The sequence below is a fragment of the Pseudomonas sp. NY15374 genome (assembly GCF_048068255.1).
In the GTDB taxonomy this organism is placed as follows: domain Bacteria; phylum Pseudomonadota; class Gammaproteobacteria; order Pseudomonadales; family Pseudomonadaceae; genus Aquipseudomonas; species Aquipseudomonas machongensis.
In genome coordinates, this window is sequence record NZ_JBLUPZ010000007.1 from 1 (window position 1) to 108,419 (window position 108,419).

Genomic DNA, 108,419 nt, shown 5'->3' on the forward strand with positions numbered 1-108,419 from the left:
ATCCCATCCCGAACTCAGCAGTGAAACGATGCATCGCCGATGGTAGTGTGGGGTTTCCCCATGTGAGAGTAGGTCATCGTCAAGATTCATTTCGCAAAACCCCTATCTGCGCGAGCAGGTAGGGGTTTTGTCTTTTCCGCGGTCAAGAGCGGGCAGCATTCGCTGCCGAGAGCAAGCAGGTGGCCGACACCATTCGTAACCGCCTTTGCAAAGCACCATCTCCCACATTTCGAGTCTGAACACTAGAATAGAGCCGACTTTCCTATCAGAACTCCCTATGTCCAACCCTGCCGATCCCGAAGCGCTGGCCAGCCTGCCGTTGGAAGACCTCGTGGCTTGTCACGAGTGTGACCTGCTGCTGCGCAAGCCGGTGCTGCAGCATGGCGAGAAAGCCCAGTGTCCGCGCTGTGGCTACGAGCTCTATGCGCATCGTTACAATGTCGTCAATCGCAGCCTCGCGCTGGTGCTGACCGCGCTGTTTCTTTATATCCCGGCCAATTTCCTGCCTATCATGCAACTGCACCTGCTCGGCCAGACCGCTGACGACACGGTGTGGAGTGGTGTTCTGGGCCTGTACAACTCTGAAATGCGTGGCGTCGCCATTGTGGTGTTCCTGTGCAGCATGGCTATTCCGTTGCTCAAGCTGCTGTGCCAACTCCTGGTACTGCTGAGCATTCGCCTGAATATCGGTCGTGGTCATGGCCTGTTGTTCTATCGCATCTATCATCACCTGCGGGAGTGGGGGATGCTCGAGGTGTACTTCATGGGCGTGCTGGTAGCGATCGTCAAGCTGGTCGACCTGGCGCAACTGACCGTCGGGCTCGGTTTGTTCTGCTTTATCAGCCTGTTGCTGGTGCAGGTCTGGCTGGAGGTGGTGATGTCGCCGCATCAGATATGGGTAGCGCTCTCCGGGGAGGATACCCATGCGGGCGATTGATGCCGGTATCCTGGTCTGCAACGAGTGTCACGAGCTCAATCGCCAGGCGCCGGGCAGCGACTCGCAGGCCTGCACTCGTTGTGGTGCCATCGTGCATGCGCGTCGCCCCAACAGTATCGTGCGCACCTGGGCGCTGCTCGTCACTGCGATGATCCTGTACATCCCGGCCAACCTGCTGCCGATCATGACCGTCAGCACCTTGGGCCAGGGCAGCCCGGACACCATCATGTCCGGGGTCATCACCCTGATGAAGCACGGCATGCTGCCTATTGCCGCGGTGGTATTCATTGCCAGTATTCTGGTGCCGACCTTCAAGCTGGTGGGCATTGGCCTGCTGCTTTACTCGGTGCAGCGTCATCAGCCGCTCTCGGCCCGGCAGCGGATCCTGATGTACCGCTTTATCGAATTCATCGGTCGCTGGTCGATGCTCGACATCTTCGTCATCGCCATTCTGGTGGCGGTGGTGAATTTCGGTCGCATCGCCAGTGTCGAAGCCAACCTGGGCGCCGTCGCCTTTGCCAGTGTGGTGATCCTGACGATGCTTGCTGCTTTAACTTTCGATCCCCGACTGATCTGGGATAACACGGAGTCGGACGACGACCATGAGTGACTTGCCAACGGCCAAAACACGCCCAGCCTCGAACTGGTCGGCCATCTGGATTCTGCCGCTGATCGCCCTGATGATCGGGGGCTGGCTTGCCTGGCAGGCCTATCGTGACGCTGGCGTGGAGATTCAGGTTCGTTTCGAAACCGGCGAGGGTATCGTCGCCAACAAGACCGAGGTGATCTACAAGGGTATGTCGGTGGGCAAGGTTACCAGCCTGGTGCTGGATGCCGAGGGCAGCAATACGGGTGTGATCGCCACCATCGAGATGAACAAGACGGCCGAGCCGCACATGAATAAAGGCACGCGCTTCTGGCTGGTCAAGCCGAGCGTCAGCCTGGCTGGGATCTCCGGGCTGGAGACACTGGTTTCCGGCAACTACATCGCCGTTGATCCAGGGCAGGGCGAACCTACCCGTCGCTTCACCGCACTGGCCGAGGCGCCACCGCTTTCTGACAAGGAGCCCGGCCTGCACCTGACGCTCAAGGCCGAGCGCCTGGGCTCGCTCAATCGTGAGAGCCCGGTGTTCTACAAGCAGATCCAGGTGGGCAAGGTAAAAAGCTATCGCCTGTCAGACGACCATGGAACGGTCGAGATCAAGCTGTTCATCGAACCTGAATACGCTGGTCTGGTGCGCAAACACACGCGTTTCTGGAATGCCAGCGGCATCAGCATTGATGCCAATCTGTCGGGCGTCAAGGTGCGCAGTGAATCGCTGTCGAGCATCGTGGCTGGGGGCATCGCCTTCGCTACTCCAGAGCATCGCAAGGACAGCCCGCCCACCGATCCGAGCCTTCCGTTCCGTCTCTATGAGGACTTCGAGGCAGCTCAGGCTGGTATCCGCATCAAGGTGCACCTGACAGATTACGAAGGCCTGCAGGCTGGACGTACCCCGGTGATGTACAAGGGTATCCAGGTGGGCTCCATGAAAACGCTGAAGATCGATGATGGCCTCGATGGCGCCATGGCCGAGCTCACGCTGGACCCGCTGGCCGAAGACTACCTGGTGGAAGGTACCCAGTTCTGGGTGGTCAAACCGTCCATTTCATTGGCGGGCATCACCGGCCTGGAGGCGCTGGTAAAGGGTAACTACATCGCCATTCGTCCGGGTGAGAAAGGCGCGCGACCGCAGCGTGAGTTCGAGGCCAGAGCCAAGGCGCCACCGCTCGATCTCAAGGCGCCGGGCCTGCACCTGGTGTTGTTCGCTGACACGCTCGGCTCGCTCGAGGTAGGTAGTCCGGTAACCTATCGCCAGGTCAAGGTCGGTAGCGTGCAGAGCTACCAGTTCGCACGCAACAGCAAGCGTATCCTGATTGGTGTCCATATCGAGAAAGAGTATGCCGGTCTGGTGAACGGTTCGACGCGCTTCTGGAATGCCAGTGGCATCACGCTCACCGGCGGCCTGTCGGGGATCAAGATCAAGAGTGAGTCGTTGCAGACCCTGATGGCCGGTGGCATCGCTTTCGACACGCCGCAGCAGAACGTGCCGCTCAAACGACACATTCCACGTTTCCGCCTGCTGGAGAACGAGGAGGCAGCCAACCGTGCCGGCACTCTCGTGACCATCCGTGTGGAGCGTGCCGATGGTCTCAAGCCCGGTACGCCGATCCGCTTCCGTGGCCTCGACGTAGGCAGCATTGAAAGCGTCGACCTGACCTCCGACCTGCAGGCTGTGCTGCTGCGCGCGCGGATCACCGATGCTGCGGACCGCATTGCCCGGGCAGGCACGCAATTCTGGGTGGTGAAGCCGGCATTCGGGCTGGTGCGCACAGAGAACCTGGATACCCTGATCGGCGGTCAGTACCTGGAGGTACAGCCGGCATTGAAGAGCCAGGGCCCGCAGCGGGATTTCATCGCCCTGCCCGAAGCGCCGGAGGTGGTTGGTCAGGAAGTCGGTCTGCCGCTGACGTTGAGCGCCTCACGTCGTGGTTCGATAAAGCCGGGTGTACCAGTCACCTACCGTGAAGTACAGGTTGGCAAGGTCATGGGCTACGAACTGGGGCAGAGTGCGGATCGGGTGTTGATCCACATTCTGATCGAGCCACGTTATGCCGCCTTGGTGCGGGGCGGCAGCCGCTTCTGGAACAGCAGCGGTTTCGGCTTTGACTGGGGGCTGTTCAAGGGGGCCACGGTGCGGACCGAATCGCTGGAAACCCTCATCGATGGAGGGATCGCCTTTGCAACGCCGGATGGCGAGCAGATGGGCAATCCCGCGCGGCCGCAGCAGACCTTTGCCTTGTTCGATAAACCGGATGATGCCTGGTTGCAGTGGGCGCCGAAGATCCCGGTGGGCAAGTAGCAATGAGTCCAGGGCCGCTTATCGCGGCCCGGACTTCTGGGTTGCCTGTCGATGGCCAGCTAAATCGCAGGCAACAAAAAACCGACCCTAGGGTCGGTTTTTGTTAAAGCGCGTCGCTTAGGCAGCTGCAGCTTCTTTCAGCGCCTTGATGTGGCCATTCAGACGGCCTTTGTGGCGAGCAGCTTTATTCTTGTGGATGATGCCTTTATCGGCCATGCGGTCGATTACAGGCACAGCCAGAGTGTAAGCAGCTTGCGCTTTTTCGGCGTCTTTAGCGTCGATGGCCTTGACTACGTTCTTGATGTAGGTACGGACCATGGAACGCAGGCTGGCGTTGTGGCTGCGACGCTTCTCAGCCTGTTTTGCACGTTTCTTGGCGGAAGGTGTGTTGGCCACCGTCGAGCTCCTCGAAAGACTTTTGGGTAAATAGCAAACAAATAAGGCCGCGAATCATGCCGATGAGTCGGACGGATGTCAAGGCCAGTTGCAAGGATCTGCCGAGTGGCATGTGTGCGCGGAAGGAGAGATTCCTTTCTACGCAACGACCTGTAAACTCGGGAGTTTTTGGCACCCCTGCAAAGAAGCGGGATTATCGCACATCCGGGCGTCATCTGGCAGCGCTCTCAAGTCCCAGGCGTAAAACTTTTCGATGAACCTGCTCAAATCCCTGGCTGCAGTCAGCTCCATCACCATGATTTCGCGGGTGCTGGGTTTCGTTCGCGACACCATTCTGGCGCGGGTCTTCGGCGCCGGCATCGCCACCGACGCCTTCTTCATTGCCTTCAAACTGCCCAACCTGCTGCGGCGTATCTTCGCCGAGGGCGCGTTTTCCCAAGCCTTCGTGCCGATTCTTGCCGAATACAAGACCCAGCAGGGCGAGGAGGCCACGCGTACTTTCATTGCCTATGTCAGTGGCCTGCTCACGCTGGTCCTGGCTCTGGTCACTGCCCTGGGCATACTCGCCGCGCCCTGGGTGGTGTGGGTCACGGCCCCCGGCTTTGTCGACAGTGCCGAGAAATACGAACTCACCACCGCACTGTTGCGGGTGACGTTTCCTTATATATTGCTGATATCCCTGTCGTCGCTGGTCGGGGCGATCCTCAACACCTGGAACCGCTTCTCGGTGCCGGCCTTTACGCCGACCCTGCTGAACGTTGCGATGATCGCCTTCGCCGTGTTCCTCACCCCCTATTTCGACCCGCCGATCATGGCCCTGGCCTGGGGCGTGCTGGCGGGGGGGCTTGCCCAGCTGCTGTACCAGCTGCCAGCCTTGAAGAAGATCGGCATGCTCGTGCTGCCACGGCTGAACCTGCGCGATACCGGGGTATGGCGCGTGCTCAAGCAGATGCTGCCGGCGATCCTCGGGGTGTCGGTGAGCCAGATCTCGCTGATCATCAACACCATCTTCGCCTCCTTCCTGGTGGCCGGTTCGGTTTCCTGGATGTACTACGCCGACCGTTTGATGGAGCTTCCTTCCGGTGTGCTGGGCGTAGCCTTGGGCACCATTCTTCTGCCGACCCTGGCCAAGACTTACGCCAACAAGGATCGTGAAGAGTATTCGCGGATCCTCGACTGGGGCCTGCGCCTGTGCTTCCTGCTGGTGCTGCCTTGCACCCTGGCCCTGGCGATCCTCGCCGAGCCGCTGACCGTGGCGCTGTTCCAGTACGGCAAGTTCACCGCCACCGATGCCGCCATGACCCAGCGCGCACTGATCGCCTATTCGGTCGGTCTGCTGGCGATCATCCTGGTCAAGGTGCTTGCGCCTGGCTTCTACGCGCAGCAGAACATCCGTACGCCGGTGAAGATCGCCATCTTCACCCTGGTCTGCACGCAATTGTTCAACCTCGCCCTGATCGGCCCGCTGCAACATGCAGGTCTGGCCCTGGCCATCAGCCTGGGGGCCTGCCTCAACGCCGGGTTGCTGTTCTGGAAGCTGCGCAGCCAAGGCCTGTTCCAGCCCCAGGCCGGCTGGATGGTGTTCCTGCTAAAGCTGGTACTGGCGGTGGCGCTGATGTCTGGCGTGCTGCTGCTGGGCATGCACTTCATGCCAGCCTGGGAGCAGGGCAACATGCTCGAGCGTTTCCTGCGCCTCGGCGCATTGATCGGCGCGGGTGTGGTGACCTACTTCGGGTGCCTGTTCCTGTGCGGTTTCCGCCCTCGTCACTTTGTCCGCAAGGCGCTGCATTGAGGTCGGGGCAGGGCCAGGCGTCGGTTTTTCGCATTCCACGGCCCACAGTGGCACTGCTGCCTGTCACCAGCGCCCCGGTGTGGTTATAATCGGCCACTTTATGAGCAAGAAGCGCGTTATGCAGCTGGTTCGAGGTCTTCACAACCTGCGCCCCGAGCACCGGGGCTGTGTCGCCACCATTGGCAACTTCGACGGGGTTCACCGGGGCCACCAGGCCATCCTGGCGCGCCTGCGTGAGCGCGGCCAGGAGCTGGGCCTGCCCACCTGCGTGGTGATCTTCGAGCCGCAGCCGCGGGAATATTTCGCCCCGGACACTGCGCCGGCCCGGCTGGCGCGTCTGCGCGACAAGGTCGAGCTGCTGGCCGACGAAGGCATCGACCTGGTGTTGTGCCTGGCCTTCAACCAGCGCCTTAGCCAGCTCAGCGCCGATCAGTTCGTCAAGGCGGTGCTGGTCGATGGCCTGGGCGTGCGTCACCTGGAAGTCGGCGACGACTTCCGCTTCGGCTGCGATCGTGCCGGCGACTTCGACTTCCTGGTCCAGGCCGGCCAGCAGTACGGTTTCACCGTCGAGGCGGCCAACACCGTGATCCAGGACGGCCTGCGCGTCAGCAGCACCGAAGTGCGCAAGGCCCTGGCCGAAGCCGACTTCGAGCTGGCCGAGCACTTGCTGGGCCGTCCGTATCGCATTACCGGGCGCGTGCTGCACGGCCAGAAACTGGCCCGTCAGCTCGGCACGCCCACCGCCAACATCCAGCTCAAGCGCCGTCGCGTGCCGCTGTCCGGGGTCTACCTGACCAGCATCGAGATCGACGGCACGCCTTGGCCGGGTGTCGGCAACATCGGGGTTCGTCCCACCGTCAAGGGTGATGGGCGTCCCCACCTGGAAATCCATCTCCTGGACTACACCGGCGACCTCTATGGCCGGCGTCTGACAGTGGAGTTCCACCACAAGCTGCGCGAGGAGCAGCGATTCGCCTCCCTGGAGGCGCTGAAGTCGGCGATCGACGCGGACATCGCCGCCGCACGTGCCCACTGGCACGCTCAACCGCTAACCAAGAGCCTGAAATGACCGACTACAAAGCCACGCTTAACCTTCCGGACACCGCCTTCCCCATGAAGGCCGGCCTGCCTCAGCGCGAACCGCAGATCCTGCAGCGCTGGGACAGCATTGGCCTGTACCGGAAGTTGCGCGAGATTGGCAAGGATCGTCCGAAGTTCGTCCTGCACGACGGCCCGCCCTATGCCAACGGCAAAATCCACATCGGTCACGCGCTGAACAAGATCCTCAAGGACATGATCGTCCGGTCCAAGACCTTGTCGGGCTTCGACGCGCCCTACGTGCCGGGCTGGGACTGCCATGGCCTGCCGATCGAGCACAAGGTCGAGGTCACCCATGGCAAGCACCTGACGCCCGACCAGACCCGCGAGTTGTGCCGCGCCTACGCCGCCGAGCAGATCGAAGGGCAGAAGAGCGAATTCATCCGCCTGGGCGTGCTGGGTGACTGGGACAATCCCTACAAGACCATGGACTTCGCCAACGAAGCTGGCGAGATCCGCGCCCTGGCCGAGATGGTCAAGCAAGGCTACGTGTTCAAGGGCCTCAAGCCGGTGAACTGGTGCTTCGATTGCGGTTCGGCCCTGGCCGAGGCCGAGGTCGAGTACGCCGACAAGAAATCCCAGACCATCGATGTCGCCTTCCCGATCGCCGACCAGGACAAACTGGCCGCCGCCTTCGGCCTGGCTTCGCTGAACAAGCCTGCCGCGATCGTGATCTGGACCACCACCCCCTGGACCATTCCGGCCAACCAGGCGCTGAACATCCACCCGGACTTCAACTACGCCCTGGTCGATACCGGCGAGCGCCTGCTGGTGCTGGCCGAAGAACTGGTCGAGTCGTGCCTGAAGCGTTACGCGCTGGAAGGCTCGGTAGTGGCCACCGCGCCAGGCAAGGCGCTGGAACTGATCAATTTCCGCCACCCGTTCTACGAGCGCCTGTCGCCCATCTACCTGGCCGAGTACGTCGAGCTGGGCGCCGGTACTGGCGTGGTCCACTCCGCGCCGGCCTACGGTGAGGACGACTTCGTCACCTGCAAGCGCTACGGCATGGTCAACGACGACATTCTCACGCCCGTGCAGAGCAACGGCGTGTACGCGCCATCGCTGGAGTTCTTCGGTGGCCAGTTCATCTGGAAGGCCAATCCGGCCATCGTCGAGAAGCTGCAGGAAGTCGGTGCGCTGCTGCACACCGAAACCATCAGCCACAGCTACATGCACTGCTGGCGCCACAAGACCCCGTTGATCTACCGCGCCACCGCACAGTGGTTCGTTGGCATGGACAAGCAGCCCAACAACGGTGAAAACCTGCGTGAGCGTGCGCTCAAGGCCATCGAAGACACCAAGTTCGTGCCGTCCTGGGGCCAGGCTCGCCTGCACGCGATGATCGCCAACCGTCCTGACTGGTGCATCTCGCGTCAGCGCAACTGGGGCGTACCTATCCCGTTCTTCCTCGACAAACAGACCGGCGAGCTGCACCCTCGCACCGTCGAGCTGATGGAAGAAGTGGCCAAGCGCGTCGAGAAACAAGGCATCGAGGCCTGGTTCAAGCTCGACGCCAAGGAGCTGCTGGGTGACGAGGCCGGCCAGTACGACAAGATTGCCGACACCCTCGACGTCTGGTTCGACTCCGGTACCACTCACTGGCACGTGCTGCGTGGCTCGCACGACATCGGCCATACCACCGGCCCGCGCGCCGACCTGTACCTGGAAGGCTCCGACCAGCACCGCGGCTGGTTCCACTCCTCCCTGCTGACCGGTTGCGCCATCGACGGCCACGCGCCGTACCGCGAGCTGCTGACCCACGGTTTCACCGTGGACGAGAACGGCCGCAAGATGTCCAAGTCGCTGGGTAACACCATCGAGCCGGAAAAGGTCAACAACACCCTGGGCGCCGACATCCTGCGCCTGTGGGTTTCCGCCACCGATTACTCCGGCGAGATGGCCGTTTCCGAGCAGATCCTGCAGCGCAGCGCCGACGCCTACCGGCGTATCCGCAACACCGCGCGCTTCCTGCTCTCCAACCTGTCCGGCTTCGATCCGGCGCGCGACCTGTTGCCGGCCGAAGACATGCTGGCTCTGGACCGCTGGGCGGTCGATCGCACCCTGCTGCTGCAGCGTGAGCTCGAAGAGAACTACGCCGAGTACCGGTTCTGGAACGTCTACTCCAAGGTGCACAACTTCTGCGTGCAGGAGCTGGGCGGCTTCTACCTCGACATCATCAAGGACCGCCAGTACACCACCGGTGCCAACAGCGTTGCGCGCCGCTCCTGCCAGACCGCGCTGTACCACATCAGCGAGGCGCTGGTGCGCTGGATCGCGCCGATCCTGGCCTTCACCGCCGACGAGATCTGGCAGTACCTGCCGGGCGAGCGCAACGAGTCGGTCATGCTCAACACCTGGTACCAGGGCCTGAGCGAGCTGCCACAGGACAGCGAGCTGGATCGCGCCTACTGGGACCGCATCATGGCGGTCAAGGCGGCGGTCAACAAGGAGCTGGAGAACCAGCGCGTGGCCAAGGTCATCGGTGGCAACCTGCAAGCCGAAGTCACGCTCTTCGCCGAGGAAGGCCTGAGCGCCGACCTGGCCAAGCTGGGCGACGAGTTGCGCTTCGTGCTGATCACCTCTGCCGCCAGCGTGGTGCCGTTCGTCCAGGCGCCGGCCGAGGCGGTGACAACCGAAGTCGAAGGCCTCAAGCTGAAAGTGGTCAAGTCCGGCCATGCCAAGTGCGGCCGTTGCTGGCACTTCCGCGCCGACGTCGGCAGCCATCCGGAACACCCGGAGATCTGCGCTCGCTGCGTCGACAACATCAGCGGCAACGGTGAGGTGCGCCACTATGCCTAATCCTGCAGCGGGGCGCTTCGGGCGCCTTGCCTGGCTCTGGCTGAGCCTGGTGGTCCTGGTCCTCGACCAGGCCACCAAGCTGTATTTCGACAACGCCCTGACCATGTACCAGCAGATCGTGGTCATTCCCGACTACTTCAGCTGGACCTTGGCCTACAACACGGGCGCGGCCTTCAGTTTCCTGGCCGACAGCTCGGGCTGGCAGCGCTGGTTGTTCGCCCTGATCGCCGTGGTGGTCAGCGCCGTGCTGGTGGTCTGGCTCAAGCGCCTGGGGCGCAACGAGACCTGGCTGGCGGTCGCGCTGGCCCTGGTGCTGGGTGGTGCCATGGGCAACCTGTGGGACCGCGTCGTGCTGGGGCATGTGGTCGACTTCATCCTCGTCCACTGGCGCAACACCCACTACTTCCCGGCCTTCAACCTGGCCGACAGTGCGATTACCGTCGGAGCGGTGATGCTGGCGCTGGACATGTTCAAGAGCAAGAAAAGCGAGGAGCCGGTCCATGACTGAGACCCGTATCGGCCAGAACACCGAAGTCACCCTGCACTTCGCGCTGCATCTGGAAAACGGCGACACCGTCGACAGCACCTTCGACAAGGCACCCGCCGTGTTCAAGGTCGGCGATGGCAACCTGCTGCCGGGCTTCGAGACTGCACTGTTCGGCTTCAAGGCCGGCGACGAGCGCAAGCTGACCATTGCCCCTGAGAACGCCTTCGGTCAGCCCAACCCGCAGAACGTGCAGGTGATGCCCCGTTCGCAGTTCGACGGCATGGAGCTGTCAGAGGGCCTGCTGGTGATCTTCAACGACGCCGCCAACACCGAGCTTCCGGGTGTGGTGAAAGCCTTCGATGACAACCAGGTGACCATTGACTTCAACCATCCGCTGGCTGGCAAGACCCTGAACTTCGAGGTCAAGATCCTCGATGTGAAGGCGCTGTGAGCCTGGAGCCGAGCATGCAAATCAAACTCGCCAACCCGCGTGGCTTCTGCGCGGGTGTGGACCGGGCGATCGAAATCGTCAACCGTGCCCTGGAAGTTTTCGGGCCGCCGATCTACGTGCGCCACGAAGTGGTGCACAACAAGTTCGTCGTCGAGGACCTGCGCAACCGCGGCGCGATCTTCGTCGAAGAGCTGGATCAGGTCCCGGACGATGTGATCGTCATCTTCAGTGCCCACGGCGTCTCGCAAGCCGTGCGCCAGGAAGCGGCCGGTCGTGGCCTGAAGGTGTTCGACGCCACCTGTCCGCTGGTGACCAAGGTGCACATCGAGGTGGCCAAGTACAGCCGTGATGGCCGTGAATGCATTCTCATCGGCCATGCCGGACACCCGGAAGTCGAAGGCACCATGGGCCAGTATGACGCCAGCAATGGCGGCGCCATCTACCTCGTCGAGGACGAAAAGGATGTCGCCACCCTGCAGGTCCGCGATCCTGACCACCTGGCGTTCGTCACCCAGACCACGCTGTCGATGGACGACACCAGTCGCGTCATCGATGCCCTGCGTGCACGTTTCCCGAATATTGGTGGTCCGCGCAAGGACGATATCTGCTACGCCACCCAGAACCGTCAGGATGCGGTCAAGCAACTGGCCGATGAGTGTGATGTGGTGCTGGTGGTCGGCAGCCCGAACAGCTCCAACTCCAACCGTCTGCGCGAACTGGCCGAACGCATGAGCACGCCGGCCTACCTGATCGACGGTGCCGAAGACCTGCAGCGTGCCTGGTTCGACGGCGTCCAGCGCATCGGCATCACTGCAGGCGCTTCTGCGCCCGAGGTGCTGGTGCGTGGGGTGATCGAGCAGCTCAAGGCCTGGGGCGCTACGGGCGCTGAGGAGCTCGATGGGCGTGAAGAGAACATCACCTTCTCGATGCCCAAGGAGCTGCGGGTTCGCTCGCTGATCTGATCAGGGGCCTGCGCAGCGCGGCGCTTCGCTCGCCCCGCTGCGCAGGCTGACTCGCCCGCTAGGTGCGACAACGACCCGATGCTGACTGCTGCCCTGCGCACGTTGGCAGATCTGCAAGGTGCCGCCGGAAAATGCGCCATTGTCGCGCAGCGGGACACCCAGGCCACTGAACCTCAGTTTTTCCAGGTTGGCAGCGATCCTCATGGGTCGGCCCAGCCGATGTTCGCGCAGCAGTTGTTGGTTGCCTTCCAGCACTGTTTGCCAACCCTTCCCCCAATCCCCCTCCAGTGGTTGCACCACAACGCTCCGGTTCTGCAGCAATGCGTCGCCACGTGCGCTTCGCAGGCTCTGTGCCAGGTCGCGGGCGGCTGCGGCCTGGCGAAGGTCTTCGGTCAAGTTGGCGTAGGCCGGTGCCGCGAGCTGTGTCAGAAGCGCGACCATGGCCAGTACGCTCATCATTTGTATCAGTGTTACTCCCTGTTGCCGCATCGTGCATTCCTCCCTGGAAGTGCTTCGCTGTAGCTTCGGTGCTGCGGACCAGGAGGTCCAGTCAGCCAGGCCGATCAGGCTTGGCGGGAAATTTCGCAGGAGGCGAAACCATGGTGCACAGGGAGCAGGGCATGACCTTGCTGGAAGTGGTGTTGGCAGTGCTGGTGCTGTCGCTCGGCTTGTTCGCCGCGGCGGCATCGCAGATACGCGCAGTGCAGGCCGGCGAGGGCGCGCGGCGCGATGCACAGGCCGTGCAGTTGGCGCACCTGTTGTTCGAGCGTGTGAGGGCGAGCGGTACGCTTGAACCCGAGGCGCTGCACGGCTGGCGCGCCCTGACAGGTTCATTGCTGGACGAGCGCGGTGAGGGGCGGGCGGTCGTGGCGGGAGAGTGGTTGCAGCTGGAGATTCGCTGGCACGACCCACGCAGCAGCGAGGCGCAGTTCATCGCTCTGCAGGGCAGGGTGCTGCCATGACGCCTCGACAACGAGGCTTCGGCCTGTTGGAGGCCCTGCTGGCACTGGCCTTGGGCTTGATACTGCTGGCCGCTGCGGGGCAAGCTCTGGTGTCGGCCCAGCAAGCCTGGCGCGTACAAGGCGCGCTGTCGCGGATGCAGGATGACGCCTCGCTCGCCTTTCAGCGGCTGGCGCAGGACATTCGCATGACCGGCATGTTCGGCTGCCTGGCAACCGAAGCCATCGAGTTCATCGCCCCCTCTGCTGCACAGGCCTTCGCCCAGCCGTTGCAGATATCCCATGCCGGCGATGGCCGCGAGGTCACGCTCAGCCTGGTGACGGCCGACGTGCGAGGGGCAGGAGGCAACCCGGATTGGACGCTGCTCACCGATTGCCTCACCTGGGCCGAGGTTCATCCGGCACGCCAGGCCGGTAGCGGCACTACGCTGGCGTTCCCGGTGCGGCGGCAGACCTACCGCTTTCAAGGCGACGGCCTGATGCTCAGCGGCGGCGGCATGAATGCCGTGCTCATCGACAATGTGCGTGCTTTTCGTGTCACCCGTGTCGTGGGCAATGGGGGGGAGCGCGTGGACCTGCAGTTGACCCTTGGCGATCCTGTGCTGGGCGTCGAGCGAAACTACGCGCTGAGCGTTGCCCTGCGCAACCGGTTGCCATCGTCATGAGCGCCCAGCGCGGAATGGTCTTGCTGCTGGCCCTGGTGCTGAGCCTGCTGCTGGGTCTGTTCTCCATCTCGGCCCTGCGTGACACGCTGCAGCAGATGGCGTTGGCGGGCAGCGCGCTGGCGGCGGCGCGCGCCTTTGAAGAGGCCGAGGCGAGCCTGCTGGCGGGCGCGCTGCAGCTTGCCCTGGCGCCCCCCTCGCCCTGCCAGGTGTGCGCCCCACCGCCCGCACCCCATGACCTGATCGATGTGCAGCCACCGTGGCAGGCCAGCGAGCACGGTTTCTTTCTGGTGCAGCAACTGGGGGTGAGCACCCGCGCTGCGCACATGCCGGAAGGGGCGAGGGTGGTCTTGTTCCGGATCACTGCGGTAAGCCCTCAGGCCCGCGCACGGCAGGTACTGGAGGCGATCTATGCGGTCGAGCCCGGACAGGCCCAGGCACCCCGGCGTATCGCCTGGCGCCAGCGATTCAGGGAGTCTTGAGATGCAACGTGGCCTTAGCCTTATGGAGCTGTTGCTTGTCGTGGCCGTGACCGGCATTCTGGCGAGCGTTGCCTATCCCAGCTACAGCGACCAGCTTCGGCGTGCCGCGCGCGGCGAAGCGGTCGGCCTGCTGCACGATACTGCCCAGCGTCTGCAATACCACTACGCCCGTACCGGCCAGTATGCCGACAGCGAGCAGTGGCAGACACCGCTGCCCGAGGGTAGCCGTTTCTACCGCCTGCGAGCCTGGCGCGAGCACGGCCAGTATCGGCTGCTGGCCGAGCGTCAGCCCCAGGGGCTGATGGCGCGTGATCGTTGTGGCGACTACCAGCTTGACCAGGCCGGTGCGCGCGCAAACCCCGGAGCGCTGGATGAGGCGGATTGTTGGTGAGGCGTTTTTACTTCAGGTGTTGGATCGACAGATGAGCAAGCACGTAGTGATTGTCGGTGGCGGGGTGATCGGTCTGCTGACTGCCTTCAACCTGGCCGCAAAGGTTGACCGTGTGGTGGTGTGCGACCAGGGCGAGGTCGGTCGTGAGTCGTCCTGGGCCGGCGGGGGTATCGTCTCGCCCCTGTATCCGTGGCGCTACAGCCCGGCGGTGACCGCTCTGGCGCATTGGTCGCAGGATTTCTATCCACAGTTGGGCGAGCGTCTGTTCGCCAGCACGGGTGTCGACCCTGAAGTGCACACCACCGGTTTGTACTGGCTCGATCTCGACGATGAAGCCCAGGCCCTGGCCTGGGCTGCACGCGAACAACGTCCCTTGAGCGCCGTCGACATCTCGGCGGCCTATGACGCCGTGCCGGTGCTCGGCCCAGGCTATCAGCACGCGATCTACATGGCTGGTGTGGCCAACGTACGCAACCCGCGCCTGGTGAAGTCGCTGAAAGCCGCGTTGCTGGCACTGCCTAACGTCAGCCTGCGCGAACACTGCCAGATCAGCGGTTTCGCCCAGAAAGACGGGCGCGTGACCGGCGTTCTGACGGATGAAGGCGTGCTGGCCGCCGACGAAGTGGTGCTCAGTGCCGGTGCCTGGAGTGGCGACCTGTTGCGCACCCTCGGGCTGGAGTTGCCGGTTGAGCCGGTAAAGGGCCAGATGATCCTGTTCAAGTGCGAGGCCGACTTTCTGCCGAGCATGGTACTGGCCAAGGGGCGCTATGCGATTCCGCGGCGTGACGGGCATATCCTGGTGGGCAGCACGCTTGAGCACGAGGGCTACGACAAGACCCCGACCGAGGTTGCGCTGCAAAGCCTGCGGGCTTCGGCGATCGAGCTGTTGCCGCAACTGAAGGACGCACTGGTCGTGGGGCATTGGGCCGGGCTGCGACCGGGCTCGCCTGAAGGTATTCCCTACATCGGGCAGGTGCCTGGGCACGCCGGGCTGTGGCTCAACTGCGGGCATTACCGCAATGGCCTGGTGCTGGCGCCTGCTTCGTGCCAGTTGTTTACCGACCTGCTGACCGGCGCCGAGCCGATCATCGATCCTGCCCCCTACGCCCCGGCCGGGCGTCTGGGCTGAAAACACGCAGCGGCCTCGCGTCGCGCAAGGCCGCTGCGTGTCTTGCACAACCCTCAGTGCCGCTGCGGCGCCTGCAGGTGCCGACTCGGGTAATGCTGTTCGTACACCTTGCACACCCTGAGCACCTGTTCATCGGCAAAGCGCGCGCCCACTACTTGCAGCCCCACCGGCAACCCCTCGCGGGTGAAGCCGCAGGGGACCGACGCCGCAGGCTGCTGGGTCAGGTTGAACGGGTAGCTGAAGGGCGTCCATTCCATCCACTGCGTCATGCCCGACCCTGGCGGCACGTTGTGCCCGGCTTCGAATGCGACCAGCGGCAGCATCGGTGAAAGCAGCACGTCATGACGCTGGTGGAAGGCGTTCATCTGCGCGATCAGCTCGGCACGTGCTTCCAGTGCCTGGGTGTAATCGGCCAGGCTGATGCCAGCCCCCTGCTCGGCGATCCCGCGCAGGCCCGGGTCGAGCAAGTCCCGTTGTGCCTCGCTCAGTCCACTGGCCAAGCGTGCCGCGCCCGCGAACCACAGGGTATTGAAGGTCTGCAGCGGGTCGCTGAACCCTGGATCGACTTCCTCCACCGTCGCCCCCAGGCGCGCCAGGCGTTGCACGGCTTGGGCCACCAGTGCCTGGATCTGCGGATCGACCTGTATGTAGCCGAAGTCGGCGCTGTAGGCGATACGCAGGCCGCGCAGGTCTGTCGAGTCGTCCAGCCAGGGCGACTGGCGTGGGGCTCCGGCCAGGCCGTCGCGCGGGTCGGGGCGGGCTACGCAGTCGAGCATCAGCACGGCGTCATCCACCGTACGGGTCATCGGCCCCAGGTGCGACAGCACGGTCATGGCGCTTGCTGGCCACTGCGGTACGTAGCCGAAGGTCGGCTTGATGCCGAACGTACCGGTGAAGGCGCAGGGGATTCGAATCGAGCCACCGGCATCGCTGCCCTGGTGCAGCACGCCGAGGTTGAGCGCCGCTGCTGCTGCCGCACCGCCAGACGACCCGCCCGCGGTCAGGCGGGTATCCCAAGGGTTGCGGGTGATGCCGTACAACGGGTTGTCGGTGACCCCTTTCCAGCCGAACTCCGGCGTGGTGGTCTTGCCCACCAGCACGGCGCCGGCCTCGCGCATGAAGGCGCTGAAGGGCGCATCGACTTCCCATGGTCCGACGCCTGAGCTGGTGCGTGAGCCTTTGCGGGTCGGCATGCCGCGGGTCAAGGTCAGGTCCTTGATCGACGCGGGCAAGCCGTCCAGGCGTCCGCACGGCTCGCCACGCTGCCAGCGGCGTTCGCTGGCGCGGGCAGCGGCGCGTGCGCCTTCGCCGTCGACATGGCAGTAGGCGTTGACGGCGGGGTTGTGCAGGTCGATGCGGGCCAGCACGTCGTCGATCACTTCGAGGGGCGACAACTGGCGGCTGCGGTACAGTTCGAGCAGCTCGGTGGCACTGAATTCACCGATGGCGGTCTTGCCTGTCATCTCAATGGGCTCCCGGGTTGGCGGCCTGGACCATGGCGCGCAGCAGCACATCGCAGCCGTCTGCCAGGTCCTGCGGCGCGGCGTTCTCGATTTCGTTATGGCTGATGCCGCTTTCACACGGCACGAAGATCATCCCGGCCGGGCCCAGTTCGGCGAGGAAGATCGCATCGTGGCCAGCGCCACTGACGATGTCCATGTGGCTCAAGCCCAATTCGCGCGCACCCTGGCGTACCGCATCGACGCATTGCTCGGCGAAGTACAACGGAGGGAAGTCGGCGGTGGGGGTGAGCTCGAAACTCAGGCCATGGCGGGCGGCACTGGCCTCGATCACCTCGCGCACCTCGGCGACCATCGCATCCAGGTGGGCGGGGTCGAGGTGGCGCAGGTCGAGGGTCATCTGCACCTGGCCGGGAATCACGTTGCGCGAACCGGGGTGCACGTTCAGGCAGCCGACGGTACCGCAGGCATGTGGCTGGTGGGCGTGGGCCACGCGGTTGACTGCGGCCACCACCTCGGCAGCGCCCACCAGCGCATCCTTGCGCAGGTGCATCGGCGTCGGGCCTGCATGCGCCTCGACGCCAGTGAACACCAGGTCGAACCACTTCTGGCCCAGGCAGCCCTGAACCACACCGATGGTGGTGCGCTGGTCCTCCAGCACAGGCCCCTGCTCGATATGCGCTTCGAAATAAGCGCCGACCGGATGCCCGGTGGGCACCCGCGGGCCGGCGTAACCGATGCGCTGAAGCTCCGCGCCCACCGAAAGGCCCTGTTCGTCGACCTTGTCGAGGGTCTCCTGCAGGCCGAACTTGCCGGCAAACACCCCCGATCCCATCATGCACGGTGGGAAGCGCGAGCCTTCTTCGTTGGTCCACACCACCACTTCCAGCGGGGCCTCGGTCTGCAGGCCAAGGTCATTGAGTGTGCGCACCACTTCGAGCCCGGCCATGACGCCGTAGCAGCCGTCGAACTTGCCGCCGGTGGGTTGGGTATCGATATGGCTGCCGGTCATGACCGGCGCCAGTGCCGGGTTGCGTCCTGCGCGGCGGGCGAAGATGTTGCCGATGGCGTCGACACTGACCGTGCAGCCAGCCTCTTCGCACCAGCGCACGAACAGGTCGCGGGCCTGGCGGTCGAGATCGGTCAGCGCCAGGCGGCATACACCGCCCTTGGCCGTGGCACCGAGCCGGGCCAGGTCCATCAGCGATTGCCAGAGGCGCTCGCGATTGACCAGGGCGCCCTGGCCGAGCAGGTGTTGCGAGGGATCGATGCGGGTGTTCATGGTGCGTCTCTCCTGTAGCAGATTTAGGCCTTCTTCGCGGGGGGCGCGTGGCGATATCCCAGTGGGAGCGGGCTTGCCCGCGAAGAGGCCGATACAGAACGAGGCCTGAACTCAGGCACTCAGGGCCAGGTAACGGTTCTTGATGCTCGGGTCGTCGCGAAACTGTGCGGCGGTGCCCTGGTAGGCCACGCGGCCCTGTTCGAGCACGTAGTGACGGTCGGCCAATGCATCGCAGACCATCAGGTTTTGCTCCACCAGCAGGATCGACAGGCCTTCGTCCTTGATTCGCCGCAGGATCTTCACCAGCTCGTCGACGATCACCGGTGCCAGCCCCTCGGTCGGCTCATCGAGGATCAGCAGGCGCGGGCCGTTGAGCAGGGCGCGGGCGATCGCCAGCATCTGCTGCTCGCCGCCCGACAGCGCGAAGCCACCGTTACGGCGGCGCTCTTCCAGGCGCGGGAACATCGCGTAGACGTCGCGCAACTGCCAGCGGCTCTCCTTGCGCGTGGCGATCTTCAGGTTTTCCTCGACACTGAGCTGGCGAAAGATGCCGCGATGTTCCGGCACCAGAGCGATGCCCCGGCGGGCGATATCGAAGATTTCGCGGCCGACCAGAGGCTGACCATCGAAGCTGATCTGGCCCTGGCGAGGTCGGACAATGCCGAGGATGCTGCGCAAGGTAGTGGTCTTGCCAGCGCCGTTACGCCCGAGCAGGGTCACCAGTTCCCCGGCGCCGACCTGCAGGGAGACGCCTTCGAGCACGTGGCTTTTGTCGTAGTAGGAATGGATCGAGTCGACGTTGAGCATCAGGCGGCCTCTCCAAGGTAGGCGGTGCGCACGCGTTCGTCGTTGCGTACGAAGTCCGGGGTGCCCTCGACCAGGATCTGGCCGTGGCTCATGACGGTGATGCGCTGGCTGATCGACATGACGATGCTCATGTTGTGCTCGATCAGCAGCACGGTGTGGTCGCGGCCCAGATCGCTGATCAGTTCGGTCATCAGCGGGATGTCGTCGATGCCCATGCCGGAGGTGGGCTCGTCGAGCATCAGCAGGCTCGGCTTGGCGCAGATCGACATGCCGACTTCCAGTACGCGCTGCTGGCCATGGGAGAGTTCGCCGGCGAGGGTGTCGGCACGGCCTGTGAGTTTCAGGCGCTCGAGCACCTGGTCGGCGGTGTCCCAGTGGCTGCGCTTGTGCTCGACGCTGCGCCAGAAGTTCAGCGCGCCCAGGCCGTCGCGGCCCTGGGCGGCCAGGCGCAGGTTCTCGCGCACCGAGAGGTTCTGGAACAGGCTGGTGAGCTGGAACGAGCGCGCCATGCCCAGGGCCACGCGGCCATGGGAGGGCTTGCGGACGATGTCCCGGCCATTGAACAGGATGCTGCCGGCGGTGGCCTGGCGTTCGCCGGTCAGGCAGTGGAACAGGCTGGTCTTACCGGCGCCATTGGGGCCGATGACCGTGTGGATGGTGCCAGGCCGGACTTTCAGGTCGACACCGCCGACCGCGCGGAACGGTCCGTAGGCCAGCTCCAGGTTGCGGGTTTCCAGCAGGAACTCGCTCATCACAAAGTCTCCTTGGTCTTGGTCGACAACGCTCGCCTCGGACGCAGGCGCTTGCCCAGCTCGGCCAGGCCGCCCCACAGGCCGCCACGCATGAACACCACCACCAGGATCAGGATGAGCCCGAGCAGCATCAGCCAGCGTGGCCACAGCTCCGACAGCACATCGCCCAGCACCACGATGGCGCCGGCCCCCAGCAGCGAGCCGAACAGAGAGCCGGTGCCGCCGATGATGGTCATGATCAGGATGTTCTCGCTCATCATCAGGTCGATGTTCGACAGCGGCGCAAAGTGCAGCAGCATGGCGTACAGCGCCCCGGCGATACCGGTGATGGCGCCGGACAGCATGAACACCAGGATCTTGAAGTGGCGGGTGTCGTAGCCGATCGCCGCCGCGCGTGTCTCGTTCTCGCGGATCGCCAGCAAGGTGCTGCCAAAGGGCGAGCGGATCACCCGCAGGGCGAAGGCGAAAATCAGCAGGAACAGCAGGGCGACGAAGGCATAGAAGTGCCGAGGGTTGCCCAGGTTGACCAGCACGTGGCCGAAGACTTCGACATTCGGCCGTGGCACGTCGAGCAGGCCATTGTCGCCACCGGTCCAGCCGCTGAGGGTGTAGGCCAGGAAGTACGCCATCTGGCTGAAGGCCAGGGTCAGCATGACGAAGTAGATGCCCTTGCGCCGGATCGCCAGTGCGCCGACCAGCAGCGCCAGCAACGCACCGAATACCGCAGCGCCCAGCAGCGCGGCGAACAGCCCCCATTTCAAGTGGATCATCAGCAGTGCCGCGCCATAGGCACCCACGCCGAAGAAAATGCCCTGGCCGAATGACAGCAGGCCGGTGTAGCCCAACAGCAGGTTGCAGGCGAGCGCCGCCAGGGCAAAGATCAGGATCTCGGTGGCCAGCGTGGCCGAGGGCAGCACCAGCGGCAGCAGCACCAGGCTGGCGACCACCAGCAACAGCAGGACGGGCGTGCGCGGCCCGGCCGGTAGTGGATTCTTCTCGCTCATCAGTCATGCTCTCCCGAACAGGCCATAGGGACGGACCAGGATCACCGCGGCCATCGCCCCGTAGATCATCAGGCTGGCGCCTTGCGGCCAGAGGCTGGTCATCATGCTTTGCACCACGCCGACCAGCAGTCCACCGACCAGCGCGCCGCCGAACGAACCCATGCCGCCGATCACCACCACCACGAAGGCGATGCCGAGGATCTCCGGGCCGACGAAGGGCTGGGCACCACGCAACGGCGCGAACAGCACCCCGGCGACACCGGCCAGACCCACGCCGAGGGCAAAGGTCAGGGAGAACAGGCGGAAGATGTTGGTGCCCAGCAGCGACACGGTTTCGGTGCTTTCACTGCCGGCGCGTACCAGGGCGCCGAAACGCGTGCGTTCGAGCAGCAGCCACAGGGCCAGGCCGATCAGCGCGGCGAAGCCGATCAGGAACAGGCGGTAGTAGGGGTAGATGAAGTCGCCCAGAATGATCACGCCACGAAGCTCCGGCGGTACGGCGATGTTCTTGCCCACCGGCCCCCAGATCAGTACCGAGGCTTCCTGGATGATCAGCGCGATGCCCAGGGTGACCAGGATCTGGAAGGTGTGCGGCAGGTGGTAGGTGCGCTTGATCAGCAGGCGCTCGACCGCCCAGGCCAGCGCTGCCACGACCAACGGTGCGATCAGCAGTGCCAGCCAGAAGTTGCCGGTCAGGGCCACGGCGGTGTAGCACAGGTAGGCGCCGAGCAGGAAGAACGCCCCATGGGCGAAGTTGACGAAGTTGAGCAGGCCGAAAATGATCGTCAGGCCCACGGCGATGAGGAAGTAGATCATCCCCAGGCCCAGGCCGTTGAGCAGTTGGAACAGGTACAATTCGAGCATGAACGTGCCCTCGACAGCGCGCGGCGCGGCTGCCTGTACAGGTGTGTTTGACTGGCGCCGTGGCCTCAGGCCAAGGCGCAACCGGTGTGATCGACCTCGACGAACGAGCGGCCCGAACTGATGACTTCAGCCAGGTCGTCCTCGTCGCGCAACTGGCCCTGGGGCTTGCCGCGCAGCAGGTAGTAGTCCTTGAGCACCTGGTGGTCACCAGGGCGGATCAGCTCTTCGCCGGTAGGGCCCTGGAAACGCATGCCCTGCAAGGCCCTGGCGACGCTGGCGCCGTCGAAGGTGCCCGCCTGGACGATGGCGTCGAGCATGACCTTGGTGCCGATGTAGTCGGCGGCCAGTGGATAGTTGGGGTTGATCCCGTAGGCCTTCTGCGTGGCGGCGACCAGTGCCTTGTTCAGCGGCGTATCCACCTGATGCCAGTACTGGGCACCCAGGTAGACCCCTTCGAGCACGTCGCTGCCCAGCTCCTGGAACTGATCGAGCCCTGCCGACCAGACCAGCAGCACCTTCATCCGCTCCTTGATCCCGAAATTGACCGCCTGGCGCAGGGCGTTGGACGACTGGCTGCCGAAGTTCAGCAGCACCAGCACGTCGGGCTTGGCGGCGATGGCATTGGTCAGGTACCCGGAGAACTCCTGCTCCTGCAGTGAGTGGTAACTGTTGCCGATGTGCTCGACACCGAACTCGGCAAAGACCTTGCGCGCATTGTCCAGCAGCGCATCGCCGAACACGTATTGCGGGGTGATGGTGTACCAGCGCTTGGCTTGCGGCAGCTGGCGAATCATCGGCACCAGGGTTTCGCGAATCGCGCCGTAGGTCGGGACCGACCAGCGGAATGTCGACAGATTGCAATCCTTGCCGGTGATCTCGTCGGCGCCGACCGGGGTCATGAACACGCCGCCGGCCTTGTTGATTTCCTTGGACACGGCCAGGGCCGACGAAGACAGGGTGCAGCCCTGGAAGAATCTCGCACCGTCCTGGCCGATGGCTTCCTGCACCTTGCGCACCGCCTTGCCGGCATTGCCTTCGGTGTCGATGACCTTGTACTGCAGCGGCCGCCCCAGCAGTTGCGGGTGCTCGGCGATGGCCAGGCGCGAGCCCATGTCGGCGTACTTGCCGTAGCTGGCGAAGGCGCCGGACATCGACTTGAGCCCGTAGAAGACCAGCGGCTGTTCGGCGAATGCCCGCTGCGCTCCCAGGGGGAGGCTGCCGAGGGCACCCAGGGCAAGACCTGCCTTGAGCAGGGTACGTCTTTGCATGGATAACTCCTTGATTCTGGTTATTAGGCAGGAGTGGCAATGGCAAAGCGGGTACGGCCGGGCCTTTGAGCAGGCCTCTGTGCAGGCTGGATCAGTGGTGGTGTTCGAACTCCAGCAGGAAGTTGCGTTCGACCTCGCCCTCCAGCGCGGTCATATGGTGTTCGGCGTCGCACATGTGTTCGTGCATCAGCCGGCGCACGGCCTTCTCGTCGCTGGCGCGCAGGGCGACCAGCAGTTGCTTGTGGTAGTCGATGTTGGCAGCGGCGAACGCCTGGCGCTTGGGCAGGTAGGCCTTCTTCAGCACGACCAGGTCGCGCAGCAGGTCGTTGAGGAACACCGCCATGAAGCGCAGCAGCGGATTGGGGCAGCGGCGCGCCAGCAAGGTGTGGAATTCGATCTCCGCCAGGCGCTGTTCGCGCTGGCCCTGTTCGCTGTCTTCCGGGGTGCTGCAGAAGTCGATGTTGGCCTGCAGCGCAGCGTAGTCGGCGTCGCTGAGCTGGCCCATCACGGCCACTGCCAGCTCGACCTCGATGACCTTGCGCAGCTGGTAGACCTGTTCGCCGTCCAGATGCTGGAAGTGCAGGTAGTTGCGCAGCGCGCGACTGGCGGGCTCGGTGCCGACTTCAGCGAGATAGGCGCCGCCGGTAGGGCCGGTGCGGGTGTTGACCAGCCCTTCGACCTCCAGGGCCTTGAGCGCCTCGCGGGCGGTCCCTTTGGAGCATTCGAAGTGCTCCATCAGCTCGCGTTCGGTGGGCAGGCGATCGCCTGGGCGCAGGGCCTCGGTGACGATCGAGCGCTTGACCGATTCGACGATGACGTCGGAGAGCTTCTGGCGCTTGCGTTTGGGTTTGAGCATTTCGCTATTTTTCATATTTATGCGGATAAATAGGATTTAGCGAGTTTTGCTGGAAGGGGTCAATGGTGGCGGGGGAGCAGGGGTCGCAAATGGAGTGAAAGGGTCGGGGAGGGATAAGTGAGGCGGGCTCGGAAATCTGAAACTGCCCCCCGTGGGCGCGGGCAAACCCGCTTTCCCACAAGGGAGAGCTCGTTCTGTGCGATCAGCCTTGTCGGCCAGGACCCTGTTCGAGGTGGGCCTGGCTGCAGTACCAGTCCTTGCCGAGCTTGAGCGCCCGGTCGTTGGGCAGGTGTACGCCGCAATGGGCGCAACGCACCATGGTCAAGGGGGCTTCGAGGCGTGGCTCGGGACGTGATTGCTGGCTGATCTTGAATTTGCGCCACAGCCAGAACGCGGCGGCGATCAGGGCGATCCAGAAGAGTAGGCGAACCATGGTGTCCAGATTGTCGTGAATGAAGAGGCCACAGTCTAGGGCGCGGCCATGAAAAAAGGGAGGCCTGGGCCTCCCTTTCTCGTTGCGCGATCTGTCAGTCGAACAGACCGAAGGTCAGGTAGCTGAACCAGGAACGATCCACCTCGGCGTCCTTCGGACCTTCCGGCAGGATCGGGTCGCCGTTTTCGTCTTTGGGCAGCAGGTCGGCTGGCATTTCCGAACGGGCGTCCTTGAACTGACGGACCACGTCCTGGTTGGCGCGGGTTTCACCCGGTGGCAGCGGCGTGTCGGTCTCGATCAGGCCCAGGGTGGCCTTGGACAGCCAGGAGCGGCCGTCGGACTCGCCCTGCTTGGGTACGAACTGGCCGTCGACCAGGCTCGGGTGGTTCGGGTAGTTGAGCTTGAGGGTTTCCAGGCTGGTGGCGGCCAGGTCGTCCAGGTGCATTTTCTGGTAGGCCTCGGTCATCACGGCCAGGCCGTCGGCAACCGATGGCGTTTCCTGGAAGTTCTCCACCACGTAGCGGCCACGGTTAGCGGCGGCGACGTAAGCCTCACGGCTCAGGTAGTAGTCGGCGACGTGGATTTCGTAGGAGGCCAGCAGGTTGCGCAGGTAGATCATGCGCTGCTTGGCGTCCGGGGCGTAACGGCTGTTGGGGAAGCGGCTGGTGAGCTGGGCGAACTCGTTGTACGAGTCGCGCGCCGCGCCCGGGTCACGCTTGGTCATGTCCAGCGGCAGGAAGCGCGCCAGCAGGCCGCGGTCCTGGTCGAACGAGGTCAGGCCTTTCAGATAATAGGCGTAGTCGACGTTCGGGTGCTGCGGGTGCAGGCGGATGAAGCGCTCGGCAGCGGACTTCGCGGCCTCAGGCTCGGTGTTCTTGTAGTTGGCGTAGATCAGCTCGAGCTGGGCCTGGTCGGCGTAGCGGCCGAACGGGTAGCGCGATTCCAGGGCCTTGAGCTTGTTCACGGCACTGGTGTAGCTGTGGTTGTCCAGGTCGGCCTGCGCCTGCTGGTACAACTCGGCTTCGCTGAGGTTCTCGTCAATGACTTCCTTGTTCGAGGAACAGGCAGCAGTGAGCCCGAGGATGGCGATCAGCAGCAGGTGTTTCACTTGCATGGCGGCTTGCGTCCTTTGACGGCCGCTGTCTTGGGCGGTGCCGTCCTGTTATGATGAGCGCCCCCGGCCAACCCCGGGGCAAAAGAAGCCGTATTTAACCACAAGCACGCAGCCGAAACCAAAGGCTGTAAGCCCATCGATTCGAGCATGTCCGAGATCATTCAACTTAGTGCAGAGGTCCCGTCCGAGCTGGGCGGCCAACGCCTCGACCAGGTCGCCGCCCAATTGTTCGACGAGTACTCGCGTTCGCGCCTGACTTCGTGGATCAAGGAAGGCCGCCTGACCGTCGATGGTGCGGTGCTGCGCCCGCGCGATACCGTCCACACCGGCTCCGTTCTCGCCCTGGAGGCCGAACAGGAGGCACAGGGTGAATGGGAGGCAGAGGACATCGAGCTGGATATCGTCTATGAAGACGACCAGATCCTGGTGATCAACAAGCCTGCCGGGCTGGTGGTCCACCCGGCTGTGGGGCATGCCAGCGGTACCCTGCTCAACGCCCTGCTGCACCATGTGCCGGACATCATCAACGTGCCGCGCGCCGGCATCGTCCACCGCCTGGACAAGGACACCACCGGTCTGATGGTGGTCGCCAAGACGCTGCAGGCGCAGACCAACCTCGTCGACCAGTTGCAGAAACGCTCGGTCAGCCGCATCTATGAATGCATCGTGGTGGGCGTGGTGACGGCCGGTGGCAAGATCGACGCACCGATCGGTCGCCACGGCGGCATGCGTCAGCGCATGGCGGTCACCGATGGCGGCAAGCCGGCGGTCAGCCACTATCGCGTGCTCAAGCGTTTCCGTTCGCACACCCACGTGCGGGTCAAGCTGGAGACCGGGCGTACCCACCAGATTCGTGTGCACATGGCCCATGTCGGCTTCCCGCTGGTGGGCGACCAGACCTACGGCGGTCGCTTCCGCATCCCGCCTGCCGCCAGTGTGGCCATGGTCGAGGCGGTCAAGCACTTCCCTCGCCAGGCCCTGCACGCGCGCTTCCTGGCGCTGGATCATCCGACGACCGGTGAGCGCATGGAGTGGAAATCGCCTCTGCCGGACGACTTCATGTGGCTGCTGTCGCTGCTCGATCAGGACCGCGAGAGCTTTATCGGATGAGCGAGCTGACGCAATCGCTGATCTTCCCCGACTGGCCGGCCCCGGCCTCGATTCGCGCTTGCGTCACTACACGAGAGGGCGGCGTCAGCCTGCCCCCCTACGAAACCTTCAACCTGGGTGACCACGTGGGCGACGATCCTGCAGCGGTCGCCGAGAACCGCCGTCGCCTGGGCGCTGAGTTCGCTATCCAGCCGGCCTGGCTCAAGCAAGTGCATGGCCTGGTCGTGGCCGACGCCGATCCGGCCGTGGTAGCCGAAGCGGATGCCAGCTGGACCGACCAGCCCGGTATCGCCTGTACCGTGATGACCGCCGATTGTTTGCCTGCGCTGTTCTGCGATCGCGCCGGTACGCGTGTGGCGGCCGCACATGCTGGCTGGCGCGGGCTGGCCGGTGGCGTGCTGGAAGCCACCCTTGATCGTCTGGCGCTGGCGCCTGAAGAGGTGCTGGTGTGGCTGGGCCCGGCTATCGGCCCGCAGGCGTTCGAAGTGGGCCTGGAAGTGCGCGATGCGTTCACCGCCATGCATCCAGAGGCCGCCAGTGCCTTCGTCGCGGGCCAACGCCCCGACAAGCTGATCGCCGACATCTATGCCCTGGCGGGTATACGCCTGGCCGCGCGCGGTGTGACGGCCGTCTATGGCGGAGGGTTCTGCACGGTCAGCGACCCGCGTTTCTTCTCCTATCGACGCACCCCGCAGGGCGGGCGCTTCGCTTCGCTGGTCTGGCTCGAATCTCGCTGAGCCTCTGCGCCCGTTCTGGGGCGGTCTGTGCTATGCCGTGCAATAGATCTCACTGATGTCCATCAGTGTTGTTGCTTTTTGTCGTAGTCTTTTCCTTCTCAAGCGTTTTGATCATCTTCAAATGCGTCGCAATAGCCGCTAGGCTCGCAACAATCCGTATCGCCGTGATCTTCCAACCAGAACGAGTCGGCCATGACAGATTTGTCCCGTACGCATGGAGTCGCCAGCCAGGCCCTTGGTCTGCTGGACGGGCGTTTCTTCCGGCCACCGCTGCCGGACGGGCATGTGCTGCGCGCGCGCTTGTGCCAGCGTCTCGAAGCGGGTCTGGATGGGCGGCTGCTGCTGGTCAATGCACCGGCGGGGTTCGGCAAGAGTTCGCTGGCCATCGAGTTCTGCCAGCAGTTGCCCAGCCACTGGCGCAGCCTCTGGTTGGGCCTGAGCCAGCGCGACGCCGACCCCGGTCGTTTCCTCGAGCGTCTGCTCGAAGGCTTGCAGCAGTTCTGCCCGGCATTGGGCGGTCAGGCCATGGGGCTGCTGAAGATGCGCCAGCGTCATCAGCCGTTTGCCTTCGAGGAGTGGCTCGACAGCCTGCTCGACGAGCTGGCGCTCTACCTGAACGCCGACACGCCGCTGCTGCTGGTGCTGGATGACTACCATCTTGCCCAGGGGCCGGTTCTCGATCGCTGCCTGCAGTTCTTCCTCAACCATTTGCCCCCGGGCCTGGCATTGCTGGTCACCAGCCGCCAGCGCCCTGACTGGCATCTGGCGCGGCTGCGCCTGTCGCGCCAGTTGACTGAGCTCAACGAACAAGACCTGCGCCTGACCTCCGATGAAGCCCTTGCCGTGATTGGCCGCCAGCCCACCGGCCTGCGTGGCCAGGCGCTGGACAACCTGATCCAGCGCAGCGATGGCTGGGTCGCCGGGTTGCGTTTCTGGCAGCTGGCGACCAGCGAGTCGGGCGAGGACCATGCCTTGCCCCAGGCGCTGCACGGTGGCGAAGGGCTGATCCGCGATTACCTGCTCGAAGAGGTCATCGAGATCCTCCCGGTAGACGTCCAGGCTTTCCTCTACGACACCGCCTGCCAGGAGCGCTTCTGCACCGAACTGTGCGACGCCCTGCGCGAGCGTGAGGACAGTGCGGCGATCCTGCGCTACCTGCAGGCTCACCAGGTGTTCCTGGTGCCGCTGGATGAGCACGGCCGGTGGTTCCGTTACCACCACCTGTTCTCCGACCTGCTGCGCAGTCGCCAGGCCAGCGAGCCTTCGGCGGCGCTGCATCTGCGTGCCTGCCGCTGGTTCGAGCGCCAGGGGCTGCTCGACGAAGCGGTGGAGCAGGCCTTGCGTGCGGGTTCTCTGGATGTCGCCGCCGATCTGGTGCAGAGCCTTTCCGAAGAGCAACTGTTGGCCGAACAGAACGTCGGCATGCTGCTGCGCTGGAAGATGGACCTGCCAGACAGCCTGCTGATCAGCACGCCACGCCTGATCGTGCTGTACAGCTGGGCACTGGGCCTGGCCTGTCAGCTGGATGCAGCCGAAGAACTGGCGGCCTATCTCAACCGTTTCCTGCCAGCGCCCTCGGCGACCGCACAGAAGTCCATGCTCGCCCAGTGGCTGGCGCTCAGCGGCGTGATCGCACGCGGCCGCGGCGATCGCGAGCGGACCCTGGCCTACTGTGAGGAAGCCCTGCAGAGCCTGCCCTGCAAGCGCTATGGCCAGCGCCTGGTGTGCCTGTCGACGCTGTCCAACCTGGCCATTGCCGACGGTGATTTCTGGCGGGCACGGGGTTGGAACCGTGAGGCGCTGGAGTTGGCCCAGCGTGTTGGCAATCCGTTGTTCGAGGCCCTGGCCCATTACGACCGCGCCAGGGTGTTGCACGCCCGGGGCGAAGTGTTGCGCGCCCTGGACGAGGTGCGTCAGGGGTTGCAGCGTCTGCAGGGGTTGTCGGGGCAGCGCCTGTACGCCGTGCGCGCCCGGTTGATTCTCTACGAAGGCTACCTGTATGCCTCGCGCCTGCAACCAGGCCAGGGGCGGGCGCGGTTGCGCGCCGGGCTGAGCGAAGCACGGGCCTGCCGTGATATCAGCGTGCTGATCGGCCATTGCGTGATCGCCTCGCTGGAGGGGCGCGACGGGCGCTTCGCCGAGGCCTTTGCGGAGCTCGCCGAGGCCGAGCGGTTGATGCATATCTGGGACGTGCCGCCGATCTTCTATCTGGCCATGATCACGCTGGTGAAATGCGAGCTCTGGCTGGCCCAGGGCCGCACCGACCTTGCCGAGTCCTGGCTGCTGCGCCTGGGGCAGACCTACGGCGGCGAGCAACCGGCCGCGGCACCGGAATTTCATCCATTGCTGCCACTGCATATCGAGCTTCAACAAGCGTTGCTGGAACGTACCCTGGCACGACCGGAGCCTGCCGAGCAGCGCTTGCGGGCGCTGGTCGCACAGGGGCAGGCCAGTGGTGGAATGATGCTGGCGGTCAGCGCGCTCTGCCAGTTGGTTGAGCTGTTGCTGGCGCAGGGGCGCGAACAGGAAGCGGGCAAGTTGCTGGGCAAAGCGCTTGAGGCCGCGCGTGGCGGTGCCTTGCATGCTTTCCAGCGGCTGCTGGAGGAACGCCCGATATGGTTGCGTGAGCAGCTCGCCGCCAGCCCCGTGTGCCCGGTCCAGGCCGAACTGCTGGCACGCCTGCCGCAGACTCCGCCTGTCACCGTGGCCAGCAATGAGGCGCTCAGTGGCCGTGAGCTGGCGGTACTGGAACTGATCGCCCAAGGCTGCTCCAACCAGCAGATCAGTGAGCGCCTGTTCATCTCCCTGCACACCGTCAAGACCCACGCCAGCCATATCAACAGCAAGCTGGGCGTCGAGCGCCGCACGCAAGCCGTGGCACGGGCCAAATCGCTTGGCCTGCTGGTCTAGAAAGCGCGTTGTAGTTAAAATGATGGCTAGTTGCCATTGTCTTGTCATGCGCTGACTTCCCAGTCTCATCTTTCCCGCCGCCCGGCCGATACAGCATTCGCCGGGCACAGTCGCCGCAGGTCTTTTTCCACCTCTTCTCAATACAGGTCGTGTTGATGCTGCAGTATGGGCAAAAAAGCTTTCTGATCGTCGACGACTTCACCGACTTTCGCACCTCGACGCGCTCCATGCTGCGCGAGCTGGGTGTGCGCGACGTGGACACCGCCGACAGTGGCGAGCAGGCCCTGCGGATGTGCGCGCAGAAGCGCTATGACTTCATTCTCCAGGACTTCCACCTGGGCGATGGCAAGAAGAACGGCCAGCAGGTGCTTGAGGACCTGTTGCTGGACAAGCTCATCAGCCATGAATGTGTGTTCATCATGGTCACGGCCGAAAGCAGCCAGTCGATCGTCCTCAGCGCCATCGAGCATGAACCGGACGCCTATCTGACCAAGCCGTTCAACCGCCTGGGCCTGGCGCAGCGGCTGGAAAAGCTGGTGCAGCGCAAGACCCTGCTCAAGCCGATCCTCCAGGCGCTGGACCGCGGGCGCCCGGCCGAGGTGCTGGCGGCCTGCGCCGAGCTGTGCAAGCAGGATCCGCGTTTCGCGCCGTTGTGCCTGCGCTACCGGGCCGATGCGTTGCGCGACCTCAATCGCTTCGACGACCTGGAAAAGTTTCTTACCAACATTCTTGCCAGCCGCCCGCAGCCTTGGGTGTATTCGGCGCTGGGCAGCCTGATGCACAAGCGTGGCCAGTACGAACAGGCCCAGGGCGTCTATGAGCAAGCGCTCAAAGCCTTCCCGATCATGCCTGGGCTGTACGACGGGCTGGCCGAAGTGCTGGTGGCCAAAGGCGACAACAAGCGCGCCCAGCACATGCTCGAAGAGGCGGTGCGCCTGTCGCCGCTGGCGGTGCGTCGCCAAGCAGCGCTGGGCAAGCTGGCGCTGGACAACGAAGACTACGAAGGCGCATCCAAGGCATACCGGCATGCCGTCAGCCAGGGGCAGAGCTCGCGTTACAAGAGCGCCGAGAGCAACCTGGGCCTGGTCCAGGCGCTGATGAACAAGAACGCCGGCAATGGCCTCGATGCGCGCACGCGGGTCGAGATCAATACCGTGCTCAGCGAAGTCGCCAAGGAAAACACCGAGGACCAGGGCCTGCAGGTGCGCGCCCGGCTGATGAAGGCTGCCAGCCTGCAGCAGGCCGGCGATGCGGAAACCGCGGCCAAGCTCACCGAGCAGGCCATGCAGCGCCTGGACAAGATGGACCAGTTCTTCTCGGTCGATGCCGCACTGACCGTGGCCAGGCAGCTCAAGGAGCTGGGCCAGGAGTCGGCCGGGACTTCGATCCTCAAGGGCTGCGTGGAAACCTATGGCGATGACCCGAAAGTGATGCAGAGTGTGGCCAAGGTGACTGACGACCCGAGCGTGCTTGGCGCTGTCACCGAAGCCGTGGATCTCAACCGCCAGGGAGTACGCAGTTACCAGGGCGGCCAGTTGAACGAGGCTCTGGAGATGTTCCGCAAGGCCCTGTCGTTGCAACCGAAGAACATCAGTATCGCCCTCAATACCGCCCAGGCGCTGCTGCGTATCGGCGGCGAAAGTCCGTCGGAGTCGCTTATGCAGGAATGTCGCAACTGCCTTAACCGCGTGGCCGGCATCCCCGCCAGCGACAACCGCTTCGACCGCTACCGCAAGCTGCACGTGCGAGTGTTCGGCGCATGAGCCGCGATGAGCAGGGGCTGGATTTTTCTACGGTGATCGCCTCCACCGTGCACGACATGAAGAACTCGCTTTCGGCCCTGATCCAGGCCCACGACCAGTGGCTGGCGCGTTTGCCCGAACAGTCCCGCAGTGGCAGCGAACAAGGGGTGATGGAGCACGAGTTCCGCCACCTCAACGGTATGCTGGTGCAGTTGCTGGGGTTGTACAAGCTGGGCATCAACCAGTTGCCGATCTGCCCCGACTACCACGAGCTCGAGGATTTCGTCGAAGCCCAACTGGCCGCGCAGCAGGAAGTCATCCGCCACCGCGACGTGCTGGCGACCTGGCGCATCGACACCGAAAGCCCGCTGGGCTTCTTCGACCGTGAACTGGTCGCCTCGGTGGTCGCCAACGTGCTGACCAACGCCATTCGCTACGCCGGGCACACGCTGCTGATCAGCGTCGAAGAGGAGGGCGAGCAGTTGGTGATCAGCGTCAACGATGATGGCGCCGGTTATCCACAGCGCTTGCTCGAGCGTCAGCAGGACTACGTGCAAGGCATCGACCAGCAGAGCGGCAGCACCGGCCTTGGCCTGTACTTCGCCGCCAGGATCGCCGCCCTGCACGAGCGCAACGCGGTGCGTGGGCGGATCGAAATCGCCAACGGTGGTGCGCTGGGTGGCGGGTTGTTCAGGTTGTTTTTGCCTTGACTCTGGCTATTTGAGTGTCACTTCCCACTGCGTTGTGGGATAGCTCCTGACCTCGAGTTCATGACTTCAAAAGCAGCGCTTCAGATGACAATGTAGACACGTTGTTTCTACAAGTTACTTGCAATCATCTGGAGGGTTTCTACTATGTATCTACCTTTGGAGATACTTATGGAAGTCAAGATTCAACAATGGGGCAACAGTGCTGCCATTCGCCTGCCATCGACCATTCTCAAGCAGATGCGCCTGAGCGTGGGCTCCGTCCTCAGCCTGGATACCGCCACCGGGTCGCTGGTTCTCAAGCCCGTCCGATCAAAACCCAAGTACAAGCTTGAGGAGCTGATGGCCCAGTGCGATCTCGAGGCACCCGAGCCGGATGAGCTCGCGGCGTGGAACGCCATTCGTCCTGTTGGTCGTGAGGTATGAGGCGGGTGGGATTCGCCAGGGGCGATATTGTGCGAGTCGATCTTGAGCCTGTGGTCGGACGCGAGCAGCAAGGTGCGATGCGTCCGGTTCTGGTGCTCACACCGGCTGCCTACAATGCCGCGGGCCTGGCGGTGGTAGTCCCGATCACTCAAGGTGGGGATTTCGCCCGACATGCCGGGTTTGCAGTCACGCTCAGCGGGGCAGGTACGCGAACCCAGGGCGTGGTGTTGTGCAACCAGTTGCGTACGCTGGATCTCGAGGCACGTGGTGCCCGACGTATCGAGTCTGTTCCCGACGTTGTCATTGATGATGCGCTGGCGCGCGTACAAACCTTATTTGAATGAGCGTGAAGTCGCTTGGAGCTGGACTCCCATGACCCCTATCCCTGTATCGCTGATCCGCGAAACCTTTCCCGTAGGCCCCCTGCAGTGCAACTGCACGCTGATCGGCGACCCGGTCAGCAAGAAGGCCATCGTCGTCGATCCGGGGGGCGACGAGCAGAAGATTCTCGCTCGCCTGCAACAGCATGGCCTGACGCTGGTGAGCATCATCCATACCCACGCCCACTTCGATCATTTCCTGGCTTCCGGCAGGCTCAAGGAGCTGACCGGTGCGACCCTGCACCTGCACAAGGACGACCAGCCGCTGTGGGACAACCTGGAAATGCAGTGCCAGATGTTCGGTGTGCCTTACACGCCGGTACCTGCCCCGGACCGCTGGCTCGCCGATGACGAAGCGCTGGCCTGCGGCTGTGGCGTTGCGCTGCACACACCCGGGCATACGCCGGGCTCGATGAGTTTCTGGTTTGCCGAACACAAGCTGCTGATTGCCGGCGACACCCTGTTCCGGCGTGGCGTGGGGCGCACCGATTTGTGGGGGGGCGATCAACGGGCTATCGTTCGTTCAATCAAGGAGCGGCTGTACCGCCTGGATGAAGAGGCGATCGTGGTGACCGGCCATGGGCCGGACACTCGCCTCGGCGAAGAGATGCGTGAGAACCCGTTCGTGCGGGCGTGAAGTTTCATGGAATTTTTCCGCGTCGCTGCAATCCAAGGCTGGCATTGATCCGCATACGATCCGCTGCACTTTCGAATTTCACCAGGAGCTTGTCCATGTTCACCATGCGTCGTCTGATTATCGTCGCTACCGCTGCTGCCCTGATGACCGGCTGTGCCGGCCAGAACCCCTACGACAACCAGGGCCAGGCGCAGGGCGGCTCCACAGGGATGAGCAAGACTGCCAAATACGGTGGCCTGGGTGCACTGGCCGGTGCCATCGCGGGTGCGGCCATCGATCACAACCACCGTGGCAAGGGTGCGCTGATCGGCGCTGCTGCGGTAGGCGCCGCCGCCGCCGGTTATGGCTACTATGCCGACAAGCAGGAAGCCGAGCTGCGTGCACAGATGGCCAACACCGGTGTCGAAGTGCAGCGCCAGGGTGACCAGATCAAGCTGATCATGCCAGGTAACATCACCTTCGCGACCGATTCGGCGAATATCGCCCCAAGCTTCTACTCGCCGCTGAACAACCTCGCCAGCTCGTTCAAGCAGTTCAACCAGAACACCATCGAAGTGGTTGGCTTCACCGACAGCACCGGCAGCCGCCAGCACAACATGGACCTGTCGCAGCGTCGCGCGCAGGCCGTCAGCACCTACCTGACCTCGCAGGGTGTCGATGCTTCGCGGGTGTCGGTACGTGGCATGGGCCCGGACCAGCCGATCGCCAGTAACGCCGATGCCAATGGGCGGGCGCAGAACCGTCGCGTCGAGGTCAACCTGAAGCCGATCCCTGGCCAGCAGTATGACCAGCAGGGCACCGTCCAGCAGTACCCTTGACCTTTAACCCAGCCGCTTTGCGGCCCTGTCGCGGGACAAGTCGGCGCACCGACTTGTCCCGCGATGCGTTTCAGCGTACGTGACTGGCCTGGATCGCCGTCAACGCGATGGTGTGCACGATATCGTCCACCTGCGCACCGCGCGGCAAGTCGTTCACTGGCTTGCGCAGCCCCTGCAGCATCGGCCCAAGGCTTACGCAGTCGGCACTGCGTTGCACCGCCTTGTGCGTGGTGTTGCCAGTGTTCAGGTCCGGGAACACGAACACCGTGGCGCGGCCCGCAACCTGGCTGTGCGGTGCCAACTGCCGGGCAATCTCCGGATTGGCTGCGGCGTCGTACTGCAACGGCCCGTCGATCAGCAGGCCATGTTCCGCCTGCTGCGCCAGGCGCGTGGCTTCGCGCACCTTCTCCACTTCCTCGTCACTGGCCGCCGAGTCGCTCGAATAACTGAGCATCGCCACGCGCGGTGCAATCCCGAAGGCCTGCGCCGACTCGGCGCTTTGCCGTGCGATCTCCGCCAGCTCCACGGCGCTGGGGTGCGGGTTCATGATGCAGTCGCCGTACACCAGCACCTGCTCGGGGAACAGCATGAAGAACACCGACGACACCAGGCTGCAGTCCGGTGCGGTCTTGATCAGTTGCAGGGCCGGGCGGATGGTATTGGCGGTGGAGTGCACCAACCCTGAAACCAGGCCGTCGACTTCATCCAGCGCCAGCATCATGGTGCCGATCACCACCGGATCCTCCAGCTGCTGCTCGGCCATCGGGGCGTTGAGGTTGCGGCTCTTGCGCAGCTCGACCATCGGCTCGACGTAGCGTGCGCGAATCAGCTCGGGGTCGAGGATTTCCAGGTCGGCTGGCAGGGTAATGCCCTGGGCACGGGCCACCGCCTCGACTTCCTCGGGCTTGGCCAGCAACACGCAGCGCGCGATGCCGCGCGCCTGGCAGATGGCGGCGGCCTGCACCAGTAACGGTTCGGCGCCCTCGGGCAGGACGATGCGCTTGTTGGCCTGCTGCGCGCGCTGGATCAGCTGGTAGCGGAACACCGCTGGCGACAGGCGCATCTCTCGCGGCGTGCCACAACGCTGGTGCAACCAGTGGGCGTCGAGGTGGCTGGCGACGAAGTCGGTGATGAACTCGGCACGCTCGCGGTCGTCCACCGGGATCTCGCGGTTCAGCGAGTTGAGCTGGTTGGCGGTGTCGTACGAGCCGGTGCTCACCGAAAGGATCGGCAGGCCGGCCTGCAGGGCGCCGCGGCACAGTTCGAGGATGCGCGGGTCAGGCTTGCTGTCGCTGGTCAGCAGCAGCCCGGCCAGTGGAACGCCGTTGATCGCTGCCAGGCTCACGGCGAGGATGATGTCGTCGCGATCCCCGGGCGTCACTACCAGGGTGCCCGGCTTGAGCAACGGCACGGTGTTGGCCACGGTGCGTGCGCAGATGATGATCTTGTTCATCCGCCGCTGTTCGTAGTCGCCGGCGTTGAGTACCTGGGCGCCGAGCAACTCGGCCACATCGCGGGTGCGCGGGGCGTTGAGATCGGCCAGGTAGGGGATGCAGCCGAGCAGGCGGAAGTCGTTGCCGCGCAGCAGTGGCGAATGCTCGCGCAGGCGCGTGGCGAAATCGGCCACGCTTTCGTCGGTACGGACCTTGTTGAGAATGACCCCGAGCACCTTCGGATCACGCGGGCCACCGAACAGCTGGGCCTGCAACTCGACGCGCCCGGACAGCTCGCTGAGCACCTCGTTCTCCGGTGCCGAGACCAGAATCACCTCGGCATCCAGGCTCTTGGCCAGGTGCAGGTTGACCCGCGCCGCGTAGCTGGCATGACGGGTCGGCACCATGCCCTCGACCACCACTAAGTCGTTGCCGATGCAGGCTTGCTGGTACAGGCGGATGATTTCTTCGAGCAGTTCGTCGAGTTGGCCATCGCCCAGCATGCGCTCGACCTGGGCCAGGCTCAGCGGCGTGGGTGGCTTGATGCCGTGGGTGCGCGCGACCAGCTCGCTGGAGCGCTCGGGGCCGGTATCGCCGGGATGCGGCTGGGCGATTGGCTTGAAGAAACCCACCTTCAGGCCGCCGCGCTCAAGGGCGCGTACCAGGCCGAGGCTGATGGAGGTCAGGCCGACACCAAAGTCGGTCGGCGCGATGAAAAATGTCTGCATGCGTGCTTCTCGGAATAAGCGGTGCAAGGAATCAACGGCCAAGGGTAGCGCTATCGGCCCCGTTCGCGCACCAGCCGCAGGCAAAAGCCTGGCCGATGCGCCGGGTGCGCTCGTGCGCATCCAGCACCCAGGGGCGCGCCTGCCACGGCGGCTGGTGGCGCAGGTGCTGGGTATGACCGCAGGACAGCTCGACCACCCAATGGCCTTCCTCGTCCTGGTGAAAGCCGATGATCCGACTGATGGGCCGTTCGCCAGCCGCCGCGCGTTCGCAATCGGGCGAGGCCTTGGTTACACTTGTGCGCTCTACATTCTTTTGCAAAAGGTCTTGCCCCATGCTGATCGCCGCCAACAAGGCAGTCTCCATCGACTATACCCTGACCAACGACGCCGGGGAGACCATCGACAGCTCCGCCGGTGGCGCGCCACTGGTCTACCTGCACGGTGCCGCCAACATCATCCCGGGCCTGGAAAAAGCCCTGGAAGGCAAGCAAGCCGGTGACGAACTGACCGTTGCCATCGAGCCGGAAGACGCCTATGGCGAGTACCTGGCCGAGCTGGTCAGCACCCTGAACCGCAGCATGTTCGAAGGTGTCGACCAACTGGAAGTCGGCATGCAGTTCCATGCTTCGGCGCCGGACGGCCAGATGCAGATCGTCACCATCCGCGACATCGACGGCGACGACGTGACCGTCGACGGCAACCACCCGCTGGCAGGTCAGCGCCTGAACTTCCAGGTCAAGGTGGTCAACGTGCGTGACGCCAGCGAAGAAGAAATCGCTCACCGTCACATCCACGGTGAAGGTGGCCATCACCACTGATTTCTCAGCTAAGCTCTGAGAGTCGTCAGGCGCTCGAGCAAGCCGACCTACCCCCACGGGCGGGTGCACGGCTTGGTCGCGCGCCTTTTTAGTGGGCGCAATTCGCCCCAGCGGCAACCGGCAATCTGAGAGGGGAATCAAGATGAGTGCATTTCACGATCTGACGCTCAAGGCGCTGAACGGCCAGGACCTGCCGCTGGCACCGTTCAAGGGCCAGGTGGTGCTGGTGGTCAATGTCGCATCCAAGTGCGGCCTGACGCCTCAGTACGCGTCGCTCGAAAAGCTGCACCAGCAGTTCAAGGGCCAGGGCTTCAGCGTGCTCGGCCTGCCGTGCAACCAGTTTGCCGGCCAGGAACCGGGCACCGAAGACGAGATCCAGAAGTTCTGCAGCCTGAACTATGGCGTCAGCTTCCCCTTGAGCGCCAAGCTCGAGGTCAACGGGCCTGAGCGTCATTCGCTGTACCGCCTGCTGGCTGGCGAGGGTGCGGAGTTCCCTGGCGATATCACCTGGAATTTCGAGAAGTTCCTGGTGGGCAAGGACGGCCGCGTCCTGGCGAGGTTCGCGCCACGCACTGCGCCGGACGATCCGGCGGTGGTTCAGGCGGTCGAGAAGGCGCTGGCCTGAAGCATGCTGGAGCGGCGAACCGCCGCTCGGTTTTCTCAAAGGCGCAGGAGCAAGCTGCGCCATATCCTGTTCAATCACTCAAATCAATAATGCTGTGCCCGCCATTCGGCTGGCTCTAAGCTCAGGCGCATTTCCTTACCTCATCGGGAGCGCCGCATGTCCAGCAACCCACTGTTTCAGCCCTTCACCCTGGGCACCCTCGAGTTGCCGACCCGTGTGGTCATGGCGCCGATGACCCGCACCTTCTGCCCTGGCGGCGTACCGCACAAGGGCGTCATCGAGTACTACCGCCGCCGCGCTGCGGCTGGCGTGGGCCTGGTCATCACCGAGGGCACCACGGTCGATCACAAGGCTGCCAACGGTTATCCGAATGTGCCGCGCTTCCATGGCGAAGATGCCTTGGCTGGCTGGAAAAAGGTGGTCGAGGCCGTACACGCCGAAGGCGGGCGCATCGTTCCGCAGCTGTGGCATGTGGGCAGCGTTCGTCGCCTGGGTACCGAGCCGGACGCCAGCGTGCCGGGCTACGGTCCGAGCGGTAAAAGCAAGGATGGCCAGGTGGTGGTCCATGAAATGACCCACGATGACATCCGCGAGGTCATCGCCGCCTTTGCACAAGCTGCCCGCGATGCCAAGGCCATCGGTATGGATGGCGTCGAGATCCACGGCGCGCATGGCTACCTGATCGACCAGTTCTTCTGGGCCACCAGCAACCAGCGCAGTGACGAATACGGCGGCGATCTGGCGCAACGCTCGCGCTTCGCCATCGAGCTGGTCCAGGCCGTGCGTGCTGCGGTGGGGCCGGATTTCCCGATCATCTTCCGCTTCTCCCAATGGAAGCAGCAGGACTACAGCGCGCGCCTGGTCGAAACGCCCGAGGCATTGGCAGCCTTCCTGCAGCCGCTGGCCGACGCCGGTGTGGATATCTTCCACTGCTCCACCCGCCGTTTCTGGGAGCCGGAGTTCGACGGCTCGCCGCTGAACCTGGCCGGTTGGACCCGCAAGCTCACCGGCAAGCCGACCATCACCGTTGGCAGCGTTGGTCTGGATGGCGAGTTCCTGCAGTTCATGGTCGACACCGACAAGGTGGCCAAGCCGGCCAGCCTGGAGGGCCTGCTGCAGCGCTTGGGCGATGAGGAGTTCGACCTGGTGGCGGTCGGTCGTGCGTTGCTGGTGGATGCCCAGTGGGCGCAGAAAGTTCGCGAGGGGCGTGAGGAAGAGATTCTGCCGTTCAGCCGCGAGGCGCTGTCGAGCCTGACTTGATCGTCAGCGGCGTGGCCGCGCGCTTACCCTGGGCGGCGGTCTGCCGACAGGCGCTGTACAAGTGCCCCTCGAACTCTTCGACGATCGCTTGCCAGCCCTGACGGCTGGCGTGCTGGCGGGCATTGAGGCGCACCCTGCGCAGGGTCTCGGTATCTTCGAGCAGCCAGCACGCGGCGTCGATGAACGCGGGTTGATCCCCCGGCATGGCCAGCGCGCCGCTGTGTCCGTGGCGGATATGCTGGGCGGCGGCGGCCTCGTCGTACGCCACTACCGCAAGGCCCGAGGCCAGTGCTTCGAGCACCACGTTGCCGAAGGTTTCGGTGAGGCTGGGGAACAGGAACAGGTCGCCGCAGGCGTAATGTTCGGCCAGGGCTTCGCCGCGTTGCACGCCACAGAACACCGCATCGGGGAACTGCTGCTGCATCTGGTTGCGCAGTGGCCCATCCCCGACCACGACCAGGCGCAGGCGTCGCTGTGGATAGCTCTTGTGCAGCGCCTGCATGCAAGGCAACAGCAGGGCGAGGTTCTTCTCCGCCGCCAGGCGTCCGACGTGCAACACCGCGATGTCATCCGGGCCAAGGCCCCACTGCTCACGCAGCGCCTGGTTGCGCCGTGCCGGGTTGAAGAGTTGCGCATCCACGCCACGCGCCATCAATGCCAGGCGTTCGAAACCACGTCGCTCCAGCTCCAGGCGCTGGCTGGCGCTGGGTACCAGGGTGGTCGCGGTGCGGCGATGGAACCAGCGCAGGTAGTGGGTGAGCAGGCGTGCCAGCAGGCCCAGGCCGTACTGGCCGGAATACTGCGGGAAATTGGTGTGGAAACCGCTGACCACGGCAATTCCCAGGCGTCGTGCCGCGCGCAGCGCACTGAGCCCTAGCGGCCCTTCGGTGGCAATGTACAGCACATCCGGGCGCAACCGACGCCAGCGTCGCCACAGTTTGTGCATCGATACCTCACCCCACTGCAGGCCGGGATATCCGGGCAGTGGCCAACCGCGACAGAGCAGCAGCGTGTCGTCGCTATTGCCCGGTGCATCGCTGGCCTGGCGTGGGCGCACCACTTCCACTTGATGCCCGCGCACGCGCAAGCCTTCACTGAGGCGGCCAAGGGTATTGGCCACACCATTGATCTCCGGTGGGAAGGTTTCGCTCACGAGGGTGATGCGTAGAGGCGGCATATTCATGTCAAAAAGTTTCCGCCTGCTTGGTTGCCGTTATGTGACATGAAAATGATCCCCTGGTGACGTGTGTTTTCCAGGTTTGTCTGTCACTCGAATATTTCCTCGTCGGTTCCTCAAGAACCACCTGTCCTCAGCCGATGCAGAAGCATTCGACGGGTGGATTGCGCTCCGGGAGAGCGGTGATGTTCAACAGCAAACTGAAAAAAGAAATCCAGCAATTGCGCGAGGAACTGCAATCCATCGAGCAGGTGAAAAACAGCCTCGATAGCGAAATGCTCGTGCTGCAACTCGATCCCCAGGGGCGCATCGAGTCCGCCAATGCCAATTTCGAAAAAGAAATGCTCTACAGCAGCGATCGTCTGATCGGCCGCAACATCGAAGAGATCGTCCCGGAGCACGTGAAGAAGCTGGATTTCTGCCTGCGCATGAAGGCTGCAATCGCCCGTGGCGAGCACCTCAACGGCGCGTTCCGCCTGCTGCGGGGCAATGGCGAAGAAGCCTGGCTGCGCTCGATCCTGCAACCGGTCAAAGGTGTCGACGGGCGGATCAAGTACTTCACCCTGCACTCGAGCGACCTGACCCGCACCATCGAGACCTCCCGCGAGCATGAAAGCCTGATCAAGGCGCTGATGCGCTCCACGGCCGTGATCGAGTTCAACCTCGATGGCCAGGTGCTGACCGCCAACGACCGCTTCCTGCACACCATGGGCTACAGCTTGGAGCAGGTGCGTGGCAAGCATCACCGCATGTTCTGCGACCCTGAGGAAACCAGCTCGGCAGGTTACCAGCAGTTCTGGGAGAAGTTGCGCCGCGGAGAATACGTGGCCGAGCGCTTCAAGCGCATTGATTCACATGGCCGAGTCGTCTGGCTGGAGGCTTCGTACAACCCGATCATCGATGCCCATGACGTGCTCTACAAGGTGGTGAAGTTCGCCACTGTGATCACTGACCAGGTCAATCAGGAAATCGCCGTGGCCCAGGCCGCCGATATCGCCTACAGCACCTCGCAGGACACCGACGCCAGCGCCCGCAAGGCCACCGACGTGGTTACCCAGACGGTCGAGGTGATGCGTGGCCTGGAAAGTTCGATGCAGGAGGCGGCCGAGGGTATCCAGGCGCTGGACAAGCAGTCCAAGGTGATCGGCTCGATCATCAAGACCATCAGCGACATTGCCGGGCAGACCAACCTGCTGGCGCTCAATGCCGCGATCGAAGCCGCCCGTGCCGGCGAGCAGGGCAGGGGCTTCGCAGTGGTTGCCGACGAAGTGCGCCAGCTCGCCTCGCGTACCAGCAGTGCCACCGAGGAGATTGCCCGGGTGGTGCAGCAGAACGAGCAACTGGCCCAGGCGGCGGTGGACATCATCGACACCAGCAAGCGCCAGGCCGAGCAGGGCCTGACGCTGGCCGGGGAAACCGGGAGCGTGATCGTCGAGATCCAGGACGGGGCGAAGAAGGTGGTCAATGCGGTGGGGCAGTTCTCCAGCCAGTTGAGTCACTGACTGACGGGCGGTGCCTTGCGCTGCCCTTTCCCTTCAGGTCTTACCCTACAAGGAACTGTCTTGTTCAAAATCCAAGGCCAGCCCAATTCCTGTGGGAGCGGGCTGGTCCCGCGATCACCGGCATGGCCGGTGCCATCCAACGGGGTCTCAGTTTCGGCACAAGAGCCCGGATGCCTCAGTTGCGCTCCCGCACCCAGAACAACGTAGCCCCCGCCACCGCCGCCGGCATCATCAGCACGTTCACCCCCGGGATCAGCAGCGCCAGGTAAGTGATCCCGCCAAAGCCCAGCGACTGCCAGCGCTTGCTGCGCAGCCAGGCGAGCATGTCCTGCCAGCTCATCTTGTTGTTGTCGGCCGGGTAGTCGATGTACTGGATAGCCATCATCCAGATGCCGAACACCAGCCACAGCGGCGCAGCCACCACGTTCACTACCGGAATGAACGACAGGATGAACAGGCCGATGGCGCGCGGCAGGAAGTAGCCGAGCTTGCGCATCTCGCGGCTGAAGGTGCGCGGCACCATCGCGGCCAGTTCGCCCCAGCTGAACGCCGGGAAGGTGTCTTCACCGCGCACCACCACCTCGACCTTCTCCGCGAGAAAACCGTTGAACGGCGCGGCGATGATGTTGGCGAACAGGGTGAAGGTGAAGAACACCATCAGCACCACCAGGGCGACGAACAGTGGCCACAGAATGTAGGTGAGAAAGCTCAGCCAGTTGGGCAGGGTCGGCATCAGCGCATCGACCCACAGGCTGAACTGGTGGCCGGCGAAATAGATCAGGCCGCCGAACAGCAGCAGGTTGACTGCCAGCGGCAACAGCACGAACAACCGCAGGTTCGGGCTCAGGACCAGCTTCAGGCCCTCGCGCAGGTACTGGGGGCCGGACAGGACGGGGGCTTGCATCGGGATGCTCCACAGAAGGAAAACGGGCTGACCTTACCGAGTTTGCGGCGCCGACGAAAGGCGCGACACCGGCTGTAACAAAGCATAGGGACAATCGCAGATCGGATTCGTCCCTGGATAGAGCCTGTCTATAAGGTGGATTGTCGAAGGATATTTCCTTAATCTTTGCCACCTCGCTACAGTGCGTTCAATTTCTGAACGCCGTGAAACGCCGCGAGCCCTCAGTGGAAGGTGGCCCCCAGGTTTTCGGACCTGTGCGTTGTAGCCTTCCCCAAGTGCTGCGCAGGTCCTTTTTATTTTCCAGCCGGCGTCGCCGGCACACCGGTGTCGGCCTCATGTGGCCGGCTCGACAGGAGCACGACATGTCCGAAGTTCGTCATTCCCGGGTCATCATCCTCGGTTCCGGCCCTGCCGGTTACAGCGCCGCGGTCTACGCTGCCCGTGCCAACCTCAAGCCGCTGCTGATCACCGGCCTGCAGGCTGGCGGCCAGCTGACCACCACGACCGAAGTCGACAACTGGCCGGGCGACCCCCATGGCCTGACCGGCCCGGCACTGATGCAGCGCATGCAGGAACACGCCGAGCGCTTCGAGACCGAGATCGTCTTCGACCACATCAATGCCGTCGACCTGGCCAGCAAGCCGTTCACCCTGACCGGCGACAGCGGCACCTACACCTGCGATGCGCTGATCGTCGCCACCGGTGCCAGCGCCCGTTACCTGGGCCTGCCGTCGGAAGAAGCGTTCATGGGCAAGGGCGTGTCGGCCTGCGCCACCTGCGACGGTTTCTTCTACCGCAACAAGCCGGTTGCCGTGGTCGGTGGTGGCAACACCGCTGTGGAAGAGGCGCTGTACCTGGCCAACATCGCCAGCAAGGTGACCCTGGTGCACCGTCGCGATACCTTCCGCGCCGAGAAGATCCTGATCGACAAGCTCAATGCCCGTGTCGCCGAAGGCAAGATCGAGCTCAAGCTCAACGCCACCCTGGACGAAGTGCTGGGTGACAACATGGGCGTGACCGGTGCGCGCCTGAAGAACAACGATGGCAGCAGCGACGAGATCAAGGTCGACGGCGTGTTCATCGCCATCGGACATACCCCGAACACCTCGCTGTTCGAAGGCCAGCTGACCTTGAAAGACGGCTACCTGGTGGTCAACGGCGGCCGTGAAGGCAATGCCACTGCCACCAACGTCGCAGGTGTGTTCGCTGCCGGTGACGTGGCCGACCACGTCTACCGCCAGGCCATCACCTCGGCCGGTGCCGGCTGCATGGCAGCACTGGACGTCGAGCGCTACCTGGACGGCCTGGCCAACGCCTCGTTCTGAGTCGCCGCCTGATCACGAAAGAACCGGCCCGTTGGCCGGTTCTTTCGTTTCAGCCTGCCACCGCCGCACTGCGAAACGCCGCGAGCGACGGCCCGCTCAGCCGCCTAGGCATTGCTGAAAGCGCAAGCATTGGTCGGCTGACGCGCAGCGGGATCAGAGGCTCAGGCGCATCGACAGGTCGACGGCCTTCACATCCTTGGTCATTGCGCCGATGGAGATGTAGTCCACACCGGTTTCGGCGATGACCCGCAGAGTGGTTTCGTTGACCCCGCCGCTGGCTTCGAGCTTGGCCTTGCCTGCGGTGATGCGCACCGCTTCGCGCATCTCGTCGAGGGTCAGTTCGTCGAGCATGACGATATCTGCACCAGCCGCCAGGGCCTGGCCCAGTTCGTCCAGGCTTTCCACTTCGATTTCCACCGGCTTGCCCGGCGCGATGCGGTGCGCGGCGGCGACGGCTTCGGCCACGCCGCCGCTGGCAGCGATGTGGTTTTCTTTGATCAGGAAGGCGTCATACAGGCCGATGCGGTGATTGTGGCAACCCCCGCAGGTGACCGCGTACTTCTGCGCAAGACGCAGGCCCGGCAGGGTCTTGCGGGTATCGAGCAAGCGCACCTGGGTGCCCTCGACCAGGTCGGCGAGAAAGCGTGCGTGGGTGGCCACGCCCGACAGCATCTGCAGGAAGTTCAATGCCGAGCGCTCGCCGGTGAGCAGCGAACGGGCCGGGCCTTCGAGGTGGAACAGCACCTGGTTGGCGGTGGCGCGTTCGCCATCGGCCACCTGCCAGTGCACGGCCACCCGCGGGTCGAGCTGGCGGAACACGGCATCGACCCAGGCGGTGCCGGCGATCACGCAGTCTTCGCGGGTGATGATGGTGGCCTTGGCCAGGCGCTCGGCCGGAATCAGCTGGGCGGTGATGTCGCCGCTGCCGACGTCTTCCAGCAGTGCGCGGCGCACGTTGGATTCGATTTCGGCGGTGAGATCGGCGAGACGTAGGTTCGGCATGGTCGGCTCCACAAGCTAGGTGCCGGCGATTATAGGGCAGGGGGGCGCGGTTTACAGCCGTCGACCCTGCAGTCGGGAAGTGTGCGTCCGGTCGCGTCTTGTAAATGGCGTGTTGGCAGCTGTCATCTTTTTCACTGATAATGGCGCCTTGTATTTGGCGTCATAGCTTTGACGATGTTTCCTCGCCAGTCGACCAATACCCTGCAAGGAGTTCGGGATGCATGAAGAAGGCAAGATGGGGCCCTTGGTGGCCGCCATCGACAGAGGGGTGCGCACGCCCTTGCCTTGCCTTCCCGTCGTGCTCCTGCAAGTACGTGACAAAGCGGCACTGCACTTGCGCCAAGGGCTGCGTGCCCTGTTCGACAACGCTGACGACACGCTCTTCGAAATGGCTGACAAGGCTTGCGCGGGCGATCAGCAACATCTCTATTTCGAAGCCATGCGCGACTTGCGTCTCAAGCGCAAGAGCATCGAACGTGCCTTTCTCGACATCTTCCATGAAACCTTCAGCCGCATCGGCCAGGCCGACCCGTTGGGCGCGCTGGGCACTATCGACCTGCCCGTCGGCAAGGCCCAGCGCGAGCGAACACTGGCGGTCGGTGCCATGGTCGAGCGCGTGCTGGCGCGCGACGTCTTTGCCCTCGAGCAACTCGGCCAGCGCTTTGCCGCCCTGCTCGAAATCCCCCTCGATGTGCGGTGCAATCCGCTGGGGCCTGCATGCCTGTGTGGCTACTTTCTGGACGCCGGACGCAGCCTGGGGGTAGACCTCAAGGTCAAGCTGGTCCTGCTCAAGCTGTTCGAGCGCTATGTGCTGCGCGACGTCGACCTGCTCTATGGCGAGGCCAACCAGTTGCTGGCCGCGGCGGGCGTGCTGGGCGAACTTGCCCCCGCTCCGCGTCGGCGTGCCGAGGACCGCGGCCTGGCCGCACGACGCACCCCGGCCTCGTTGATCGCGGGTGAAGACATAGGTGCGGACAGCGCCGGCCAGGCTTATTTCGCCTCGCTGGAAGGCTTGCTGGCACCGGTACGTGGCAGGCTGGCGCCGCGCTTGCAGAGTGTCTCGGCGGCGCAGCCGATCGGTAGCGCCGACCTGTTGCGCTTGCTCACTCACCTGCAGCATTACGTGCCCGGGCCGTTCGAGGCCGACGATTTCGACCTCGGCCAGCAGCTCGAACAACTGTTGCTGCGGGTCAGCGTTCGCAGTGGCACGCGCCGCCGCCTGGCCACTGCCGACGAAGACATGATCAACCTGGTCGACCTGCTGTTCGACCACATCCAGCGCGACGATAACCTGCCCCCGCCCCTGCGCGCCCTGCTTGGACGCTTGCACATCCCGCTGCTCAAGGTCGCCTTGCTCGACAAGAGCCTGTTCAGCCGTGCCAGTCATCCAGCGCGCCGCCTGCTCAACGAGATCGCTGCCATGGCCATCGGTTGGGAAGGAGCGGGTGAAGGGTTGCAGGCGCGGGTGGAGCGTATCGTCTTGCGGCTGCTCAGCGATTTCACCGACGATGCTCGGCTATTCGCCGAGGTGCTCGACGAGTTCCTGCTCTTCAGCACCGAAGAGCGTCGGCGCAACGAGCTGCTGGAGCAGCGCACCCGCGATGCCGAGGAGGGGCGGGCGCGGACGTTGCAGGCACGTCAGCAGGTCCAGCAGGCGCTCAACCAACGCCTGCGCGGGCGCGTATTGCCGCGGGTGGTGGTGCAGATGCTGGTGGACTCTTGGAGCCAGGTGCTGCTGCTCGCCTGGCTCAAGCAGGGCGAGGCGTCCGCGGCCTGGATCGATGGCCTGGCGACCATGGACGCGCTGCTTGCCAGCATCGCACCGCACCCGGGGCCGCAAGCGCGCCAGGCCCTGCTCGAACAGGTGCCGGGGCTGCTCAAGGCGTTGCGCGATGGGCTGGCGGGTGTGGCACTGGATTCGGCTGCGCTGCGCGAGTTCTTCCTGCAACTGGAGCGTCTGCACCTGCGCGCCTGTGCCGAGCCCGGCCAATGGCAGGACGAGGCTGATGATGTGCGGGTGGAGACGGATATCGTCCTTGCCGTCGCCGAGGAGTCGGCAGGTGGCCGGGCGCCGGTCCTGGACGAGCACAGCCCGCAATTGCGCCAGGTCCAGCGCCTGCGCCTGGGCACCTGGATCGAGCTCAGCGACGATGACGAGCCGCTGCGCTGCAAGCTGGTGGCGCGTATCGACAGCAGTGATCGGCTGGTCTTCGCCAACCGCACCGGCATGAAGGTGCGCGAGTGGAACAGCATTGGCCTGGCCCTTGCCCTGCATCGTGGCGAGGCACGGGTGCTGGACGACGGGCTGCTGTTCGAGCGGGCCCTCGATGCGGTGCTCGACAGCCTGCGCATTGCCCAGGCACGTTGAGGTACCCACAATCATTTACATGCAAGCGCGCTGTCGGCGGGGCATACTGAAGCCTCGTATCCGGCGTTTTTCAGGATCTGCCCATGCAATTGGACCGCGCCACTGGCTGGTTCTCCGGTGTCACTCACTGCCCCTCGCCGAACTTCAACGCCCGCCCCGAAGGCGAGGCGATTTCCCTGCTGGTGATCCACAACATCAGCCTGCCGCCAGCCTGTTTCGGTACGGGCAAGGTTCAGCAGTTCTTCCAGAACCGGCTTGACCCGGCAGAGCATCCCTACTTCGAAAGCATCCAGCACCTGACCGTGTCGGCGCACCTGTTCGTCGAGCGCGATGGTGCGGTCACCCAGTTCGTGTCGTTGCTCGACCGCGCCTGGCATGCCGGGGTGTCGTGCTTCGACGGGCGTGAGGGATGCAACGACTTTTCCATCGGCATCGAGCTCGAAGGCACCGACGATATGCCCTACACCGATGCCCAGTACACCGCCCTGCAACAGCTGACGCGGCAGATCCGCAGCCTCTGGCCTGCGATCAGCCCCGAACGCATCAAGGGTCACGACGATATCGCGCCGGGACGCAAGACCGATCCCGGGCCAGCTTTCGACTGGCCCCGCTACCGCGCCGCGCTGAACGAGGACAAGGCATGAGTTTTCTGGTGTTGGTACTGGTGTTGTGGGTCGAGCAGTTCTCGTCCCTGCGCCATCGCTTGCAGCGTGACGGGTTCTTCCTCGGTGAGTTGGTGCGTCTGGAGCGCAGCAGCAAGGTTCACCCCTGGTGGAGCCTGACGATCCTGGTGCTGGCACCGGTGCTGGTGCTGGCGTTGCTGCTGCATGTGTTGCAGCCGGTGGCCTACGGCTTGCTGGCGCTGCCAGTGCACCTGCTGGTGCTGATCTACAGCCTTGGGCGCGGAGATGCCAAGGCGGCGCTCGGCCCGTTCCGCGACGCCTGGCGTCGGGGTGATGAACAGGCGGCGCTGCATGTGGCCGAGCGCGACCTGGGCCTGGCTGCAGACGATCCGCGTGACCTGCTGGCGCGGGTGCAGGGCAACCTGGTATGGCAGGCGTACCAGAGCTTCTTTGCCGTGATCTTCTGGTATTTCCTGCTCGGCCCGGCCGCAGCACTGGGGTATCGCTTGCTGGCGCTGAGTGCAGCAAACAGCCATCAACCAGCGCTCAAGGAGCGCGCGGCGCAGCTGCGCCATGCCATGGACTGGTTGCCGGTGCGGGTGTTGGCATTGAGCTTCGCGCTGGTCGGCAACTTCGTTTCGGTGGCCCGGGTGATGCTGCACGAAGTGCTCAACTGGCACATCAGCGCGGGGCAGTTGATCGCCCGTGTCGGGCGGGTGGCCGATGACATTCCCGAGGAAGAAGAGGCGCAGAGTGCGCTGGCGCGCCTGGACAGCCTGTGGGAACTGCTGCTGCGCAGCGCGGTGCTGTGGTACGCGGTGTTTGCGCTGTGGACGGTGCTGCTCTGAACTGAACGCCGAAGCCGCTTAACCTTAAGTTACAAACCTTGGATTGATTCTGCGCTATACAGAGCCTCGGCCAGTTATGGCCTTGTGCTACCCCGCAGAACAATAAAAATCCAAGGAGGTGACCCATGAAGCGCCTGCTCCATCCGGCCATCGCGTTGATGAACCGGCTGAGCTTCGGCATGAAGTTCAGCCTGATCAGCGTCCTGTTCTTCCTGCCCATGCTGGTCACCAGCTTCTATCTGGTTCGCGATGCCTATCGCCAGTTCCATGTCACAGGCGTCGAGCTGAGCGGCCTTGGCCCTGTGGCTGGCAGCCTGGCCCTGCGTGGCGACCTCGAAAGCCTGGGCAATCTTCTGCAGATCAACGCCGTGCTCGGCCAGTCGGGCCAGGCCGGGGATGTCGAAGCGCGTATCGATGCCCTCGAGGACAAGGTCCAGGCCCAGCTCCAGGCCCTGGCGAGCCAGGATCCGCAACTCGAAGCCAAGCGCGTCGAGCTGGCCGACGCCTTCGCCAAGGCTCGCGCCGAAACCTCCCTGCAAAACAAGACCGCGCTGTTCGACAAGCTGCTGGCCCAGGCTCAGGTGCTGGGCAAGCTGGTGGCCAGCCAGGCGGGCTTGAGCCAGGACAATCAGGCGTCGGTACGCCAGTTGAGCGACCTGATCGGTGCCAGCACCGCCCAGGTCACCCAGATGCTCGGCGAAGGACGGGCCATCGGCGCTGTTGCCCTGGGGCGCGGTTTCATCGATTCGGCGGGGAGTGCGCGGTTCGAAGACTTGCTGCAACGCCTGGAGCGTCTGTCGGCCGACTACGCCCTGCGGGTGGAGGATGCGTTGGCTGCCGATGCCCAGGCCAAGGCCAGCCTCGGTGCGCAGGCCCAGGCCAGCCAGGCGACGGTGCGCCGGGCTGCGGCGCTGTTCGAGGACCAGGTCGTGGTGGCCGAGACCCTCGATGCGCCCTGGCCTGCCTTCTACGAGCAGGTCAGTGCCCTGATGGGCGAAACCTACCGCCTCAACGATGCAGCGATCGCCCACCTGCAGCAGCAGTTGCAGGCACGCCTGGGCGAGCACCGCCTGCACATGCTGGCGCTGGTCGCGGCGCTGGCCATCGTGTTCCTGTCGATCCTCTACCTCTACAGCGGCTTCTATGTGTCGACCCGGCGTACCCTTGGCAATCTCGGTGCGGCCATGGACAGGGTGGCCGGTGGCGACATGACGGTCAGCTTCGAGGTGCGCAGCCAGGATGAGCTGGGCGAGTTGGGCCAGGGTTTCAACGAGACCGTGCGGCGCATCCGGGGGCTGATCGAGCAGGTGGGGCGTACCGTGGCGACCGTCGAGGAGCAGGCCGGGCAGGTGCTTTCGGTGTCGACACGCAGCAACCAGGCCGTGAGTGGCCAGCGCGAACAGATCGAGCAGGTGGCCACGGCGATGAACCAGATGAGCGCCACCGCCCTAGAGGTGGCCCGCAGCGCGGCGCTGGCCGCCGATGGTGCGCAGCAGGTCAACCGCGAGAGTGCCAACGGGCGCAGCCTGGTGGCGCACCAGCAGGACAGCATTGCTCGCCTGGCCGGCGAGATCGACCAGACGGTGGTTGCGGTCAACCAGCTGGTCGGCGACAGCCAGGCCATCGGCCGGGTGCTGGAAGTGATCCGCAGCATTGCCGAGCAGACCAACCTGCTGGCACTGAACGCAGCCATCGAGGCGGCGCGTGCGGGCGAGCAGGGCAGGGGCTTTGCCGTGGTTGCCGATGAAGTACGTACCCTGGCACGCCGCACCCAGGACTCCACCGAGGAGATCGCGCAGATGATCCAGCGCCTGCAGGAAGGGGTTGGTGCTGCCGTGCGAGCCATGGGCAGCAGCCACCAGATGGCGGCGGGGACCGTGGATGAAGCGCGGCAGGTGCAGCAGGCACTGGCCAATATCCTGGGCGCGGTGGGCGGCATCGTCGAGCAGAACCAGCAGATCGCCGCGGCCGTCGAGCAACAAACGGCCGTGGCCCATGACATCGACCAGAACATCGTGGCGATCAACCGCGCGGCGCAGGACACCACGCAGGGTGCCTGCCAGACGGAGGACGCCAGCCGCGCGCTGTCGAGCCAGGTGGTGGAGCTGAAGCGGCTGATCGGGGCCTTTAGAGTCTAGATGGCCCCCTGTCAGCCCTGCGGCGCTGTGATCTCCACGGGTTTGCGCAGGTCCCTCAGGCTGCGGGTCACGGTGCCGGTGTTGCACTTGGCCGCCGCCTGCTCCGGGGTCATGTCGCGGAGGGTGCGGTAGAACAGTTCGCAGGTCTGTTTTTTCTGGGTCACCTGCCACTTGGTCGAGCAGGCCTCCAGTGTCAGCTTGGCGTCCGCCTGCGGGTTGCGGCCCATGCCGGCCTGCCAGCAGGCGGCGGTCAGGTCCTGGCCCATCATCTTCAGGCCTGCGGCGTCCGCCTTGTCCTGATCCCCGCCGGTGTTGTTCTTGTCGGCCGCATACCAGATCGCACTCGGGTGGTTGGCGCCCAGCACCGGCACTTGGGTACCTGCTTCAGGGCTGATGCTGACCAGCCCCAGCACATTGACCTTCGGCCCGTACTGCTGCTGGATCCAGCTGCGCACCGGTGCGCCGAAAGCCACCATCGGCAGGGGCTTGGCGTCGTGGCGCAGGGTCATCTCCTTGACCATTCGCGTCTGATAGTCGGCGAAGTAGCTGTAGGTGCCTTCCAGGTCCTTGCCGGCGCTGGCGGGCGCAGCGATCGGGGCGATGTCGACGATGGTCTGGTAGGCCGGGGTCTGACTGGCCTCGACACCGTTGAAGGTCAGCAGCTGTGCCCAGCGATCGGTGGTGTTGGAGCGCAGGTAGTCCTGGGCCTGGGTCAGCGAATAATCCGGCGGGAAGTGCAGCAGCTCGATGCTGCGGCGATTTTCCAGGGCCATGCCCAGTGGCAGGAACAGGTACCAGTCGTAGGCCCACTTGCCATCGTTGTTCAGACGGGTAGCGCCCTGGTAGGCCAGTTCGCCGCTGTCGAGTAGCTTGCGCAACGGCTCGGCATAGCTGGCTGGAACGGCGCTGATATGGGCATGCAGCCTGTCGTTGTCGCGACGCACCTGCACCTGGGCGTCGGCATAGCCGTCGCGGCGTACGCTCTGGGTCAGGTAGTGCTCGACGGTCTGCTCCAGCGTCCAGTCGCGAAAGCAGATCACGTGGCAGTTGTTGGGGAAGGCGAACAAGCGGGTGACCCGTTGCGCATCGCCCAGGTCGATCTGTGCATCCGCCAGTGCCAGGCCGCTGAAGGCGAGGGCGGCCAGGCCCGATACAGCCATCTTTTGCATGCTTAACTCCTTGTCAGTGGCCGCCAGGGTCGGCGGGCTGCTCATACTGGATGAAGAGGTGGGGGATGAAAAGCGTCGGAACATGGCTGTTGGCGACGTCGCTTCTGGCGATGACAGGGGTCAGCGCCGACGAGCGTGATGTGCGGATGTTCGCGCATTGGGCGGGCGACCACGAGACCCGCGCGTTTCGCCAGATGCTGGTGGATGCGCGGCTGTACGGGGTGGTGCCGATCCATCAGTTGCTGCGTTCGGCATCGGACTGGCGTCTGTGCCGCGCCTCGCCGTTCGCCGTGGCGCCGAGCGCGCAATGGCCGGCCGTGCGCTCGACCCTGGCACTGATCCGCACTCTCGAACTGCAGGGTATCCTGCGCCAGTTCGAGGTGGTGTCCGCCTACCGCGAGCCCAAGCTCAACGCCTGTGCCGGGGGCGCGGTGGGCAGCGCCCATACCCGCGCCTTCGCTGTCGACCTGTTGCTGCCCGACTGGGCCGACCCCAATCCGCTGTGCGCCTTCTGGCAGCAGCAGGGGCAGGCCTGGAACATGGGGCTGGGGCGCTATCCCTCAGGCCGTATCCATCTCGATACCGCGGGCTATCGCACCTGGGGTGGCGACGGCAGCGCAGGTTCGTCGTTCTGCGCCAGGCCCAGGTGATCGAGGCTGCCCTGGCACTGGCGCAAGACCCATTCGGCGAAGCGCTGGCGCTTGCTGTCGTCGTCCAGGGGCTGGGGGCTGAGCAGATGATAGGCCGAGCCGTCGCGCAGAAACCCGTAGGGCGCCTGCAACTGGCCGCTGCGTAGTTCATCGCCAACCATCAGTGCCGAGGCGATGGCCATGCCCAGCCCGGCACTGGCGGCCTGGATCGACAGATAGAAATGCTCGTAGTCGCTGCGTTCTGCGCCGGTGGCGCTGTGGCCGCTCAGGCTCAGCCAGGTGTTCCAGGCTGTGGTGCGGGTGTGGCTATGCAGCAGGCGCTGGCCGTCGAGCGTGGCGGGCGCGCCCGCGCGGGCGACAGGGCCGATCCATTCCTCGCAGATCTTCAGGCTGTGCAGTTGGCGATCCCAGCGGAAGTCGTCTCGGCGCAACGCCAGGTCGATACCGCCGCGGGTGAAGTCGACCGGGCCGCCCGCGGCCACCAGGTGCAGTTGCAGGTCCGGGTGGTGGGCATGGAAGTCCGGCAGGCGCGGGATCAGCCAGCGCATGGCGAGGGTGGGCTCGCACGACAGCACCAGGACGTTGTCCTGTGCGTGTTCCTGCAGGCGCTGCACCGTGCTGGCGAGCTGTTCGAAAATCGTTTGGGTGGTGTCGAACAGGGTTCGCCCGGCCGCGGTGAGGAAGACTGCGCGGTTGCGTCGCTCGAACAGTTCGATCCCCAGGCCCTCTTCGAGCAGCCGCACCTGGCGGCTGACCGCGCCATGGGTGACGTGCAGTTGCTCGGCGGCGCGCACGAAGCTTTCGCTGCGCGCAGCGCTGTCGAAGTAGCGCAGGGCGGTGAGGTGGGGGAGTTTCATGGGGCGTCCGCTGTCTGTTCTGGGCTGCAGTGGCGGCAAGACGCCATGCGCGATAAAAGATAGGTGATGAAAACTAGCAGATAGGGTGGCGGCAAAATCGATTTTTTCCCGCACCAGCGCCCTCGATAATCTTACTTCCTGTGTACTAACGTCACCTATCGAGGCTTCTCGCATGACCGAACTGATCGCCGTTGCCCTGTTCACCCTTCTGGCTGTCATCAGCCCCGGCGCGGACTTCGCCGTGGTCACCCGCAGCAGTTATGCACAAGGTCGTCGAGCTGGGCTGGCGGCAGCTTTGGGGATCGCCCTGGGGGTTCAGGTGCACGTGCTGTACACATTGTTCGGCATCGCTGTGCTCATCAGCCGCAGCCCGACGCTGTTCGTGTTGATGAAAACACTGGGGGCGGGATATCTGGTCTATCTGGGATACCGGTCGCTCACCAATACCCAACGCATCCGTCTCGACAGCCAGGAGCCGGTCAGTGCGACGGGCACATTCGCGGCCCTGCGCACGGGGTTTCTCACCAACGCACTCAACCCCAAGACCATGCTGTTCGTGATCAGCGCCTACACGCAGGTGGTGAAGCCGGGCAGCGAACTGGCGATAAACCTGGGCTATGGTGCCTTCATGTCGTTGGCCCATTGGGCGTGGTTCAGCCTGGTGGCGGTGTTTTTCTCCAGCGCCGGGCTGCGCAAGGCGATGATCGAACGACAGATCGTGGTGGATCGGGTGATCGGAGTGGCATTGATTGGCCTGGGGGTGGCCGTCGCCATGGCGGGCATACGCTGAAGGGGATTCTCGAGGGCAAAGAAAAAGGGCTTACCTTGCGGTAAGCCCTTTTCGTATTTGGTGGCTACACAGGGACTTGAACCCCGGACCCCAGCATTATGAATGCTATGCTCTAACCAACTGAGCTATGTAGCCAATGGCGCGCATTATTCTCTTGTGATGACCCTCTGTCAACACTCATTTCAAAAAAAATCTGCACGCTTTCAAAAACTTAGCCGGAAGGCCCGCTTCAGCGGACGATCAGCCACTGCCCGAGCAGGTTGTTGACCCGCAGTTGTTGGGCGGCGGCGAGGCTGTCGAGGGTTTCGCCTGCGCGGTCGAGGTTGAAATCACCGCTGATGCGCCGGTAAGCGGTTTGCTCGTCCATCATCCACACCCGCTGCCCTTGGTAGCTGGCAAGCCGCTCCAGCACCTGCTGCAAGGGCATGTCCCGGGCGGCCAGTTGCCCGTTGCGCCAGGCATCGGCCGTCTTGATGTCGGCCTTTTCCACCGCGTCGATACGCACCGGGTTGAACCTGACCCGCTCGCCCGCCGACACCATGCGCTGGTCGCCGCCTTGGCTGACCATGGCCTTGCCGCTGAGCACCACCAGTTCGTCGTAGTCGCTGTTGCGAGCGATCATGAGGCGGGTGCCGAACACCTGGATCCGCGCATCGTCCACCTGCACTTCCAGCGCGCGCCCATCGAGCATCACTTCAAGGTACACCTGGCCCTGAACCAACTGTAGTTGGCGGGTGCGGCTGCGCAGGTCGACGTTCATGGCGCTGGCGCTGTCCAGATGCAGGGTCGAACCGTCCGCCAGGCGCAGGCTGCGGCGCTCGCCCGCAGCGGTGTGCAGCTCGCTGCCCAGGCGCTGCATCAACGGCCAGTAGAGGTAGGCCAACGCGGCCAGCAGCAACAGGAACAACGCCCCCAGCGCTTTGCCCCAGTGACTGCGACGTACCGCCACCTCCCGTGGCCGCAGCCGCGCAGGCGGGCTCTGCAATTGTTGCCAGCGGCTTTCCAGCGCCGCAAAAGCGCGGGCATTGTCCGGATCCTGGCACCACAGGGCGAAGGCCTTGCGCTGCCGCTCATCACCGCCCGGCTGGCGCAGGCGGGCGAACCATTCCAGTGCTTCGCGTTGGGGATCGTGATCGAACTGCACGGCGGGCATCGGGTTCATGGGATCGGTCTGCTCGCGAGAAGGGCGGTTTGGCCCTGTATATACGGGGGAATTGGTTGAGGATGCTAAATATAGTGAGAACCATTTGCAAGTGCGTGACGGATGGATGGCACATCCAAGGCAAATAAGGGTGGCTTCGTATCGAGATGTTTCTAATAATCGGATCCCAATCTGACTGAGCACGGATGTCGAGCCCATGGCCATCAGCAGTACCTCGTCCAGCCCCGCGACCAGCAGCGCAACGCCGACTTCCGGCAGCAGCCCGCTGGTGATGCGGATCATCACCTTCTGCGCACTTGCACACCTGATCAACGACCTGATCCAGTCGGTGTTGCCGGCGATCTACCCAATGCTCAAGGCCAACTACGACCTGAGCTTCGCCCAGATCGGCCTGATCACCCTGACTTTCCAGGTCACCGCCTCACTGCTGCAGCCATGGGTCGGCTTCTATACCGACAAGCGGCCCACGCCGAACCTGCTGCCGCTGGGCACGCTGTGTACCTTGGTGGGTATCGTCATGCTGGCGTTCGTCGGCAGCTTCCCGATGATCCTGCTGGCCTCGGCGCTGGTGGGGATCGGCTCTTCGACCTTCCACCCGGAAACCTCGCGCATCGCCCGCCTGGCCTCCGGCGGGCGCTTCGGCCTGGCGCAGTCGACCTTCCAGGTAGGAGGCAACGCCGGCTCGGCCTTCGGTCCGCTGCTGGCGGCGGCGATCGTCATCCCGTTCGGCCAGACCCACGTCGCCTGGTTCGGCCTGGCGGCGTTGTTCTTCTTCGGTGTGACCTTGCTGCTGCGCCGCTGGTACAAGGATCACCTGAACCAGTTCAAGGCGCGCAAGGCCGGTGCCGCCACCCATGGCCTGTCGCGCCAGCGTGTGCTCGCCGCGCTGATCGTGCTGGGGCTGCTGGTGTTCTCCAAGTACTTCTACATGGCCAGCTTCACCAGCTACTTCACGTTCTACCTGATCGAGAAGTTCGACCTGTCGGTGGCCAGCTCGCAACTGCACCTGTTCCTGTTCCTCGGCGCGGTGGCGGCGGGGACCTTCTTCGGGGGTCCTATCGGTGACCGCATCGGGCGCAAGGCAGTCATCTGGTTCTCGATCCTGGGCGTGGCACCGTTCACCCTGGCGCTGCCCTACGCCGATCTGTTCTGGACCACGGTGTTGAGCCTGGTGATCGGCTTCATCCTCGCCTCGGCGTTCTCGGCGATCGTCGTGTATGCCCAGGAGCTGGTGCCGGGGAACGTCGGCATGATCGCAGGCATCTTCTTCGGGCTGATGTTCGGCTTCGGCGGGATCGGCGCGGCGCTGCTGGGCTATCTCGCGGACCTGCGCGGGATCGAGTACGTATATGGGCTGTGCTCGTTCCTGCCGTTGTTCGGCTTGCTGGCGGTGTTCCTGCCGTCCACCGGCAAGCGTTGAGACACCAAAGCGCGTGTTGCGCCCCTTTCGCGGGTTCGTCCGCGAAAGGGGCCGCCCAGTTGACTGAACGATCAGCCCTGGCCTAGAGTGCCGCCTCCTTCATTTTTCCCTGCGATTCAAGCAATGCGCCGCTCACCCTCCCTCAGCCACACATGCCTGCCTGTCGCCCCGACAGCGCGTCGCGCGTGGCCGAGCGACACGGTGCTCAAGCGCCGGCGCAGCGTCCTGTTCGCCTTCACCTTCTCGCCACACACCACGCACTGAACTGATCTGCGCCCCTGTCTGCTGCGCCGCCTCGGCGTGGCCGTGGGCGCCTGCGTTTGCACGTCTTTTTCAGTTGTCTGGAGTGGTACATGAACATGCGTTTGCTGGCGGGCCTTCTGTTCGCCGTGTCGGTGGTGGGCTTCAGCCTGGGGGCCAGCCTGCCGCTGGTGTCGTTGCGTCTGCACGAGGCGGGGGCTGGCACCCTGGAAATCGGCATCGTCTCGGCCATTCCCGCTGCGGGCATGATGCTTTCGGCGTTCATGGTCGACGCCTGCTGCCGGCTCCTCACCCGGCGCACCATCTACCTGTTGTGCTTCAGTCTCTGTGCCCTGAGCATCGGCCTGCTGGAGTGGTCGTTCGCGTCGATCTGGCTGCTGGCGCTGCTGCGCCTGGCGCTAGGGGTCGGCATGGGCATCGCGATCATCCTGGGCGAGTCGTGGGTCAACGAGCTGTGCCCTGAGCACAACCGCGGCAAGATCATGGCCCTGTACGCCACCAGTTTCACAGGCTTCCAGGTGCTGGGCCCGGCGATGCTGGCGCTGGTCGGTGCCAACAGCCCCTGGGTGACGGGGGTGGTCACCGCCTGCTATGGCCTGGCGTTGCTGTGCATCCTGCTCACGGTGCCGAACGATCATGTCGAGCATGGCGAGGAAGACGACAAGAGCTTCACCCTGGGCGGCTTCTTCCGTGTTGCCCCGGCCCTGTGCGTGGCGGTGCTGTTCTTCTCGTTCTTCGACGCCGTGGTGCTGTCGTTGTTGCCGGTGTATGCCACCAGCCATGGCTTTGCAATAGGCGTGGCCGCGCTGATGGTGACGGTGGTGTTCGCTGGCGACATGCTGTTCCAGCTGCCGCTGGGTTGGCTGGCGGACCGGGTGGAGCGCACCGGGCTGCACCTGGTGTGTGGGCTGGTGGCGATGGCGATCGGTATCGCCCTGCCGTGGCTGCTGCAGATGACCTGGCTGCTGTGGCCGTTGCTGGTGGTGCTGGGGGCGGTGGCTGGGGGGATCTATACCTTGGCACTGGTGCTGATCGGGCAGCGCTTCAAGGGCAAGGACCTGGTGACGGCCAATGCGAGTGTCGGCTTGTTGTGGGGTGTAGGTAGTCTGGTCGGGCCGCTGGTCAGCGGTGCGGCAATGGACGTCGCGCCGCATGGGTTGCCCATGGCGCTGGCGGTGATGGCAGGGTTGTTCGTGTGCTTTGCACGGCAGGCGTGGCGGCGGGCCGGGCGGGTTAGCGTGGAAGTCAGCCCGGGCCAGTGAGGGTTCTTCGCGGGCAAGTCGGGACGCCGAACCGCTGCTCCCACAGAGGCAAGCTACCGCTGTGGACAGCAGCGGTATCTCCGTGGGAGAGGGGCTGTGGGGCGCCGAACCGCCGCTGCGACTGGCTTGCGAACAGACCCATTCAGTCCGGGAAGGTCAGAAGCTCCCGCGCAAGGTCACCGACACATTGCGCGGATCGCCCCAGTAGTAGCCGGTCGGTGTCGGTGCCACCTGGCGGTAGTACTGCTTGTCGAAGATGTTGTTGGCGTTGACCTGCAACGAATAGTGGTCGTTGAAGCGGTAGTGGACCATCGCGTTGTACACCGCATACCCCGACTGCGTGGCGACCGCAGTGCCGCTGCGGTTGTAGATGTCGCTCTGGGCCTGCACGCCACCGCCAATGGTCCAGGCGTCCAGCTCACCCGGCAGGCGGTAGCTGGTGAACAGCCGCAGCATGCGCTTGGGGTCGGTGGTGCGAATCGCATTGCCGGTGTTGCTGGTGGTGTCCTTCAGGTACTCGGTGGTGTTGTAGGTATAGCCACCGGTCACGTTCCAGCCCGGCAGCACTTCGCCGGAAATCTCCAGTTCGAAGCCCTGGCTGCGGTTCTTGCCTGCCGCAACCTTGCAGTAGCCACTGGTGTAGTTCGGTGGGCAGGGATTTGGCCCGCTGATGTCGTCCAGCGGGTTGCCGACCTGATAGATGCGGAAGAACGCCAGCGAGGTGTTCAGCCGCCCGTCATAGAACTCGCCCTTGATGCCAGTCTCGTAGGCCTCGCCGGTGACCGGCGCGAGCACCGAGCCAGTGGCGTCGGTGGCGGTCTGCGGGTTGAAGATCTCGGTATAGCTGGCGTAGGTGCTGAAATTGTCGTTGAGGTCATAGATCAGCGCCGCGTAGGGCACCACTTCGTTGTCGACGCTGAACTTGCCGTTGGAGCGGGTGTTGTTTTCCTGCTCGTAGTCGTACCAGTTGGTGCGTGCGCCGATGATCGCGGTGAGCGGGTCGGCCAGGGAAATGCGCCAGGTGGCGTAGGCACCTTCCTGGGTGGTACGGGTGCGCACCGGGTGGGCGAGGATGTCGATAGACGGGTTGGCCAGGCTGGTCTTGGGGTCCCAGTTGCGGATGTCGAACACCCCCGACTGAACGTAGTTGGTGGCCGAGGCGTAAGAATCGTTGCGGATACGCTCGACGCCCAGCATCAGCTCGTGGGTACGACCCAGCAGGTCGAACGGGCCATTGAGGGTCGCGCTCAGGTTGTTTTGCAGGCTCTCGCCGCCATCACCTTCGGTGACCTGGTAGCTCATCAGGTACGGGTTGTTGGTGGGGTTGGCGGCGCCGGTGGCGCGGGTGAAGTAGGTCTGCTTGAAACCATCGTCGGCCAACTCGAAGTGGGTGCGCTGGGCCATCAGCTTGAGCTTCCAGTCGTTGTCGAAACGATGTTCGAGCTCGGCGAAGGTCTGCAGGTTGCTGCGGTTCCAGCGGTTCCAGTCGGCACCCAGGTAGGTGCTGCGGCCAAACGGCAGCGGCGAGCCGTCGTAGTTGGCGGGCAGGTTGCCCCATGCGCCGGTGGCGTCGAGCTTGGTCCATTCAAGGCCGGTGGTCAGGGTGGTGCTGTCGTTCAGGTCGAAGGCCAGTACGCCGTACAGCACGTCCTTGCGTTCCTGGCGCGACTCCTGGAAGTGGTCCTTGTCGTCGTGCACGGCGATGATCCGCCCACGCACGTTGCCGGTTTCGGTCAATGGCCCGGAGATATCGGCGACATAGCGCTGGGCGTTCCAGGTGCCCAGGGTAATGCTGCCGCTGCCCTGGTATTGGTAGGTCGGGCGCTTGCGCACCAGGTTCACCGTGCCCGAAGGGTTGCCCGCCCCGCGCAGCATGCCGGTGGCCCCACGCAGGATCTCGGCGCGGTCGATGATTGCCGAGTCGCTCTGGATGAACGAGCCACCGCCGCTGCTCTGCACCACGGTGGCGCCGTCGTACTGGATGGCGTCGATCGAATAGCCGCGCGAGTAATACTGCACGCGCTCGCTGTCGGTCAGGTTGACCACTACCCCGGGCGTCTGTTCGAGCAGGTTGGTGAGGTTGGTGATGTTCTGGTCGTCGATGCGCTGTCGGGTGACCACGGTCACCGACTGCGGGGTGCGACGGATGCTTTGCGGAGTCTTGCCGATGGTCACCGCGCCGGTGGTGTAGGAGCCGGTGTTCTCGGTGGTCTCGCCCAGGCGGTCGCTGGAGATGCTGGTGGCGCCAAGCTCGAGTGCATCACCGACGTCCAGCGCGGGGATCAGCATGAAGCTCTTGTCGCTCTGTTGCTGGACTTGCACGTTGCTGCCCTGCAGCAGGATCGACAGGGCCTGGGCGCTGTCGTAGCTGCCCTGCACGCCACGGGTAGTCTTGCCCTGGAGGCTGTTCGCGTCGAACGACAGGTTCAGGCCGCCCTGGCGGGCCATCTGGTCCAGCGCTGGGGCCAACGGGCCTGCCGGGATGTTCCAGGCGATCTGCTGGTTCTGGCTGGCCGGGGCGGCGAGGGCTTGGGCGGAGAGTGCAGCAGTGACCAAGCCCAGACCGAAGGCAGCGGCGTGGATGGCGCTGCGCAGGCTGTCGTTGCGGGGGGAACACGGGCGAATCATGAAACGCTCCTGAAGGTTGGGTAGACCACTTTTCGGGCTTTGTTCCTTCAGGCCGAACGAGAATGAGATTCCACCTCATTTATTTTCATGACACAGGGTGACTGGCCAAACGCCCGGGGATCAGGCCAAGTCGATGCTCACCCAGTAGCGCGTGCGGTAGTCGATGCGTACCGGCAAGCTTCGTGCGATCAACAGCAGGATCTGATCGGTGTCTGCCAGTTGATAAGTCCCCGAAACCTTCAGCCCGGCGACTTCCGGTGCGCACCTGAGCAGCCCCGGCCGATACCGCGAAAGTTCGGCCACGAACTCGCCCAACGGCATCTGCTGCACGCTGAGCACGCCATCGGTCCAGCCCCACGGGTCGCCATGCAGGGCCGCCACCTCGGTTTGCCCCGAGGCACTCACCTGCAGCACCTCGCCGGTCTTTACCCACCGTGGGCGAGCGGAGGAGGGGAACAGCAGTACCTCGCCACGGCGAACCGCCAGCAGCAGGCCGTCGTCGTTCTCGCGCAGCAGCAACTGGCCGTTACGGGTGTCCATGTCGGCGATGGCGGTGTCGATGTGAAAGGTGCGGTTGTCGCTGGCATTGCTGTCCAGGCTGACTTCGCCGCGAATCAGTGTCAGCAGGCGCAGGTCGGCACTGTAGCGCAGGTCGATGGCGCTGGCGGTGTTGAGCTGGATGCGGCTGCCATCGCTGCCTTGCAAGTCGCGGCGCTCGCCGGTCGCGGTGCGGCTGTCGGCCATCAGCGCTGGCAGGCCCAGGGGCTCGCGCGCGGTCCAGAGAGCCCCGCCGGCAGCGGCGAATGCGACCAACAGCTTGAGGTTGTTGCGCCGGCTCATGCGTTGGCGCTGGCTGCCCTCAAGGGTGCGCCGGCTCAGGTCAGGAGGCAGGCCGGCCAGTTCGTTGCCCAGGCTGTTGACCCGCTGCCAGGCCAGGGCGTTGTGCGGATGGCTGTGCAGCCAGTGCTGGAATTGCTGCTGATGGTGTGCCGATGGATCGTCGAAGCGCAGTTTCACCAGCCAGTCGATCGCCTCATCGACCTGGGCCTGGGCTGGGATGCGCTCAGGCGTCGGCATAGCGCAACCGATAGCAGGTGCCCAGCGCCCGGGCCAGGTCGCGCTCGACCGTGGCCCGGGACACTTTCAGGTGCGCGGCGATCTGCGGGATGCTCAGGCCATCGAGCTGGGCCAGCAGGAATGCCTGGCGCACCCGCGGCTTGAGCAGTTGCAGGGCGCGGTCGAGGCGTTCGAGGGTGTCGAGGATCACCAGGCGATGCTCCTCGCTGGGCGCTTCGCCTTCGGGCAGGCAGGCCAGGCTTTCCTGATAGGCGCGTTCCAGTGCACGGCGCCGGAACTGATCGATCATCAGCCCGCGGGCGACGCTGCTGAGGTAGGCGCGCGGCTCTTTCAGCGGTGAAACCTGACGCGCGCGCAGCAGGCGTACGAAGGTGTCCTGGGCGAGGTCCGCGGCATGTTCCCGGCAGCCGACCCGTGCCCGCAACCAGCCGCGCAGCCAGGCGTGGTGAGCCTGGTAGAGCAGATCGACTTCGGCAGGCTTGAGCATGTCGTTCATCTGCATCGTGGCTGCGGCCCTGGTTGCGAAGAAGTGAGGAGGTGACTGTGAATAGTTCTCAATTCTATGCGGGGCAATGCTGTCGGAGCAATGGCATACCAGGAATTTGTCGCGCAAGATTCGGCGATCTTGCGATGAACGGTTGGTCTAACATGGGGCTTTCAGCTCATTCCACGGGTAACGTGCCATGATCCATGCCGATCTCTCGCCGCACGCCTATCAGCAGGCGATCGACTTCCTCAGCGGGCTGGACCCGGACTGGGCCCGGCATATCGCCGCGGTCGGGCCGTGCCTGCACCGCGCTACGCCTGGGCGTGAGCCGTTCGAGGCGCTGGTGCGGGCGGTGGCGTACCAGCAACTGCATGCGCGGGCCGCCGAGGCGATACTCGGGCGCTTGCTGGCGTTATATCCGCAGGTGGCGTTTCCTGCGCCCGAGCAGTTGCTCGCCACTGACCCCGAGGTGTTGCGCGGTTGTGGCTTCTCGGCGAGCAAGCTGGCGAGCATCCTGCACATCGCTCAGGCCCGCCTCGAAGGGGCAGTGCCCGGGCGCGAGGAGGCGCTGGCGATGAAGGACGAGGCGCTGATCGAGCGCCTGGTGGCCTTGCGTGGCGTGGGGCGCTGGACGGTGGAGATGTTGCTGATCTATAGCCTCGAGCGGTCGGACATCCTGCCGGTGGATGACTTCGGGGTGCGCGAGGGATACCGTCGCCTGAAGGGCTTGGAGAAGGCACCGACGCCGGCGCAGATGCGCTCGCTGGGCGGCGTCTGGAGCCCTTATCGGACGGTGGCGGCCTGGTATCTGTGGCGGGCTTGAGGTGGAGCCTTTTCGCGGGCAAGGGTGTGCTGGCTCTTGTAGGAGCGGGCTTGCCCGCGAAAAGGCCGGCACAAAATAACCCCGCAAGAACCGGAGAGCCCAGCCCAACAGAACCTGCCACGCTGACAACCAATCACCCCAGAGGCCCCGCCCATGCCAGCCACCCCGTACAACACCGATGCCGCCCGCTGGCAGGCCGTCCAGGCCCGCGATCCAGAAGCGGCCGGTCACTTCGTCTATGCCGTGCGCACCACGGGCATTTATTGCCAGCCAGGCTGCAAGTCGCGCATGGCCAAGCGCGAAAACGTCGAGTTCTTCGATGATGCCGTCGCTGCCGAAGCCGCCGGCTACCGTCCGTGCAAACGCTGTACGGCAACCCTCGCCGACCCTGGCGCCAGGCGTACCGCGCTGGTTGCGCGTGCCTGCCGGCTGATCGAATCCCACGGCAGCGCGCCTCAACTCGAGCAGCTGGGTGCTGAACTGGGTGTCAGCCCCTTCCACCTGCACCGCTTGTTCAAGGCCGAAACCGGCCTCACACCCAAGGCCTATGCCTCGGCCTTTCGTGCCAGACGCTTGCGGGAGGGGCTGGAGCAGGCTGGCAGCGTCACTGACGCGATCTACGACGCAGGCTACAACTCCAACAGTCGCTTCTATGCCAGCGCGGGCCAGCGCCTGGGCATGCAGCCGCGTGAGTACCGGGCCGGCGGCGTGGGCGCGACCATTCGTTTTGCCCTTGGCCAGTGCTTTCTCGGGGCGATCCTGGTGGCGCAAAGCGAGCGCGGCATCTGCGCGATCCTGCTCGGCGATGACCCGCAAACGCTGCTCGAACAGTTGCAGGACCAGTTCCCCAAGGCCCATTTCATCGGTGGTGATCCTGCTTTCGAGCGCCTGGTTGCCGAGGTGGTGGGTTTTGTCGAGCAGCCGTCGCTGGGGCTGCAACTGCCCCTCGATGTACAGGGCACCGCCTTCCAGGAGCGTGTCTGGCAGGCGCTGCGCGAGGTACCGGCGGGCGGCCGGGTCAGCTACAGCGATATCGCCGAGCGCATCGGCGCACCCAAGGCGGTGCGTGCCGTAGCCCTGGCCTGCGCAGCCAACCGCATTGCCGTGGCAATTCCCTGCCACCGAGTGGTACGGCGTGACGGCGATGTCAGTGGCTATCGCTGGGGCGTGGAACGCAAGCGTCAGTTGCTGGCGCGAGAAACGGTCATCACCTGATCGCCGCGGCAGCGTAGAATCCTCCGCCTGTCGAGCTGTATAGAGGGGATTTCGATGAGGCGTATGAGCCTTGAGCGTTTTTACGTGGGAATTTTGGCATTGTTGCTGTGGGTGGCGATGCCTGCCTGGTCGGCACCGGCCACGCCGGTATCGAGCCTGGCCGCTGCCGAACAGCAGGTGCTGGACGAAGATGCCAGCCTGGATCAGTTGAGCGACCGGCTCGACCAGATCCGCCAGGGCGTGACCAGCAATGCCAATGACGATCTGCTCTCGCAACTGCGTCAGTCGGCGCTGCAGGTTCAGCGCCAGGCCGATGCCCTGGCCACGCAGCGTACGGCGGATGTCGCCCGGCTGGATGATCAGCTCAATGTGCTCGGGCCGGTGCAGCCCGAGGAGCCCGAGAGCCTGACGCGCCAGCGCCAGCAACTGGACAGGCAGAAAAAGGCCCTGGTGGCCGAGCAGACCGAAGCTACCCAGCTCACCCAGTCGGCGCGTGACCTGTCTACGCAGATCGTCAACCTGCGCCGCAGCCTGTTCAACTCGCAGATCACCAGCCGCGCCGCCAGCCCGCTGAGCCCGGCGTTCTGGTCGAGCCTGATCCGTCCTACCGATGAAGACGTGGCGCGCCTGCGCGACCTGCGCGGCGAGGCGGCAGATGCTGTGGCCAGTGCCCTCAGCGCCGAGCACCGCTGGTTGTTCATCACCGCGCTGGTCGCTGCTGTGCTGGTCTGGACCTTGGTGCGCAAGGTGCTTGAGCGCCTGCTGGCCGATGCGATGATCCGCTGGCTGCCCGAAGGCCGCTTGCGCCGCAGCGCCCTGGCCTTGAGTGTGGCGCTGGCCACCCTGGCGACCATCGCCGGGTCCGTGTCGCTGCTGCGCTGGGGCCTGGAAAGCAGTGCCGAGTTGGGCGCGGATCTGGCCAGCCTGACCAACCACGTCCTTACCCTGGTGGTGTTCAGCGCCTTCATTTCTGGCCTGGGCCGCGCCATGCTGATGCTGCAACGTCCGTCCTGGCGCCTGCCGCCGATTCCCGACGAAGTGGCCAGCGCCCTGGGCTGGTTCCCGCAGGCCCTGGCCCTGGCCTTGGTGCTGCTGCTGACCCAGGAGCGCATCAACAGCGTCATCGGCACTAGCCTGGCACTGACCCTGGCCACCAACGGCCTGACCGCGCTGGTAGTATCGCTGCTGTTCGTTGCTGTGCTGGTGCGCTATCGCCGCACTCGCCGCCAGCATGGGCTGGAGCGCCCGGCGGGCCTGGCGGGTCTGATCCCGTTCGTGGTGGTGGTGTGGGTCATCGCGATCCTGCTGGCGCTGCTCACCGGCTACCTCACCCTGGCCTACTTCCTGACCGCCAAGTTGCTGTGGATCAGCGTCGTGGCGGTGTGCGCCTACCTGCTGGTGACCGTGTTCGGCGACCTCTGCGAAACCTTGCTGTCGCCGCGTCAGCCCGGTGGGCTGGCGCTGGCCTCGGCGCTAGGCCTGCAGCAGCGCCACCAGGCCCAGGCCAGCACGGTACTGGCCGGTATGGGTCGGACCGTATTGCTGTTCATCGCCGCGTTGCTGGCCTTCATGCCCTCCGGCACCAGCCCCGGCGAGCTGCTGCTGAGCCTGGCCGACTGGGATGGTAGCGGTGGCAAGATCCTCGGCAATCTGAACATCGTGCCCCAGGATATCTTCCTGGCGCTGGCGATCTTCTTCGGCGGGCTGTTCGCCATCCGTGTGGTCAAGCGCTGGCTGAGCGAGCGTCTGTTGCCGGAAACCGACATGGACGCTGGCATGCGTGCCTCTTTGGTGACGCTGGTTGGCTACCTGGGCTTCCTGTTCCTGGCCATGCTGGTGATGTCGACCCTGCACATCAACCTGACCAGCCTGACCTGGGTGGTCAGTGCGCTGTCGGTGGGTATCGGTTTCGGTTTGCAGCAGATCGTGCAGAACTTCATCTCCGGCCTGATCCTGCTCACCGAACGTCCGGTGAAAGTGGGCGACTGGGTCAGCCTGGCGGGGGTGGAAGGTGACATCCGGCGCATCAACGTGCGCGCCACCGAGATCCAGATGTCCGACCGTTCGACGGTGATCGTGCCCAACTCGCAGTTCATCTCGCAGAACGTGCGCAACGTCACCATGGCCAACGCCCTGGGGGTGGTCGGTGTGACCCTGACCCTGCCACTGGAGACCGATGCCAACCACGTGCGCGAGCTGCTGCTGCAGGCCTATCGCGACCACGAGGCGATCCTCGATGCCCCGGCGCCGTCGGTAACCTTCAAGGATTTGACCGCCAGCGGCATGGTGCTCAGCGCCAGCGGCTACGTGGCCGGGCCGCGGCAGGTGTCGGGCGCGCGCAGCGACCTGCTGTTCGCCATTCTCGGGCGCCTGCGCGAGGAAGGCATCGCACTGTCGTCGCCGCAGAGCATGGTGTTGCTGCAGGAAGGGACGCGGGCGGCCGACGAGTCGGTGTGACACAAATGGGGCCGCTTTGCGGCCCATCGCGGGACCAGCCCGCTCCCACAGATTTAGTGGGATATCCGTCCACCCTCTGGGCATGCCCCGATCAGTGTGGGAGCGGGCGGGTCCCGCGATGGGCTGCAAGGCAGCCCCAACTGCATCACCGAGACCTCAGCCTACGCACCGCGTCACGTGCTTCACCGAGAGATACCCCGACAACCCCCAAGGCCCAAGCTCGCGCCCGATCCCGCTGCCCTTGGTGCCCCCCCATGAAGTTTCGACGAACACCGCCTGCACCGAATTGATCCATACATGCCCGACCTCCAGCGCATCGGCCACGCGCTCGGCGCGTTCGAGGTCCGCTGAGCAGACCGTGGCTACCAGGCCGAAGCGGCTGTCGTTGGCCTGGGCGATCGCTTGTTCCTCGGTGGTGAACCGGCGTGCGCACAGCACCGGGCCGAAAATCTCTTCGCTCCACAAGCGGCTGGTCTCGGGCACATCGACGTACAGTGTCGGACTGACGAACCAACCCTCTGCGTCCAACGCCTTGCCTCCGGCCAGGCACTTCAGCCCTTCCTCGCGCGCGGTGGCGAAATAGCCGGCGACCTTGAGCCACTGCGCCTGGCTGGTCAGCGGTCCCATCTCCACTTCCTCGACCAGCGGGTTGCCTACGCGCAGTTTCTCCAGCGCCGCCTGCAGCCGTGGTAGCAGCGTGTCGGCGATACCGTCCTGCACCAGCAGGCGCGAGGTGGCCGAGCACATCTGCCCGGCGTTCCAGGTGATGCCGGCGACAATCCACTCCACCGCCTGGTCTGGGTCGCAGTCGTCGAACACAACGATCGCCGACTTGCCGCCCAGCTCCAGTGTCACTGGCCGGCACTGGGCTGCGGCGCTACGCATGACCTGGCTGCCGACGGCATTGCTGCCGGTGAACGACAGCTTGTCCAGGCCGTTGTGGCCACTCAGCGCCGCGCCGGTCTCGGCCTTGCCGTTGACGATGTTCAGCACCCCGGCCGGCAGCCCAAGCTGTTGGGCGATCTGGCCGTAGGCCTGTTCGATCAGTGGGGTGATCTCCGAAGGCTTGAGCACCACGGTGCAGCCGGCGGCCAGGGCCGGGGCGAGCTTCCAGGCGCTGGTCACCAGCGGGAAGTTCCACGGCACGATCAGCCCGACCACGCCGACGGCTTCCAGGCGGGTACGCGCGGTAAAGCCTGGAGCGGCCAGGGGGACGTCGCGGTTCTTCTGCGGCAGTTGTTCGGCGAGCTCGGCGTAGTAAGCGAAGGTTGCCACCGCGTCGTCCAGATCGATCTCGGCCTCGTGCCGTGGCTTGCCATTGTTGCGCATCTGCAGCGCAATCAGTTCTTCGCGGCGGGCACCGAGTTGCTCGGCAAATCCGCGTAGCAGGGCCGCGCGCTCGGCGGCCGGGCGGCTCTTCCAGGCGGGCAGGGCACGGCGTGCGGCTTGCACCGCCTCGTCGACCTGGGCGCTGCTGGCCGATCTCAGCTCGGCGAAAGGTGCGCCCAAAGAGGGATCGTAGACGCTGATGCTGTCGTTGCCTTGGCCTTCGACCCAGCGGCCGTCGATGTAATGGGGAGTGGTCATGGTCGGGTTCCAGTCAGGCCATTTCGGCAGTGGTCACGGGTGTCACGGGAGCGCTTTTGCAACGTACCCAGCGCGGGCCGCGCGGGCCGTAGACACCGGCAGGTTCGGGGAACAGGTTGAGCAGGATCAGGTACAGCACGCCGGCGATGCCGAGGGTGACCGGCAGGCTCAGGTCGATGCCGCCAGCCAGGTCCCCGAGCGGGCCGACGAACTGTCCCGGCAGGTTGACGAAACAGAGGCCTACGGCGGCGCTGGGGATCCAGGCGCCCATGCCGCGCCAGTTCCAGCCGTGCAGGAACCAGTAGTGGCCACCACGCTGGCCGCGGGTGAACACTTGCAGGTCGTCGGCGTGGTAGAAGCCACGGCGGGTGATCAGGCCGAGGATCATGATCACCATCCACGGGCTGGTGCAGGTGATGATCAGTACGGCGAAGGTCGATACGCTCTGCACCAGGTTGAAGGCGAAGCGGCCGATGAAGATGAAGGCGATTGCCAGCACACCGATCAGCAGGGTGGCGGCCGCGCGGCTGAGCAGGCGTGGGAACACGCTGGACATGTCCAGCCCGGTGCCATACAGCGCGGTGGTGCCGGTGGACATGCCGCCGATCACGGCAATCAGGCACACCGGCAGGAAGAACCAGGCCGGCGAGATCGCCAGCAGGCCGCCGACATAGTTGTTGGCGGCGATGTAGTCCGGCGCCTGGCTGGCCACCAGGGTCGCGGTGCACAGACCGAACAGGAACGGGATCAGGGTCGCGGCCTGGGCCAGGATCACCGCCAGCATGATGCGCGATTTCGGGGTCTGGCGCGGGATGTAGCGTGACCAGTCACCGAGGAACGCGCCGAAGGACACCGGGTTGCTCATGGCGAGGATCGCGGCGCCAACGAAGGCGGCCCAGAAGCCCGGCTGGCCGAGGTTGACGCTGCCGGCGAAGCTTGCGTCGAACGGGCCGGCGAAGGCGACGATGCCGAGCAGGAACAGCAGGCTCGAAGCCCATACCGCAATCTTGTTGACCCACAACATGAAGCGGAAACCAAAGATGCATACCACCAGCACCAGCACTGCGAACAGGCCATAGGCCAGACCCAGGGTGAGGTCGGTTTCGGGCAGCCCGACCAGGCGCTTGGCGCCGCCGATCAGGGCATCGCCCGAGCTCCACACCGACAACGAAAAGAACGCCACGGCGGTCAGCAACGACAGGAACGAGCCGACGATACGTCCGTGCACGCCGAAGTGCGCACCGGACGAGACGGCGTTGTTGGTGCCGTTGAGTGCGCCGAACAGCCCCATGGGGGCAAGGATCAGCGAACCGACCCCGACGCCGAGCAGGATCGCCCACAGCCCTGCCTGGAAGGACAGCCCGAACAGTACCGGGAAGCTGCCGAGCACCGCGGTGGCGAAGGTATTGGCACCGCCGAAGATCAGGCGGAACAGGTCAAGCGGGGTGGCGTCGCGTTGATCGTCGGGGATCTGTTCGACGCCATTGGTCTCGATACCGGTCGAGTGGCTCATGGTGATGCTCCAGCGCGAGTGTTGTTGGCCTGTGGCAGGCTTTGTTGTGGGTGCGATGGCAGTGCGGCAAGGCCGTTGTCGAAAGTCAGGTGCAGGAGGCGACCGACAGGTGTTCATGGCACGCCAGCCAGCGCTCGCCTTGCAGGCGGAACACGATGGTCTCGCGCTCGTTCAGCGCCTGTTCCTGCTCGGCAATGCGAATGCGTGTGGCCACGTCGTGCATGAAGATCGCCAGATCGCCCTGCAGGCTCACGTGGGCATTGCTCGACGCGCAGTCGAGCACGGCAAAGCCGTCGGCTTGCCACTGAGCCCAAAGGTCTTCATAGGCGCGCCGAGACAGCAGCGGGTGGGGCAGCGTATGGAACAGGAAGGTGGCGTCTTCGCTGAAACAGGCGAAATAGCGGGCGGTGTCGTTACTGGCAAAGGCGTCGACGAGGTCGGCGGCAGCTTGCCGTACCTGGAGGGTCTGGTCCACGGGAGTGGCCTCACGGTTATTGTGATTGTGGTGAGGCGATTCTGGAGAGACGTGCCAAGGGGAAAAATCGGCGGGGGCAAATAATCAGTTCACGATTTTCTGAACTGATTATTTGCCCCCGCCGGGCGGCCATTAATCGGCGTTGAGTTCGTTACGGTAGTTTTCCAGGTACACCTGACGCTCGTGGCTGGCGGCATTGCGATCGGCTGCGATCATGTCCAGCTTGCCCGCCGCCTCGGTGAGGTAGGCGGGCAGTTCATCGTTGGTGATGTACTTTCCGGACAGTTTGTTGAGCTTGCTCCAGCCGTCCTTGAATGTCAGGGCGAAATGATCGGAGACAATGCCGACGGCGATCCACTGCCCGGTCTGGCTGATGAAGAATGCGTCGGTGGACTCACACAATTGCGAAAAGAGGTAGTCGCGGTTCGAGTCGATGTCTTCGGCATCTTCGAACTCTTCGATCTGCTCTTGGGCATCCTGGCGGATGACCTCCATGAAGTCGCAGAACGAGCGGAAGAAGAACGCTATTTCCACGACGATTTCACGGGTGCGCTTGAGGGCGCTCACGCTCAGGTTCAGTGACCTGATCGCCAGCTCGATGATCTCCTGCTCGCTGCCCTTGCCTGCCATCAGCACGGAAACTTCCAGCAGTTCGGCTGCCTGTTCGCGCCTGGCGGTCTCGTACTTGTCGGCATTATCGAGCATCTGCAGCTGCATCTGGCGCAGGTTGTTGGCCTGTGCCCGGCTGGCATCGCTGATATCACCGGCTGCCGAGGCCAGAGTCTGGAGCGCGGACTCCAGTGATCCAAGGTGCTCCTTGGCCTCCTGGTACTTGGCCTTGGCCTTGACCAGAAGCCCTTCGGCTTCGGTGATCCGGTTCTCCAGCACCTTGAGTTTGCCGGTGTCGGCCTCCTTGCCTTTCTGCGCCTGATAACCTGAGATCGACGTCTGCAGTTTGTCCACCTCCTCCTTTATCAACGCCAGTTCGGCGCGATGCTCGGAGCGCTCTTTCTTCAGGCGGATGAGGTCGCCAGTGGCGTTGCCCTGGGCACCGTTGGCGCCTTTTCCGACGCCTGCGGCGACTGAGGCAGCGGCGACCAGAGACGAGCTGCCGCCGCTGGCAGCCATGGCCGCCAGTGGCATGGCGGCCGATATCACCTGCGCAGCACCACGCAGGATGCCTGCCCAGAAGGCGCGCTCCTCGGAAGACTTGGCTTGATTTGCATAGTCGCGGGCGAGTGACTCGTAGCGCTTGACCTGTTGTTGCATGTCGGCTATCAGCGATTCCAGTTGTTTGCTGCGAGCCTTGTGCTGAAGAATTTCCTGGCGAATTTTTTCGTTGGCCTCAAGTGTCGTGCTCAAGGCCATTTCGCTGCTGGCAGTCACTTCGTGGGTGTCATCGATGATGCAATCGTAGCGGTCGACGATGGTTTGCAGGCTCGCGTTGACCGCCATGGCCGAGTTTTTGATCTCGTTGGCCATCTCCATCAGTTCTTTGTTTACGAAGCGCTTGATCTGCGCGATGTCACCGGTTTCCTTGGCGGCGGTCCAGCCGGTCAGGCCGCGGTTGAGCTTTCGGGTGAGACGGCTGGCGGCATTGCTGGCGGCCTTGATCTGGCGTTCGCTCTCCTGCTGCGCTTTGATCAGGTTGTTCATGATGCTGCTGATCTTGACGCGGATGTCGCCGTTGCGTTGGGGCGTGGTGTTGTAGGCGATGTAGAGCAGGTCGATGGCGTGGTCCGTATCGATCTTCGCGCGTGATGAGTCGTAGGAGCCTTCGATCCTGTTCACATAGTGAGTCACGAGCGGGCTGTCGACGGTTGGCAGGTTCAACGGTTGGGATGCGCCATGGGTTGCCAGTTCCTGACGGATGTTTTTTTCGATCAGGGCTCTGCGGCTGATGAATGGGGTAAGTTCAGACATGGTGGACCTCTTCTGTGAATTGGGAGAACTATCCAGCGGGGGCGTGGAACCAGGGGGATGTCTGTTGCCCGAATCCAGGGGGGGCTGTTGCCGCGCAGTCGTCGATCCATGCCATCGAATAGAAGGCAACGTCACTGAGCGGTGACCAGAGCGTTTCGAGCAGCGCATGGGTGTCGTCGAGTGCCGACTTCAGCGAAGGATGCAGAGGCAGGACCTCCTCGGCGTAGCACTGAGGGCCGCGTTGGGGGTGTTCACAGTCATGGCGTGCGGCGGTGAATGCGTCCAGTTGCTGGAGTAGGGCACTCTGTTGTTGGCGGGTGCTGCTGAGTGCCGGTTTCATCACCGTCAGGTTGCGCTCGTCGAGCCGGGTCGAGTGGATGGCGCTCTGGTTGTTCCAGATTTCGTTTTCAAGCGCTTCCAGACGTATGCGGTGCTCAGGGCGCCACGACACTTTTTCGTAGTCCTGGCGCTCTTGGTCCAGCTGCTGGTGAAGGTGTGCTATACGACGTTCGATTTCGGGAATCTGTCGCAGCCTTTCACCCATGGTGGGCTCCAGGCCATGGATCTTGTCGATGAGCAGCCGCTCAAGACTCTCCAGATGCGGTGCGCATTGTTCGGCACGGCGCTCCAGTTGCAGGGTCTCGGCCTGCGGGTCGGCAGGCTGTGCACTGGCGAGCCCGGTGTACAGCAAGGCCACCGCCAGAACCGGCAATTGCATGGATGCTTTGATGAGTGGCATGGGACGCTCCGTTCTTGGGGGAAGCGGAGCGTCTTCGACGAACCGCTCCCGGCATTAGAGCGTCGGGGCACAGCTCGAAAAAGAAGGAATGGATGCACGCCTGGGACGGTTTACCAAGGCGGGTGGCGTTGCCTCAGATCGAGATGAGACCGCCGGACTTCACCTCGTTGAGCACGAAGAACGTGCGCACTTGGCGCACCCCAGGCAGGGCGATGATCTGCGTATTGTGCAGATGGTTGAAGGCCGGCAGGTCACGCACGCGGATCTTCAGGAAGTAGTCCACATCCCCCGCCACCAGCCAGCATTCCAGCACCTGCTGCAGGTTGCGCGCGGCCGCTTCGAACGCGGCGAAGCTCTCGGGGGTGGAGCGATCCAGCACCACGCCGATGAGCACCACGGTGCCCTGCTGCAGCACGTTCGGATCGACGTGGGCATGCACCCCCTTGATCACGCCCGCATCGAACAGCCGTTTGGTGTGGTTCCAGCACGCGGTGGTGCTCAGCCCGACCTTCTTCGCCAGTTCCGCGTTGCTGATTCGGCCGTTGGCTTGCAGTGCGCGCAGGATCTTGCGTTCGTGGGTGTTGACCTCGATGGGCTTGGCGGGTTCTTTCATCGCGTTTCCTCGGTCTGGTGTGTAGCCCGCTTGCCGTCAGGTTTGTGCGGTTGCCGGGATGATTGCCTGCTTTACGAAGCCATGACGGGACAGCCTTCAGTTGGGGCTTGAAGCTTGGAAGGTTGTTCCTGTTCAAGGGTAAGAATAGGTATGAAATTCAATCGTGCGCTGAGTATCGTTCTGGAGCAGGTTTCATGCGCACAGACCCGACGAGAGGGAGCAGGCCATGCTGACGATTTCCAGGTTCGCAAGGTGGGTGAAGGCGCCATCGCAGGACGTGGCGGTGGTGGTGGTGTCCAGTGCAGCGTTGCCCGAGATTCTGAGCATCGGGTTGCACGCTGCGCTTGAGGGCTGGAACGAAGTTGCCCATCTGCACGTGCAGGACATGGACGGCCTGCAGGCCAACTGGCTGGCAGCAGGCGATGGGCAGCGCACGCTTGCCGCCGAGTCGGCGTGCGAGGCCAGCGCCCTGTTGCGAGCGGTCTCCAAGCGTTGCTACCTGCTGGACCTCGAGAGCGACGGGCAGGTGCGCCTGGCATGGCTAGGCTCAGTGTGTGGCCATGAGCTGCGCTGCCTGCAGCTCGATCCCGCGCTCAATCGCCAGGGCTCGCCCGTGACACAGGTCGAGCAGGTCGTCGATGTCGCGCGGATGCTGGTCAAGCGAATTCTCGAGGAACGTTTCCTGGCGGTCTGAAACCGTCCCCCTCCAACAAGTACACCGAGGTGCAAGTGCTGTCATGAGCATCCATCACGCTGCAGGATCGTTGCGCGAGCCGTCCGCCGAGGACGACACCGACACCCAGGGCCTGGACGAGTGGCGCGACGCGTTACTGTCGCTGCTCGAACACGAAGGCGCGCCGCGCACGCGGGCTCTGCTCGACAGGCTTGCGGCGCTGGCGCGGCATCATGCCGTGGGCTGGCAGCCAGGGCATGGCACGCCCTATATCAACAGCATCGGCGTCGAGCAGCAGCCGGCCTTTCCGGGCGATCTGGCGACCGAGGAACGTCTGGCCTCGATCATGCGCTGGAACGCGCTGGCCATGGTGGTGCGCGCCAACCAGGCCTACGGCGAGCTGGGCGGTCATATTGCAAGCTACGCCAGTGCTGCCGACTTGTTCGAGGTCGGCTTCAACCACTTCTTCCGTGGCGGCGATACGCCGGGCACGGGCGACCTGGTGTTCTTCCAGCCGCACTCTGCGCCGGGTGTCTACGCCCGGGCCTTCCTCGAAGGCCGCTTGCAGGTTGAGCAGCTGGAGCACTATCGGCAGGAAATCAGCGCCCGGCGCCGCGATGTGCAGGGCCTGTCGAGTTATCCACATCCCTGGCTGATGCCTGATTTCTGGCAGTTTCCGACCGGCTCCATGGGCATCGGGCCGATCAGTTCGATCTACCAGGCGCGCTTCATGCGCTACTTGGAGCACCGCGGCCTGCGTCAGGGCGCTGGGCGGCGCGTGTGGGGGGTATTCGGCGACGGCGAGATGGATGAACCGGAAAGCATGTCGGCGCTCACTCTTGCGGCGCGCGAGCGCCTGGACAACCTGGTGTGGGTGGTCAACTGCAACCTGCAGCGCCTGGACGGCCCGGTACGTGGCAACGGGCGCATCATCGATGAACTGGAGGCACTGTTCAGCGGTGCTGGCTGGCGGGTGATCAAGCTGGTCTGGGGATCGGATTGGGATGGCCTGTTCGCCCGCGATGCAAGCGGCGAGCTGGAGCGCACGCTGTCGGCCACCGTCGATGGGCAGTTTCAGACCTTCGCCGCCAAGGATGGGCGCTACAACCGCGAGCATTTCTTCGGCCAGAGCGAGGCGCTGGCCCGGATGGCCCAGGGCATGAGCGACGAGCAGATCGACCGGCTCAAGCGCGGTGGTCACGACATGGTGAAGATCCATGCCGCCTACCATGCCGCCCAGCAAGGCGATGGTCGCCCGACCGTGGTACTGGCGCAGACCAAGAAAGGCTACGGCATGGGGGAGGCGGGGCAGGGCAAGATGACCACGCACCAGCAGAAGAAGCTCGACCGCGAGGCGCTCATGGCCTTCCGCGATCGCTTCAACCTGCCATTGAGCGATGAGCAGACCGAGTCCCTGGCCTTCTACAAGCCCGCCGACGACAGCCACGAGATGCGCTACCTGCATGCACGTCGCCAGGCACTGGGCGGTTACCTGCCGTCGCGACCACGCCAGGCCGAGGGGCTGCCGGTGCCAGCGCTGTCCAGCTACGCGGCGTTCGCCACCCAGGCCGATGGCAAGGAAATGTCCACCACCATGGCCTTCGTGCGCATGCTCGGCGGGCTGCTCAAGGACCGCCAGCTCGGGCCGCGGGTAGTGCCTATCGTCGCCGACGAGGCGCGGACCTTCGGCATGGCCAACCTGTTCAAGCAGATCGGTATCTATTCCAGCGTCGGCCAGCGCTACGAGCCCGAAGACATCGGTTCGATCCTCTGCTACCGCGAGGCGCTGGACGGGCAGATCCTTGAAGAAGGCATCAGCGAGGCGGGGGCGATCAGCTCGTGGGTGGCGGCGGCCACCAGTTATTCCGCCCATGGCCTGCCGATGCTGCCGTTCTACATCTACTACTCGATGTTCGGCTTCCAGCGCATCGGCGACCTGATCTGGGCTGCCGCCGACCAGCGCGCCCGTGGTTTCCTGCTGGGCGCTACCGCTGGGCGTACCACCCTGGGTGGCGAAGGGCTGCAGCACCAGGACGGCCACAGCCTGCTGATCGCCTCGACCGTGCCCAACTGCCGTGCCTACGATCCGGCGTTTGCCGGTGAGTTCGCGGTGATCCTCGACCACGGCATGCGGCGCATGCTCGAAGCGCAGGAAGACGCGTTCTACTACGTCACCCTGATGAACGAAAACTATCCACAGCCAAGCCTGCCGGATGGGGTCGAAGGCGATATCATCCGGGGGCTCTACCGGTTGGAGCAGCACATGCCGGAGGGGGCAACTGGCAAGGTACGGTTGCTGGGCTCAGGCACGATCCTGCGCGAGGTGCAGGCGGCGGCACGCCTGTTGGCACAGGACTGGGGCGTGGCCAGCGAAGTGTTCAGCGCCACCAGTTTCAGCGAGCTGGCGCGCGAGGCACGGGAGGTGGAGCGCTGGAACCGGCTGCATCCGCAGGAACCGGCGCGGGCCAGTCACTTGGTGCAGTGCCTGCCCAAGGGCGCGCCGGTGATCGCCGCGACCGATTATGTCTGCGCCTGGCCGCACCTGGTTGCGCCGTATGTGCAGGATCGTTTCGTTGCCTTGGGCACCGATGGCTTCGGGCGCAGCGACAGCCGTGAGCAGCTGCGCGGCTTCTTCGAGGTCGACAGCCGCCAGATCGTGCTGGCGGCGCTTTCGAGCCTGGCCGATGAAGGTGTGTTGCAACGCCAGCGGTGTGCCGAAGCCATCGCGCGCTATGGCATCGAGGCTGAGGCGCCAGTGCCTTGGGCGTGTTGATCACCGATTGCGCTGTTCTCTTTGCGGGCTTGCTGGCGAAAAGAACAGCGCAATCTCCCCTCTACAACACGATTCGTGTCGTCGAAAGCACCTGGCGCAAGCCCATGAACGATCGGATCTGGCGTACTCCTGGCAGGTACAGCAACTGTTCGGCGTGCAGGCGGTTGAAGCTTTGGCTGTCGCGTGTGCGCAGCAACATGAAGTAGTCGAACTCCCCCGTCACCACATGGCACTCCATGCACCCGGAGACCTTCTGCGCGGCCGCTTCGAACGCGGCGAAGGATTCCGGGGTCGAGCGGTCGAGCACCACGCCGATCAGCACCACCATCCCAGCATCGAGACGTTCGCTGTCCAGTAGGGCGACGATGCCCTTGATCAACCCCGCCTGCTTCAAGCGTTCGACCCGTCGCAGACAGGCCGGGGCGCTGAGCTTGACCTTGTCGGCCAAGGCTACGTTGGCGATCGAGGCGTCCTGCTGCAGGGCTCGCAGGATCGCGCGGTCGATACGGTCTAGCTGTGGCGGGCCGGAGAGTGACGGCCTTTTTTGCTCGCGCTCATTTGTTGCTTTCAATGTTTGAGCCTCACAACAAAGTGATGTGAAATCATCTTTCAATAAAACAATAGCTCGAAATTCATGGAAAACTTGCAACCCGTTTTCTGGCCAACCTCCCTAGCATTGACGCTATCGGAGCCCGCGATCCGCGCGTTTCGCAATTGGGAGCACAGCCATGAATCTGAGTCGCTACACGCGTTATCCGCTGACCTTCGGACCCTCCCCAATCACCCCGCTCAAGCGCTTGAGTGCCCACTTGGGAGGCAAGGTCGAGCTCTATGCCAAGCGCGAGGACTGCAACAGCGGCCTGGCTTTTGGTGGCAACAAGACACGCAAGCTCGAATACCTGATCCCTGAAGCGCTGGCACAAGGCTGTGACACCTTGGTGTCGATCGGCGGCATCCAGTCGAACCAGACGCGTCAGGTCGCCGCAGTGGCCGCGCACCTGGGCATGAAGTGCGTGCTGGTGCAGGAAAACTGGGTGAACTACTCCGACGCTGTGTATGACCGCGTCGGCAATATCGAGATGTCGCGCATCATGGGCGCCGATGTGCGGCTCGACAGCGCGGGCTTCGACATCGGTATCCGCCCCAGTTGGGAGCAGGCAATGGCGGATGTTCGCGCCAAGGGCGGCAAGCCGTTCCCGATTCCGGCAGGTTGCTCCGAGCATCCCTACGGCGGGCTGGGCTTTGTCGGCTTTGCCGAGGAGGTGCGCCAGCAGGAGGCGGAGCTGGGCTTCAAGTTCGACTACATCGTGGTCTGTTCGGTCACCGGCAGCACCCAGGCGGGCATGGTGGTCGGTTTTGCCGCCGATGGCCGCTCGCAGCGGGTGATCGGCATCGACGCGTCAGCCAAACCGGAGCAGACCAAGGCACAGATCCTGCGCATCGCTCGTCACACCGCCGAGCTGGTAGACCTGGGGCGCGAGATCACCGAGGACGATGTGGTGCTCGATACCCGCTATGCCCATCCCGAATACGGGCTGCCGAACGAGGGCACGCTGGAGGCGATCCGCCTGTGTGGCCGATTGGAGGGTGTTCTGACTGACCCTGTGTACGAGGGCAAGTCGATGGCGGGGATGATCGGTAGGGTGCGTGATGGGGAGTTCCCCGAAGGTTCGCGGGTACTGTATGCGCACCTGGGCGGCGTACCGGCGCTCAACGCCTACAGCTTCCTGTTCCGCAACGGCTGATCGGTGACGCTGCCGTGCTCTTTGCTGCGCTGGGTCGGCAAGGGTACCGCAGGTCGGGAGGGCTTGCGTTGGAGGCGAATATGAATATGATTGAGCGCTCACTCAGTTAAGTGTCCACATCGCCATGGCCCGTCCCCGCAGTCACGACAAGCGCAACGCCATCCTCGCCGCCGCCAGCCAGGCGCTCGCCGAGGATGGCCTGAGTGCCACTACCGCGCGCATTGCGCGGCTGGCGGGTGTGGCCGAGGGGACAGTGTTCACCTACTTCGAAAACAAGGACGTGCTGCTCAACGCCTTGTACCTGGAGCTCAAGGCTGGTCTGCGCCTGGCCATGATGGCTGACTTTCCCCGTAACGCGACGGCCGAGGCCGCTATTCGACATGCCTGGAACGGTTACGTCGACTGGGGTATCGGTAGCCCTGCGGCACGCGAGGCTCTGCGCCAGTTGAGTGTCAGCGGACGCATCGATGCCGAGCACCGTGCCGCAGGCAGCGAGGGTTTCGATGAGGTGGGGGCACTGCTGCGCGAGCGCACCGCTTCCAGCGGGTTGCCGGCAGAGCAGGCGCAGGCGTTCTATGGCGCGATGTTCGTGTCCATGGCCGAGACAGCCATGGAGTTCATCAAGCAGTCACCCGATCAGGCCGAGGCTTATCGTACGGCTGGATTCAATGCCCTGTGGGCGGCCCTTGGGGGGCGCTGACAGGTTTTTTTATACTTTTTAAATGAGTGATTAATCACTCATATGCATCGGCGAAGGAGTCGAATCATGTCCAAAGTCTGGCTTGTAACCGGTGCGGCCCGTGGCCTGGGTCGCTCCATCAGTGAAGCAGTACTGCGCAACGGCGATGTTCTGGTCGCTGGCGCCCGTGACCCACGGCGCCTGGACGATCTGGTGGCGCAGTACGGCGAGCAGCAGGTGCGGGTCGTCGCCCTGGACGTCACCGACGAGCAGGCCGCGCAGGAGGCGGTGCAACTTGCGCTCGATGCCTTTGGCCGCCTCGATGTGCTGGTCAACAATGCGGGTTATGGCCATACCGCGCCGTTCGAGCAGATGGCTGCGGATGACTTTCGTGCGCAGGTCGAGACCAACCTGTTCGGTGTCGTCAACCTGACGCGTGCAGTTCTGCCGGTGATGCGCAAGCAGCGTAGCGGCCATATCTTCCAGGTGTCTTCGGTGGGGGGGCGCACCTCGACGCCCGGCCTTTCGGGCTACCAGGCGGCCAAGTGGGCGGTGGGTGGTTTCAGCGATGTGGTGGCCAAGGAAGTCACGCCGCTGGGCATCCAGGTCTGCACCCTCGAGCCCGGTGGCATGCGCACCGACTGGGCGAGCGAGGCCAAGCGTCCGCTCGAGGGCATGCTGGAAGACTACGATGTGACCGTCGGCCATGTGCTGCGCCTGCTGGCGGGCTACGGTGGCAACGAAGTGGGTGACCCGCAGAAAATCGCCGAACTGATCGTGCAGTTGTCGCGCCGCGACGACCTGCCGTTGCGCCTGCTGCTCGGTGGCGATGCGTTGTACGTTTATGGGCTCGACGAGCGCGCGCGTGCCGAAGAGCTGGAGCAGTGGCGCGAGACAACGCTCTCGACGCATTTCCCCGATGCCCAGTTGCCCGCCGGCATGGACGGCCTGAAACGGCGCAGGTGAGCCCGCGCCGAGCGCCCCTAGATTCCCTTGATGAACTGGTAGCTTTCATCGAGGGCGGCGGTCGAGTGACGCCCCTTGCCCCAGCCGAGGGCTTCTCGGTAACCGCCGAGCAGGCCCTGTGCGGTCAATTGCTGTTCGTCCACTGCGGCCTGTTCATCGGCCAGTGGCGAGACGAACAGCGCATCTTCCGGGCAGTAGACCTCGCACATGAAGCAGGTCTGGCACTCGGATTGCCGCGCGATCAGCGGTGCCTGGCCGGGCACCGCTTCGAATACGTCGGTCGGGCATACCAGCACGCAGATGTTGCAGCCGGTGCAGCGGTCGGCACTGATCAGTTCGATCATGCGGCTTTCTCCGGCAGCAGGCTGTGGTCGGCGGGGCCGAGTGTTTCGCGTGCGGTCCAGACCTCGTCGAGGCCGCCGCTGATGAGGCGGTGACGCTGCTCGGGGTCGAGCCGGGGATAATCGTCGCGCCGGTGCATGCCCCGGCTTTCGGTGCGGGCCAGGGCGCTGCGGTACATCCAGCGTGAGGTGGCGAGCAGGGCGGCCGCTTCACGGGCGCGCAGCAGGTGTTCGGGGGTGGCGGGCGCGGCCTGGCGCAGCTGCTGCCACAGCGGGTCGAGGCGGCCAAGCGAAGCGTCGAGTCGGTCGCCCTGGCGGAACCAGTTGCGTTCGTACGGGAAGACTTCGGCCTGGACGGCGCGGATCGTCGCTTCCGGGTCGAAGGCATGCTTGCCTTGCCCTCGCAGCCCGACCGTACCGGACTGTAGCAGGCGGCGCATGGCGCTGCCGCGCTGGTCGCGGGCGAATTCGGCGGCCCCGGCCCCGGCCCATAGCCCGGAGGACAGCGCCCAGGCGGCGTTACGGCTGCCGCCGCCGGTGAAGGCGCCGCAGATGAGTTCGCGGGTTGCAGCATCGCCAGCGGCATACAGCCCGGGTACCGAGGTGGCGCACTGGTCGTTGCAGATACGCAGGCCACCGGTGCCGCGCACGGTGCCTTCCAGGCGCAAGGTCACCGGGAAGCGATCGCTGAACGGATCGAGCCCCATGCGTTGGAAGGGCAGGAAGAAGTTTGGTTGCGCCGAGCGCATCCATTGGCGGGTAGAGGCATCGGCGCGGTCGATGCAGGCGAACACCGGCTCGTTCATCAAGGTCTTGGCGATCACACCGCGACCACGCGCCGAGCCTGCCCCTTCGATCTCACGGCCATCGGCATGGTAGAACGTGGCCCAGGAGTACAGTGCCGACTTGGTCACCGAGGCGAAGGCTGGCCCCAGGCCGTAGGCATTGGAGAACTCCATCCCGGAAAACTCCGCGCCTGCTTCGGCAGCCATCAGGTGGCCGTCGCCCGTCAGCACATTGCAGCCCAGCGCTTTGCTGAGAAAAGCCACGCCACCGGTGGCCAGCACTACTGCCCCGGCACGCACGCTCCAGCGCTGCTGCTTCTGCCGGCTGATGCCGGTGGCGCCGCTGACCTGGCCGTGCTCATCGACCAGCAGTTCCAGCGCCGGGCTGTGATCGAGAATGCGCCCACCTGCCTGTTTGACCCGCTTGCGCATCAGGCGCATGTACTCGGGGCCCTGCAGCGACACCCACCGCTGGCGGCCCTGTTCGCCCACCGGGAACGGATAGCCCCATTCGGCGAGCAACTCCAGATTGCGCCAGGTCTGCTCCAGGACGCGATCCATCCACCGCGGCTCGGCCAGCTCGCCGCCCATGGCATAGCGGCTCGCTTTGGCGACCTTGCGGGCTTCGGCCTCCGGCGCCACACACCACACGGCAGTGCCGGAGGGCGCAGTAGCCCCGGAGGCGCCGCAATAGCCTTTGTCGACCAGAATGACCTTGGCGCCCTTTGCGGCAGCGCCGATCGCCGCCCACGCGCCGGCCGGGCCGCCACCGATCACCAGCACATCGGCGCTGTACTCGCGTTCAGTTCCTGAAGTGTCTTCTTTCGCAATACTCATGGTGGCTGTCCTGCTGCATCCGGAGTAACGGCAGTAGATATTCCAGAAGGTTATTAAAATATAAATATTTGTTTGCTTTGGTTCTTTAAGACTAAGATTCCCCACCCGCATACACAATTGCTTTTTGCAAAAGAGGTCATGCATCAAATGCATTACGAGCTGAGGAATCTCCGGCATTTCGTTGCCTTGATGAATCACCGGAGTTTTTCCCTCGCGGCACAGGCCGTGAGCCTCTCGCAGCCGGCCTTCAGCCGCAGCATCCAGGCCCTCGAGCATCAGGCCGGCTGCAAGCTGTTAGAGCGCGAGCAAAAGGGATTGCCGCCGACAGCACAGGGGCAACTGCTGCTGTCGTATGCACTGGACATCCTCGGCAAGGCGCAAGAGCTCGGTGAGAAGATCAGCCGCCTCAACAGCGCTGATCGCGACATGCTGTACTTCGGCTGCGCTCCGGCACCGGCTGCCGGCCTGGTGCCGCGCACGCTGGCGCGCTTCATCGCCTTGCAACCGCAGGTCAACGCCCACTTCGTCGTCGATACCCGTGAAAACCTCAACAGGCGCTTGATGGCCGAAGAAATCGAGTTTTTCATCGCCAGTTCGCAAAGCTTCGAGCTCGACCCCAACTACCGCATCCGTCAGTTGCAGCCGCGCAGCTGGTGCTTTTTCTGCCGTCACGACCATCCACTGGCAACCCAGGAAGGTGTTACCCGCGAGCAACTGCTCGTCTTTCCGACGGTGTGCTCCTTCGGTGTGCGCAGCCTCGTGCTGCAGTACTCGGGGCGTCGTGATTACCTGCCGGCGGTGGAGTGCGAGAACGGGCGGCCGTTGCTGGATATCGTCCTGCAGTCCGATGCCATCGGCTGTGCATCACAGCTGCAATTGAGCCTGGCGGCAGAGGAGGGGGCTAGATTGCATCAGCTCAAGCCGGTGGACATCTCACCGGACCTTGAAGCCCTGCAGATTCGTGACGGCGTGGTGAGCCTGCGCCGTCATGTGCTGTCGCCCCAGGCCGAGGCGTTCATCGAGTTGTTGCAGGCGATGGACCAGGCGCCAGGTGGGGATGCGAGCGTTGCCTGAACGGGCCGTGTTGCACTTAGCGCCCGTGCCACAACGTGTGGTCCAAGGCAAAGCGTCCGCCGCCCCGGATGGCCATGTACAACGCCAGGCTGCCGAGGATCACCGGATATTCGATGCCCCGGTCCACCCACGGCCAGGTCGGACTAAGGGCGTAGCTGATCCCGACCATCTCCGCCGCCATGGCCAGGGCAACGGGCCGGGTCAGCACGCCGACGACGAGCATCAGCGCGCCGACGGTTTCCAGCAGCATCACCAGAAACGCCAGTTCGGCAGCGAACGGCAGGCCCATCACGTTGCCGATGAGGTGGGTCGAGCTGGCCATCGGATCGGCCATCGAGCCATGTGAGTCACCCAGCAGCTTGGGCAGCCCGTGGGTGAACATGACGATGCCCAGTACACCGCGCAGCAGGGCGTAGAACACCGGCTCCAGCCGTGCCTGAAGATTGCGGGCGGATGGCAGGGTGTCGCGGGGAATGCTGGTCATGTGCGGGCCCTCGCAGTGTTGCTTGCGTCAATGGTCGACAGTGGAGCGGTTGATTCAATGATGGTGGTTGATGCCGGCGGGATAAAGCGGGGGGATTGGACTTGTCAATTCCAGCTGCATTAACAGTAGCCGTGATGTTCGCTTAGCGGCCCTCGCCCATCGAGGCTTCCAATAGCCAATAAAAAACCGCGCAAAGGCGCGGTTTTTTATTGGCTGGGAGTGAGACGGCGTACCGAATGCTCCTGCAGCGCGATCAGACGTTGAAGCGGAAGTGCATCACATCACCGTCCTTGACGATGTAGTCCTTGCCTTCCAGGCGCCACTTGCCGGCTTCCTTGGCGCCGCTTTCACCCTTGAACTGGATGAAGTCGTCATAGGCGACCACTTCGGCGCGGATGAAGCCCTTCTCGAAGTCGGTGTGGATGACACCGGCCGCTTGCGGGGCGGTGGCGCCAACGCGGACGGTCCAGGCGCGGACTTCCTGCACACCGGCGGTGAAGTAGGTCTGCAGGTTGAGCAGCTCGTAGCCGGCGCGAATCACGCGGTTCAGGCCGGGTTCTTCAAGGCCGAGGGCCTCGAGGAACATGTCTTTCTCCTCACCGTCTTCCAGCTCGGCGATCTCCGCTTCGATCTTGTTGCACACCGGCACCACGACCGCGCCTTCTTCCTCGGCGATGGCTTTCACCACGTCCAGGTGCGGGTTGTTGTCGAAGCCGTCCTCGGCAACGTTGGCGATGTACATGACCGGCTTGCTGGTCAGCAGGTGGAAGCCACGGATCGCGGCCTTTTCATCGTCAGCCATGTGCTTCATCAGGCTGCGCGCAGGCTTGCCTTCGGTGAAGTGCGGGATCAGCTTTTCCAGCAAGGCCTTCTGTGCCAGGGCCTCCTTGTCGCCGCCCTTGGCGTTGCGAGCGACCTTCTGCAGTTGCTTTTCGCAGCTGTCGAGGTCGGCGAAGATCAGTTCGAGGTCGATGATCTCGATGTCGCGCTTGGGGTCGACGCTGTTGGAGACGTGGATCACGTTCTCGTCTTCGAAGCAGCGCACCACGTGGGCGATGGCGTCGGTCTCGCGGATGTTGGCGAGGAACTTGTTGCCCAGGCCTTCACCCTTGGAGGCGCCGGCGACCAGGCCCGCGATGTCGACGAATTCCATGGTGGTCGGCAGGATGCGGTTCGGCTTGACGATCTCGGCCAGCGCCGCCAGGCGTGCGTCGGGCATTGGCACGATGCCGCTGTTCGGCTCGATGGTGCAGAAGGGGAAGTTCTCCGCCGCGATACCGGATTTGGTCAGGGCGTTGAACAGGGTGGACTTGCCGACGTTGGGCAGGCCGACGATGCCGCAATTGAAACCCATGGGAATTCCCCTTTCTAGAAAGTCAGGCCTTCTGGCTGTGCAGTTCGCGCATGGCCTTGGCGAAGTCGCCGGCCAGCACGTCCGGCAGCACGCCGAGGGCAAAATCGATGCTGGCGTCGAGCTTCTCCTGCTCGGCGCGCGGCGCGCGGCCCAGGACGAAGTTGGAGACCAGTTTGGCGTCGCCCGGGTGGCCAATGCCAAGCCGCAGGCGGTGGAAGTCGTTCTGGTTACCGAGCTGCGCGATGATGTCGCGCAGGCCGTTATGCCCGCCATGCCCGCCGCCACGCTTGAGCTTGGCGACGCCGGGAGGCAGGTCGAGTTCGTCATGTGCCACCAGGATCGCTTCCGGCTTGATACGGAAGAAATTGGCCAATGCCGCCACGGACTGGCCGCTGCGGTTCATGTAGGTGGTGGGAATCAGCAGGCGAACATCGTTGCCCTGATGGCTGAACTTAGCCGTCAGGCCAAAATACTTTTTGTCAGCGGACAGCGAAACGCGCTGGGCGCTGGCAATGCGTTCAACGAAAAGAGCCCCTGCGTTATGCCGGGTCTGTTCGTATTCGGGGCCGGGGTTACCCAGGCCGACGATCAACTGGATGGCGGTCACGTCAGGGGCTCTTTCCTTGGAGTTGGTGGGTTACGGTGCGCGCGGCACTGTAACCCGATCAACGCCGGCGTGCGAGTGGATTACTCGGCAGCGCCTTCTTCAGCAGCTTCAGCGGACACGCGTGGAGCGTGAACGTTGGCAACGGCTTTGTCATCACCGTGGGCCAGAGCGACGAACTCTACGCCTTTCGGAGCTTTCAGGTCCGACAGGTGGATGATGGTGCCGATTTCGGCCTTGGACAGGTCGACTTCGATGAACTCAGGCAGGTCCTTGGCTTCGCAGGAAACTTCGATCTCGGATTCTACGTGGGAGATCTCGCCGCCTTTCTTGACCGGTGCTTCTTCACCAACGAAGTGAACCGGAACCTTGGCGGTCAGCTTCTGGCCAGCAACGACGCGAACGAAGTCGGCGTGCATGATGAAGCCTTTGGCCGGGTGGCGCTGCAGGGCCTTGACGATGACGTTCTGCTTCTTGCCGTCGACGTTCAGTTCCAGAACGTGGCTGAAGGCAGCTTCGTTTTCGAACAGCTTGGTGATTTCCTTGGCCAGGATGGTCAGGGACTCGGCGTCCTTGTTACCACCGTAGACAACGGCAGGGATGTTCAGCGAGTGACGCAGGCGGCGGCTCGCACCTTTCCCCAGGTCAGTACGCGCTTGGGCGTTCAGGGTGAAATCAGTCATTTTGTTTCTCCAAAATAGCCCCCCGAAGGCGTTTGCGACCAGCGCCGGACGGGGATGGCAAAAAAGCCCCGCCCCGACATCGATGCCGGGGCGGGGCGCTTTTCGTCAGCGTGCGTTCCGCTTAGCGGAACATCGCGCTGATCGATTCTTCGTTGCTGATGCGGCGGACCGCTTCAGCGACTACCGGTGCGATATCCAGTTGACGGATACGGTCACAGGCTTGAGCAGCGGCGGACAGCGGGATGGTGTTGGTCACCACCAGCTCGTCGAGCACCGACTTCTCGATGTTCTCGATCGCACGACCCGACAGAACCGGGTGAGTGCAATAGGCGTAGACCTTGGCAGCGCCGTGGTCTTTCAGGGCCTTGGCCGCGTGGCACAGGGTGCCGGCGGTGTCGACCATGTCGTCTACCAGGATGCAGGTGCGCCCTTCGACGTCGCCGATGATATGCATCACCTCGGAGTGGTTCGCTTTCTCGCGGCGTTTGTCGATGATACCCAGGTCGACACCCAGCGACTTGGCGACGGCGCGTGCACGCACCACACCACCGATGTCGGGGGAGACGATCATGAGATTATCGAAACGCTGGTCTTCGATATCGTCGACCAGTACGGGCGAACCGTAGATGTTGTCGACAGGAATATCGAAGAAACCCTGGATCTGGTCAGCGTGCAGGTCGACGGTGAGAACACGGTCGATACCCACGACAGTGAGCATGTCAGCGACGACTTTGGCGCTGATGGCTACACGTGCCGAACGCGGACGGCGGTCCTGGCGGGCGTATCCGAAGTAAGGAATCACGGCGGTGATTCGGGAAGCTGAGGAGCGGCGGAAGGCGTCGGCCATCACTACCAGTTCCATCAGATTATCGTTGGTCGGAGCGCAGGTCGGCTGAATGATAAAGACGTCTTTACCGCGGACGTTTTCATTAATCTCAGTGCTGATTTCGCCGTCGGAGAATTTACCGACAGAAACATCACCCAGTGGGATATGCAGCTGACGTACGACACGCCGAGCCAGATCGGGGTTGGCATTCCCCGTGAAGACCATCATCTTGGACACGCGCAGTACCTGAAGGCTGAGGGTAACCTGGATGAGTATAAGGAAAATGGCAGGGGCGGCTGGATTCGAACCAACGCATGGCAGGATCAAAACCTGCTGCCTTACCGCTTGGCGACGCCCCTGTATCTGTTGCTGCGAACGCTTATGCGCTCGACTTCTTGATCAGACTTTGCAGCTTGCGATGCAACATCGAAACATTGCTTCCTTTTGCCACAAACCCTGCTTGGGTCTCTGAAAGAAGGGCCAGAACTCTACCAGCTTCGGCTTTGCTTGGGAAGGCCCCAAACACGCAACTTCCAGTGCCGGTCATTCGAGCTTCCGTAAATTTACCCAGCGAATTCAGCGCATTGCGAACTTCTGGATAACGTTGCTCTACCACCGGTTGGCAGTCATTTCGACTGTTTCCCTCGGGAACGGGGCGCATCTTAAGGGGGAGGGAATCACGTGTCAACTCTGGATGCGAAAAAATTTCCGCTGTGCTGACAGACACTTGCGGCACCAGCACGACATACCAGGGTTCTTCCGGATCGACCGGGGTCAGTTGTTCGCCCACGCCTTGGGCGAAGGCGGCATGACCACGTACGAACACCGGCACATCGGCCCCCAGTGTCAGCCCCAGCGCAGCCAGGCGGTCGACCGGCCAGTCGAGCTGCCACAGATGATCCAGGGCGAGCAGGGTAGTGGCCGCATCGGAACTACCGCCACCGATACCGCCGCCCATGGGCAGGACCTTGTCGAGCCAGATGTCGACACCCAGCGGTGTGCCGGACTGTTCCTGCAGCTTGCGCGCTGCGCGCACGATCAGGTTGCTGTCGTGGGGGACATCGGCGATCTCGGTGTTCAGGCGGATCAGGCCATCGTCGCGCAGCTCGAAGCTCAGTTGGTCGGCGTGGTCGAGGAACTGAAACACGGTTTCCAGCTCGTGATAGCCGTCGGCGCGTCGGCCGGTAATGTGCAGCCACAGGTTGAGCTTGGCCGGGGCGGGCAGGGTGAGCCTTTGCATCGGATCAGTGTCCCAGCTGGCGGGGTTGCCAGTCCTTGACCACCAGGGTGACGTCGAGGTTTTCGCCGTGCAGCTTCAGGCGCTCGGGCAGCCAGTAGCCGTTCTGTTCGATGTAGCTCAGGTATTCGACTTCCCAGCCGTCCTGGGTGAGGCGGGCCAGGCGGCTGTCGCCATCGAGGGTCAGTTGGCTCTTGCTGTCCGGGGCCGGAAGGCCGCGCACCCACCAGACCAGATGCGATACCGGCAGGCGCCAACCGAGCTGCTCTTCGAGCAGGGCTTCGGGGGTCGCTGCCTCGTAACGGCCCTGATTGGCCACTTCCAGCACCACGCCGCCGGGGCGGCCGGTCAGGCGTGCGGCGCCGCGACCCAGGGGCCCAGCCAGGCGAATGTCGTAGTAGTCCTGGCGCTGCAGCCAGAACAGCGTGCCGCTGCCCGAGTCACGCGGGGCGCGGATGCCGACCTTGCCGTTGATCTGCCAGCCGTCGAGGGTGCTCAACTGTTGCTTGTGCTCGCGCCACTGTTGCGGGCTGCCCTTGCCCTGGACGGCTTCACGGGTGCCGAAACCGGCGCAGCCGGTGAGCAGGGCGATCAGGGCGAAGGTGATGAGATGACGCAAACGCATGATTTAAAGGTTCTCGGATCCGGTCAGGCGCAGGACGGTCTTGCGCAGGATAGGGCTGTCGGGTTGTTCGGCGAAGGCCTTGGCCCAGACCTGGCGCGCTTCGCGGCGCTTGCCGTTGGCCCACAGCACCTCGCCCAGGTGGGCGGCGACTTCATGGTCGGGGAAGCGCTCCAGCGCCTGGCGCAACAGGCGCTCGGCCTCGTCCAGGTTGCCCAGGCGATAATTGACCCAGCCCAGGCTGTCGAGCACTGCCGGGTCGTCCGGGGTGAGCTGGTGGGCTTTGTCGATCAGTGCTTTTGCTTCGCCATAGCGTGTGGTGCGGTCGGCCAGGGTGTAGCCCAGGGCGTTGAGGGCCATCGCGTTTTCCGGTTCGCGGGCGATGATGGCGCGCAGGTCTTTTTCCATCTGCGGCAGGTCGTCGCGCTTTTCAGCGAGCATGGCGCGGGTGTAGAGCAGGTTGAGATCGTCGGGGTAGCGCTTGATGGCCTGCTGCAGTACCTGGTCGGCCTGGGCTTCCTTGCCATTGTTGCCCAGGGTTTCGGCCTCGATGAGGTAGAGCTGGATCGCATAGTCGGGCTGTGCTTCGCGGGCTTCGGCCAGGTGGCGCGAGGCCTCGGCGCTGCGGCCGTTGGCGATCAGGATATCGGCTTGGCGCAATTGCGCGGCCAGGTAGTCCGGGCCTGGGCCGACCAGCGCGTATTCGCGCAGGGCCGCTGCCGGGAGGCCGCGTTCTTCGCGAATGCGCCCGAGGTTCAGGTGCGCGGCGTCGACGTTGCTGTCGCGCTCGACCATCTCCTGCAGGTAGCCTTCGGCCTCGTCCCAGTTCTTGTTCTCCATGCTCACCAGCGCCAGCGAATAACGCAGCTCGTCGTCATCCGGGTACTGTTGCAGCAGGCTTTCGAACTCGGCCTTGGCGTCGGTGATGCGGTCCTGTTCGACCAGCGTGCGGGCATACGTGATGCGCAGGCGCTTGTCGTCCGGATTGTCGCGAATCGCCCCGCGCAGCAGTGGCAGTGCTTCGCCGCCACGGTCCAGGGCCTGGAGCAGGCGCGCGCGCAGCAGGATCGGCGCGATTTCGCCATTGCGTGGCGGATGGCTTTCGAGCAGTTCGAGTGCCTGTTCGGTCTTGCCGTCCTGGTTGAGCAGCAGGGCCTTGCCGAAGACCAGTTGGCTGTTGTCCGGGTACTTGACCAGCAGGCGGTCGAAGCTTTGCATCAGCCCGTCGCGGGTGCTCTGGTCGGTTTCGGCGGCAGACAGGGCGAGGAAGTCGAAGTGGGTATCGCCCTGGCCCTGGAGCACTTTCTCCATGTAGGCCATGGCGTCGTCGTAGCGGCCGGAGCGGGCCAGCTGGATCGCCGCGGCGCGCTGGGCGTCGAGGTTCTGCGGGTCGTTGCGGGCCCAGATCAGCGCGGTGTCGAGGGCCGGTTCATCGGCCCCGAGGTACTCGGCGATGCGGTAGGCACGCTCGGAGACGGCCGGGTCCTGGGTTTTCTGTGCCTGGTCGACATAGTTGGCCAGGGCGATGTCGAAGCGGTTGCGCTGGCCGGCAAGTTCAGCCACCAGCAAGCTGTAGAGCGTGTCCTGTTTGAACGATCCATACACCATAGGGGTTTTCGCCTCGGGCTTGTCGGCTTCGGCAACAGCTTGCTGATCCTCGCTCTTGTGCGGGATCAGGCTCTGGCAGCCCTGGAGCAGGGCGAAGGCAAGCAGCAATGCGTAGGGTCTGTTCATAGAGGCTTTGGTGGACTAACCGGCGGTCGGAGCATGATGACACAAGCGCGGGGGCAAACCCACCCGCGAAGTGTGTGACCGCGCTGAGCGCGTGATGTTCGGGGGCAGGCCGACTGTCACACGTGTTTGCGGCAGATGCCTGGCTGGGTTCGGGGCGTGCCTGCAGGCCTCACGATAGCCCAGGCTCATCACGACAATAGCGAACGGTGGTTGTCCTGAATCCTGCGAAGTAGGACAATTATCGGCTTACCGTCCCAACCAGCGACCTTGCATGGCCTTTCTCGCCCTCGGTATCAACCACAAGACTGCCTCGGTAGACGTACGCGAGCGCGTGGCGTTTACGCCCGAGCAGCTGGTCGATGCCCTGCAGCAGCTCTGCCGACTGACCGCCAGCCGCGAGGCGGCGATCCTGTCGACCTGCAACCGCAGTGAGCTCTATATAGAGCAGGACCAGCTCAGCGCCGACGCCGTGCTGCAATGGCTGGCCGCCTACCACCGCCTGAGCCTCGACGAGCTGCGTGCCAGTGCCTACGTTCACGAAGAGCACGATGCGGTCAAACACATGATGCGTGTCGCCTCCGGGCTCGACTCGCTGGTGCTGGGCGAGCCCCAGATCCTCGGCCAGATGAAATCGGCCTACGCAGTGGCCCGTGAGGCCGGCACCATCGGCCCGTTGCTCGGGCGTCTGTTCCAGGCCACCTTCAGTGCCGCCAAGCAGGTGCGCACTGACACCGCCATCGGTGAGAACCCGGTCTCGGTCGCCTTCGCCGCCGTCAGCCTGGCCAAGCAGATCTTCGCCGACCTGGGCCGCAGCCAGGCCCTGCTGATCGGTGCCGGCGAAACCATCACCCTGGTCGCCCGCCACTTGCATGAGCAGGGGGTCAAGCGGATCGTCGTCGCCAACCGCACGCTCGAGCGCGCCAGCATCCTCGCCGAGCAGTTCGGTGCCCATGCCGTGCTGTTGGCGGACATCCCGCAGGAACTGGCCAACAGTGACATCGTCATCAGTTCCACCGCCAGCCAGTTGCCGATTCTCGGCAAGGGCGCGGTCGAGAGCGCGCTGAAGCAGCGCCGGCACAAGCCGATCTTCATGGTCGACATCGCTGTGCCGCGGGACATCGAGCCGCAGGTGGGCGAGCTGGACGACGTCTATCTTTATACGGTCGATGACCTGCACGAAGTCGTCGCCGAAAACCTCAAGAGCCGCCAGGGTGCAGCCCAGGCCGCCGAAGAGCTGGTCAATCTCGGTGCCGATGACTTCATGGCGCGCCTGCGCGAGCTGGCTGCGGTGGACGTGCTCAAGGCCTACCGCCAGCAGAGCGAGCGGTTGCGCGATGAGGAACTGCAAAAAGCCCAGCGCCTGCTGGCCAACGGTGGTAACCCCGAAGAAATACTCGCCCAGCTGGCCCGCGGCCTGACCAACAAGCTGTTGCACGCGCCCAGCGTGCAACTGAAAAAGCTCTCTGCCGAAGGCCGCGTCGATGCGCTGGCCATGGCCCAGGAACTCTTTGCCCTCCACGAGGGCTCGACGGACAAACCCACGCAATGAAAGCGTCGCTGCTGAAAAAACTGGACATCCTCCAGGACCGCTTCGAAGAACTCACCGCCCTGCTGGGTGATGCCGAAGTCATTTCCGACCAGACCCGTTTCCGCGCCTATTCCCGTGAATATGCCGAAGTCGAGCCGGTGTTCGTCGCCTATAAGGAGTGGTGCAAGGTCCAGGAGGATCTGGAGGGCGCCCAGGCGCTGCTCAAGGACAGCGATCCGGACCTGCGCGAGATGGCCGTGGAGGAAGTGCGCGAAGCCAAGGAGCAACTCGTCGTCCTGGAGTCGCAGCTTCAGCGCATGCTGCTGCCCAAGGACCCCAACGACGGGCGCAACGTGTTTCTCGAGATCCGTGCCGGCACCGGCGGCGACGAGGCTGCGATCTTTTCCGGTGATCTGTTCCGCATGTACTCGCGCTACGCCGAGAAACGTGGCTGGCGCCTGGAGATTCTCTCCGAGAACGAGGGTGAACACGGCGGCTACAAGGAAATCATCGCCCGCGTCGAGGGCGACAGCGTATACGGCAAGCTCAAGTTCGAGTCCGGGGCGCACCGGGTGCAGCGCGTGCCGGAAACCGAATCGCAGGGCCGCATCCACACGTCCGCCTGCACCGTGGCGGTGCTGGCCGAGCCTGACGAGCAGGCCGCAATCGAGATCAATCCGGCCGACCTGCGCGTCGACACCTATCGCGCCTCGGGTGCGGGTGGTCAGCACGTGAACAAGACCGATTCGGCGATCCGCATCACCCACTTGCCGACCGGCATCGTCGTCGAGTGCCAGGAAGAACGTTCCCAGCACAAGAACCGCGCCCGCGCCATGTCGTGGCTGTCGGCCAAACTCAACGACATGCAGACCAGCGCCGCGCAGAATGCGATTGCCAGCGAGCGCAAGCTGTTGGTGGGCTCGGGCGACCGCTCCGAGCGCATCCGCACCTACAACTACCCGCAGGGTCGGGTCACCGACCATCGCATCAACCTGACGCTCTACTCCCTCGACGATGTGCTCGCCGGTGGTGTCGATGCGGTGATCGAACCCTTGCTGGCCGAATACCAGGCCGATCAACTGGCCGCCCTGGGGGACTGATGACCATCATCGCCAGCCTGCTGCGCAACGCACAATTGCCCGATTCGCCCACCGAGCGCCTGGACGCCGAGTTGTTGCTGTCCGCTGCCTTGGGCAAGTCGCGCAGCTACCTGCACACCTGGCCCGAGCGTATCGTCAGCAGCGAGGCAGCGCAGGCCTTCGCGGCCTTTCTCGAACGGCGTCGCGCAGGTGAGCCGGTGGCGTACATTCTCGGTCAGCAGGGCTTCTGGAAGCTCGACCTTGAAGTCGCGCCGCACACCCTGATCCCTCGACCAGACACCGAGTTGCTGGTGGAAACCGCGCTCGAACGGGTGCCTGCCAAACCTGCCCGGGTGCTTGACCTTGGCACCGGCAGCGGCGCCATCGCCCTGGCCCTGGCGAGCGAGTGCCCGGCCTGGCAGGTGACGGCAGTCGATCGCATCGACGAGGCCGTGGCTCTGGCCGAGCGCAACCGCGCGCGCCTGCACCTGATGAATGTTCAGGTGCGCAGTAGTCACTGGTTCGACGCCCTGGCCGACGAGCGTTTCGACCTGATCCTCAGCAACCCGCCCTACATTGCCGCCGAAGATCCGCACTTGAGCGAGGGCGATGTGCGTTTCGAGCCCAGCAGTGCGCTGGTGGCCGGCCCAGATGGCCTTGACGATCTGCGTCTGATCATTGCCCAGGCGCCGCAGCACCTGTTGCCCGGCGGCTGGTTGTTGCTCGAGCATGGCTACGACCAGGCTGGCGCAGTGCGCGACCTGTTGGCTGGTAGCGGTTTCATCGAGGTGGACAGCCGCCGCGACCTGGGTGGGCATGAGCGTATTTCCCTTGGGCGCCTGCCATGCTGAGTGATCAGGAACTGTTGCGCTACAGCCGGCAGATCCTGCTGTCGCAGGTGGATATCGACGGCCAGTTGCGGCTCAAGCAGAGCAAGGCCCTGGTGGTCGGGCTCGGTGGCCTGGGTTCGCCCGTCGCGCTCTACCTGGCGGCTGCTGGCGTGGGCGAGTTGCACCTGGCCGACTTCGACACGGTCGACCTGACCAACCTGCAACGCCAGGTCCTCCATGACAGCGACAGCGTCGGCATGACCAAGGTCGACTCGGCGTTGCAGCGTCTGCAAGCGATCAATCCGGAGGTCACCCTGGTCGCCCATCGCCATGCCCTGGACGACGACTCGTTGGCTGCGGCGGTGGCGGCGGTGGACCTGGTGCTGGACTGCTCCGACAACTTCGCCACTCGCGAGTCGGTCAACGCCGCATGCGTGGCTGCTGGCAAGCCATTGGTGAGCGGCGCGGCCATTCGCCTGGAGGGACAGTTGTCGGTGTTCGACCCTCGGCGCGACTACAGCCCTTGCTATCACTGCCTCTATGGCCATGGCAGCGAGGCCGAGCTGACCTGCAGCGAAGCCGGCGTGATCGGTCCGCTGGTGGGGCTGGTGGGCAGCTTGCAGGCCTTGGAAGCACTGAAGCTGCTGGCCGGGTTTGGCGAGCCCCTGGTGGGCCGCTTGTTGCTGATCGATGCCCTCGGCACGCGCATGCGCGAGCTGCGGGTCAAGCGAGACCCGGCCTGCACGGTGTGCGGCGATCGCCATGGCTGATCGCTCGGCGCCGGTGGGCGTGATGGATTCGGGCGTCGGTGGCTTGTCGGTGCTTGCCGAGATTCGGCGCTTGCTGCCCCACGAGTCGCTGCTCTACGTCGCCGATTGCGGCCACGTACCCTATGGCGAGAAATCCCCCGACTACATCCGTGAGCGCTGCCGGCGCATCGCCGAGTTCTTCCACGCACGCGGTGCCAAGGCCATGGTCCTGGCGTGCAATACCGCGACCGTGGCGGCTGTGGCCGACTTGCGGGAGCGCTACCCCGATTGGCCGTTGGTGGGCATGGAGCCTGCGGTCAAGCCGGCCGCTGCGGCGACACGCTCCGGTGTGGTCGGCGTCCTGGCTACCACCGGCACCTTGCAGAGTGCAAAATTTGCCGCCTTGCTCGACCGCTTCGCCAACGATGTGCAGGTGGTCACCCAGCCATGCCCTGGCCTGGTCGAGCTGATCGAGGCCGGTGACCTGAACAGTCCACTGCTACGCCAGATGTTGCTCGGCTACGTGCAGCCGCTGCTGGCTGCCGGCTGCGACACGCTGATCCTCGGCTGCACGCATTATCCCTTCCTGCGCCCGCTGCTGGCCGACATGGTGCCGGCCGAGGTGGCGATCATCGATACCGGTGCTGCCGTGGCGCGTCAGTTGCAACGCCTGTTGCTGGCCCGCGACCTGCTGGCCGACGGGCCTGCGCGTGAGGCCGAATTCTGCAGCAGTGGCGACACGCAGCACTTGCACAAGATCCTCCCGCTTCTATGGGGCGCCTCGGTCGAACAGGTCAGTGCGTTCGACTTGTAAAAAAAATGTGAAATTTCCCCTGGCAAAGCTGAACTATCGTCCCAGTGCTGATTTCTATCATTGAGCCTGACTTACAGGCAGACACTTGATAACAACACCAGGAAGAAGGACGGGCTCATGAGGCATTTGCTTGGAGTGGCAGTGGTTGCCGCGTTGGCGTTGGGGCAGACGGTATCGGCGCAGGCGGCCGATGTCTCGTTGTCGGTGGGGCAGACCGGCGACAGCACCATGGTCTACCGACTGGGGCTGCAGTCGAACTGGGATGCCAGTTGGTGGCAGACCAGCGTAGGCCGTATTACTGGGTATTGGGACGGCGCCTACACGTTCTGGGATGGCGACGAGCGAGCAAGCAATCACAGCCTGTCGTTCGCGCCGGTGTTCGTTTACGAGTTCGCCGGGGACTCGGTCAAACCTTACATCGAGGCGGGGATTGGTGTGGCGGCATTCTCGCGGACCAAGCTGGAAAGCAATGACCTGGGCTCCTCGTTCCAGTTCGAGGACCGTATCGGATTCGGCCTGCGTTTTGCCGGTGGGCACGAGATCGGGGTTCGCGCGATCCATTATTCCAACGCCGGGATCAAGCAGCCCAATGATGGCGTCGAGAGCTATTCGCTGCATTATCGTATGGCGCTCTGACCCGAATCACCGGGGCGCTTGGCGCCCCGTGTTTACCTCAGGCTTCCCTGGGCAGTGGCCACAGCAAGGTCGGATCCAACACTTCGAGCACCAATTCGGCCTCGGGTTGATCGAGCCTGCGCACCAACTCCTCTGCTGCGCTCTGCGCCGTCCAGGATTCAGGTATCGCCATGCTGCTGCTAACCGGCGCCTTGAGCGAGTGCGGCGCGACCACCGTAAGCTGCACCGTCAGATCGTCGAGGACCTTGCGTTGCTCGCGGAACCACTGGGGCAGGTTGTTGTGCCCTGCCGGGTTCTGCGCTGGCGCAAACAGCTGCAGCGTCGAATAGCGGCTGAACAGTGCCATCACCTGTGGCCTGTCGCCTCTGGCCAACAAAGACAGTGCGTTGGCCAAGACATGCTCGCTGGCGCGCCGGTTGCTGCTGACGATGGCTTCCATTATCGCGTTGGCAGGTAGGCTGTCTGGCAGGTAGTCGCACGTGCCGGCATTGACGATCAAGACATCCAGTGCGCCCCAGTGCGACTGCAATTGCTCGGCCGCCGCCTGCGCCTCGGCCAGCTCGTGCACGTGCACGGGCAGGCGCAGCAAGCGTGCCTCGTGCAGCTCGGCCAACGTGTCGAGTTCCTGGCAATTCTTTCCGCTGGCGGCGACTCGATGACCCTCTTCGAGCAACCGTTCGACCAGGGCGAGGCCTACGCCATTGCTGGCCCCTGTCACCCAGAACCTGCGCGTACTGCTCAATACCGTGTCCTTCAGTTGGTGGAGGCGGGTAGCGCCTTGAATGCCGCCAGTGCCCTATGGCGACTGCTGTCCAGATCCACGATCGGGCTGATGTAGCTATTTGTATCAAATAGTCCGGAAGATTTCACAGGCAAATGAATGTGTTTGTCATCCAGATGGGTGAGTTCTGGTAACCAATGGCGGATAAAGCGTCCTTTTGGATCGAAACGCTGCGACTGGGTCACTGGGTTGAAGATCCGGAAATAGGGCACCGAATCGGTGCCGGTGGAGGCGCTCCACTGCCAGCCGCCGTTGTTCGCCGCCAGGTCGCCGTCGATCAGGTGTCGCATGAAATGCCGCTCGCCCTTGCGCCAGTCGATGAGCAGATTCTTGCTCAGGAACATGGCAACTACCATGCGCAGCCTGTTGTGCATCCAACCTGTATGCAGCAGCTGGCGCATGGCCGCGTCGATCAACGGGAAACCGGTGCGGCCTTGTTCCCACGCCTCCAGATCTTCGGGCGCATCACGCCAGGGCAGAGCCTCGGTAGGGGCGCGGAAGGGGCGGTGGCGCGAGACCTGCGGATAACCCACCAGGATGTGCTTGTAGAACTCGCGCCAGAGCAGCTCGTCGATCCAGGTCCGTACACCTTGGCTGCCGCTGTCGAATTCGCCACGGTTGCTCGACAGTGCGGCGTGCAGGCATTGGCGCGGCGAGATCACGCCGGCGGCAAGATAGGGCGAGAGTTGGCTGGTGCCGGGCCTGGCCGGCAGGTCACGCAGGGTCTGGTAGTCGTCGATGGTTTCGTCGACGAAGCGCGACAGCCTGCCCTGAGCCTCGTCTTCACCGGCAGGCCAGTGGTCGCGCAGTGTCTGCGCGGGCGTATCGAAGCCTTCGATGTGCCTGGGGATCGAGTCGCTGGCGATGTCCAGCGGGGCCTGCGGTTTCACGGGATGGGTAAGGGTTGGCAGGCTGCGATGCAGATGTTCCAGGCAAGCCTTGCGAAACTGGCCGAAGACCTGGAAGTAGTTGCCCGCCTTGGTCAGCAGGGTGCCGGGATGGAAGAACAGCTGGTCCAGGTGCGTGCGGGTGGCCACGCCGGAGCGCTCCAGCAAAGACTGGGTACGCTGGTCACGCTGGCTTTCGTTGACGCCGTACTCATCGTTCCAGTGCACCGTCTGCACCTTGTGCATGCGGCAAACCTCCAGCACGGTTTCGGGCACCTGTTGCCAGGTGTCGGTATGGCGGATCAGCAGCGGGATATTCAGGCGTTCGAGAGCCTGACGCAGATCGTGCAGGTTGCGTATCCAGAAGTCGACCTTGCTCGGCGCATCGTCATGCGCTTGCCATTGCTCGGGGCTGGCGATCCACAGGGCAATGGTCGGCCCCTGTGCGGTGGCGGTGGAGAGGGCGGTATTGTCGCTTATGCGCAGGTCGCTGCGCAGCCAGATCAATTGCATCTCAGGGTCTCTGACAGTCGGGTTCAGCGTGATTGCTGAAGCAGGCGCAATGCCCCCTGCGGAGTCTCGAAGAGCTGCAGCGCCGGAAGTTCCAGGCTGCGCAGTCGCTCCTCGTTAATGAAGACGCTGGCGCCTCCCAGGAGTTTCATCAGCGTTACATCCCGCAGCGGGGCCAGTGCTTGGAGGTCGATACGCGGCCCCAGGTGCAGCACCAGGGCGCGTGGGGCAAGTCGGGCGATTGCGTGCAGCAGTTGTTTGCAGCCGACCGGTTGTTCGAGCACTTCCACGGCAAAGCCGCTGCTGCTGAGCAGCCAGGCGCAGAGCCACAGTCGAGCATCGAAGGGGGCGTCGAGGGTCGTGGCCAACAGCACGGGCGGCCCCTCGAGCGAATGGTTGTCGTGGTAAACCCGCGCGCCCAGCTTGCTGCGCAGCCAAGTGTGGAAGAAGGCCTGCTCGAGGCTGGCGTCGAAGTGCTTGCGCCAGCGTTGCTCCAGGCGCTCGAGCAGCGGCAGCAGCAATTGCTCGCACAGGGTCGAGGCGGGATAGAGCGCCATGGCCTGGTTGAGTTGCTGGTCCAGCGAGCGCTGGGCCAGGTCGGCAATGGCTTCGATCAGTTGCTGGCAGCGAGCTTGCCAGTCACCCTCCAGCCTTGGCGAGGTTTCGTCGCGGTTTTCGAGCAGATCACGCACCTGGCTCACCGAGGCGCCGCGCTCCAGCCACTGCAGGATGGCCTGCACTCGCTCGATATGCAGTGTGCTGTAAAGGCGATGGCCCTTGGGTGTGCGCTCCGGCACCAGCAGGCCGTAGCGCCGTTCCCAGGCTCGCAAGGTGACAGGGTTGACGCCGGTGCGTCGGGCCAGTTCGCCGATCGGCAAGCTGTCTTCAGAGTGCATTGCGCAGGCCCAGGTTTTCCGGGTGCGGTTGCAGGTAGGCCTGCTGCATCAAGTAAGGGTCGGGGTGAATGCGCAGGTGGTGCTTGAGCAGGGTCAGCGGGACCACCAGCGGCACGCAACCCTGCTGGTACTGGTTGATCAGGCGCTGCAGTTCGGCTTTGTCGTTGCTGTCCAGAGCATCGCGCAGATAGCCGCACAGGTGCTGGAGAACGTTGCTGTGGGTGCCGCGGCTGGCGCAGCGACGCAGCGCCTGCATCAGTTGGCTGAAGTAGCGCGGGCCAATTTGCAGCGGGTCGTCGTCGCGGCTCATGCTGCCCAGCAGGCGCCCGAGTTCGCGATAGGCCTGCGGGTTGTGGGCCATCAGCAGGTATTTATAGCGTGAGTGGAAGCGAATCAGGGCTCCGCGGCTCAAGCCTTGTGCCAGCAGGTGCTGCCAGTCGGCATAGGCGTAGACGCGGCTGATGAAGTTTTCGCGCAGCACCGGGTCGTGCAGGCGGCCTTCCTCTTCCACCGGCAGGTCCGGGCGGCGCTCGCAGAACGCCTGGGCATAGGCGCCGCGCCCGCCCAGCACGGAGGGACGGCCATTGTCCTGATAGACCTTGACCCGCTCCAGCCCGCAGGAGGGCGACTTCTGCATGAACACATAGCCGCAGATATCGTCGAGCGCCTCGGCCATCTGCTGGCCATAGGCACGCAGGGGTGGTGCGAGATCGGTACCGGGATCGCGCGGGTTGATCACTTCCGGGGCCTGTGGATCGCCGACCAGGCGAATGGCGTCGCGAGGAATGCCCAGGCCGATGGCAACTTCCGGACACAGCGGCAGCCAGTCGAAATGCTCATCGAGGGACTGGCACAGGTCCGAGGCTTTGTGTCCGCCGTTGTAGCGCACGTCCTGCCCGGCCAGGCAGGCGCTGATGGCGATGCGGGGTTTGCCTGTCGAGTGGGGAAAGTTCATCGTGGCCTCCGTAGACCTGTACAAGACGAAAATGTTGTACAGGTCTATTCCAGCACATCGAAAAACTTATGCAAGACAAATTTCTTGTACAACTTCACTCAAGGTGTTCGAGCAAGCGCCGCGCTGCCTCCTGGCCGCTGAGCCAGGCACCTTCCACGCGTCCCGAAAGGCACCAGTCGCCGCAGGCATACAGACCCTGGTCGGCGTCGGCCAGGGTGCCCCATTCATGGTTACCGGCGGGGCGGGCATAGAGCCAGCGGTGGGCGAGGGCGAAGGTGGGGGCTGGCACCACGCAGCCGACCAGTTCGGCGAACTCGCCCCACAACTGCTCGATCACTTTCTCCCTGGGGAGGTCCAGGTGTTCGCTACTCCAGCTGGAGGTCGCATGCAGCACCCAAGTGTCCAGCTGCTCATCGCGGCCGGGTTTGCTGCGGTTGCGTGCCAGCCAGTCGAGTGGATTGTCCTGCACGAAGCAGCCTTGCATCGGGGTGTCGAGTGGTGTCTGGAAGCCCAGAGCGATGGCCCAGGTGGGTTCCATCTGCACCCCGGCGGCGACCGCGGCGAGCTTGGGCGTGGCCGCCAACAGGGGCGTGGCCTGCGGTGCTGGCACAGCGATCACCACCCGGCTGAACGGGCCATGGCTGCAGCCCTCGGTGTCCTGCAGATGCCAGTACTGCTTGCCGCGGAACACCTCGGCGATACGGCACCCGAAGTTGACCGTGACATCCTTGAGCAGGCCGCGGGTGATGGCGCTCATGCGTGGTACGCCGACCCAGCGGGTCTGTTCGTCGGGAGAGGGGGTCAGTTCACCGTCGCGGTAATTGTAGAGTCGCGGCTTCCACTGCGCGACCCAGCCGGCCGCAACCCATTGCTGGACCTGCTCGACGAAACGTCGGTCGCGAGCGGTGAAGTACTGGGCGCCGAGGTCGAGCGCGCCGGCGTCGCTGCGCTTGCTGGCCATGCGCCCGCCGCTGCCGTGGCCCTTGTCGAACAAGTGGACGCTCTGTCCGGCCTTCTGCAGGGCCTGGGCGGCGGACAGACCGGCGATACCGGCACCGATAATGGCAATAGGTACTGTCATGATGGCCTCTTCGAACCTTGCTTTAAGCAGACTACGCTGTCAGACAAACCTGTACAATACAGAAGTTTTGTATAAGGTTATTCCGCTCGATAGGACAGGTTGGCCTATGTTTATCCGAGAGCTATCGGTTTAAAAAGTGCCTTGATCTTAAAAATAGACCATGGCCGCAGCTTGTGAGGACACAGCCATGCATATATTGCTGACAGGCGGTACTGGGTTGATCGGCCGACACTTGTGCCAGCTCTGGCTCAGCCAGGGTCATCGCCTGACGGTGTGGAGCCGCGAGCCTGGCCAGGTGCCCAAGCGTTGCGGCAGCGGCGTGCGCGGCATCGCTCGGCTGGAGGAGCTGGAGCAGGACGATCCGCTGGACACGGTGGTCAACCTGGCCGGCGCGCCCATCGCCGATCGCCCCTGGACGGCGGCACGCAGGCAACTGTTGTGGGCCAGTCGTGTCACCCTCACCGAGCAGTTGCTGAGCTGGCTGGAGCGCCGCGAGCAGCGTCCGGGGCTGCTGATCTCCGGCTCGGCTGTGGGCTGGTATGGCGATGGTGGCGAGCGTGAGTTGACCGAGGCCTCGCAGCCGGTGAAAGAAGATTTCGCCAGCCAGCTGTGCATCGCCTGGGAAGAGACCGCACAACGTGCGCAAACCCTCGGCATGCGCGTGGTGCTGGTGCGTACCGGGTTGGTACTGGCCAGCGATGGAGGCTTTCTTTCACGCCTGCGCCTGCCATTCAAGCTGGGTCTTGGTGGGCCGATCGGCAACGGTCGGCAATGGATGCCGTGGGTCCATATAGAAGACCAGATCGGCCTGATTGATTTTCTCTTGCAGCACAACGACGCCAGCGGTCCCTATAATGCCTGCGCGCCGGAGCCGGTGCGCAACCGCGAGTTCGCCAGGCGTCTGGGGCGGGCACTGCATCGCCCGGCGTTGCTGCCGCTGCCGGCGCTGGTGCTCAAGGCCGGCCTGGGCGAGTTGTCGACCCTGCTGCTGGGTGGCCAGCGTGCGCGCCCGGTGCGCCTGCTGGCCGAAGGTTTCACGTTCCGCTTCAACGATCTGCAATCGGCGTTGGACGACCTGTCCGACCGCCTCTGACATAGGACGCTGCATGACCGATCATGCCCTGCTGCTGGTCAACCTGGGTTCACCGGCATCCACCTCGGTCGCCGATGTGCGCCGCTACCTCAACCAGTTCCTCATGGACCCGTATGTGATCGACCTGCCCTGGCCGGTGCGGCGCTTGCTGGTGTCGCTGATCCTGATCAAGCGCCCGGAGCAGTCTGCTCACGCCTATGCGTCGATCTGGTGGGACGAGGGTTCGCCACTGGTGGTGCTGACCCGCCGCCTGCAGGCGGCCATCACCCCGCATTGGCCGCATGGTCCGGTGGAAATCGCCATGCGCTATGGTCAACCGGCGCTGCCAGAGGTGCTGGAGCGTCTTGCTGCGCAGGGTGTGCGCAAGGTGACCCTGGCGCCGTTGTACCCACAGTTCGCCGACAGCACCGTGACCACGGTGGTGGAGTTGGCTCGCCAGACCGTTGCCGACCGCCAACTGCCGTTCGACATGCGAGTGCTGCAGCCTTTCTACGACGAGCCCGAGTACATCGATGCCCTGGTCACCAGCGCGCGCCCGTACCTGGAGCAGGAATACGATCACATCCTGTTGAGCTTCCACGGCCTGCCCGAGCGCCATCTGAAGAAGCTTGACCCGACCGGCTCCCATTGTTTCCAGAGCGCGAACTGCTGCGAAAAGGCCTGTGCCCAGGTGCGCAAGGTCTGCTATCGCTCGCAGTGTCTGGCCAGCGCTGCTGCGTTCGCCAGGGCGGCAGGAATTCCCGATGGCAAGTGGTCAGCCTCGTTCCAGTCGCGGCTGGGGCGGGCCAAGTGGATCGAGCCCTACACCGAGACGCGGCTTGATGAACTGGCCAAGGCGGGGGTGAAGAAACTGCTGGTGATGTGCCCGGCCTTCGTTGCCGATTGCATCGAGACGCTGGAGGAGATCGGCGATCGTGGCAAGGAGCAGTTCATCGAAGCGGGGGGCGAGGACCTGGTGCTGGTGCCGTGCCTGAACGATCACCCGCAGTGGGCGCAGGTATTGGCAGGGATGTGCGAGAGGGCTTGATTGGGTGATGGCCTCTTCGCGGGTAAACCCGCGAAGAGGCCGATTCGTTTCAACGCCTGGTCAAGGCAACTGGTCATCCAGCTTCTTGTTCTTCCAACCGTCGTTGCCCGGCAGGATCAGGTTCAGGGCAATGGCGACCACGGCGCACAGGGCGATGCCCTTCAGGCCCCAGTCGTCCGGGCCGTCGCCGCTGCCGATCAGCACACCACCGATACCGAACACCAGGGTCACCGAAACGATCACCAGGTTGCGCGCCTCGGAGAGGTCGATCTTGTGGCGGATCATGGTGTTCATGCCCACTGCCGCGATCGAGCCGAACAGCAGACAAAGGATGCCGCCCATCACCGGCACCGGAATGCTCTGCAGCAGCGCGCCGAACTTGCCGATGAACGCCAGGGTGATCGCGAACACCGCAGCCCAGGTCATGATCTTAGGGTTGTAGTTCTTGGTCAGCATCACCGCACCCGTCACTTCGGCGTAGGTGGTGTTGGGCGGGCCGCCGAACAGGCCGGCAGCAGTGGTGGCCAGGCCATCACCGAACAGGGTGCGGTGCAGGCCTGGCTTTTTCAGGTAGTCGCGACCGGTCACGCTGCCGACCGCGATTACCCCGCCGATATGCTCGATCGCCGGCGCCAGGGCCACCGGAACGATGAACAGGATCGCCTGCCAGTTGAACTCTGGCGCCGTGAAGTTGGGCAGTTCCAGCCAGGGGGCTGCGGCGATTTTCGCGGTGTCGACCACGCCGAAGGCGAACGACAGGGCAAAGCCCACCAGCACGCCTGCAATGATCGGTACCAGGCGGAAGATGCCCTTGCCGAACACGGCGACGATCAAGGTGGTCAGCAACGCTGGCATGGAGATCAGCATGGCGGTCTTGTAGGGCATCAGCGCGGCGCCGTCGCCACCCTTGCCCATGGCCATGTTGGCGGCGATCGGCGCCATGGCCAGGCCGATGGAGATGATCACCGGGCCAATGACCACCGGAGGCAGCATGCGGTCGATGAACCCCGTGCCCTTGATCTTCACCATCAAGCCCATGAAGGTGTAGACGAAGCCTGCAGCCATCACGCCGCCCATGGTCGCGGCCAGGCCGAACTGGCCCTTGGCGAGGATGATCGGAGTGATGAAGGCAAAGCTCGATGCCAGGAACACCGGCACCTGACGGCCCGTGACCAGCTGGAACAGCAAGGTGCCGATACCGGCGGTGAACAGTGCCACGTTAGGGTCCAGGCCCGTGATCAGCGGCATGAGCACCAGCGCGCCGAATGCCACGAAGAGCATCTGCGCGCCCGAGACGACCTGGCGCCACAGCGGGTCGTTGAAGCCGTCCTGCATGGTCAGGCGTCCTTCTGCTTGGTGCCGAAGATCTTGTCGCCGGCATCGCCGAGGCCCGGAACGATGTAACCGTGCTCGTTCAGGCGCTGATCGATGGACGCGGTGTAGATCTGTACGTCCGGATGGGCTTTCTCGACCACCTCGATACCTTCGGGCGCCGCGACCAGGACCATGGCGCGGATTTCCCGGCAACCGGCCTTCTTCAGCAGGTCGATGGTGGCGACCATCGAGGCGCCAGTGGCGAGCATCGGGTCGATGATCAGTGCCAGGCGCTGGTTGATGTCCGGCGCGAGTTTTTCCAGGTACGTGTGCGCCTCGAGGGTTTCCTCGTTGCGCGCCACGCCCACGGCGCTGACCTTGGCGCCCGGGACCAGGCTGAGCACGCCATCGAGCATACCGATGCCGGCCCGCAGGATCGGCACTACGGTGATCTTCTTGCCGGCGATCTTCTCGACCTGGACCTTGCCGCACCAGCCGTCGATCTCGTAGGTTTCCAGCGGCAGGTCCTGGGTGGCTTCGTAGGTCAGGAGTGCACCGACTTCCTGGGCGAGTTCGCGAAAGTTCTTGGTGCTGATATCGGCGCGGCGCATCAGGCCGAGCTTGTGGCGGATCAGCGGATGGCGGATCTCACGAATGGGCATAGGGGGAGGGCTCCGGGAGGCGGGCAAAAAAACCGCGCTAGGTTAATCTATTCAGTCCTTGCTGTCGTGCAGTCATTGAGCACGTTAGTCCATAAATGCTTGATCTGGGACGAGCGGATGCGTACCTTTGCCCGCTTTTCCAAAATGCACCTCCTGGAGAGCGCCATGTCCGCCGATCTCGAGCATATCCGCCAAGTGATGAACGAGGCCGATTGCCTGTACAACGAAGCCCAGGTCGAAGCGGCCATCGCCCAGGTCGGCGAGCAGATCTGCAAAGACCTGCACGACAAGAACCCGGTGGTCTTCTGCGTGATGAACGGCGGCCTGATCTTCGCCGGCAAACTGCTGACCCACCTGCAGTTCCCGCTGGAGGCCTCGTACCTGCACGCGACCCGCTACCGCAACCAGACCAGCGGCGGTGAGCTGTTCTGGAAGGCCAAGCCGGAAATCTCCTTCATCGACCGTGACGTGCTGATCGTCGATGACATCCTCGACGAAGGCCACACCCTCAGCGCCATCATCGACTTCTGCAAGCATGCCGGCGCGCGCTCGGTGTACACCGCGGTGCTGATCGACAAGGACCACGACCGCAAGGCCAGCCCGGACTTGAAGGCTGACTACGTGGGCCTGCCGTGCGTCGATCGCTATATCTTCGGTTACGGCATGGACTACAAGGGTTACTGGCGCAACGCCAATGGCATCTTCGCCGTAAAAGGAATGTGATCATGCGCAAGCCGGCTTTCATGGATCAGGCCTTGTTCGGGGCGTTGGCTGAGAAGGCCGCTGCCAGTCCGCGCGGTCGCCAGCACCACAACTTTCACGAGATGGAAGAACCTTGCCACCGCATGGCAGTCGGTTTGCAGACCAGTACCTACATTCCGCCGCACCGTCATCTGAAGGATGACAAGGCCGAGGCGCTGGTGGTGCTCAAGGGGCGTCTGGGGCTGCTGATCTTCGACGAGCAGGGCGCGGTGTGCGACAAGCGCGTGCTCGAAGCCGGCGGCGATTGCCTGGGGGTCGACCTGGCGCCTGGCACCTATCACGGGTTGGTGGTGCTCGAAGATGACAGCATCCTGTTCGAATGCAAGTCCGGCCCCTACCGCCCGGTAGGCGAGGGCGAGCATGCCTACTGGGCACCGCGCGAGGGCGAGGACGGTGTGGCACAGTACCAGGCCTGGATGCGCGCGCAGTTCGATTGAGCGTACGCTGCCAGTAGCGATCGATCAGGCGTGCTAGAGTGCTCCCCTATGCCAAGGAGCCCTTCATGCGCGCGATCTTTCCCCTTCTGCTGGCGCTGAGCCTGCCGCTGTCGGCAGCGCCTTTGCACAGCCAGTTCCTCCCGCCTGATGACCTCTCGCTGCGCCAGGAAGAACCCGAGTCGCAACAACTGCTGCAGGTCACCGATTACTCGGTGGTGGTCGGTGCCCAGCGTCAGTCCAGCCAGCAGCCGATCCCCATCACCTCTTCCCTTACCTTGCGCCTGAAGGGCAAGCCCATGAGCAAGGGGGCAACTATCGGGCAGGTGCTGGTCACCTTCGACGGCGAG

102 protein-coding genes, 2 tRNA genes, 1 rRNA gene and 3 pseudogenes (1 of these 108 running past the window's edge) are annotated in these 108,419 nt (G+C 64.1%); 59 read left to right on the forward strand and 49 right to left on the reverse strand.

What is annotated here, in order from left to right:
* The 4 genes from rrf to ACNFHO_RS15530 all read left to right on the forward strand — a co-directional run.
* A 5S ribosomal RNA gene (rrf, locus tag ACNFHO_RS15515) occupies nt 1–85 on the forward strand; the annotation flags it as partial.
* A gap of 192 nt (nt 86–277) precedes the next feature.
* Nucleotides 278–937: a paraquat-inducible protein A gene (locus ACNFHO_RS15520; protein ID WP_063542790.1), complete on the forward strand. Its 660-nt coding sequence runs from the start codon at nt 278–280 to the stop codon at nt 935–937.
* Nucleotides 924–1,547, forward strand: a complete 624-nt coding sequence (locus ACNFHO_RS15525; RefSeq protein ID WP_063542792.1) for a paraquat-inducible protein A — start codon at nt 924–926, stop codon at nt 1,545–1,547. Before ACNFHO_RS15520 ends, ACNFHO_RS15525 begins: the two co-directional genes overlap by 14 nt.
* A complete protein-coding gene (locus ACNFHO_RS15530; protein ID WP_416766804.1) occupies nt 1,540–3,840 on the forward strand; it encodes an MlaD family protein in 2,301 nt (766 codons plus the stop codon). The genes ACNFHO_RS15525 and ACNFHO_RS15530 overlap by 8 nt, the downstream gene beginning before the upstream one ends.
* A gap of 117 nt (nt 3,841–3,957) precedes the next feature.
* Here ACNFHO_RS15530 and rpsT read toward each other — a convergent pair whose 3' ends face one another.
* The gene (gene rpsT / locus ACNFHO_RS15535; protein ID WP_029614579.1) at nt 3,958–4,236 is read right to left on the reverse strand and encodes a 30S ribosomal protein S20; all 279 of its coding nucleotides are present in this window, start codon (nt 4,234–4,236) and stop codon (nt 3,958–3,960) included.
* Nucleotides 4,237–4,489: 253 nt separating this feature from the next.
* On the opposite strand from rpsT, the gene murJ reads away from it, so the two are divergent.
* The 6 genes from murJ to ispH all read left to right on the forward strand — a co-directional run bounded on the left by murJ (nt 4,490) and on the right by ispH (nt 11,825).
* Nucleotides 4,490–6,028: a murein biosynthesis integral membrane protein MurJ gene (murJ, locus tag ACNFHO_RS15540; protein ID WP_054895094.1), complete on the forward strand. Its 1,539-nt coding sequence runs from the start codon at nt 4,490–4,492 to the stop codon at nt 6,026–6,028.
* A gap of 118 nt (nt 6,029–6,146) precedes the next feature.
* Nucleotides 6,147–7,097, forward strand: coding sequence for a bifunctional riboflavin kinase/FAD synthetase (gene ribF / locus ACNFHO_RS15545; protein ID WP_416766805.1), 951 nt, complete (start codon nt 6,147–6,149; stop codon nt 7,095–7,097).
* Nucleotides 7,094–9,925, forward strand: a complete 2,832-nt coding sequence (gene ileS / locus ACNFHO_RS15550) for an isoleucine--tRNA ligase (protein WP_151926493.1) — start codon at nt 7,094–7,096, stop codon at nt 9,923–9,925. Before ribF ends, ileS begins: the two co-directional genes overlap by 4 nt.
* Entirely contained in the window at nt 9,918–10,433 is a 516-nt protein-coding gene (lspA, locus tag ACNFHO_RS15555) for a signal peptidase II (protein WP_416766806.1), read from the forward strand. The genes ileS and lspA overlap by 8 nt, the downstream gene beginning before the upstream one ends.
* Nucleotides 10,426–10,863: an FKBP-type peptidyl-prolyl cis-trans isomerase gene (locus tag ACNFHO_RS15560; RefSeq protein ID WP_065863423.1), complete on the forward strand. Its 438-nt coding sequence runs from the start codon at nt 10,426–10,428 to the stop codon at nt 10,861–10,863. Before lspA ends, ACNFHO_RS15560 begins: the two co-directional genes overlap by 8 nt.
* Nucleotides 10,864–10,877: 14 nt before the next feature.
* Nucleotides 10,878–11,825, forward strand: a complete 948-nt coding sequence (gene ispH / locus ACNFHO_RS15565; protein WP_063542800.1) for a 4-hydroxy-3-methylbut-2-enyl diphosphate reductase — start codon at nt 10,878–10,880, stop codon at nt 11,823–11,825.
* Here ispH and ACNFHO_RS15570 read toward each other — a convergent pair whose 3' ends face one another.
* The gene (locus ACNFHO_RS15570) at nt 11,826–12,314 is read right to left on the reverse strand and encodes a GspH/FimT family pseudopilin (protein WP_112897288.1); all 489 of its coding nucleotides are present in this window, start codon (nt 12,312–12,314) and stop codon (nt 11,826–11,828) included. It lies immediately after the preceding gene.
* Between the two features lie 110 nt (nt 12,315–12,424).
* Here ACNFHO_RS15570 and ACNFHO_RS15575 point away from each other — a divergent pair, with 110 nt between their 5' ends.
* The 5 genes from ACNFHO_RS15575 to thiO are packed head-to-tail and all read left to right on the forward strand — an operon-like array spanning nt 12,425 to nt 15,448.
* Entirely contained in the window at nt 12,425–12,787 is a 363-nt protein-coding gene (locus ACNFHO_RS15575) for a prepilin-type N-terminal cleavage/methylation domain-containing protein (RefSeq protein WP_416766807.1), read from the forward strand.
* A complete protein-coding gene (locus ACNFHO_RS15580) occupies nt 12,784–13,449 on the forward strand; it encodes a PilW family protein (protein WP_416766808.1) in 666 nt (221 codons plus the stop codon). Before ACNFHO_RS15575 ends, ACNFHO_RS15580 begins: the two co-directional genes overlap by 4 nt.
* Nucleotides 13,446–13,928 carry a hypothetical protein gene (locus ACNFHO_RS15585; RefSeq protein WP_416766809.1) on the forward strand — a complete coding sequence of 161 codons (483 nt, stop codon included), beginning with the start codon at nt 13,446–13,448 and terminating at the stop codon, nt 13,926–13,928. The genes ACNFHO_RS15580 and ACNFHO_RS15585 overlap by 4 nt, the downstream gene beginning before the upstream one ends.
* A 1-nt stretch (nt 13,929) precedes the next feature.
* Nucleotides 13,930–14,319, forward strand: a complete 390-nt coding sequence (locus ACNFHO_RS15590) for a type IV pilin protein (protein ID WP_112897291.1) — start codon at nt 13,930–13,932, stop codon at nt 14,317–14,319.
* A gap of 31 nt (nt 14,320–14,350) precedes the next feature.
* A complete protein-coding gene (gene thiO / locus ACNFHO_RS15595) occupies nt 14,351–15,448 on the forward strand; it encodes a glycine oxidase ThiO (protein WP_416766810.1) in 1,098 nt (365 codons plus the stop codon).
* A 53-nt stretch (nt 15,449–15,501) separates the two neighbouring features.
* Here thiO and ACNFHO_RS15600 read toward each other — a convergent pair whose 3' ends face one another.
* The 10 genes from ACNFHO_RS15600 to ACNFHO_RS15645 all read right to left on the reverse strand — a co-directional run bounded on the left by ACNFHO_RS15600 (nt 15,502) and on the right by ACNFHO_RS15645 (nt 25,288).
* Complete coding sequence (locus tag ACNFHO_RS15600; RefSeq protein ID WP_416766811.1) at nt 15,502–16,911, reverse strand: amidase; 1,410 nt, start codon at nt 16,909–16,911, stop codon at nt 15,502–15,504.
* Nucleotide 16,912: 1 nt separating this feature from the next.
* The gene (locus ACNFHO_RS15605; RefSeq protein ID WP_416766812.1) at nt 16,913–18,190 is read right to left on the reverse strand and encodes a Zn-dependent hydrolase; all 1,278 of its coding nucleotides are present in this window, start codon (nt 18,188–18,190) and stop codon (nt 16,913–16,915) included.
* A 111-nt stretch (nt 18,191–18,301) separates the two neighbouring features.
* Complete coding sequence (locus ACNFHO_RS15610; RefSeq protein ID WP_063542818.1) at nt 18,302–18,997, reverse strand: ABC transporter ATP-binding protein; 696 nt, start codon at nt 18,995–18,997, stop codon at nt 18,302–18,304.
* Nucleotides 18,997–19,749: an ABC transporter ATP-binding protein gene (locus ACNFHO_RS15615; RefSeq protein WP_054895108.1), complete on the reverse strand. Its 753-nt coding sequence runs from the start codon at nt 19,747–19,749 to the stop codon at nt 18,997–18,999. Before ACNFHO_RS15615 ends, ACNFHO_RS15610 begins: the two co-directional genes overlap by 1 nt.
* On the reverse strand, nt 19,749–20,753 hold the full coding sequence (locus ACNFHO_RS15620) for a branched-chain amino acid ABC transporter permease (protein ID WP_416766813.1): 1,005 nt from the start codon (nt 20,751–20,753) through the stop codon (nt 19,749–19,751). The genes ACNFHO_RS15615 and ACNFHO_RS15620 overlap by 1 nt, the downstream gene beginning before the upstream one ends.
* Before the next feature lie 3 nt (nt 20,754–20,756).
* A complete protein-coding gene (locus ACNFHO_RS15625; RefSeq protein WP_416766814.1) occupies nt 20,757–21,617 on the reverse strand; it encodes a branched-chain amino acid ABC transporter permease in 861 nt (286 codons plus the stop codon).
* 65 nt (nt 21,618–21,682) lie between these two features.
* The gene (locus ACNFHO_RS15630; RefSeq protein ID WP_054895111.1) at nt 21,683–22,885 is read right to left on the reverse strand and encodes an ABC transporter substrate-binding protein; all 1,203 of its coding nucleotides are present in this window, start codon (nt 22,883–22,885) and stop codon (nt 21,683–21,685) included.
* A gap of 91 nt (nt 22,886–22,976) precedes the next feature.
* Nucleotides 22,977–23,741 (reverse strand): FadR/GntR family transcriptional regulator, encoded by a 765-nt coding sequence (locus ACNFHO_RS15635; RefSeq protein ID WP_054895112.1) that lies wholly within the window; start codon nt 23,739–23,741, stop codon nt 22,977–22,979.
* A 202-nt stretch (nt 23,742–23,943) separates the two neighbouring features.
* Complete coding sequence (locus tag ACNFHO_RS15640) at nt 23,944–24,174, reverse strand: PP0621 family protein (RefSeq protein WP_416766815.1); 231 nt, start codon at nt 24,172–24,174, stop codon at nt 23,944–23,946.
* Between the two features lie 94 nt (nt 24,175–24,268).
* Nucleotides 24,269–25,288 (reverse strand): outer membrane protein assembly factor BamD, encoded by a 1,020-nt coding sequence (locus ACNFHO_RS15645; RefSeq protein ID WP_054895114.1) that lies wholly within the window; start codon nt 25,286–25,288, stop codon nt 24,269–24,271.
* A 147-nt stretch (nt 25,289–25,435) separates the two neighbouring features.
* Here ACNFHO_RS15645 and rluD point away from each other — a divergent pair, with 147 nt between their 5' ends.
* The 9 genes from rluD to ACNFHO_RS15690 all read left to right on the forward strand — a co-directional run bounded on the left by rluD (nt 25,436) and on the right by ACNFHO_RS15690 (nt 34,755).
* On the forward strand, nt 25,436–26,398 hold the full coding sequence (rluD, locus tag ACNFHO_RS15650; RefSeq protein ID WP_063542824.1) for a 23S rRNA pseudouridine(1911/1915/1917) synthase RluD: 963 nt from the start codon (nt 25,436–25,438) through the stop codon (nt 26,396–26,398).
* Nucleotides 26,395–27,135 carry a peptidoglycan editing factor PgeF gene (pgeF, locus tag ACNFHO_RS15655; RefSeq protein ID WP_416766816.1) on the forward strand — a complete coding sequence of 247 codons (741 nt, stop codon included), beginning with the start codon at nt 26,395–26,397 and terminating at the stop codon, nt 27,133–27,135. The genes rluD and pgeF overlap by 4 nt, the downstream gene beginning before the upstream one ends.
* 192 nt (nt 27,136–27,327) lie before the next feature.
* Nucleotides 27,328–30,045, forward strand: coding sequence for a LuxR C-terminal-related transcriptional regulator (locus ACNFHO_RS15660; protein WP_416766817.1), 2,718 nt, complete (start codon nt 27,328–27,330; stop codon nt 30,043–30,045).
* Between the two features lie 155 nt (nt 30,046–30,200).
* Nucleotides 30,201–31,808 (forward strand): tetratricopeptide repeat-containing response regulator, encoded by a 1,608-nt coding sequence (locus ACNFHO_RS15665; RefSeq protein WP_112897298.1) that lies wholly within the window; start codon nt 30,201–30,203, stop codon nt 31,806–31,808.
* Nucleotides 31,805–32,497, forward strand: a complete 693-nt coding sequence (locus tag ACNFHO_RS15670) for a sensor histidine kinase (RefSeq protein WP_416766818.1) — start codon at nt 31,805–31,807, stop codon at nt 32,495–32,497. Before ACNFHO_RS15665 ends, ACNFHO_RS15670 begins: the two co-directional genes overlap by 4 nt.
* A 168-nt stretch (nt 32,498–32,665) precedes the next feature.
* Nucleotides 32,666–32,920: an AbrB/MazE/SpoVT family DNA-binding domain-containing protein gene (locus ACNFHO_RS15675; protein WP_416766819.1), complete on the forward strand. Its 255-nt coding sequence runs from the start codon at nt 32,666–32,668 to the stop codon at nt 32,918–32,920.
* On the forward strand, nt 32,917–33,264 hold the full coding sequence (locus tag ACNFHO_RS15680) for a type II toxin-antitoxin system ChpB family toxin (RefSeq protein WP_063542834.1): 348 nt from the start codon (nt 32,917–32,919) through the stop codon (nt 33,262–33,264). Before ACNFHO_RS15675 ends, ACNFHO_RS15680 begins: the two co-directional genes overlap by 4 nt.
* A gap of 28 nt (nt 33,265–33,292) precedes the next feature.
* The gene (locus ACNFHO_RS15685) at nt 33,293–33,937 is read left to right on the forward strand and encodes an MBL fold metallo-hydrolase (protein WP_054895121.1); all 645 of its coding nucleotides are present in this window, start codon (nt 33,293–33,295) and stop codon (nt 33,935–33,937) included.
* A 95-nt stretch (nt 33,938–34,032) separates the two neighbouring features.
* Nucleotides 34,033–34,755, forward strand: coding sequence for an OmpA family protein (locus tag ACNFHO_RS15690; protein WP_054895122.1), 723 nt, complete (start codon nt 34,033–34,035; stop codon nt 34,753–34,755).
* Nucleotides 34,756–34,825: 70 nt separating this feature from the next.
* Here the strand turns inward: ACNFHO_RS15690 and pta are convergent, their stop codons facing one another.
* Together pta and ACNFHO_RS15700 are read right to left on the reverse strand one after the other, a co-directional pair.
* A complete protein-coding gene (pta, locus tag ACNFHO_RS15695) occupies nt 34,826–36,916 on the reverse strand; it encodes a phosphate acetyltransferase (protein WP_416766820.1) in 2,091 nt (696 codons plus the stop codon).
* A 31-nt stretch (nt 36,917–36,947) separates the two neighbouring features.
* The gene (locus tag ACNFHO_RS15700; protein WP_054895124.1) at nt 36,948–37,250 is read right to left on the reverse strand and encodes a DUF3565 domain-containing protein; all 303 of its coding nucleotides are present in this window, start codon (nt 37,248–37,250) and stop codon (nt 36,948–36,950) included.
* On the opposite strand from ACNFHO_RS15700, the gene ACNFHO_RS15705 reads away from it, so the two are divergent.
* The 3 genes from ACNFHO_RS15705 (at nt 37,249) to ACNFHO_RS15715 (ending at nt 39,619) form a co-directional block, all read left to right on the forward strand.
* Nucleotides 37,249–37,734 (forward strand): FKBP-type peptidyl-prolyl cis-trans isomerase, encoded by a 486-nt coding sequence (locus ACNFHO_RS15705; RefSeq protein WP_054925639.1) that lies wholly within the window; start codon nt 37,249–37,251, stop codon nt 37,732–37,734. The genes ACNFHO_RS15700 and ACNFHO_RS15705 overlap by 2 nt on opposite strands.
* 142 nt (nt 37,735–37,876) lie before the next feature.
* Nucleotides 37,877–38,359, forward strand: a complete 483-nt coding sequence (locus tag ACNFHO_RS15710) for a glutathione peroxidase (protein ID WP_054895208.1) — start codon at nt 37,877–37,879, stop codon at nt 38,357–38,359.
* Between the two features lie 156 nt (nt 38,360–38,515).
* Nucleotides 38,516–39,619: an NADH:flavin oxidoreductase gene (locus tag ACNFHO_RS15715; protein WP_063542838.1), complete on the forward strand. Its 1,104-nt coding sequence runs from the start codon at nt 38,516–38,518 to the stop codon at nt 39,617–39,619.
* Here ACNFHO_RS15715 and ACNFHO_RS15720 read toward each other — a convergent pair.
* The gene (locus tag ACNFHO_RS15720) at nt 39,588–40,802 is read right to left on the reverse strand and encodes a glycosyltransferase family 4 protein (protein WP_416766821.1); all 1,215 of its coding nucleotides are present in this window, start codon (nt 40,800–40,802) and stop codon (nt 39,588–39,590) included. The genes ACNFHO_RS15715 and ACNFHO_RS15720 overlap by 32 nt on opposite strands.
* Nucleotides 40,803–41,071: 269 nt before the next feature.
* On the opposite strand from ACNFHO_RS15720, the pseudogene ACNFHO_RS15725 reads away from it, so the two are divergent.
* Nucleotides 41,072–41,704 (forward strand): annotated as a pseudogene (locus ACNFHO_RS15725) (PAS domain-containing protein); the annotation flags it as partial.
* A 159-nt stretch (nt 41,705–41,863) separates the two neighbouring features.
* A pseudogene (locus ACNFHO_RS15730) lies at nt 41,864–42,298 on the forward strand (methyl-accepting chemotaxis protein); the annotation flags it as partial.
* A 175-nt stretch (nt 42,299–42,473) separates the two neighbouring features.
* Here the strand turns inward: ACNFHO_RS15730 and cysZ are convergent.
* Nucleotides 42,474–43,202 carry a sulfate transporter CysZ gene (cysZ, locus tag ACNFHO_RS15735; RefSeq protein ID WP_416766822.1) on the reverse strand — a complete coding sequence of 243 codons (729 nt, stop codon included), beginning with the start codon at nt 43,200–43,202 and terminating at the stop codon, nt 42,474–42,476.
* A 362-nt stretch (nt 43,203–43,564) separates the two neighbouring features.
* Here cysZ and trxB point away from each other — a divergent pair, with 362 nt between their 5' ends.
* A complete protein-coding gene (gene trxB / locus ACNFHO_RS15740; protein WP_416766823.1) occupies nt 43,565–44,527 on the forward strand; it encodes a thioredoxin-disulfide reductase in 963 nt (320 codons plus the stop codon).
* A gap of 153 nt (nt 44,528–44,680) precedes the next feature.
* Here the strand turns inward: trxB and nadC are convergent, their stop codons facing one another.
* Nucleotides 44,681–45,529 (reverse strand): carboxylating nicotinate-nucleotide diphosphorylase, encoded by an 849-nt coding sequence (nadC, locus tag ACNFHO_RS15745; protein WP_416766824.1) that lies wholly within the window; start codon nt 45,527–45,529, stop codon nt 44,681–44,683.
* A 217-nt stretch (nt 45,530–45,746) separates the two neighbouring features.
* Here nadC and ACNFHO_RS15750 point away from each other — a divergent pair, with 217 nt between their 5' ends.
* The 5 genes and pseudogenes from ACNFHO_RS15750 (at nt 45,747) to ACNFHO_RS15770 (ending at nt 51,506) form a co-directional block, all read left to right on the forward strand.
* Nucleotides 45,747–47,897 (forward strand): DUF1631 domain-containing protein, encoded by a 2,151-nt coding sequence (locus ACNFHO_RS15750; RefSeq protein ID WP_414154764.1) that lies wholly within the window; start codon nt 45,747–45,749, stop codon nt 47,895–47,897.
* Between the two features lie 83 nt (nt 47,898–47,980).
* Nucleotides 47,981–48,541 carry a 1,6-anhydro-N-acetylmuramyl-L-alanine amidase AmpD gene (gene ampD / locus ACNFHO_RS15755; RefSeq protein ID WP_063542846.1) on the forward strand — a complete coding sequence of 187 codons (561 nt, stop codon included), beginning with the start codon at nt 47,981–47,983 and terminating at the stop codon, nt 48,539–48,541.
* Nucleotides 48,538–49,368, forward strand: a complete 831-nt coding sequence (gene ampE / locus ACNFHO_RS15760) for a regulatory signaling modulator protein AmpE (RefSeq protein WP_414154766.1) — start codon at nt 48,538–48,540, stop codon at nt 49,366–49,368. Before ampD ends, ampE begins: the two co-directional genes overlap by 4 nt.
* A 1,076-nt stretch (nt 49,369–50,444) precedes the next feature.
* A pseudogene (locus ACNFHO_RS15765) lies at nt 50,445–50,648 on the forward strand (HAMP domain-containing protein); the annotation flags it as partial.
* Between the two features lie 153 nt (nt 50,649–50,801).
* Nucleotides 50,802–51,506, forward strand: a complete 705-nt coding sequence (locus tag ACNFHO_RS15770) for a methyl-accepting chemotaxis protein (protein ID WP_371264442.1) — start codon at nt 50,802–50,804, stop codon at nt 51,504–51,506.
* Nucleotides 51,507–51,517: 11 nt separating this feature from the next.
* Here the strand turns inward: ACNFHO_RS15770 and ACNFHO_RS15775 are convergent, their stop codons facing one another.
* Complete coding sequence (locus ACNFHO_RS15775) at nt 51,518–52,675, reverse strand: hypothetical protein (protein ID WP_416766825.1); 1,158 nt, start codon at nt 52,673–52,675, stop codon at nt 51,518–51,520.
* A 65-nt stretch (nt 52,676–52,740) separates the two neighbouring features.
* Between ACNFHO_RS15775 and ACNFHO_RS15780 the strand changes: the two genes are divergently transcribed.
* Complete coding sequence (locus ACNFHO_RS15780; RefSeq protein ID WP_416766826.1) at nt 52,741–53,325, forward strand: peptidase M15; 585 nt, start codon at nt 52,741–52,743, stop codon at nt 53,323–53,325.
* Here ACNFHO_RS15780 and ACNFHO_RS15785 read toward each other — a convergent pair.
* Nucleotides 53,265–54,182, reverse strand: coding sequence for a LysR substrate-binding domain-containing protein (locus ACNFHO_RS15785; protein ID WP_416766827.1), 918 nt, complete (start codon nt 54,180–54,182; stop codon nt 53,265–53,267). The two genes, ACNFHO_RS15780 and ACNFHO_RS15785, sit on opposite strands and share 61 nt — an antisense overlap.
* 172 nt (nt 54,183–54,354) lie before the next feature.
* On the opposite strand from ACNFHO_RS15785, the gene ACNFHO_RS15790 reads away from it, so the two are divergent.
* On the forward strand, nt 54,355–54,972 hold the full coding sequence (locus ACNFHO_RS15790; protein WP_416766828.1) for a LysE family translocator: 618 nt from the start codon (nt 54,355–54,357) through the stop codon (nt 54,970–54,972).
* 58 nt (nt 54,973–55,030) lie between these two features.
* Here the strand turns inward: ACNFHO_RS15790 and ACNFHO_RS15795 are convergent.
* Nucleotides 55,031–55,107: transfer RNA gene (locus tag ACNFHO_RS15795), tRNA-Met, on the reverse strand.
* Nucleotides 55,108–55,201: 94 nt separating this feature from the next.
* A complete protein-coding gene (locus ACNFHO_RS15800) occupies nt 55,202–56,134 on the reverse strand; it encodes a FecR family protein (protein ID WP_416766829.1) in 933 nt (310 codons plus the stop codon).
* 196 nt (nt 56,135–56,330) lie between these two features.
* On the opposite strand from ACNFHO_RS15800, the gene ACNFHO_RS15805 reads away from it, so the two are divergent.
* On the forward strand, nt 56,331–57,554 hold the full coding sequence (locus ACNFHO_RS15805; RefSeq protein WP_054895224.1) for an MFS transporter: 1,224 nt from the start codon (nt 56,331–56,333) through the stop codon (nt 57,552–57,554).
* 353 nt (nt 57,555–57,907) lie between these two features.
* Complete coding sequence (locus ACNFHO_RS15810; RefSeq protein ID WP_065863386.1) at nt 57,908–59,077, forward strand: MFS transporter; 1,170 nt, start codon at nt 57,908–57,910, stop codon at nt 59,075–59,077.
* A 156-nt stretch (nt 59,078–59,233) separates the two neighbouring features.
* Here ACNFHO_RS15810 and ACNFHO_RS15815 read toward each other — a convergent pair whose 3' ends face one another.
* The 3 genes from ACNFHO_RS15815 to ACNFHO_RS15825 all read right to left on the reverse strand — a co-directional run bounded on the left by ACNFHO_RS15815 (nt 59,234) and on the right by ACNFHO_RS15825 (nt 63,284).
* The gene (locus ACNFHO_RS15815) at nt 59,234–61,705 is read right to left on the reverse strand and encodes a TonB-dependent siderophore receptor (RefSeq protein WP_414154770.1); all 2,472 of its coding nucleotides are present in this window, start codon (nt 61,703–61,705) and stop codon (nt 59,234–59,236) included.
* 120 nt (nt 61,706–61,825) lie between these two features.
* The gene (locus ACNFHO_RS15820) at nt 61,826–62,782 is read right to left on the reverse strand and encodes a FecR domain-containing protein (protein ID WP_416766830.1); all 957 of its coding nucleotides are present in this window, start codon (nt 62,780–62,782) and stop codon (nt 61,826–61,828) included.
* A complete protein-coding gene (locus tag ACNFHO_RS15825; protein ID WP_054895228.1) occupies nt 62,769–63,284 on the reverse strand; it encodes a sigma-70 family RNA polymerase sigma factor in 516 nt (171 codons plus the stop codon). Before ACNFHO_RS15825 ends, ACNFHO_RS15820 begins: the two co-directional genes overlap by 14 nt.
* 181 nt (nt 63,285–63,465) lie before the next feature.
* Between ACNFHO_RS15825 and ACNFHO_RS15830 the strand changes: the two genes are divergently transcribed.
* The 3 genes from ACNFHO_RS15830 (at nt 63,466) to ACNFHO_RS15840 (ending at nt 67,764) form a co-directional block, all read left to right on the forward strand.
* A complete protein-coding gene (locus tag ACNFHO_RS15830; protein ID WP_054895229.1) occupies nt 63,466–64,092 on the forward strand; it encodes a DNA-3-methyladenine glycosylase family protein in 627 nt (208 codons plus the stop codon).
* Between the two features lie 153 nt (nt 64,093–64,245).
* A complete protein-coding gene (gene ada / locus ACNFHO_RS15835; RefSeq protein ID WP_416766831.1) occupies nt 64,246–65,307 on the forward strand; it encodes a bifunctional DNA-binding transcriptional regulator/O6-methylguanine-DNA methyltransferase Ada in 1,062 nt (353 codons plus the stop codon).
* 54 nt (nt 65,308–65,361) lie between these two features.
* Nucleotides 65,362–67,764 carry a DUF3772 domain-containing protein gene (locus tag ACNFHO_RS15840; RefSeq protein ID WP_416766832.1) on the forward strand — a complete coding sequence of 801 codons (2,403 nt, stop codon included), beginning with the start codon at nt 65,362–65,364 and terminating at the stop codon, nt 67,762–67,764.
* 156 nt (nt 67,765–67,920) lie between these two features.
* Here the strand turns inward: ACNFHO_RS15840 and ACNFHO_RS15845 are convergent, their stop codons facing one another.
* The 6 genes from ACNFHO_RS15845 to ACNFHO_RS15870 form a co-directional block, all read right to left on the reverse strand.
* Nucleotides 67,921–69,351 carry an aldehyde dehydrogenase family protein gene (locus ACNFHO_RS15845; RefSeq protein ID WP_063542876.1) on the reverse strand — a complete coding sequence of 477 codons (1,431 nt, stop codon included), beginning with the start codon at nt 69,349–69,351 and terminating at the stop codon, nt 67,921–67,923.
* 13 nt (nt 69,352–69,364) lie between these two features.
* A complete protein-coding gene (locus tag ACNFHO_RS15850) occupies nt 69,365–70,864 on the reverse strand; it encodes a purine-cytosine permease family protein (protein WP_416766833.1) in 1,500 nt (499 codons plus the stop codon).
* A gap of 85 nt (nt 70,865–70,949) precedes the next feature.
* A complete protein-coding gene (locus ACNFHO_RS15855) occupies nt 70,950–71,339 on the reverse strand; it encodes a YybH family protein (RefSeq protein ID WP_063542880.1) in 390 nt (129 codons plus the stop codon).
* 132 nt (nt 71,340–71,471) lie between these two features.
* The gene (locus ACNFHO_RS15860; RefSeq protein WP_416766834.1) at nt 71,472–73,262 is read right to left on the reverse strand and encodes a hypothetical protein; all 1,791 of its coding nucleotides are present in this window, start codon (nt 73,260–73,262) and stop codon (nt 71,472–71,474) included.
* 28 nt (nt 73,263–73,290) lie between these two features.
* Nucleotides 73,291–74,001 carry a hypothetical protein gene (locus ACNFHO_RS15865; protein ID WP_416766835.1) on the reverse strand — a complete coding sequence of 237 codons (711 nt, stop codon included), beginning with the start codon at nt 73,999–74,001 and terminating at the stop codon, nt 73,291–73,293.
* Nucleotides 74,002–74,134: 133 nt separating this feature from the next.
* Complete coding sequence (locus tag ACNFHO_RS15870) at nt 74,135–74,614, reverse strand: Lrp/AsnC family transcriptional regulator (RefSeq protein WP_063542886.1); 480 nt, start codon at nt 74,612–74,614, stop codon at nt 74,135–74,137.
* A 226-nt stretch (nt 74,615–74,840) separates the two neighbouring features.
* Between ACNFHO_RS15870 and ACNFHO_RS15875 the strand changes: the two genes are divergently transcribed.
* Both ACNFHO_RS15875 and mdeB read left to right on the forward strand, forming a co-directional pair.
* The gene (locus tag ACNFHO_RS15875) at nt 74,841–75,308 is read left to right on the forward strand and encodes a hypothetical protein (RefSeq protein ID WP_054895481.1); all 468 of its coding nucleotides are present in this window, start codon (nt 74,841–74,843) and stop codon (nt 75,306–75,308) included.
* A 43-nt stretch (nt 75,309–75,351) separates the two neighbouring features.
* Nucleotides 75,352–78,060, forward strand: a complete 2,709-nt coding sequence (gene mdeB / locus ACNFHO_RS15880; protein ID WP_416766836.1) for an alpha-ketoglutarate dehydrogenase — start codon at nt 75,352–75,354, stop codon at nt 78,058–78,060.
* 61 nt (nt 78,061–78,121) lie between these two features.
* Here the strand turns inward: mdeB and ACNFHO_RS15885 are convergent, their stop codons facing one another.
* Nucleotides 78,122–78,631, reverse strand: coding sequence for an Lrp/AsnC family transcriptional regulator (locus ACNFHO_RS15885; protein ID WP_414154778.1), 510 nt, complete (start codon nt 78,629–78,631; stop codon nt 78,122–78,124).
* Between the two features lie 157 nt (nt 78,632–78,788).
* Here ACNFHO_RS15885 and ACNFHO_RS15890 point away from each other — a divergent pair, with 157 nt between their 5' ends.
* From ACNFHO_RS15890 to ACNFHO_RS15900, 3 genes are all read left to right on the forward strand, one after another.
* A complete protein-coding gene (locus tag ACNFHO_RS15890) occupies nt 78,789–79,805 on the forward strand; it encodes a 1-aminocyclopropane-1-carboxylate deaminase (protein WP_414154779.1) in 1,017 nt (338 codons plus the stop codon).
* Between the two features lie 124 nt (nt 79,806–79,929).
* Nucleotides 79,930–80,505: a TetR/AcrR family transcriptional regulator gene (locus ACNFHO_RS15895; protein WP_054895485.1), complete on the forward strand. Its 576-nt coding sequence runs from the start codon at nt 79,930–79,932 to the stop codon at nt 80,503–80,505.
* A gap of 66 nt (nt 80,506–80,571) precedes the next feature.
* Nucleotides 80,572–81,450 carry an SDR family NAD(P)-dependent oxidoreductase gene (locus ACNFHO_RS15900; RefSeq protein ID WP_416766837.1) on the forward strand — a complete coding sequence of 293 codons (879 nt, stop codon included), beginning with the start codon at nt 80,572–80,574 and terminating at the stop codon, nt 81,448–81,450.
* Nucleotides 81,451–81,467: 17 nt separating this feature from the next.
* Here the strand turns inward: ACNFHO_RS15900 and ACNFHO_RS15905 are convergent, their stop codons facing one another.
* Both ACNFHO_RS15905 and ACNFHO_RS15910 read right to left on the reverse strand, forming a co-directional pair.
* A complete protein-coding gene (locus ACNFHO_RS15905; protein ID WP_054895487.1) occupies nt 81,468–81,794 on the reverse strand; it encodes a 4Fe-4S dicluster domain-containing protein in 327 nt (108 codons plus the stop codon).
* Nucleotides 81,791–83,413 (reverse strand): FAD-dependent oxidoreductase, encoded by a 1,623-nt coding sequence (locus ACNFHO_RS15910; protein WP_416766838.1) that lies wholly within the window; start codon nt 83,411–83,413, stop codon nt 81,791–81,793. Before ACNFHO_RS15910 ends, ACNFHO_RS15905 begins: the two co-directional genes overlap by 4 nt.
* A gap of 147 nt (nt 83,414–83,560) precedes the next feature.
* Here ACNFHO_RS15910 and ACNFHO_RS15915 point away from each other — a divergent pair, with 147 nt between their 5' ends.
* Nucleotides 83,561–84,487 (forward strand): LysR family transcriptional regulator, encoded by a 927-nt coding sequence (locus ACNFHO_RS15915; RefSeq protein ID WP_112897332.1) that lies wholly within the window; start codon nt 83,561–83,563, stop codon nt 84,485–84,487.
* A 16-nt stretch (nt 84,488–84,503) separates the two neighbouring features.
* Here the strand turns inward: ACNFHO_RS15915 and ACNFHO_RS15920 are convergent, their stop codons facing one another.
* The 9 genes from ACNFHO_RS15920 to ACNFHO_RS15960 form a co-directional block, all read right to left on the reverse strand.
* Entirely contained in the window at nt 84,504–84,971 is a 468-nt protein-coding gene (locus ACNFHO_RS15920) for a DoxX family protein (protein WP_416766839.1), read from the reverse strand.
* A 253-nt stretch (nt 84,972–85,224) separates the two neighbouring features.
* Entirely contained in the window at nt 85,225–86,325 is a 1,101-nt protein-coding gene (gene ychF / locus ACNFHO_RS15925; RefSeq protein WP_054894617.1) for a redox-regulated ATPase YchF, read from the reverse strand.
* Between the two features lie 22 nt (nt 86,326–86,347).
* Nucleotides 86,348–86,932 carry an aminoacyl-tRNA hydrolase gene (gene pth, locus ACNFHO_RS15930; protein ID WP_054894616.1) on the reverse strand — a complete coding sequence of 195 codons (585 nt, stop codon included), beginning with the start codon at nt 86,930–86,932 and terminating at the stop codon, nt 86,348–86,350.
* Nucleotides 86,933–87,012: 80 nt separating this feature from the next.
* Nucleotides 87,013–87,612: a 50S ribosomal protein L25/general stress protein Ctc gene (locus ACNFHO_RS15935; RefSeq protein WP_054894615.1), complete on the reverse strand. Its 600-nt coding sequence runs from the start codon at nt 87,610–87,612 to the stop codon at nt 87,013–87,015.
* 121 nt (nt 87,613–87,733) lie between these two features.
* Nucleotides 87,734–88,675: a ribose-phosphate pyrophosphokinase gene (locus ACNFHO_RS15940; RefSeq protein WP_029614333.1), complete on the reverse strand. Its 942-nt coding sequence runs from the start codon at nt 88,673–88,675 to the stop codon at nt 87,734–87,736.
* 47 nt (nt 88,676–88,722) lie between these two features.
* A tRNA-Gln gene (locus tag ACNFHO_RS15945) sits at nt 88,723–88,797 on the reverse strand.
* A 20-nt stretch (nt 88,798–88,817) separates the two neighbouring features.
* Nucleotides 88,818–89,678: a 4-(cytidine 5'-diphospho)-2-C-methyl-D-erythritol kinase gene (ispE, locus tag ACNFHO_RS15950; RefSeq protein ID WP_416766840.1), complete on the reverse strand. Its 861-nt coding sequence runs from the start codon at nt 89,676–89,678 to the stop codon at nt 88,818–88,820.
* 4 nt (nt 89,679–89,682) lie between these two features.
* Entirely contained in the window at nt 89,683–90,300 is a 618-nt protein-coding gene (gene lolB, locus ACNFHO_RS15955; RefSeq protein WP_151926536.1) for a lipoprotein insertase outer membrane protein LolB, read from the reverse strand.
* 3 nt (nt 90,301–90,303) lie between these two features.
* Nucleotides 90,304–92,031, reverse strand: coding sequence for a tetratricopeptide repeat protein (locus tag ACNFHO_RS15960; RefSeq protein ID WP_416766841.1), 1,728 nt, complete (start codon nt 92,029–92,031; stop codon nt 90,304–90,306).
* 271 nt (nt 92,032–92,302) lie between these two features.
* Between ACNFHO_RS15960 and hemA the strand changes: the two genes are divergently transcribed.
* The 6 genes from hemA (at nt 92,303) to ACNFHO_RS15990 (ending at nt 97,667) form a co-directional block, all read left to right on the forward strand.
* The gene (gene hemA, locus ACNFHO_RS15965) at nt 92,303–93,580 is read left to right on the forward strand and encodes a glutamyl-tRNA reductase (RefSeq protein WP_054925603.1); all 1,278 of its coding nucleotides are present in this window, start codon (nt 92,303–92,305) and stop codon (nt 93,578–93,580) included.
* Entirely contained in the window at nt 93,577–94,659 is a 1,083-nt protein-coding gene (gene prfA / locus ACNFHO_RS15970; RefSeq protein WP_054894610.1) for a peptide chain release factor 1, read from the forward strand. Before hemA ends, prfA begins: the two co-directional genes overlap by 4 nt.
* Nucleotides 94,659–95,489, forward strand: a complete 831-nt coding sequence (gene prmC, locus ACNFHO_RS15975; protein WP_151926539.1) for a peptide chain release factor N(5)-glutamine methyltransferase — start codon at nt 94,659–94,661, stop codon at nt 95,487–95,489. Before prfA ends, prmC begins: the two co-directional genes overlap by 1 nt.
* Nucleotides 95,483–96,238, forward strand: coding sequence for a molybdopterin-synthase adenylyltransferase MoeB (locus tag ACNFHO_RS15980; RefSeq protein WP_054894608.1), 756 nt, complete (start codon nt 95,483–95,485; stop codon nt 96,236–96,238). The genes prmC and ACNFHO_RS15980 overlap by 7 nt, the downstream gene beginning before the upstream one ends.
* Complete coding sequence (gene murI, locus ACNFHO_RS15985; protein ID WP_054894607.1) at nt 96,231–97,031, forward strand: glutamate racemase; 801 nt, start codon at nt 96,231–96,233, stop codon at nt 97,029–97,031. Before ACNFHO_RS15980 ends, murI begins: the two co-directional genes overlap by 8 nt.
* 117 nt (nt 97,032–97,148) lie before the next feature.
* Complete coding sequence (locus tag ACNFHO_RS15990; protein WP_054894606.1) at nt 97,149–97,667, forward strand: acyloxyacyl hydrolase; 519 nt, start codon at nt 97,149–97,151, stop codon at nt 97,665–97,667.
* 37 nt (nt 97,668–97,704) lie between these two features.
* Here ACNFHO_RS15990 and ACNFHO_RS15995 read toward each other — a convergent pair whose 3' ends face one another.
* The 5 genes from ACNFHO_RS15995 to ACNFHO_RS16015 form a co-directional block, all read right to left on the reverse strand.
* Complete coding sequence (locus tag ACNFHO_RS15995) at nt 97,705–98,409, reverse strand: SDR family NAD(P)-dependent oxidoreductase (protein WP_416766842.1); 705 nt, start codon at nt 98,407–98,409, stop codon at nt 97,705–97,707.
* 11 nt (nt 98,410–98,420) lie between these two features.
* Nucleotides 98,421–99,848, reverse strand: a complete 1,428-nt coding sequence (gene phrB, locus ACNFHO_RS16000) for a deoxyribodipyrimidine photo-lyase (protein WP_416766843.1) — start codon at nt 99,846–99,848, stop codon at nt 98,421–98,423.
* 23 nt (nt 99,849–99,871) lie between these two features.
* The gene (locus ACNFHO_RS16005) at nt 99,872–100,741 is read right to left on the reverse strand and encodes a MerR family transcriptional regulator (protein WP_416766844.1); all 870 of its coding nucleotides are present in this window, start codon (nt 100,739–100,741) and stop codon (nt 99,872–99,874) included.
* Complete coding sequence (locus tag ACNFHO_RS16010; RefSeq protein WP_416766845.1) at nt 100,731–101,696, reverse strand: YbgA family protein; 966 nt, start codon at nt 101,694–101,696, stop codon at nt 100,731–100,733. The genes ACNFHO_RS16005 and ACNFHO_RS16010 overlap by 11 nt, the downstream gene beginning before the upstream one ends.
* Nucleotides 101,697–101,790: 94 nt before the next feature.
* The gene (locus ACNFHO_RS16015) at nt 101,791–102,777 is read right to left on the reverse strand and encodes an NAD(P)/FAD-dependent oxidoreductase (RefSeq protein ID WP_063542920.1); all 987 of its coding nucleotides are present in this window, start codon (nt 102,775–102,777) and stop codon (nt 101,791–101,793) included.
* Between the two features lie 187 nt (nt 102,778–102,964).
* Here ACNFHO_RS16015 and ACNFHO_RS16020 point away from each other — a divergent pair, with 187 nt between their 5' ends.
* On the forward strand, nt 102,965–103,870 hold the full coding sequence (locus ACNFHO_RS16020; protein WP_416766846.1) for a TIGR01777 family oxidoreductase: 906 nt from the start codon (nt 102,965–102,967) through the stop codon (nt 103,868–103,870).
* A gap of 13 nt (nt 103,871–103,883) precedes the next feature.
* The gene (hemH, locus tag ACNFHO_RS16025) at nt 103,884–104,897 is read left to right on the forward strand and encodes a ferrochelatase (RefSeq protein ID WP_416766847.1); all 1,014 of its coding nucleotides are present in this window, start codon (nt 103,884–103,886) and stop codon (nt 104,895–104,897) included.
* A 60-nt stretch (nt 104,898–104,957) separates the two neighbouring features.
* Here hemH and ACNFHO_RS16030 read toward each other — a convergent pair whose 3' ends face one another.
* On the reverse strand, nt 104,958–106,232 hold the full coding sequence (locus ACNFHO_RS16030; RefSeq protein WP_054894598.1) for a uracil-xanthine permease family protein: 1,275 nt from the start codon (nt 106,230–106,232) through the stop codon (nt 104,958–104,960).
* Between the two features lie 2 nt (nt 106,233–106,234).
* Nucleotides 106,235–106,873, reverse strand: coding sequence for a uracil phosphoribosyltransferase (upp, locus tag ACNFHO_RS16035; protein ID WP_063542927.1), 639 nt, complete (start codon nt 106,871–106,873; stop codon nt 106,235–106,237).
* A 165-nt stretch (nt 106,874–107,038) separates the two neighbouring features.
* On the opposite strand from upp, the gene ACNFHO_RS16040 reads away from it, so the two are divergent.
* From ACNFHO_RS16040 to ACNFHO_RS16050, 3 genes are all read left to right on the forward strand, one after another.
* Complete coding sequence (locus tag ACNFHO_RS16040; RefSeq protein WP_054894596.1) at nt 107,039–107,596, forward strand: hypoxanthine-guanine phosphoribosyltransferase; 558 nt, start codon at nt 107,039–107,041, stop codon at nt 107,594–107,596.
* A 2-nt stretch (nt 107,597–107,598) separates the two neighbouring features.
* A complete protein-coding gene (locus ACNFHO_RS16045) occupies nt 107,599–108,072 on the forward strand; it encodes a WbuC family cupin fold metalloprotein (protein WP_063542931.1) in 474 nt (157 codons plus the stop codon).
* Between the two features lie 65 nt (nt 108,073–108,137).
* Nucleotides 108,138–108,419, forward strand: partial view of a hypothetical protein gene (locus ACNFHO_RS16050; RefSeq protein WP_416766848.1) — the 5' portion only. Its footprint extends 189 nt past the window's final position; the window shows 282 of its 471 coding nt (coding positions 1–282); its start codon is at nt 108,138–108,140; its stop codon lies beyond the right edge, outside the window.

What these genes read in the sequence shown, in the direction of transcription:
- ACNFHO_RS15520 (WP_063542790.1), top strand. Translation starts at nt 278, where the DNA reads ATGTCCAACCCTGCCGATCCCGAAGCGCTGGCCAGCCTGCCGTTGGAA.
- ACNFHO_RS15525 (WP_063542792.1), top strand. Translation starts at nt 924, where the DNA reads ATGCGGGCGATTGATGCCGGTATCCTGGTCTGCAACGAGTGTCACGAG.
- ACNFHO_RS15530 (WP_416766804.1), top strand. Translation starts at nt 1,540, where the DNA reads ATGAGTGACTTGCCAACGGCCAAAACACGCCCAGCCTCGAACTGGTCG.
- murJ (WP_054895094.1), top strand. Translation starts at nt 4,490, where the DNA reads ATGAACCTGCTCAAATCCCTGGCTGCAGTCAGCTCCATCACCATGATT.
- ribF (WP_416766805.1), top strand. Translation starts at nt 6,147, where the DNA reads ATGCAGCTGGTTCGAGGTCTTCACAACCTGCGCCCCGAGCACCGGGGC.
- ileS (WP_151926493.1), top strand. Translation starts at nt 7,094, where the DNA reads ATGACCGACTACAAAGCCACGCTTAACCTTCCGGACACCGCCTTCCCC.
- lspA (WP_416766806.1), top strand. Translation starts at nt 9,918, where the DNA reads ATGCCTAATCCTGCAGCGGGGCGCTTCGGGCGCCTTGCCTGGCTCTGG.
- ACNFHO_RS15560 (WP_065863423.1), top strand. Translation starts at nt 10,426, where the DNA reads ATGACTGAGACCCGTATCGGCCAGAACACCGAAGTCACCCTGCACTTC.
- ispH (WP_063542800.1), top strand. Translation starts at nt 10,878, where the DNA reads ATGCAAATCAAACTCGCCAACCCGCGTGGCTTCTGCGCGGGTGTGGAC.
- ACNFHO_RS15570 (WP_112897288.1), bottom strand. Translation starts at nt 12,314, where the DNA reads ATGCGGCAACAGGGAGTAACACTGATACAAATGATGAGCGTACTGGCC.
- ACNFHO_RS15575 (WP_416766807.1), top strand. Translation starts at nt 12,425, where the DNA reads ATGGTGCACAGGGAGCAGGGCATGACCTTGCTGGAAGTGGTGTTGGCA.
- ACNFHO_RS15580 (WP_416766808.1), top strand. Translation starts at nt 12,784, where the DNA reads ATGACGCCTCGACAACGAGGCTTCGGCCTGTTGGAGGCCCTGCTGGCA.
- ACNFHO_RS15585 (WP_416766809.1), top strand. Translation starts at nt 13,446, where the DNA reads ATGAGCGCCCAGCGCGGAATGGTCTTGCTGCTGGCCCTGGTGCTGAGC.
- ACNFHO_RS15590 (WP_112897291.1), top strand. Translation starts at nt 13,930, where the DNA reads ATGCAACGTGGCCTTAGCCTTATGGAGCTGTTGCTTGTCGTGGCCGTG.
- thiO (WP_416766810.1), top strand. Translation starts at nt 14,351, where the DNA reads ATGAGCAAGCACGTAGTGATTGTCGGTGGCGGGGTGATCGGTCTGCTG.
- ACNFHO_RS15600 (WP_416766811.1), bottom strand. Translation starts at nt 16,911, where the DNA reads ATGACAGGCAAGACCGCCATCGGTGAATTCAGTGCCACCGAGCTGCTC.
- ACNFHO_RS15605 (WP_416766812.1), bottom strand. Translation starts at nt 18,190, where the DNA reads ATGAACACCCGCATCGATCCCTCGCAACACCTGCTCGGCCAGGGCGCC.
- ACNFHO_RS15610 (WP_063542818.1), bottom strand. Translation starts at nt 18,997, where the DNA reads ATGCTCAACGTCGACTCGATCCATTCCTACTACGACAAAAGCCACGTG.
- ACNFHO_RS15615 (WP_054895108.1), bottom strand. Translation starts at nt 19,749, where the DNA reads ATGAGCGAGTTCCTGCTGGAAACCCGCAACCTGGAGCTGGCCTACGGA.
- ACNFHO_RS15620 (WP_416766813.1), bottom strand. Translation starts at nt 20,753, where the DNA reads ATGAGCGAGAAGAATCCACTACCGGCCGGGCCGCGCACGCCCGTCCTG.
- ACNFHO_RS15625 (WP_416766814.1), bottom strand. Translation starts at nt 21,617, where the DNA reads ATGCTCGAATTGTACCTGTTCCAACTGCTCAACGGCCTGGGCCTGGGG.
- ACNFHO_RS15630 (WP_054895111.1), bottom strand. Translation starts at nt 22,885, where the DNA reads ATGCAAAGACGTACCCTGCTCAAGGCAGGTCTTGCCCTGGGTGCCCTC.
- ACNFHO_RS15635 (WP_054895112.1), bottom strand. Translation starts at nt 23,741, where the DNA reads ATGCTCAAACCCAAACGCAAGCGCCAGAAGCTCTCCGACGTCATCGTC.
- ACNFHO_RS15640 (WP_416766815.1), bottom strand. Translation starts at nt 24,174, where the DNA reads ATGGTTCGCCTACTCTTCTGGATCGCCCTGATCGCCGCCGCGTTCTGG.
- ACNFHO_RS15645 (WP_054895114.1), bottom strand. Translation starts at nt 25,288, where the DNA reads ATGCAAGTGAAACACCTGCTGCTGATCGCCATCCTCGGGCTCACTGCT.
- rluD (WP_063542824.1), top strand. Translation starts at nt 25,436, where the DNA reads ATGTCCGAGATCATTCAACTTAGTGCAGAGGTCCCGTCCGAGCTGGGC.
- pgeF (WP_416766816.1), top strand. Translation starts at nt 26,395, where the DNA reads ATGAGCGAGCTGACGCAATCGCTGATCTTCCCCGACTGGCCGGCCCCG.
- ACNFHO_RS15660 (WP_416766817.1), top strand. Translation starts at nt 27,328, where the DNA reads ATGACAGATTTGTCCCGTACGCATGGAGTCGCCAGCCAGGCCCTTGGT.
- ACNFHO_RS15665 (WP_112897298.1), top strand. Translation starts at nt 30,201, where the DNA reads ATGCTGCAGTATGGGCAAAAAAGCTTTCTGATCGTCGACGACTTCACC.
- ACNFHO_RS15670 (WP_416766818.1), top strand. Translation starts at nt 31,805, where the DNA reads ATGAGCCGCGATGAGCAGGGGCTGGATTTTTCTACGGTGATCGCCTCC.
- ACNFHO_RS15675 (WP_416766819.1), top strand. Translation starts at nt 32,666, where the DNA reads ATGGAAGTCAAGATTCAACAATGGGGCAACAGTGCTGCCATTCGCCTG.
- ACNFHO_RS15680 (WP_063542834.1), top strand. Translation starts at nt 32,917, where the DNA reads ATGAGGCGGGTGGGATTCGCCAGGGGCGATATTGTGCGAGTCGATCTT.
- ACNFHO_RS15685 (WP_054895121.1), top strand. Translation starts at nt 33,293, where the DNA reads ATGACCCCTATCCCTGTATCGCTGATCCGCGAAACCTTTCCCGTAGGC.
- ACNFHO_RS15690 (WP_054895122.1), top strand. Translation starts at nt 34,033, where the DNA reads ATGTTCACCATGCGTCGTCTGATTATCGTCGCTACCGCTGCTGCCCTG.
- pta (WP_416766820.1), bottom strand. Translation starts at nt 36,916, where the DNA reads ATGCAGACATTTTTCATCGCGCCGACCGACTTTGGTGTCGGCCTGACC.
- ACNFHO_RS15705 (WP_054925639.1), top strand. Translation starts at nt 37,249, where the DNA reads ATGCTGATCGCCGCCAACAAGGCAGTCTCCATCGACTATACCCTGACC.
- ACNFHO_RS15700 (WP_054895124.1), bottom strand. Translation starts at nt 37,250, where the DNA reads ATGGGGCAAGACCTTTTGCAAAAGAATGTAGAGCGCACAAGTGTAACC.
- ACNFHO_RS15710 (WP_054895208.1), top strand. Translation starts at nt 37,877, where the DNA reads ATGAGTGCATTTCACGATCTGACGCTCAAGGCGCTGAACGGCCAGGAC.
- ACNFHO_RS15715 (WP_063542838.1), top strand. Translation starts at nt 38,516, where the DNA reads ATGTCCAGCAACCCACTGTTTCAGCCCTTCACCCTGGGCACCCTCGAG.
- ACNFHO_RS15720 (WP_416766821.1), bottom strand. Translation starts at nt 40,802, where the DNA reads ATGAATATGCCGCCTCTACGCATCACCCTCGTGAGCGAAACCTTCCCA.
- cysZ (WP_416766822.1), bottom strand. Translation starts at nt 43,202, where the DNA reads ATGCAAGCCCCCGTCCTGTCCGGCCCCCAGTACCTGCGCGAGGGCCTG.
- trxB (WP_416766823.1), top strand. Translation starts at nt 43,565, where the DNA reads ATGTCCGAAGTTCGTCATTCCCGGGTCATCATCCTCGGTTCCGGCCCT.
- nadC (WP_416766824.1), bottom strand. Translation starts at nt 45,529, where the DNA reads ATGCCGAACCTACGTCTCGCCGATCTCACCGCCGAAATCGAATCCAAC.
- ACNFHO_RS15750 (WP_414154764.1), top strand. Translation starts at nt 45,747, where the DNA reads ATGCATGAAGAAGGCAAGATGGGGCCCTTGGTGGCCGCCATCGACAGA.
- ampD (WP_063542846.1), top strand. Translation starts at nt 47,981, where the DNA reads ATGCAATTGGACCGCGCCACTGGCTGGTTCTCCGGTGTCACTCACTGC.
- ampE (WP_414154766.1), top strand. Translation starts at nt 48,538, where the DNA reads ATGAGTTTTCTGGTGTTGGTACTGGTGTTGTGGGTCGAGCAGTTCTCG.
- ACNFHO_RS15770 (WP_371264442.1), top strand. Translation starts at nt 50,802, where the DNA reads ATGAGCGCCACCGCCCTAGAGGTGGCCCGCAGCGCGGCGCTGGCCGCC.
- ACNFHO_RS15775 (WP_416766825.1), bottom strand. Translation starts at nt 52,675, where the DNA reads ATGCAAAAGATGGCTGTATCGGGCCTGGCCGCCCTCGCCTTCAGCGGC.
- ACNFHO_RS15780 (WP_416766826.1), top strand. Translation starts at nt 52,741, where the DNA reads ATGAAAAGCGTCGGAACATGGCTGTTGGCGACGTCGCTTCTGGCGATG.
- ACNFHO_RS15785 (WP_416766827.1), bottom strand. Translation starts at nt 54,182, where the DNA reads ATGAAACTCCCCCACCTCACCGCCCTGCGCTACTTCGACAGCGCTGCG.
- ACNFHO_RS15790 (WP_416766828.1), top strand. Translation starts at nt 54,355, where the DNA reads ATGACCGAACTGATCGCCGTTGCCCTGTTCACCCTTCTGGCTGTCATC.
- ACNFHO_RS15800 (WP_416766829.1), bottom strand. Translation starts at nt 56,134, where the DNA reads ATGAACCCGATGCCCGCCGTGCAGTTCGATCACGATCCCCAACGCGAA.
- ACNFHO_RS15805 (WP_054895224.1), top strand. Translation starts at nt 56,331, where the DNA reads ATGGCCATCAGCAGTACCTCGTCCAGCCCCGCGACCAGCAGCGCAACG.
- ACNFHO_RS15810 (WP_065863386.1), top strand. Translation starts at nt 57,908, where the DNA reads ATGAACATGCGTTTGCTGGCGGGCCTTCTGTTCGCCGTGTCGGTGGTG.
- ACNFHO_RS15815 (WP_414154770.1), bottom strand. Translation starts at nt 61,705, where the DNA reads ATGATTCGCCCGTGTTCCCCCCGCAACGACAGCCTGCGCAGCGCCATC.
- ACNFHO_RS15820 (WP_416766830.1), bottom strand. Translation starts at nt 62,782, where the DNA reads ATGCCGACGCCTGAGCGCATCCCAGCCCAGGCCCAGGTCGATGAGGCG.
- ACNFHO_RS15825 (WP_054895228.1), bottom strand. Translation starts at nt 63,284, where the DNA reads ATGCAGATGAACGACATGCTCAAGCCTGCCGAAGTCGATCTGCTCTAC.
- ACNFHO_RS15830 (WP_054895229.1), top strand. Translation starts at nt 63,466, where the DNA reads ATGATCCATGCCGATCTCTCGCCGCACGCCTATCAGCAGGCGATCGAC.
- ada (WP_416766831.1), top strand. Translation starts at nt 64,246, where the DNA reads ATGCCAGCCACCCCGTACAACACCGATGCCGCCCGCTGGCAGGCCGTC.
- ACNFHO_RS15840 (WP_416766832.1), top strand. Translation starts at nt 65,362, where the DNA reads ATGAGGCGTATGAGCCTTGAGCGTTTTTACGTGGGAATTTTGGCATTG.
- ACNFHO_RS15845 (WP_063542876.1), bottom strand. Translation starts at nt 69,351, where the DNA reads ATGACCACTCCCCATTACATCGACGGCCGCTGGGTCGAAGGCCAAGGC.
- ACNFHO_RS15850 (WP_416766833.1), bottom strand. Translation starts at nt 70,864, where the DNA reads ATGAGCCACTCGACCGGTATCGAGACCAATGGCGTCGAACAGATCCCC.
- ACNFHO_RS15860 (WP_416766834.1), bottom strand. Translation starts at nt 73,262, where the DNA reads ATGTCTGAACTTACCCCATTCATCAGCCGCAGAGCCCTGATCGAAAAA.
- ACNFHO_RS15865 (WP_416766835.1), bottom strand. Translation starts at nt 74,001, where the DNA reads ATGCCACTCATCAAAGCATCCATGCAATTGCCGGTTCTGGCGGTGGCC.
- ACNFHO_RS15870 (WP_063542886.1), bottom strand. Translation starts at nt 74,614, where the DNA reads ATGAAAGAACCCGCCAAGCCCATCGAGGTCAACACCCACGAACGCAAG.
- ACNFHO_RS15875 (WP_054895481.1), top strand. Translation starts at nt 74,841, where the DNA reads ATGCTGACGATTTCCAGGTTCGCAAGGTGGGTGAAGGCGCCATCGCAG.
- mdeB (WP_416766836.1), top strand. Translation starts at nt 75,352, where the DNA reads ATGAGCATCCATCACGCTGCAGGATCGTTGCGCGAGCCGTCCGCCGAG.
- ACNFHO_RS15890 (WP_414154779.1), top strand. Translation starts at nt 78,789, where the DNA reads ATGAATCTGAGTCGCTACACGCGTTATCCGCTGACCTTCGGACCCTCC.
- ACNFHO_RS15895 (WP_054895485.1), top strand. Translation starts at nt 79,930, where the DNA reads ATGGCCCGTCCCCGCAGTCACGACAAGCGCAACGCCATCCTCGCCGCC.
- ACNFHO_RS15900 (WP_416766837.1), top strand. Translation starts at nt 80,572, where the DNA reads ATGTCCAAAGTCTGGCTTGTAACCGGTGCGGCCCGTGGCCTGGGTCGC.
- ACNFHO_RS15905 (WP_054895487.1), bottom strand. Translation starts at nt 81,794, where the DNA reads ATGATCGAACTGATCAGTGCCGACCGCTGCACCGGCTGCAACATCTGC.
- ACNFHO_RS15910 (WP_416766838.1), bottom strand. Translation starts at nt 83,413, where the DNA reads ATGAGTATTGCGAAAGAAGACACTTCAGGAACTGAACGCGAGTACAGC.
- ACNFHO_RS15915 (WP_112897332.1), top strand. Translation starts at nt 83,561, where the DNA reads ATGCATTACGAGCTGAGGAATCTCCGGCATTTCGTTGCCTTGATGAAT.
- ACNFHO_RS15920 (WP_416766839.1), bottom strand. Translation starts at nt 84,971, where the DNA reads ATGACCAGCATTCCCCGCGACACCCTGCCATCCGCCCGCAATCTTCAG.
- ychF (WP_054894617.1), bottom strand. Translation starts at nt 86,325, where the DNA reads ATGGGTTTCAATTGCGGCATCGTCGGCCTGCCCAACGTCGGCAAGTCC.
- ACNFHO_RS15935 (WP_054894615.1), bottom strand. Translation starts at nt 87,612, where the DNA reads ATGACTGATTTCACCCTGAACGCCCAAGCGCGTACTGACCTGGGGAAA.
- ispE (WP_416766840.1), bottom strand. Translation starts at nt 89,678, where the DNA reads ATGCAAAGGCTCACCCTGCCCGCCCCGGCCAAGCTCAACCTGTGGCTG.
- lolB (WP_151926536.1), bottom strand. Translation starts at nt 90,300, where the DNA reads ATGCGTTTGCGTCATCTCATCACCTTCGCCCTGATCGCCCTGCTCACC.
- ACNFHO_RS15960 (WP_416766841.1), bottom strand. Translation starts at nt 92,031, where the DNA reads ATGAACAGACCCTACGCATTGCTGCTTGCCTTCGCCCTGCTCCAGGGC.
- hemA (WP_054925603.1), top strand. Translation starts at nt 92,303, where the DNA reads ATGGCCTTTCTCGCCCTCGGTATCAACCACAAGACTGCCTCGGTAGAC.
- prfA (WP_054894610.1), top strand. Translation starts at nt 93,577, where the DNA reads ATGAAAGCGTCGCTGCTGAAAAAACTGGACATCCTCCAGGACCGCTTC.
- prmC (WP_151926539.1), top strand. Translation starts at nt 94,659, where the DNA reads ATGACCATCATCGCCAGCCTGCTGCGCAACGCACAATTGCCCGATTCG.
- ACNFHO_RS15980 (WP_054894608.1), top strand. Translation starts at nt 95,483, where the DNA reads ATGCTGAGTGATCAGGAACTGTTGCGCTACAGCCGGCAGATCCTGCTG.
- murI (WP_054894607.1), top strand. Translation starts at nt 96,231, where the DNA reads ATGGCTGATCGCTCGGCGCCGGTGGGCGTGATGGATTCGGGCGTCGGT.
- ACNFHO_RS15990 (WP_054894606.1), top strand. Translation starts at nt 97,149, where the DNA reads ATGAGGCATTTGCTTGGAGTGGCAGTGGTTGCCGCGTTGGCGTTGGGG.
- phrB (WP_416766843.1), bottom strand. Translation starts at nt 99,848, where the DNA reads ATGCAATTGATCTGGCTGCGCAGCGACCTGCGCATAAGCGACAATACC.
- ACNFHO_RS16005 (WP_416766844.1), bottom strand. Translation starts at nt 100,741, where the DNA reads ATGCACTCTGAAGACAGCTTGCCGATCGGCGAACTGGCCCGACGCACC.
- ACNFHO_RS16010 (WP_416766845.1), bottom strand. Translation starts at nt 101,696, where the DNA reads ATGAACTTTCCCCACTCGACAGGCAAACCCCGCATCGCCATCAGCGCC.
- ACNFHO_RS16015 (WP_063542920.1), bottom strand. Translation starts at nt 102,777, where the DNA reads ATGACAGTACCTATTGCCATTATCGGTGCCGGTATCGCCGGTCTGTCC.
- ACNFHO_RS16020 (WP_416766846.1), top strand. Translation starts at nt 102,965, where the DNA reads ATGCATATATTGCTGACAGGCGGTACTGGGTTGATCGGCCGACACTTG.
- hemH (WP_416766847.1), top strand. Translation starts at nt 103,884, where the DNA reads ATGACCGATCATGCCCTGCTGCTGGTCAACCTGGGTTCACCGGCATCC.
- ACNFHO_RS16030 (WP_054894598.1), bottom strand. Translation starts at nt 106,232, where the DNA reads ATGCAGGACGGCTTCAACGACCCGCTGTGGCGCCAGGTCGTCTCGGGC.
- upp (WP_063542927.1), bottom strand. Translation starts at nt 106,873, where the DNA reads ATGCCCATTCGTGAGATCCGCCATCCGCTGATCCGCCACAAGCTCGGC.
- ACNFHO_RS16040 (WP_054894596.1), top strand. Translation starts at nt 107,039, where the DNA reads ATGTCCGCCGATCTCGAGCATATCCGCCAAGTGATGAACGAGGCCGAT.
- ACNFHO_RS16045 (WP_063542931.1), top strand. Translation starts at nt 107,599, where the DNA reads ATGCGCAAGCCGGCTTTCATGGATCAGGCCTTGTTCGGGGCGTTGGCT.